Source organism: uncultured Citricoccus sp. (assembly GCF_937871995.1).
Taxonomy (GTDB): Bacteria; Actinomycetota; Actinomycetes; order Actinomycetales; family Micrococcaceae; genus Citricoccus.
The window spans coordinates 1-87,519 of sequence record NZ_CALMQR010000130.1; the positions used below are offsets into that span (position 1 = coordinate 1).

Genomic DNA, 87,519 nt, shown 5'->3' on the forward strand with positions numbered 1-87,519 from the left:
TCGACGGCTTCCTCGCCGAGTGCCGGCAGGGGCGGGAGATGGGCTTCGACGGCAAGACCCTGATCCACCCCGGGCAGGTCGCCGGGGAGGAGGCGGCCGACGCGCCGGAAGCCGTGGGGGATCCGGGTGCGCGCCGGCAGGACGGCGAGCAGTCCGTAGTCCTCACCCCCGGCCGTCACCCAGTCCCGGGCGTCCTGGCCCAGCGCTCGCGCCAGGGGGTCCAGCACGGCGGCGTCGGAGCGCACCCAGTCCGGATCCAGCTCGACGCGGCGGCCGTTCACCAGCGCCAGCCGCCCGGCGTCCTTGGCCACGCCGTCCGAGACGTCCATCATGGCCAGGGCCCCGGCCTCGGCGGCACGTCGACCCGCCCCCAGCACGGGGCGCGGGCGCAACTGGGCCGTCGCGGCCCGGGCGGCCAGCCGCCGGACTCCAGGGGCGCCCCTCCGGAGCCGGTCCAGGAGCTCCTCCCGGGAGGTGTCCAGCACCGCGAGTCCGGCGGCGGCCCAGCCGGCCCGCCCGCACAGTACGAGGTCCACGGGGTCCGCCGCGGACACCGTGGGCGTCATCGCGCGCCGGACCGCGGGGCGGCCGCCGAGGTCTCCGGTGGCCGTGATGGCCAGGGTGATCCGGTCGTCCGAGCCCAGGTCCCCGCCCACGACCCGGCACCGCCGGGCCCCCAGGCGCCTCACGGCCCCGGCGATCCCGGCGGCGAGACCGTCGATCCAGGACACCCCCGTGGTGTGCGGCATGGTCAGGGCCAGCAGCAGCCCGGTGGCGTCCGCCCCCATCGCGTTCATGTCCGACAGGTTCTGGGCCGCCGCCTTCCAGCCGATCGAGTACCCCCCGGCGAAACCCCGGACGTCGTCCCCGCCCCCGCCACGGGATGCCCCGCAGGAGACGGCCGGCCAGTCCAGGCGGAAGTCCCGGTCCTGCGCCATGGCGTCGGTGGAGATGACGAACCGTCCGTCCGGGGCGGACACCACCGCGGCGTCGTCCCCGGGCCCCACCGTACCCTCGGGCCAGTCCCCCGCGGCCGGCAGGACGGCGAAGCGGCGGTTCAGGATGCGCAGGATCCCGGCCTCACCGAGGCCGCCGACCGTCCGGTCCCCCGTGCTGCCCCGCGACCGCGCCTGCTGACCGGTGCTCAATGCCGCCCGCTGGCCGCCGCCAGCGCCTCCCGGAACCGCCCGTAGCGGTTGATCTCCTGGCGCACCGGTTCTGCGATCCGCTGGGCGGCGACCTCGGCGATCGCCGCACGCAACCGGCGTCGGGCCCGCTGGGCACGAGCCCGGGCGCCCAGGCGCACCAGCGGGGCCGCGAGCAGGGCCAGCAGGATGCCGAAGGCCAGCCCGCCGGCCGCCAGCAGGGTGGGGATGGGGAACCCCTCCACGTCCGGGGCGGGGGGCAGGTCGAACTGGAGGTAGGCCGCCAGGGCCAGGACCCCGAGCCAGGCCAGTCCGGCCACGGCCGCCAGCAGGGCGAGCCACTGCAGGACATTGACGAGATGCCACCACCAGGAGGTGGCACCGGCCCGGAGATCGGTCGAGGTGATGGCCTGGTCGAGCTCATCGGGCAGCTGCTCCGCGTGGCTGCGGGCGGCCCGGCGGATCGAGGACCGCCAGGAGTCCGGCGCGCCCTCGCTGGCCGAGTCGGCGAAGGCCCGGACCGCCCCGTCCGCCTGGGCCCGCTGGGCCGGGCTGCGCTCGGGCAGGGACGTGCGGTGCAGACGGGGGTCGTCGGCGCCGGACGTGGCCCCGGGGGCGGCACCCTCACCGCGGCGCAGGCCCAGCCGGCGCAACGGGTCCTGGCGCACGCGGGCCATCCACCGCACCACGGGCCAACCGGTGCGCCGGCCCCCCTCGAGACGGTAGGACTGGGCAACGGCCCGGACCACGGTGGAGGCTCCCGAGGCCTCGGCCAGGGCGTCCACGAGCCGGGACTCGGCCCCCTTGCCGACGCCGGCCGGCACGCCTCCGGCGTCCTCGGACCCCAGTGCGCGGGCGGCGGTCCGCACGTCGGACAGCAGTCGTTCGGTGGCGGCCGAGCGCTGGGCGGCCACCTCGGCGATGGCGGTCCGCACGGCGTCGACACCGGCCCCCGTGGTGGCCGAGGCCGGGTAGACGGGGACGCGGACCAGTCCGTCCCGGGCCAGCAGGTCCTTCAGCGAGGCCACGACCCGCTCGACGTCCGGACCGGCGAGGCGATCCACCTGGTTGAGCACCACGAGGGTGACGGCCCGGTGTGCGGCCAGGGGTTCCAGGAACTCCCGGTGCAGCGCGGCGTCGGCGTACTTCTGGGGATCCACCACCCAGACCAGCACATCCACCTGGCCCACGAGCCGCTGGACGGTCCTGCGGTGACCGGCCGCGATCGAGTCGAAGTCCGGGAGGTCGAGCAGGATCAACCCGCCCGACTCCCGCCGCCGACCCCACCACGTAGTCAGGTCGGTGCCGGCGGCCGGCCCGTCCAGGACGTGCCGCTGGTTCACCTCGAGCCAGTCGAGCAGGGGGCCGGCGCCCTCGGCACCCCACACCGCGGCCATGGGCTCCGAGGTGGTCGGGCGGGTGGCGGCGGCCCGGGCCAGAGCGTGGCCGGTGACGGCGTTGAACAGGCTGGACTTCCCCGACCCGGTGGCGCCGAAGAAGCCGACGACCGTGTGCTCCGCCGAGAGCCGGCGGCGCTGGCCGGCGTGGTCCACCACCTGGCGGGCGGCCGCGAGCGCCTGGTCGGGCAACCGGCCCTCCCCCAGGTCCGTGGCCGTCCGGAGGGCGGCCAGCTTGCGGTCCAGGGGTGTCCCGTCCCGGGGCGCCGGTACGGCGCGCAGGTCCTGTCCCTCGCGCAGGTCCCGTCCGTCGCGGCTCATGCCCCGGCCTCCCCGGTCACGGAGGTGCCGGAGCCGCCGAGCCGGCGCAGTCCGGGGACCAGCGCCCGCAGGTGCTCCGTCTCCTCGTCCTCACGGACCTCGTCCAGCAGGACGGTGAAACGCCGGGCGTCATGGACCAGCAGGTCGCTGACCCGCTGCGCCAGGTTCTGCTGCGAGCGCCGGGCCAGGCGGCGCACGGCGTCCTCGCCGAAGATCGACTCCAGCAGCTTCTGGGCCACCACAGCGGTTCCGCCGGCGATCCCGACCTCGATGCCGAGCAGCCCTCCGGTGGACGCGAAGGACACGATCATCAGGGTCACCGCCACTCCGTTCACGCCCAGGGCGGTCACGCGGGCCATGGTGCGCTTGCCCGCGCCCTCGTCCTCGATGAGCCGGATCAGGTCCTGCTGCCAGCCGCGGATCTCGGCGGCGGCCCGGTCCGGGAAGTCCTCCGGCACCCGGGACAGGTCCCGGCCCTCGAGCAGTGCCCGGCCGGCGGCGTCCTGACGCCAGCGGTCCTCCGACTCCTCGGCGGCGGCGGCCACCTGTTCCACGAGCACGGCGTGCAGTCCGGTCTCGATGGCGGTCTCGACCGCCTCGGGTGGCGCGGGCCGGCCGGTCAGGAAGGCGGTGATCCGGTCCCTCAGGCGCCCGATGCCGGATTCCAGGGACCGGAAGAACTCGCCCGTGCCCACGAAGTCCTGCCAGCGGCTGAGCACCTCTCCGCGCAGCAGGGTGCCGTCGTGGGTGGCCGCCAGCACCCCCTCCCGGGCCTGTCCGTAGGCCGATTCCACGGCACCGGTCAGCCGTGCGGCCGCCTCGCGCTGGTCGTCCTCGGCCTGGGCGATGCCCTCGGCCTTGTCCGCGAGCTGCCGCACCACCCCGTTGAGGGTGCGGCGGGCCACCTCGGACCGGGAGCCGGCGTCGTGGGCTATGGCGGCCAGCCACTGCTGGAGCGGCGCGGCGGTACCGGCCGGCAGCATGCCGTCCGCGTCCAGTGGTGACTCGGTGACGACGAACAGCTCGGCCCCGCCCAGTCCACGCCGGCCCAGCAGTGCGGACAGGTCGGTGGCCACCTCGTCCTCGACTCCGGCCGGCACCCGGTCCAGGACGACGGCGACCGTGATGTCCCGGGCGGCCGCGTCCAGCAGCAGTTCCCACGGCACCGCGTCCGCGTAGCGGTTGGCGGTGGTGACAAAGATCCACAGGTCCGCCGCCGAGAGCAGCTGCGCGGCCAGCCGCCGGTTCTCGTCCGCGATGGAATCGATGTCCGGGGCATCCAGCAGGGCCAGTCCGGGGGGCAGCTGCGGTTCGGCGACCATCACGAGGGTGTCCGTGGCCTGGGGGTCGGGGTCCACGCCCGCCCGCTCGGCCGGCGGCCGCGCACCGGGATCGGCGCGGTGGCCGGTGGTCCGGGAGAGCCCGGGCAGAACCCGAGCGGTGGTGAACCACTCTACGTCGTCCGGGTGGTGCAGCAGGATCGGCTGCCGCGTGGTGGGGCGGATGGCACCGGCCCGGGTCACGGGGTGGCCCACCAGGGCGTTGACCAGGGTCGACTTCCCGGCCCCGGTGGATCCCCCGACGACGGCCAGCAGCGGGGCGTCGAGGCTGCGGTAGCGCGGCAGGACGTAGTCGTCGAGCTGGCCGACGGCGGACCGGCGGACGGCCTCCGTGTCCGCGGCCCCGTCCACGGCCAGCGGCAGGCGGACCGCATCCAGTTCTGTCCGGAGCCGGCCCAGGAGGTCCACGGCCTCGGCGGCGATCCGGGGGGCGGCGTCCGCGGAACCGCCCGCTGCGGGGACCGGCGCCTCCGGTGCGACCGGCAGTCCTGCCCCCGGGGATCCTGCCAGTGGCTCGTCCGGGGAACCGGCGTCGGGGGCTGCTGGCGTGAAGGGTGTGCTCACCACCCCATCATGACACCCGGGACGGAGGTGCCGGGGAACGCAAGAGGCCCGGTCCTGATGGACCGGGCCTCTTGCTCGTGGTGACCCCAGCGGGATTCGAACCCGCGTTACCGCCGTGAGAGGGCGGCGTACTAGGCCGCTATACGATGGGGCCGTCACCGTTGTCCGTCAAGTCCCGCCTGACTGGCGTTTCTCTCCGGGCAACCCCAGAAGTATTTCATACTCTGGGGGCTTTCACCAAATCGGTGAAATCCGCTGGGGTACCAGGACTCGAACCTAGAATGACGGTACCAGAAACCGTTGTGTTGCCAATTACACCATACCCCAATGGCTGTCAAGTGAATGATCCGGTCACCCGGGATTCCCTTGGGCCATCCGCACCAGGTCTCCCTGGCACGGGTGTTTACTATACCGGCGATCGGCGCCGATGACAAAACGGCGCCGGGGTGGGCTCCGTCACCCCGGCCGGGCCCCGGTTCAGCCGGCGTCCGTGGTGCGGGCGGCCTGCTCTGCCGCGAACCGGTCGAGGCGCGCCAGGGCGGAGTCCCGCCCCAGGATCTCGAGGGACTCGAACAGCGGCGGCGAGACCTTCTTGCCGGACACGGCGGTCCGCACGGGCCCGAAGGCCTGACGCGGCTTGAGGCCGAGCCCGTCGATCAGCTCACGCCGCAGCGCGGCCTCGATGGCCTCGGTCCTCCAGTCACCGTCCTCGATCCCGGCCAGTCCGCGTCGCGCCGCGGCCAGGGCGCCGCCCAGGTCGGCGGGCATGCCCTTGAGGGCCCCGTCCGCCGTCGTGATCTGGTCATCGGCCTGGAACAGGAAGGCGAGCATGTCCACGGCCTCGCCCAGCAGGGCCACGCGCTCCTGCACCAGCGGGGCGGCGGCGTCGAGGACCTGGCCCTCGCGCGCCGTCAACGGGTCGGACACGAGACCGGCCTGCTGCAGGTAGGGCACCAGCCGGTCGCGGAAGTCCTGGCCGTCCAGCATCCGCACGTGGGTCCCGTTGATCGCGGTGGCCTTCTTCTCGTCGAACCGGGCCGGATTGGCCAGCACGTGGTGCACGTCGAAGTGCTGCACGAACTGCTCTCGGGTGAAGATGTCCTCGTCCGCCGAGAGCGACCAGCCCAGCAGCGCCAGGTAGTTGATCAGGCCCTCGGGGATGAACCCGTGCTCGCGGTGCAGGAAAAGGTTGGACTGCGGGTCCCGCTTGGACAGCTTCTTGTTGCCCTCCCCCATCACGTACGGCAGGTGGCCGAACGCGGGCATGTACTTCGCCACCCCGATGGCGTATAGGGCCCGGTAGAGCGCGATCTGCCGCGGCGTGGAGGACAACAGGTCCTCGCCGCGCAGCACGTGCGTGATCTCCATCAGGGCATCGTCCAGGGGGTTGACCAGGGTGTAGAGCGGGGAACCGTCCGGGCGCACCACCACGAAGTCCGGGACCGAACCGGCCTGGAAGGTGATCTCACCGCGCACCGTGTCCGTGAAGGTGATGTCCTCCTCCGGCATGCGCAGGCGCAGCGCGGGCTGGCGGCCCTCGGCGCGGAACCCGGCCACCTGCTCGGGGGTCAGGTCACGGTCGTAACCGTCATATCCCAGCTTGGCGTCCCGGCCCGCGGCACGGTGGCGGGCCTCGATCTCCTCCGGCGTGGAGAAGCTCTCGTAGATGTACCCGGCGTCCTTGAGCCGGGCGATCACGTCCTGGTAGATCTGACCGCGCTGGGACTGGCGGTAGGGCGCATGCGGGCCGCCCACCTCCACGCCCTCGTCCCAGTCGATGCCGAGCCAGGACATGGCCTCCAGCAGCTGCTGGTAGCTCTCCTCGGAGTCACGCTTGGCGTCGGTGTCCTCGATCCGGAACACCATGGTCCCGCCCGTGTGCCGGGCCCAGCCCCAGTTGAACAGGGCGGTGCGGATGAGTCCGACGTGCGGGGTTCCGGTCGGTGAGGGGCAGAAACGGACGCGGACCGGGGCGTCGGCGGGGACGGCGGGGATGTCGGCGGGGGCCGTGGCGGAGTGTGCAGTCGTCATGATGACTGCCAGTCTATTATCGACGCCGGCCGGCGCGGCCGGCGCTCAGCGGCGATAGACGCTGGCCAGGGTGCCGATCCCCTCGACCGTCGCCTCGGTGCGCTGGCCCGCCTCGACGGTGCCGACGCCGGCCGGCGTCCCGGTGAGGATGACGTCCCCGGGCAGCAGCGTGAAGGCCTCGGAGACCGCGGCCACGATCTCACGGACGCCGAAGACCATGTCCGCGGTGGTGCCGTCCTGGACGGTCCGGCCGTCCAGGGTCATGGTGATGCGCAGGTCCTCCGTGGCGGAGGTGTCCAGACCGGTCTCGATCCACGGCCCCAGCGGGCACGCGCCGTCGAAGCCCTTCGCCCGGGCCCACTGCAGGTCCGCGCGCTGCGCGTCCCGGGCGGTGAGGTCGTTGGCCACGGTGTAGCCGAACACGACGTCGTCCACGCGGTCCACCGGGACCTCCTTGCAGATGGTCCCGATGACGACCGCGAGTTCCGCCTCGTAGGAGACCTCCTCGGACCAGGACGGCAGCGTGACCGGTTCCCCCGGTCCGACCACGGAGGTGTTGGGCTTGAGGAAGAACTGGGGGCGGTCCGGAACCTCGTTGCCGAGCTCGGCGGCGTGGCCCGCCCAGTTGCGTCCGACGCCCACCACCTTGGACCGCGGGATGATGGGGGCCACCAGCCGCACGTCGGCCAGGGCGTGGCGCGTGGCGGTGGGATGGATGCCCTGGAAGAACGGGTCACCGTGCAGTTCGGTGATCGTCAGCTCCTCCAGGGGGGCGTCCGGCTCCCCCTCGACGATGCCGTACGCGGGCTCTGACTGGGCGACGAAACGGGCGATGCGCATGCCCCGAGCCTAGTGGCACGGCAGCGGGGCCGGGCACCCCGGCAGAGGGCCCCCGCCCCTGTGGAATACTGGGGCCGGGCCGCGAGGCCGGGCCCGGGCCCACCCGTGACGGGAATCATCCGCCGGGCATCACACAGGCATGAGTGAAAGCAGGACCGTGAATCCCACCATCGAGCACCTCCGCCGGGAACTTTCCACGAAAGTCTTCGACCAGGGCTTCCACTGGCGGATCATGTTCCTCGGCAAGTCGATCAACGGCACCACCGACATCGTCTCCTCCCTGTACCGCTCGTTGCGCAACCTCGGGCACCACGTGCTCCAGGTGGACACCTCCCAGCACCGCATCCTGGACAACCCCCACGGGGCCATGGGCGGCATGGGACCCATCTACGTCCCGTACGACCGCATCAAGCACATGGTCGACGAGTTCCGGCCGCAGATGATCATCCTGTGTGCCGGCGGCATGGTGTTCACCGAGGAGGACGCCCGTCTCCTGAAGGACCGCGGGATCATGCTCGTGGGCACCACCCTGTCCGACCCGGACGTCTTCCCCTCCGTGAAGGACCACGTCCACACCTTCGACGTCCACACCACCAACTCCCAGACGGCCCTGCAGATGTACCGGGACGCCGGGGTGGTGAACACCGTGTACCTGCCCTTCGGGATCGACCGCGGCTTCGTCACGCAGGACGTGAAGACCGCCCCCGAGTTCGAGCACGACGTCATCTGCCTGGGTCACGCCCACGACCGCCCGGACCGCAACAAGGTCATGACGGCCCTCGACCGGCAGTTCGACGTCAAGACCTACGGGCGCGGCTGGGAGCTGCCCGGGTCCGAGCCCGTGGCCGGGACGGAGATGGTCCAGGCGCTCAAGGGCGGCCGGATCCACGTCAACTTCCCGCTGACCCGTGCCGGGTTCATCAACATCAAGTGCGGCGTGTTCGAGTCCGCCGGCCAGGGCGCCCTGGTGGCGACCGGGAACTTCGACGAGATGGCCGACTTCTTCGAGTACGGCGAGGAGATCATCGGCTACGAGGACGAGGAGGACCTGGCCCGCCAGATCCGCTTCCTCCTGGACCACCCCGAGGAGTACGACCGGATCGCGGAGAACGGGTTCCGCCGGGTCGTCGAGAACCACCTGTACGAGCACCGCTGGATGGACCTGTTCTCCACCTTCCGTTCCCTCGACGAGGCCTCCTTCCCGTGGCTCGACGCCGAGCGCCGCGAGACCCTGTCCCGCACGCTCTCGGAGTCGCTGCCGCGGGCGAAGAAGGTCATCCTGGCGGGCTTCTACGGAGCCGGGAACATCGGCGACGAGCTGATCCTGAAGTCGGTGTCCCACGCCCTGCACCGGGCGGACCCGGCCGTGCAGGTCCAGGTGGCCGCGGAGAACGCGCAGCGGGTGGAGGCCTCCCACGGCCTGCAGGCGTTCACGCGGCGCAACCTCAACGCGGCCGCCTACGAGGTGCACACTGCGGCCGCGGTCGTCGTCGGCGGCGGCGGGCTCTGGCACGACTACACCTTCGAGCGGGCCGGCGGGCTGCTCGGCCTGTTCACGGGGGCCACCATCTCCATGGCCGGCTTCGGCATCCTGCCGCTCATGGGACGCGTGCTCGACAAGCCCTACCACGTCGTCGGCATGGGCGTCGGACCGCTGACCGACGAGGACGCGCGGGCCACCGTGCGGTACCTCGCGAACCAGACCTCGTCGCTGTACGTCCGGGACCCCGAGTCCGCCGAGCTGCTGCGCTCCCTGCCGGTCGACGCCGACCGCATCACCACCGGGCCCGACGTCGTCCACGCCGTCCCGCTGCCGGCGGCCGAGGACGTCCGCGAGTCCCTGCCGGCCGCCGTCGCCCGCGCCCGGGAGGAGGGCCGGCCGGTCATCGGGGTCAACCTGCGCCCGTGGGCGCACGAGGACATGGACGCCGTGGCGGCCACCGTGGCCGGTGCCCTCGCGGACGCGACGCCCGCCGGGGGCCCCGCCCCGCTCTACGTCTCGGTGCCCATGCAGTCCGGGGCGGCCTTCGACGTCGCGGCGATCGAGCGCGTGTTCGAGCAGTTGCCGGAAGGCTCCGAGACCTGGACCCCCGAGGGGCCCCTGGACCTGGACACCCTCGTGGCGCTCTACGGCGCCATGGACCTGCTGGTGGCGATGCGCCTGCACGCGGCCCTGGTGGCCCACCGCTGCGGGGTGCCCGTCGTCGGGCTCGGTTACGACCCCAAGGTCGGCCGTCACTTCGACGAGGTCGAGCGCGGCGACTGGTGCCTGCCGCTGACCGTGGACCGCACCGCCCTCACGGGCCGGGTCCGCGACGGTCTGCAGGCCGGCCGGGCCGGGTTCTCCGAGTCCACGCTGACCGCCCTGGCGCGGTTGCGCGCCGAGGCGGAGCAGTGCCTGGCCGTGTCCGCGCGGATGATCGCCGACTCCCCCACGCCGCAGGCGGTCTACGAGGTCCCGGCGGAGAACGCCGTGGGGACCGGGGTGCCGGCCCTGCGCAAGGCGCCCCAGCCGACGCGGTTCGTCGGCCTGCAGCCCGCCGGCGTGGGCATCCCCGTGCCGTCGAACCGGCCGGTGGGCCGCTTCCGGGCGAGCGCGTTCGACATCGCCCTGCACCTGCCGGTGACCAAGCCCCGCAAGGGCATGGAACTGCGCTGGGACGGAGAGCTCCACATCGAGGGCGAGGGCGTCAAGGACCTCGGGTTCACCCTGACCTCGGACTGGTCCAACCCCAAGGCCGTGGGCAAGATCTTCGTGGACATCGAGGTGGCGGGCCGGATCTTCTCCCTGGACCTCGCCCGCGACCACGGGACCGTGGTGCTGCACCTCGTGCACCAGGCCGGCGTGGCCCTGCCGTTCACCTTCCGGCTGCGGGTCGCCAAGACCGCCTTCGCCTCGAAGGCGTGGCCGAAGGCCTCCGCCGTCCAGCTGCAGCTCGTCTCGGTGGCGGACAGCGCCGAGGGCCTCGGGCCGGTCCTGTCCGCCTCGGCGGGCACCATCCAGGCCTCCTGACCCGCCCAGACGTCCCTCCGCCGCCTTCCGCCGCGGCCCGCCCTCGACCGGGGTGGGCCGCGGCGCCGTGTCACGCGCCGGGCGGCACGCCTGACCGGCCCGGGTCTCCCCCATGAGTAGATTGAGGAATTATGAGTGACTTCCCCGCATACGGTCAGCAACCCCTCCCGACGCTGGTGAGCTTCTACGCCGGTGACCAGTACTACCACGACGCCGCCGCCCGCCTCCGGGAGGACTGTGAGCGGTTGGGGATGCCGCACCACATCGAGGAACTGCCTGCGGAGGGCCTGGACTGGGGTGCCATCACCCGAGAGAAGATCGGTTTCTACCGCCGGATGCACGACCGGTTCGGGGCCATCCTGTGGGTGGACGTCGATACCCGCTTGGTCGGCCTGCCGGAGGTGCTTCGAGGTTCTCACTTCGACCTCGTGGGCTTCGGCGGCCGGTTCCGTTACATCCGCGAGTACGACCCGTATCAGACGGCACGCTTCTGGGTGCCGTCTTACCTCTACTTCGGTCCCACGCAGGCCGCGAGCGACTTCCTGGACCTCATGCTCGACATCGAGGGTGAGACCGAGGAACGGGTCACGGATGACTACATCCTCCAGGAGGCGTGGAGCCGTCATGAGCTGCCCCTGTCCGTCGGCCTGCTGCCGCCGGACATGATGCTGCGCCCGACCGAGACGCCGACCCATCGGAGTGTCTTCCTGCACGGGCACAGCGGCAATGTCAGCTCCTTCCGCGACCAGGTGGTGCAGCACCAGAACGCCGCGGACAACCCGGCGGTCCGTTCGCGGGTGCTCGGCGCGGAGGCCGTCGATGCCATGAAGGCCGGGAACCGGTTCGCTGCCATCCGGCTGGCGGAGCGGTCCCTCGACTCCCTGCCCACGGATCCCGACGCGGCGATCCGCCTATCGAGGTACCTCAAGCTGGACCGTCAGCACGAGGAGTCAGTGGCGGTGCTGCGGAGTCAGCTCCAGGAGAACCCGACGCTGGATGCGACGAGGCAGGAGCTCGCCGTCCGCCTCAAGGAGCGCCACGACTTCGCCGGTGCCCGGCGCGAGGCCGAGCACGTCCTGACGGGCGCGAGCAGTGCCGCCGCGGCCCGCGCGGCCGAGCTCCTCGACGAGATCGGGCGGGACGAGCGCGCGCGCGACCTGGGTATCGGACCCGCCCGGCGCCTGAGGATGTGGTGGATGAAGACCCCCTACCCCGGTAACTTCGGCGATGTGCTGAGCCCGTGGGTGGTCGAATGGGTGACCGGTCAGCCGCCGGCCTTCGGCCAGCGGGACCGTAGCCTGCTGGCCATCGGTTCCGTCATCAAGTTCGCGCGGGAACGGTCGACGGTCTGGGGTTCGGGGACCCCGCGCCGCGGGGACGCGATGGACCCCAATGCCCGCTACCTGGCCGTCCGCGGCCCCGTCACCCGCGAGGAGGTCCTGGCCGGAGGCGGCTCGTGCCCGGAGGTCTACGGCGACCCCGCCCTGCTGCTGCCCCGTTTCGTCTCAGGACACCAGGGACCCAAGCAGCACGAGGTGGGCTTCATCAGGCACGTCTCGCAGGACAACCTCGACCTGCACCTGGACGACGTGGCCGACATCCGCCTCAGCGGCGTCGGGGAGGGCTTCCTGCGGTCGGTGGTGGACCAGATCACCTCGTGCGAACGGATCGTCTCGACGTCCCTGCACGGGGTGATCGTGGCCAACGCCTACGGCATCCCGGCTCGCTGGGCGGTCATGGGGGACGCCTCGGAGGCCATCAGCGGCGACGGGACGAAGTTCGAGGACTACTTCCGCTCGGTGGGGCTGGAGCCTCAGGCGCCCCTCGAGGTCTCTCGCCATTCCCCCATCACACCGTCCCTGGCCGATGGCCTGCCGGACACGGTCGAGCTGGACTTCGACGGCGACGCACTCGCCGGCGCCCTGCGCGAGGGCCTGGGGCTCTAGGCAGGACCGCGACGGCCCGCCCCGGTGGCTGCTCCCGCGGGAGCGGCCACCGGGGCGGGCCGTATCTCGTGCGTCCCGGGCGCCCCGGCGTCCTCAGGCCAGCCGGTGGAGCCAGCCGTGGCGGTCCTCGCCGTGGCCGGTCTGCAGGTCCAGGAGTTCACGGCGGATGTCCAGCGCCACGGAGTCACCCGGGGTGACGGCCGGGGAGTCGAAGTGCTCCTCGCCGTCCACCAGGCGGCCGATCGGGGTGATGACGGCCGCCGTGCCACAGGCGAACACCTCGGTGATCTCACCGCCGGCCACCCCGTCGCGCCACTCCTGGAGCGTGATGCGCCGTTCGACGACGTCCAGCCCGCGGTCCCGGCCCAGCTGCAGCACGGAGGATCGCGTGACTCCCTCCAGGATGGTGCCGGTGAGCTCGGGGGTGACGAGGGAGCCGTCCTTGAAGACGAAGAACACGTTCATCCCGCCCAGTTCCTCCACGGCGTTGTCCCGGACGGGGTCGAGGAAGAGGACCTGGTCGCAGCCCTGGGCCGACGCCTCGAGCTGCGCGGCCAGGGACGCGGCGTAGTTGCCGCCGAACTTGGCCGCACCGGTGCCGCCGTGACCGGCGCGGGCGTAGTCCCGGGACACCCAGATGGAGACGGGCTTGAGCTCGCCCCCGAAATAGTTCCCCGCCGGGGAGGCGATGACCTTGTACGCGATCTCGTGGGCCGGGCGCACGCCGAGGAATGCCTCGGAGGCGTACATGAACGGCCGCAGGTACAGCGACTGCCCCTCGCCGTCCGGCACCCAGCCGATGTCCGTGGACACCAGCAGGCGCAATGACTCGAGGAAGTCCTCCTCCGGCAGTTCCGGCAGGGCCAGCCGCCGCGCGGAGCGGTTCAGGCGTGCCGCGTTGGCCCGGGGCCGGAACGTCCACACGGTGCCGTCCGGGTGGCGATAGGCCTTCAGGCCCTCGAAGATCTCCTGGGCGTAGTGGAGGACGGCCGTGGCCGGGGACAGGCTCAGCGGCCCGAACGGCTCGATCCGCGCGTCGTGCCAGGTCCCGCCGCTGTGCTGCCCGTCGCCGCCCCAGGTCCAGTCGATGGAGACCATGTGGTCGGTGAAGTGCTGCCCGAAGCCCGGATCCGCCAGGATCTCACGGCGCCGCTCCTCGGAGACGGGCGAGGACTGGGGATGGACGGCGAATTCCATGGACACGACGGATTCCTTCTCTCGTAGTACCCCGGGTGCCACGCAGGCCGGCGCCGGCCGCGCCCAGGGCGTTGCTTCGCGTTCTCGGTGGCCAGCGGGTCCGCTGATGCGCCGGGAAGGTGCATCCATCATATGACCTGCCCGGAGGGCGGTTCAGACGCGGGATGCCTCGACGCCGCTCAGACGGCGGCGGCGATGGCGTCGCCGACCTGCGCCGTGGTGCGCGGTCCCGACTGCGGCGTGCCGGACTGGCCGCGGGCGGCCATGTCCGCCCACACGGCCTCGTTGATGCGCCGGGCGGCATCGGTGCGGCCGGCCTGCTCCAGGAGCAAGGCCCCGGAGAGGATGGCGGCGGTGGGGTCGGCCTTCTGCTGTCCGGCGATGTCCGGGGCCGAACCGTGGACCGGCTCGAACATGGACGGTGCGGTGCCGGAGATGTTCAGGTTCCCGGATGCGGCCAGGCCGATGCCGCCCGTGACGGCGGCGGCGAGGTCGGTGAGGATGTCGCCGAACAGGTTGTCGGTGACGATCACGTCGAACCGCGAGGGGTCGGTGGTCATGTGGATGGTCGCGGCGTCCACGTGCATGTAGTCGTGGGTGACGGACGGGTACTCCGCGGCCACGGCCTCCACCGTCCGCCGCCAGAGGTGCCCGGCGTACACGAGCACGTTGTGCTTGTGCACGAGGGACACGTGCCGGCGCGGCCGGGTGGCGGCCAGCGCGAAGGCGTGGCGGACGACCCGCTCCACGCCGTAGGCGGTGTTGACGGAGACCTCGGTGGCGATCTCCTGGGGCGTGCCGGTCCGGATGGCCCCGCCGTTGCCGACGTAGGGCCCCTCGGTGCCCTCGCGCACGACCACGAAGTCGATGTCACCGGGCTCCGCCAGCGGGCTGGGAACGCCAGGGTAGAGCCGCGCCGGACGCAGGTTCACCCCGTGGTCCAGGCTGAACCGCAGCTTCAGCAGGAGCTCGCGCTCGATCAGCCCGGAGGGGATGCGGGTGTCGTTCGGGGCGGCGCCCACGGCACCGAACAGGATTGCGTCGTGGGCGCGCAGCCGCTGCAGGGTCTCCTCGGTGAGCGTCTCCCCGGTCTGCAGCCAGTGCGCCGCGCCGAGTGAGTAGTCGGTGGTGCGGATCTCCGCGTCACCGGAGGCCTCCGTGGCCGCCCGCATGACCTTGAGCGCCTCGGCGGTGACCTCCGGCCCGATGCCGTCCCCGCCGATGACGGCGATGTCCAGGACGTCCTGGACGGAGCGGGTGGCGGTCTGGGTGCTGGCCGGGCGAACCGTATCGGCGACGTTTTCCATGCTCTCAGGCTAGGCCCGCCCGGGGACACTGGTCCACCATGTGGTCACACTGTCCACCATGCGGACAGGCACCGGTCCCGCCGTGGGACGCGGCCGACCGGCGGAGCCTGGACGCACCGCTGGTCCTAGCCGGCCTCTGGCTCCTCGTGGCGCGGGAAGACCGGGACCGGCGCCGGCAGGGAGGCCCCCGGCACCAGGGCCTCGTCCCAGGCCGCGAAGGACCGCGGCCCGGCACCGGAGGCACCGGTGCGGCCGGCGTCGCCGGAGGCCTCCACCCCGAGCAGGTCCAGCAGGCGCGTGGCCGATCCCGGCATCACCGGCTGGACCAGCAGCGCCACGCGGCGCACCGTCTCCAGCGTCGCGTACAGCACGGTGGCCATCCGCTCCGGGTCGGTCTTGCGCAGCACCCAGGGTTGCTGATCGGCGAAGTAGGCGTTCGCGTCGTTCAGGACGGCCCACGTGGACTCCAGGGCGTGGTGGAAGTCCTGCACGGCGTAGTCCGCCCGCGAGGTCTCCAGCAGGGACGAGACGGACTCCAGCAGGGCGCGGTCGGCGTCGGTGTACTCCCCCGGCTCCGGCACCGTGCCGCCGAGGTTCTTGGCCACCATGGACAGCGAGCGCTGGGCCAGGTTGCCCAGGTTGTTGGCCAGGTCCGCGTTCTTGCGCCCCACCACGGCGTCGTGACTGTACGAACCGTCGGCGCCGAAGGGGAACTCTCGCATCAGGAAGTACCGCACGGCGTCCAGCCCGTAGTGGGCCACCCACTCCGCCGGGGCCACGACGTTGCCCAGCGACTTGGACATCTTCTGGCCCTCGTTGTTCAGGAAACCGTGGATCATCACCCGCCGCGGCAGCTCGAGGCCGGCGCTCATCAGGAAGGCCGGCCAGAAGATGCAGTGGAACCGGGAGATGTCCTTGCCGATGATGTGCAGGTCGGCCGGCCAGTAGCGCGCGAAGCGCTCCGAACCGGTGTCGGGGAATCCGGCACCGGTGAGGTAGTTGGTCAGCGCGTCCACCCACACGTACATCACGTGCTCCAGGGTGGGCTGGACGGGCTGCCCGTCCGGGCCCTTCGCGGTGCCGTCCGCCGGCGCCGGGACGTCGATCCCCCAGTCGAAGGAGGTCCGGGAGATGGACAGGTCCTCCAGCCCGGACTCCACGAACCGGATGACCTCGTTGAACCGGTACTGCGGCGCGGCGAACTGCGGGCGGCTGCGGTAGAGCTCCAGCAGCGGCTCCTGGTACTTCGAGAGGCGGAAGAAGTAGCTCTCCTCCTCCGTCCAGGTCACCTCGGTGCCGGTCTCCGTCGCATAGCGCACGCCGTCCTCGCCCACGTGCGTCTCGTCCTCGCCGAAGAACCGCTCGTCGCGCACCGAGTACCAGCCGGAGTAGCTGCCCAGGTAGATGTCACCGGCGGCCTCCATGCGCCGCCAGATGGCCTGGACGGACTCGCGGTGGTCGGCGTCCGTGGTCCGGATGAACCGGTCGTAGGACACGTCCAGGACCTCGTCGTCCACCTGCTGGAAGGCCGCCGCGTTGCGGGTGGCCAGTTCCAGCGGGGTGATGCCCTCGGCCTCGGCGGTCTGCTGCATCTTCTGGCCGTGCTCGTCCGTGCCGGTGAGGAAGAACACGTCCTTGCCGTCGAGGCGCTGGAACCGGGCCATCACGTCCGCGCCCACGTACTCGTACGCGTGGCCGACGTGCGGCTCGCCGTTCGGGTAGGAGATGGCGGTGGACAGGTAGTAGCTCTGGGCCATGCGCTCAGTGCTCCAGGTCGAGCAGGTCGATCCCGGCGACCCTGGAGGCCCCGATGGACTCGCCCAGCTGCTCGGCGACACCGGCCGGCAGGGCCGCGTCCAGGGTCAGCATGGCCAGGGCCTCGCCGCCCTCGGACTGGCGGGAGACGTCCATGCCGGCGATGTTCACGTCGGCGTCGCCCAGCACGTTGCCGATGGTCCCGATGACGCCGGGACGGTCGGTGTAGCGGAAGACCAGCAGGTGCTCGGCCAGCGGGACCTCGATCTCGTAGCCGTCGATCCCGACCACCTTCTGGACCTGCTTGGGCCCGGTCAGGGTGCCGGACACGGACAGCTGGGTGCCGTTGGAGGTGGCGCCCTTGACGGTGACCGTGTTGCGGTAGGCCGGGGACTCGGAGGTGGTCGTCAGCCGGGTCTCCACGCCCCGCTGCTCGGCCAGGACCGGGGCGTTGACGTAGGAGACGTGGTCGGAGACCACGTCCGTGAACACGCCCTTGAGCGCGGCCAGCTGGAGGGACTTGACGTCCTTGTCCGCGATCTCACCGGCGACCTCGAGCTCCACGACGGTCAGCGAGTCACCGGTGGACAGCGCCGTCAGGATGCGGCCGAGCTTCTCGGCCAGCGGGATGCCCGGGCGGACGTCCTCGTGGATGATGCCGCCGGCCACGTTGACGGCGTCCGGGACGAGCTCGCCGGCCAGGGCCAGTCGCACCGACTTGGCCACGGACACGCCGGCCTTCTCCTGGGCCTCCGAGGTGGAGGCCCCCAGGTGCGGGGTCACCACGGCGTTGTCGTGGGTGAAGAACGGCAGGTCGATGGCCGGCTCGGAGGAGAAGACGTCGATGGCCGCGCCGCCGACGGTGCCGGCCTCGAGGGCGCGGTTCAGCGCGTCCTCGTCGATCAGCCCGCCGCGGGCCACGTTCACCACGTAGGCGGTGTCCTTCATGATCGCGAACTGGTCGTCGGAGATCATCCCGATGGTCTCCGGGGTCTTCGGCATGTGGATGGTGATGAAGTCGGCCTGGGCCAGCAGCTCGTCCAGGTCCAGCAGGCGGGCACCGATCTGCTGGGCCCGCGCGGAGGTGATGTACGGGTCGTAGGCGAGGATCTCCATGCCGAACGAGCGCATCCGCTCGGCCACGAGCGAGCCGATGCGCCCCAGCCCGATGATGCCAAGCTTCTTCTCATACAGCTCGACGCCGGCGTACTTGGAACGCTTCCACTCCCCGCCCTTCAGGGCGCGGTTGGCCGGGGCGATGTTGCGGGCGACGCCGAGGATGTGGCCGCAGGTGAGCTCGGCAGCGGACAGCACGTTCGAGGTCGGGGCGTTGACCACCATGACACCGGCCTGGGTGGCCGCCTTGGTGTCCACGTTGTCCAGCCCGACGCCGGCCCGGGCGATCACCTTGAGCCGGGAGGCGGCCCCGATCGCCTCGGCGTCCATCTTCGTCGCCGAGCGGATCAGCACCGCGTCGGCCTCCGGCAGGGCGGCCAGCAGCTGGGCACGGTCGGCACCATCGGTCGTCCTGATCTCGAAATCCGGACCCAGGGCGTCCACGGTGGCCGGGGAGAGTTCTTCAGCGATGAGGACGACGGGCTTGGTTTCAGACACGGGAGGTTCACCTTCGGATAGACATTGACGCCGGCTCGGAACGTGGGTCGGCCGATCTTGATTCTAGGACCTGGAAGCACGGCGGCCCCCCGTGTGCACGAGGGGCCGCCTTCACGCCCGGGATCACCCCGGGCGCCGGTGGGGTGGTACGGCTCAGCGGGCCGCGGTGCCCTCGGTGTAGTCGTCGTCGGAGTCCTTCAGCCAGGAGAACATCTGGCGCAGCTCGCGGCCGGTCTTCTCGATCGGGTGCGCCTCACCGGCGGCACGCAGCTTCTTGAACTCCGGTGCCCCGGCGGCCTGGTCGTCCATGAAGCGCTTGGCGAAGGTGCCGTCCTGGATGTCGGCCAGCACGGCCTTCATGTTCTCCTTGACGCTCGGGTCGATGACACGCGGGCCGGAGACGTAGTCGCCGTACTCGGCGGTGTCGGAGACGGACCAGCGCTGCTTGGCGATGCCGCCCTCGACCATGAGGTCCACGATCAGCTTGAGCTCGTGGAGCACCTCGAAGTAGGCGACCTCGGGCTGGTAGCCGGCCTCGGTCAGGACCTCGAAGCCGTACTGGATCAGCTGGGAGGCGCCGCCGCACAGCACGGCCTGCTCGCCGAACAGGTCGGACTCGGTCTCCTCGGTGAACGTGGTCTCGATGACGCCGGCGCGGGTGCCGCCGATGCCCTTCGCGTAGGACAGGGCCAGGTTCTTGGCGTTGCCGGTGGCGTCCTGCTCGACGGCGATCAGGGCGGGCACGCCGCGGCCGGCCTCGAACTCACGGCGGACCACGTGGCCCGGGCCCTTCGGGGCCACCAGCGCGACGTCGACGCCGGCCGGGGGCTGGATGTAGCCGTAGCGGATGTTGAAGCCGTGGGCGAAGAACAGGGCGTCACCGTCCTGCAGGTTCGGGGCGATGTGCTCCTGGTAGACGGCGCCCTGGACCTGGTCCGGGGTGAGGATCATGATCAGGTCCGCCTCGGCAGCGGCCTCGGCCACGGAGACGACGCGCAGGCCCTCGGCCTCGGCCTTGGCACGGGACTTGGAGCCCTCGGCCAGGCCGATGCGGACGTCCACGCCGGAGTCACGCAGGCTCAGCGAGTGGGCGTGGCCCTGGGAGCCGTAGCCGATGACGGCGACGGTGCGTCCCTGGATGATCGAGAGGTCGGCGTCGTCTTCGTAGTACTTGGTGGTCACAGGAGATCTCCTCGGTGTGTTGTTCGGTGGTTGTCGGGAAGTGGGTGGGGACCCGAAGGTCAGTTCCGGGTCAGGGCGCGGTCGGTCATCGACTTGCCGCCCCGCCCGACGGCGATGGTCCCGGAGCGCACGAGCTCGCGGATCCCGAAGGGCTCGAGCACCTCCAGCAGCGCGGCCAGCTTGTCGGCCGCGCCGGTGGCCTCGATGGTCACGGAGTCGGTGGAGACGTCCACCACGGAGGCGCGGAACAGCTCGACGGCCTGGACGACCTGGGACCGGGTGGCCGCGTCCGAACGGACCTTGACCAGCAGGTGGTCGCGCTGGACGGAGTTGTCGGCGCTCAGCTCGACGATCTTGATGACGTTGACGAGCTTGTTGAGCTGCTTGGTCACCTGCTCGAGCAGGTCTCCCTCGGCGTCCACCACCACGGTGATCCGGGACAGTCCCTCGATCTCGGAGGTGCCCACGGCCAGGGAGTGGATGTTGAAGGCGCGGCGGGCGAAGAGGCTGGCGACGCGCGTCAGCACGCCCGGCACGTCCTCGACCAGTACGGACAGCGTGTGTCGTGCCATGGGTCAGTCCTCCTCGTCCCAGTCCGGGGTCATGTCCCGGGCCACCTGGATCTCGTCGTTGCTCACGCCGGCCGGAACCATGGGCCACACCATCGAGTCACGCGAGACCACGAAGTCGACGACGACCGGGCGGTCGTTGACGGCCAGGGCCTGCTCGATGGTGGCGTCCAGGTCCTCCTCCCTCTCGCAGCGCAGCCCGAGGCAGCCGTAGGCCTCGGCGAGCTTGACGAAGTCCGGGACGCGGATGGTGTCGTGGCCGGTGTTCAGGTCGGTGTTGGAGTAGCGGGACTCGTAGAACAGCGTCTGCCACTGCCGGACCATGCCCAGCGAGGAGTTGTTGATGACGGCCACCTTGATCGGGATGTTGTTGATCAGGCAGGTCGCCAGTTCCTGGTTGGTCATCTGGAAACAGCCGTCGCCGTCGATGGCCCAGACCACGCGGTCCGGGTCCCCGACCTTGGCGCCCATGGCGGCCGGCACGGCGAAGCCCATGGTGCCCAGGCCGGCGGAGTTCAGCCACTGGTGGGGACGCTCGTACTTGACGAACTGGCTCGCCCACATCTGGTGCTGGCCCACGCCCGCCACGTACACGGCCTCGGGGCCGGAGTGCGCGTCGAGGCGCTCGATGACCTTCTGCGGGGACATCAGCCCGTCCTCGGTGGGGGCGTAGCCCATCGGGTAGGTCTCGCGCAGCCGGTCCAGCACGGTCCACCACTCGCCCAGGTCCGGGGCACCCGACTCGGCGTGCGCGTCCCGCACGGCGCCGGTGAGCTCCGGGATGATCTCCTTGACCGAGCCGACGATCGGCACGTCCGCCGGACGGTTCTTGGAGATCTCGGCGGGGTCGATGTCCGCGTGGATGACCCGCGCCTTCGGGGCGAACGTGGACAGCTGGCCGGTGACCCGGTCGTCGAAGCGCGCGCCAAGGGTGATGAGCAGGTCGGACATCTGCAGGGCCGAGACGGCGGCCACCGAACCGTGCATCCCGGGCATGCCCAGGTGCTGGCGGTGGGAGTCCGGGAAGACGCCGCGGGCCGTGAGGGTGGTGACCACGGGCGCCCCGGTGAGCTCGGCCAGCTCCCGCAGCTCCGCACTGGCGTGGCCGCGGGAGACGCCGCCGCCCACGTAGAGCACCGGCCGCTCGGCCTGCTGGATCAGCCGGGCTGCCTCGCGGACCTGCTTGGAGTGGCCGCGGACCACCGGACGGTAGCCGGGCAGGTCGATCCTCGGCGGCCAGGAGAACTCCATCTGGGCCTGCTGGGCGTCCTTGGCCACGTCGACCAGCACGGGGCCGGGACGGCCGGTCGTGGCGATGTGGAACGCCTCGGCGAGTGCCTGCGGGATGTCCTGGGCGTCGGTGACCAGCCGCGAGTGCTTGGTGATCGGCATCGTGATGCCCACGATGTCCGCCTCCTGGAAGGCGTCCGAGCCGATCGCCGCGGAGGCGACCTGGCCGGTGATGAACACGCAGGCCTCGGAGTCCATGTGGGCGTCGGCGATCGCCGTGACGAGGTTGGTGGCCCCCGGGCCCGAGGTGGCGATCGCCACGCCCGGACGGCCGGTGGCCAGGTAGTAGCCCTGTGCCGCGTGGCCGGCGCCCTGCTCGTGGCGCACCAGGACGTGACGGATCGTCTGGGAGTCCATCAGGGGGTCGTAGGTGGGCAGGATGGCCCCGCCCGGCAGGCCGAAGATGTCCGTGACGCCCAGTTCCTCCAGGGAACGCACGATCGCCTGCGACCCGGTCATCGTGACCGGTTCGACGACACGGTTCGGCCCGGGGACCAGGCTCTCGCCCGCAGGCTCGTTCCTGTCCCGCGGCTCGCGGGATGCATGTGAGGTCATCACCGCTGGGGTGATCCGGGGTCCGTTACTCATTGCTGTGCCTTCTTGCCTAGCTCTTCTGGCGCTGTACTGGAGCATCCGGGGTACCTGTGCGGTACCCCGGTCACCTCTGGTGCCCGCCGGCGGGTGTCCCCCGCGGCGTCCGCCGGAGTGGCGGAGGAGTCAGTGGCGCTGATGTGGTGGCCAGCGTCATGCTTGCATCTCCAACAAATAAACCCCGACGTCGGCCGGTCGGCCCGCTCGGGGTTTGGCGCGTGGCGGCGGGCGGACCCGCTGATCCGAACCGTAGTTCAGGCCACGCGCTGGATAACGACAACTAGTCGCATGTTGGACATGGTGACCAGTATCCCCGAGGCACGCCGTCCGGCGTCAATCCATCCTCTCACGGTCTCACATCGTGAGACGGGCGTCCGCTCCGTGGACACGCCGGGTCATCCGGCGTGTCCACGGACACGGGGCGCACCGGTCAGCCCAGGTACGCGCCCTCGGCCGCCGAGTGCACGAGCTTGGCGTACTTGCCCAGGACCCCCGTGGTGAACTTCGGGGGCACCGGCTCCCAGCCCTCCCTGCGGCCCTCGAGCTCCTCGGCCGGGACCAGCAGGTCCAGCGTGCGGCCGGCGATGTCCACCCGGATCCGGTCGCCGTCGCGCACCAGGGCGATCGGGCCGCCGTCGGAGGCCTCTGGGGCGATGTGCCCGATGCACAGGCCCGTCGTGCCGCCGGAGAACCGGCCGTCGGTGAGGAGCAGGACGTCCTTGCCCAGCCCGGCCCCCTTGATGGCGCCGGTGATGGCGAGCATCTCGCGCATGCCGGGACCGCCCTTGGGACCCTCGTAGCGGATGACCACCACGTCACCGGCCTTCAGCTCGCCGGCCTCCAGGGCGTCCATGGCCTGGCGCTCGCGCTCGAACACGCGGGCGGTGCCCTCGAACACGTCGGCGTCGAAGCCGGCGGACTTCACCACGGCGCCCTCGGGTGCCAGCGAGCCCTTCAGCACGGCCAGGCCGCCGTTGTGGTGCAGGGGGTTGTCCAGGGCGCGCAGCACCTTGCCGTCCGGGTCCGGCGGGTTGATCCCGGCCAGGTTCTCGGCCACGGTCTTGCCGGTGACGGTCAGGGCGTCACCGTGGACCAGGCCCGCGTCCAGCAGGGCCTTCATGACCACGGGCACGCCGCCGACCTTGTCCACGTCGGTCATCACGTACTGGCCGAAGGGCTTGAGGTCGCCCAGGTGCGGGACCTTGTCACCGATGCGGTTGAAGTCGTCCAGGGTGAGGTCCACGCCGGCCTCACGCGCGATGGCCAGCAGGTGCAGGACCGCGTTGGAGGACCCGCCGAACGCCATGGTCACGGCGATGGCGTTCTCGAAGGCCTTCTTGGTCATGATGTCCCGGGAGGTGATCCCCAGGCGCAGCAGGTTGACCACGGCCTCACCGGACTTGCGGGAGAACGCGTCGCGGCGCCGGTCGGCCGACGGCGGGGCGGCGGAACCGGGCAGGGACATCCCCAGCGCCTCACCGATGCAGGCCATGGTGTTGGCGGTGTACATGCCGCCGCAGGCACCCTCCCCGGGGCAGATCGCCCGCTCGATGGTGTCCAGGTCCTTCTCGCTCATCAGTCCCCGAGCGCAGGCGCCCACGGCCTCGAAGGCGTCGATCAGGGTGACCTGCTTCTCCGTGCCGTCCTCGAGGGTGGCGTAACCGGGCATGGTGGATCCGGCGTAGATGAAGACGCTGGAGACGTCCAGCCGGGCGGCCGCCATCAGCATGCCCGGCAGCGACTTGTCGCAACCGGCCAGCAGCACGGAGCCGTCCAGCCGCTCGGCCTGCATCACGGTCTCCACGGAGTCGGCGATGACCTCGCGGGAGACCAGCGAGTAGTGCATGCCGTCATGGCCCATCGAGATGCCGTCCGAGACGGAGATGGTGCCGAACTCCAGCGGGTACCCGCCACCGGCGTGCACCCCCTCCTTGGAGGCCTGGGCCAGGCGGTCCAGGGAGAGGTTGCACGGGGTGATCTCGTTCCACGAGCTGGCGATGCCGATCTGCGGCTTCGCGAAGTCCTCGTCCCCCATGCCGACGGCGCGCAGCATGCCGCGGGCCGGGGCACGCTCCATGCCGTCGGTCACCGCGCGGGAGCGTGGCTTGATGTCGGGAGCCGCGGCGTCGTCGCCGCCGGCCCCGCCGGCTGCACCGCCGGGAAGGGTCGTGTCTGCGCTGGGGGTGGTCATGGCGACCATCCTAGGACCGCCGCCGGCGTGCCGCGCGGCACGTGACGGCCGGGGCCCGCGAACCTCCCGGCAGGTCACCGGCGTCCGCGAGCCTCCCCGCAGGTCACCGGCGTCCGTAGAATGGGCGTCATGAACGGCGAAGACCTCAAGCGCATGCTCCGGGAGGCCTTCGACGCGAGGGTCTTCAACTACGGGGACTTCAACCTCGTCTACGGCCAGCCCTCCGGCGCCGGCGACCCCTGGGTGATCGGCTACCGGCACCAGCCCCTGGAGCTGTTGCTGTGCCCCGTCGACCTCGAGGCCCTCCCCGAGGTCCCCGTGGGGCCGGACATCGCCACGGTCTCCCTGGGCAACGTCGCCACCCTGGCGGACACCGGCAGCGGGTACCAGGTGGAGACGGTCACCGGCTTCCGCACCTGGTTCGAGGTCAGCGGCACTCCCCGGATCCTGCTGCCGGAGAACCTGCGTCCCACCGGACCCGGGCCGGAGGACGACGGCACGGTCATCCTGGGCCAGGAACCGGACGCCGAGGACTTCCACGAGTTCATGTCCCACTTCATGGACACCCTGGAGTCGTACTACCGGACCTGTTGACCCACCCCCTCGACTCACCCGCGGCGGCGCCGGCCGACCGTGACGGAGATCTCCCGCCCCTCGATTTCGCATCCGCCCCCGACCTCTGCTAAAGTTTTTCCTCGTTGCACGGACCGATTATCGGTCCACGGAACACTGCGCCTCTAGCTCAACTGGCAGAGCAATTGACTCTTAATCAATGGGTTCCGGGTTCGAGTCCCGGGGGGCGCACCACAGCTCGCATCCATCGCAGACGACAAGGCCCCGGTCAGGTGACCGGGGCCTTCTCGTGTCCCCGCGAGGTCCGGGACCACGCGGGTCGTCCGCTGGTCGCACTCGAATCGTACGCACTGCGACGGGACCTGCGTCCCGCCCACTCCCCTCGTACACGTCCAGGCCTACCTCACGTCACCGAAGCGTGCCACGATGTCGCTGTAGCGGCACCGGGTCGGGTGTCGCAGGTCCCCCCGTGAAAGGCCGCCAGCACCGTGTCTCGACGATTCGCGCCCGCACTCGCCACCACCACCGCACTGGTCGTCCTGGCCGCCACGGGCGGGATGGTCCCGAGCGCCGCGGTGCCGGGTGCACACGCCGAGCGCGCCATGACCTACCTGGCCCCGTCGTCACCGCAGCGATCCGCGTATGCGGGCGCCGGCGTCGTGACCGCTCCCGACGCGGTGGTCGAGGCAGCCTCCCGGGCCGGCCTGGCGGAGGGCACGGCGGAGCGGACCCGGGTGCGACAGGTCCAGTCCTCCTCCGGGCAGGCCGCACTCGACCGCTACGCCGGCGAGGTCCCCCCCTACGTCAACGCCGCGCCCCTGGCCCTGGTCGGGCGAGCCTTCGACCACCCCGTGGCCGGCCCCTTCACCCTGAGCTCGGCCTTCGGCTGGCGGAAGAACCCCACCCACGTCGGCCCGACCGCGCAATTCCACATCGGCCTGGACTACGCGGTGGCCTGCGGAACGCCGGTCCTGGCCGCCGCGGACGGCACGGTCGTCTCCGCCGGGGAACGGGGTACCGGCGGACTGCGCGTCGACATCGACCACGGCGACGGGCTGGTGACCTCCTACCGGCACAACTCCCGGCTCCTGGTCTCCCCGGGTGACCGCGTGGGCCGTGGCGACGCGATCAGCCTGTCCGGGACCACGGGCAACTCGACGGGATGCCACCTGCACTTCGACACCACCCTCGAGGGCCTGTACGTCGACCCGGTGCACCTGCTGCCGGAGGTCGCCGGACAGCCCCGGGCGCTGGACGCGGTGGACCGGGAGCGCATCCGCGCGGCCGCGCGAGAGGACGCGCCCGCCGTCGCACCGGAGCGCAGGGAGGCCGCCCCGCGGACCGGGCAGCCGGCCGCGCCGGGGCCGATCGCCCGGGAGGCCGCCCCGCGGACAGGGACCCGGGGTGATCACGCCCGGGCCCCGGAGGCACCAGCGGCAAAGGACCGGTCACCGCGTCCCCCCTCCGCCGGGCCGTCCGGGACGCCTGCCTCGCCCGGTGCATCCCCCACCACGCCCACGGCGACGCGGCCGGCCGAGCGAGGCCCGAAGCCCTCGGGCACCACGAAGCCGGTGCACCCGAGGCCCACTCCGCCGGCAGTCACCCCGAAACCGAAGCCCGCCGCGCCGGGGACCCCCGCCGCCACGGAGCCGGCCGAACCCGCCCAGCCGACACACCCCGGACCGAGCGCACCGGCCACGCCGACGCCGACGAAGCCCTCCACGCCCGACCCCGCCCAGCCCACGCCGACCACGCCCACCACGCCCGGCCCCGCCCAGCCCACACCGACCAAGCCCGCCCAGCCCACGCCGTCGCCGTCGCCGACCGAACCCGTCACGCCCACGCCGTCGCCGACCGAGCCCACCGCACCGGAACCGTCGGTGCCGGCCAGTCCCCCTGCTCCCGTCTCGCTGACCGAGGAGGAGGCGGCGCGGTGGTGCCTGCCCCTGGACGACGACACGGAGCAGGCCAGGCCGGACTTCACCACGATCTTCACCGGGGACTTCGCGGACCTCGTCGGACTCGTCGCCGTCCTCGACGACGAGGGTGGACCCGAGCCCGTGACCGAGGAGACCCTCGTGGAGGTCTCGCCCTCGGCCCTGTGGCTGGAGTCCCTCCCCGCCTGCTCCGATGCCGAGTTCCTCGAGACCGCACTCGGCTGAACGCCTACAGTGGACCGCATGACTGCTCCACACCGCCTGGCACCGGGCGACGCCGCTCCCGCCTTCACGCTGACCGACCAGGACGGCACCGCCGTCTCGCTGGCCGACTACGCCGGCCGCACGGTGATCGTGTACTTCTACCCCGCCGCCGCCACGCCCGGCTGCACCACGCAGGCCTGCGACTTCCGCGACAACCTCGCGTCCTTCACCTCCGAGGGCTTCGCCGTCCTCGGCATCTCCCCGGACGGGCCCGCCAAGCTCCGGAAGTTCGCCGCGGACGAGGACCTGACCTTCCCGCTGCTCTCCGACGAGGACCATGCGGTGGCCGAGGCGTACGGCGCATGGGGAGAGAAGAAGAACTACGGCCGCACCTACGAGGGACTCATCCGTTCCACGGTCGTCGTGAACGGAGACGGCGCCGTGGAGCTCGCCCAGTACAACGTGCGGGCCAGCGGTCACGTGGCCAAGTTGCGCAGGGACCTGGGACTGGCCTGACCGGCGGGCGGTGACGGCCCTGCACCGGGTAAGATGGGCCGTTGTCCCCGCCCGCGGGGGCGCGCGGGCGTGGCGAAATTGGCAGACGCGCTGGATTTAGGTTCCAGTGTCTTCGGACGTGGGGGTTCAAGTCCCCCCGCCCGCACGATTCGTGCTCCAGGACAGTCCGGTCCCTGCGCCGGCTCCTCCTCAGGGCGGGTCGCAGCCGGAGGACACGTCAGACGAGGAGGCCCGTCCGGGTGGACATCTCACGCCGCACCGTGCTGAGTTCCCTGGCTGCGGCCCTGGCCCTCCCGCTGACCGGGTGCGCCACCCAGATCCGCGGTGAGTCCTCCCCCCATGACGCCACCGCGCCGGTCCCTCCGGCACCCACTCCCCCGGTGCCGTCGACGGTGCCGGTGACCATCGGGGTCCCGTCCCGGCCGAGGACCCTCGACCCGGCGCTGGCCGTGGACGCCGAGTCGCACCGCAGCACCCGGCAGGTGCTCGAGAACCTCCTCGGCGTGGATCCGGACACCGGTGCGCCGATCCCCCGGCTGGCCAGCGACTGGCAGGTCACCGACGACGGGTTGCGCTACACGTTCTCCCTGCAGCCCGGTGTCGACTTCCAGGATGGCACCCCGCTGGACGCGCAGGCCGTGGTGGCGAACTTCGAGCGCTGGGCCCGCCTGCCCGAACTGCTGGGCGGGCAGCGCATGGCCGCCCTGCCGCAATTGACCTTCCCCTCCGTCTTCGGCGGCTACGCCGGCCAGGACGGATGCCGCTACCGGGCGTGCGAGGCCGTCGGGGAGCGGACCGTCAGCCTGGTCCTCAGCGATCCCATCGTGTTCCTGCCCGCCGCGCTGACGGCCCCCGCCTTCGCCCTCAGCTCCCCGGCGTCCTGGGCGACGTTCGACGATGCCCTGCCCGCCACCCCGGCCGACCGCCTGCCCCCGGCGCGGCCGGCCGGCACCGGCCCGTTCCGCTGGGGTGAGCAGGACGACGGCGACCGGCTGGTGCTGGAGGTGAACGCCGGGTACCGGGGTGAGCCGACCGCCGTCGGGCCCGTGACGCTGGCCGTGGTCCCCGGGGCCGGTCAGCGGCTCCGGGAACTGCGCCGCGGCCGGCTGGACGCCTTCGACTTCGTCGCCCCGGACACCCTGCGTCCCCTGGTCCAGGGCGGGGCACAGGTCCTGCAGCGGGATCCGCTGTCCGTGCTGTACCTGGGGATGAACTCCCGGCACCCGATCCTGGGACAGCTCTACGTGCGCCAGGCGGTGGCCCACGCCGTCGACCGGCGCGCGCTGGTCGAGGAGTACTTCCTGGCCGGCTCGGCCCGGGCCCATGAGTTCGTGCCGCCGTCCCTGGGCGTGGCGAACCCGGAACTGACCACCTACGACTACGACCCGGCGGAGGCCACCCGCCTGCTGGAGCTGGCCGGTTACCGCGGGCAGCCCCTGGACTTCGTCTACCCGGTGCACACCTCGCGGCCCTACCTGCCCGCCCCCGAGGCGGTGTACGCGCGGATCGCCGGTGACCTGGCCGCGGCCGGCTTCGTGCTCAATCCCGTACCGGTGCCGTGGGACGAGGGGTACCTGGACCGGCTCGGGGCGGACCGGACCCGGGCCTTCCACCTGGCCGGGCGCACCGGGGAGTACCGTGATCCGCACCACTTCCTGGCCCCGCTGTTCGGCCACGACTCGGCGGAGTTCGGCTACCGGAACCCGACCGTCATCACGACGCTGGCGGACGCCGTGTCCGCCCGGAACCCGGAGAACCGGACGGCGTTGTACCGCAAGGCGGCGGAGTCACTGGCCCTGGACCTGCCGGCACTGCCCCTGGCCTACCCGATCTCCGCCGTCGCCACGGGCCACACCCTGGTCTCCTACCCGACCTCCCCCGTGCTGGACGAACGGTTCGACCAGATCGTCCCGGTGGACGGACCGGCCCCGGCCCAGTAGTAAAGTCGACTCAGACCACTGTTCGAAAATCGGGAGAGAAACGTGAGCCAGCAGACTGCCCCAACCACCTACGACGTCGTCCTGGTGGGAGGTGGCATCATGAGCGCCACGCTGGGTACGTTCCTCCAGCAGCTCCAGCCCGACTGGTCCATCGCCCTGTACGAGAACCTGAACCAGGCCGGCCTCGAGGCCTCGGACCCGTGGAACAACGCCGGCACCGGTCACGCGGCCCTGTGCGAGCTGAACTACTCGCCGCTCGGACCCGACGGCAGGGTGGACCCCACCAAGGCCATCGGCATCAACGAGCAGTTCCAGGTCTCCCGCCAGTTCTGGTCCCACCTGGTCAACGAGGGCCGGCTCGGTGACCCCAAGACCTTCATCAACCCGCTGCCGCACATGAGCTTCGTGTGGGGTGACGACCACGCGGACTACCTGAAGACCCGCCACGCCTCCCTCAGCGCGCAGCCGCTGTTCGAGACCATGGAGTACACGGAGGACCCGTCCGTCATCCACGACTGGGCCCCGCTGCTGATCGAGGGCCGCACGGACGGCCAGCGCCTGGCGGCCTCCCGCCAGACGAACGGCACGGACGTGGACTTCGGCTCGCTGACCCGCCAGCTCACCACCAACCTGTCCAACTCGGGCGTGGACGTGCGCTTCGGCCACAAGGTGACCTCGGTGGACCGCGGCTCCGACGGCCGCTGGGAGCTCAAGGTCAAGAACAAGGCCGCCGGCGAGACCTTCACCGCCCGCGCACGCTTCGTGTTCCTCGGCGCCGGCGGCGGAGCGCTGCACCTGCTGCAGTCCTCCGGCATCCCCGAGGCCAAGGGCTTCGGCGGTTTCCCGGTCTCCGGCAAGTTCCTCAAGTGCACCGACGAGACCATCGTGAACCAGCACATGGCCAAGGTCTACGGCCAGGCCTCCGTGGGCGCCCCGCCTATGTCCGTGCCGCACCTGGACACCCGTTTCGTGGACGGCCGGCGCTCGCTGCTGTTCGGGCCCTACGGCGGTTTCTCCTCCAACTTCCTCAAGTCCAGCTCCTACCTGGACCTGCCGTTGTCCGTGCGTGCGCACAACCTTCTGCCCATGCTGAACGTGGCCAAGGACAACCTGGGCCTGGTCAAGTACCTCATCACCGAGGTCACCAAGAGCCAGACGAAGAAGGTCGAGACCCTGCAGGACTTCTACCCCGAGGCCGAGGCGGGCGACTGGGAGATGATCACCGCGGGCCAGCGCGTGCAGGTCATGAAGAAGGATCCGAAGAAGGGTGGCGTGCTGCAGTTCGGCACCGAGGTCGTCACCTCTGCCGACGGGACGATCGGCGGCCTGCTGGGTGCCTCCCCGGGCGCCTCCACCGCGGCCCCGATCATGCTCAAGCTCCTGGAGACCTGCTTCCCGGCCCGGATGGACGCCTGGACCCCGAAGCTGAAGGAGATGATCCCCTCGCTGGGCCGCAAGCTCAACGAGGACCGGGTGCTGATGAACGAGGTCGAGCAGGCGACCAGCGCCGCACTCAAGCTGGCCTGAGCGGCCGGCATCTGCGCCTGACGACCGATGGGTGCCCTGGCACGCTTCTCCCTGTCCAACCGCGCCCTCGTCGCCCTCGTCACGGTCCTCACCGCCGTCTTCGGCGTGCTCCTGGCCGGTCAGCTCAAGCAAGAGCTCATCCCCTCCCTCGAGCTGCCCGTGGTCTCGGTGAGCACCGTCATGCAGGGCGCGAGCCCGGAGGTCGTCGACCAACAGGTCGGTGAGCCGCTGGAGACCGCCCTGCAGGCGGTGGAGGACCTGGAGTCCTCCACCTCGACCTCGACCACGGGGCTGAACACGATCGCCCTGCGGTTCGAGTACGGCACGGACCTGAACCGGGCCCGGGCCCAGGTCGACCGAGCGGTGGCGAACGTCTCCGAACGACTGCCGGACGGCACCGAGACGAGCTCGTTCGCGGGATCGATCTCGGACTTCCCGGTGGTCTTCATGGCGGTGGGCTCCACGGACGGGGCCACCGGGCTCAACGAGCTGCGCTCGGAGGCCGAACGCCTCGTCACCCCCCGGCTGCAGAAGCTCGACGGCGTCCGCAGCGCCACGGTGACCGGTGGCACGGACCAGCACATCGCCGTCGTCCCGGACCAGGAGCGACTGGCCGCGGCCGGACTGTCGACCGGGGACATCGTCACCGCCCTGGAGGAGAACGTCGGGCTGTTCCCCATCGGCCAGGTCACCGAGGGGACGCTGACCCTGCCGGTCCAGGCCGGCGCGCCGGTCGAGTCCCTCGACGACGTCCGCGACGTCGTCCTGGTGTCCGCAGAGGACGGTTCCACCCCACCGGCCGCTGCCGGCCCCGCTCCGCAGCAGCCCGGTCAGCGGGCCGACGGGACCGGACCGGGGTCCGCTCCCGCGGTCCCGGCCGAGCCCCCGGCCTCGGCGGCACCGGTGCGCCTGGGCGAGGTGGCCGAGGTCGGGATCCGCGACGACGACGCGACCTCGGTGACCCGCACGAACGGCGTGGACACGCTGGGACTGTCCGTGACGAAGACCCCGGACGCGGACACCGTCGCACTGTCCCACGCGATCGGCGAGCTGATCCCGGAGCTCGAGTCCCTGCTCGGCGACGGGGCCACCATCACGGTGGTCTTCGACCAGGCCCCGTTCATCGAGCAGTCGATCGACACCCTGCTGGTCGAGGGCCTGCTCGGACTGGTGTTCGCCGTGCTGGTGATCCTGGTGTTCCTGGGCTCGATACGCTCCACCCTGGTCACGGCCATCTCCATCCCGCTGTCGCTGCTGGTGACGTTCATCGGGATGCGCGTCTCCGACTACTCGCTCAACATGCTCACTCTCGGGGCGCTGACCATCTCGATCGGCCGGGTGGTGGACGACTCCATCGTGGTGGTGGAGAACATCAAGCGGCACCTGGGCAACGGCGAGGACAAGCGCACCGCGATCCTGTCCGGCACCGGGGAGGTCGCGACCGCCATCACGGCCTCCACGCTCACGACCGTGGCGGTGTTCGCGCCGATCGCCCTGGTGGGCGGGGTCGCCGGTGAGCTGTTCCGTCCCTTCGCGATCACCATGGCCATCGCGCTGCTGGCCTCGCTGCTGGTGGCCCTGACGATCGTCCCCGTGCTGTCCTGGTGGTTCCTGGGCCGCACCCCGGGCGGCAGGCGGCCGGGCAGTCCCGCGGCACGGCACTCCTCCGGCACCGCGCCCGCCGCCGCTCCGGCGGTCGCGGCCCGCGGACCGCTCCAGCGGCTCTACCTGCCCGCGCTGCGGGGCACCCAGCGGCACCCCGTCATCACCCTGGTCGCGTCGGTGCTCCTGCTGGGGGCCACGGTCGCCATGGTCCCCCTCGTGCCGACGAACCTGCTGGGCAACACGGGGCAGAACACCTTCACCGTCACGGCCGCCCAGGAGCCGGGCACCTCACTGGAGACCACGACGGCGGCCGCGGGCCGGGTGGAGGAGGTCCTGGTGGACGTGGACGGGGTCCTGGACGTGCAGTGGACGGCCGGATCGGCCGGGTTCGTGCCGGGACTGCGCGGCAGCGCGGACGAGGCCCGGTTCACGGTCCTCACCGACACGGACGCCGACCAGGAACGCATCCACGACCAGGCCCGCTCCCGGCTGGACCGTCTCGAGGGGGCCGGCTCCGTCACCGTGTCCACCTCCGGCGGGTTCGGCACGTCCTCGGACGTGGAGGTCACCGTCTCGGCCCCGACGCCGGACCTGCTGGCGCAGGCCAGCGACCGGGTGATGGAGGCCATGGCCGGCGTCGAGGGGGCCCGGGAGGTCTCCTCGAACCTCGCGGCGGCCCGCCCGACCTTCCAGGTCGACGTGGACCGGCTGGCCGCGGCGGAGGCCGGGCTGACCGAGGAGGCGGTCGCCGCGCAGGCCGCGGCGGCCCTGAACCCGGTCCCCTCCGGTACGGTCCGGCTGGAGTACACCGACTATCCCGTGCGCATCGGCGAGCCGGAGGAGATCACGACGCTGCAACAGCTGCGGGACGTCGAGGTGCTGACGGCGACAGGCCCGATCGCCCTGTCCGGACTGGCCGAGGTCTCCCGGCAGGAGGTGCTCTCCTCGGTGTCCTCCTCCAACGGCGACCGGGTGGCGATCGTCTCCGTCACCCCGGACGGGGACGACCTCGGTGCGGTCTCCACCGGCGTGGGGAACGCCCTGGAGGACCTGTCCCTGCCCGAGGGGACGTCCGCCGAGCTGGGCGGCGCGGCCACCCAGCAGGCGGAGACGTTCCGGGACCTGTACCTGGCCCTGCTCGCCGCCGTCGCCATCGTGTACGTGATCATGGTCGCGACGTTCAAGTCGCTCATCCAGCCGCTGATCCTGCTGGTCTCCATCCCGTTCGCGGCCACCGGGGCCATCGCCCTGCTGCTGGTCACCGGCACCTCGCTGGGCCTGCCCGCCCTGATCGGCATGCTCATGCTCGTCGGGATCGTGGTGACCAACGCGATCGTGCTCATCGACCTGATCAACCAGTACCGGCGCCGCCCCGGTCACACGCTGGACTCGGCCCTGCAGCAGGGCGCGCTCAACCGGTTGCGCCCGATCGTGATGACGGCCCTGGCCACGATCCTGGCCCTGGTCCCGATGGCCCTGGGCATCACCGGTCACGGCGGGTTCATCTCCCAGCCGCTGGCGGTGGTCGTCATCGGCGGGCTGGTGTCCTCCACCCTGCTCACCCTGTTGCTGGTCCCCGTGCTCTACCGGCTCGTGGAGGGCGCCGTGGAACGGCGGCGGGGCCGGGCGGAGACGGCAGAGGCCTGACCGCGGCGGGCTGACCGCGGCGGCCTGGCCGCTCGGACCCAGACCACTGCGGCCCAGCCGTGGGGGGGGGTTAGACCGGCTGGCTGTCGGCGAGCATCGCGTCCACGCTGATCCGGTCCAGGAACAGACCGCCGCGCACGGTGGACAGGAAGGCCGTGTCCGAGGAGTCCGCCCCGGTGGACACCCGCACCAGGGCGCCGGTGTCCGAGAGCCGGGTGGCGTCCAGCGGGTGCCACTGACCGTCCATCCAGGCCTCGGCCACGGCATGGAAGTCCATGGGCCGCAGTCCCGGGGCGTAACCGGCCACCACGCGGGCCGGCACGTTCCGGGCGCGCAGCAGGGCCACCACGAGGTGCGCGAAGTCCCGGCACACGCCCTGGCGGGAGAGGAAGGCGTCCACGGCGCCGTCGGTACCGCGGGAGAACCCGGGCACGTAGCGGAGGTTGGCGTTGACCCACTGCTCCACGGCGTGGAGCAGGTCCATGCCCCCGACGTCCCGGAACAGGCTCGCGGCCAGCGGGTAGAGCTTGTCCGACTCGGCGTACCGGGAGGGGCGCACGTACCGGATCAGGTCGGCCTCGTCGCCGACGGGCTCGGCCTCCCGCCCGGCCACGATGCAGGCGTAGTCGACCCGGACGGTCCCCGGTTCAGGCGGTTCCGAGGAGAAGCCCGCCTCGGCGACCGTGGGCGACTCGTCGTCGTCCTCCCAGCCGATGGCCCCGCTGGACTCGGCGAAGCTGACCGGGACGTCCACCACGTGCAGGCGCCCGCCGTGGTGGTCCTGGACCTCGCGGACGGGCAGCCGTCCGGCGGGGGTGCGGACGTCCAGGCGCTCGGACACCCGCTCCATGCCCTCGGCATCGGCGGCGGCCACCGCCAGGACCATGCGGGTGCCCTCGGAGGGCCGGACGGTCAGGGTGGATCGGACGTGGCGGCGCATGCTTCCACGGTACCGTCCGGTCAGGACTGCTCCGGCACGACCACCCGCAGGTGCGAGCCCCGGCGGGTCTTGAGGACCTCGAGCCGGTAGCCGATGTCCTGCTTCATCCGCTCCACGTGGCTGACCACCCCGATGGTCCGGCCACCGGCCTGCAGGCCGTCCAGGACCCGCATGACGTCCTCCAGGGAGGCGGCGTCCAGCGAGCCGAAGCCCTCGTCCACGAACAGGGTGTCCATGTCCACGCCGCCGGCCTCCGCCTGCACGGTGTCCGCGAGGCCGAGCGCCAGAGCCAGGGACGCCATGAACGTCTCACCCCCGGACAGGGTCCCGGCAGCCCGTTCGTCCTCCGTGTACCGGTCGAAGACGGTGATGTCCAGGCCCCGGACACCCCGCCCCCGGGCGGCGTCGTCATGCCGCAGCTCGTAACGTCCCTGCGTCATGCCCAGGAGCCGTTCGGTGGCCGAGGCCACGACCTCCTCGAGGCGTCCGGCCAGGACGTAGCTGCCCAGCGTCATCCTCAGCGTGTTCTCGCCCTGGCCCCGGACCAGCCTGAGCAACCCCTCGGCGTCCTCCAGGGCCGCCAGCTGGCCGGCCGATCGGGCGGCGACCTCGTCCAGGGCACCCACCTGGCGCCGGACCTGGCGCTGCACCGATTCCAGTCCCCCGGCACGCTCGGCCGCGTCCTCCCGCGCCCTCTCGGCCTCCGCGACCCGTCCGGCCTGCTCTTCCACCTCCTCGTCGGCGGGCGTCTCGGTCCCGGCGGCGAGCAGCTCCCGGCCGCGGACGACGGCCGCGCTGGCCTCCAGTTCCGCCAGGGCGGCCGCCTCGCGGTCCCAGTCCCGGACGCGGACGGACCGGGTCTGCTCGTCCTCCTCGTCCAGCAGGGCCGCCCGCACCTGCTCGACCGAGTCGAAGCCACTGGCCGTGAGCTCCTCGCGCAGGCCGGTCGCGGCCTGCCCGACGAGGGAGCGGGCGGTGGCGGCCCGCCGTGCGGCCTCGATGACCGCGTCCACCAGTCCGCGCGACCGGGTCAGTTCCTGCCGCAGCTCGGCCAGGCTCTCCCGGTCCTCGAGCAGGCCGGCCAGTTCGGTCCGCAGGCGTCCCGCCTCCCGGGAGGCGGTCTCGCACCGGGAGCGGGCCACCGCGGCCTCCTGCCGGGCGGCCCCGACGGTGGCCTGCCGGGCCTGGTGTTCCCGGTCGTTGTCCTCCAGGGCGGCACGCGCCGCGGCGAGGTCATCGGCGGCCCGTTCCGCCGCGTCCAGGGCCGAACGGGCCCGGGCGACGGCGGCCGTGGCCTCCTCCGGGTCCAGCCCACCGGCCGCCAGCCGACTGAGCTCGGCCGCCTCGCGGGCCCGCTCGACGGCGTCCTCGGCCGCCCGGCGCCTGGCGGTCTCCTCCTCCATGGCCCGTCGGGCCCGGTCCTGGGCCTCGGCAGAGATCTCGGTCCCGCCGGTGGCCGCCGGGGCGGGGTGCTCCACCGATCCGCAGACCTGACAGGGTTCGCCCGCCCGGAGTTCCTCGGCGAGCAGGGATGCCGCACCCGCCAGCCGGCGTTCCACCACCCGGTGCCAGGCATCCACCGCCTCCTGGGCGCGGTCCGTGGCGTCCCGTACGGCGTCCTGGGCGGCCTCGAGTCCGGCACGGTGTTCCTGGTGGGCCAGGGCAGCCTCCCGCCGGGCGGTGGCCTCGTCCATCGCGGTCCGGGCCGATTCCATCCCGGCTGCGGGGGCACCAAGGTCCTCGACCCTCTGCTGCAGGGCTCCCCGGGCCTCTGCCAGCGCCTGCCGTTCGCCGTCGGCGGTCTCCGCTCGCTCGGTCAGGGCGCTGATGGAGGACTGCAGGCGCTGGACCTCCGCGCCGAGCTCACGCAGCCTCTCGGCGTCCCGTTCCCGAGCGGACAGTCGGTCGAGTTCGCGCTCGGCCCGTTGGCGCAGGACCTCGAACCGGTCCTCCTCGGCACCGTCCGCCGCATCGGCCGCCCAGGCACGGCAGTGGGTGTCCTCCAGGGCGGTGGCCTGGGCTCCCTCGAGGGTGAGCACGGCGGAACGGCGGGCCTCCTCGGCGGCCTCGGCCTCACGCGCCCTCCGGTCCACGGTCACGGCGACCCCGTGGCGTTCCAGGGCGGCGCGGTCCTCGGCGACCTGTCCGGCACGCTCCCCGTGCCGGACGGACCGTTCCTGCCAGGCCAGGGCCTGACGCAGATCCTGCCGGCGGCGGGTCAGGGCCTCGAGGTGCTCCTGGGCCGCCGTCAGGGCCGCGGCTGCCCGCTGGCGCGCCTCCCGGGACCCGGCCACGGCGGCGTCGATGGCCGCGGCACCGCGAGCGCCCAGGTCCTCGTCCGTCCAGTCCTGCGGCCGGCAGGCCCCGCCGGAGTCCGGGCCGGTCACCGGCACCGTCAGCCCGGCTCCCTCCCCGTCCTCGCGAGAAGCCTCGTCACCAGGCTCGGGGCCGTCGTCGCCGCGTGCCCACCAGTCATCGCCGAGCCCCTCCGCGAGGCAGGAGATGAGGTCCGCGCGGGCGGCGGCCACCTGGTCCCGGTCCCGGCTGACCGCGGACTCGAGGTGCCGGTGCCGGCGGGCCAGGAAGTCCTCGACGCCGTCGAACCTCCCGGTGCCGAAGAGCTTGCGCAGGAGGGTCTCCTTGTCCGCGGACCTCGCCCGCAGGAAGGTGGCGAACTCGCCCTGGGGCAGCAGCACCACCCGCATGAACTGGTCGGCGTCGAGGTGGAGCACCTGGCCCAGCAGCTGCCCGATCTCGTCGGCGCGCACGGACACCTCCCGCCACTGGCCCTCGCGGTGCTCGCGCAGGACGGCACCGGCCTTCTCCTCCGTCAGTCCGGTGCCGTCCTTCAGCTTCCGTCTCGCCGGCCGGCGGTATCTCGGCCAGCGCTGGACCTCGAAGCGACGACCGCCCACGGTGAAGTCGAGCAGCACCTCCGGCCGGGTCCCGACCGGGGCCTGGGTGCTGGCCAGGGACTCGGGGGTGCGGTCCCCCGGGACGGATCCGTACAGCGCGAAGCAGATGCCGGCCAGCACCGTGGACTTGCCGGCACCGGTGGGACCGTCCAGCAGGAACAGTCCGGCGTCGTTGAGGAGGGTGAAGTCCACCTCCTCGCGTTCGGCGAAGGGGCCGAACGCCTGCAGGTGCAGGCAGTGGATCCTCATGCGGCGCCTCCGGTCCGGGTCTCCTCGAGGGCCAGTCGCAACAGGCCGGCCTCCTCCTCGCTGACCGGCCGCTGGCGCACGTGCTCGACGAATCCCGTGCAGACGTCCAGGTCGGTCCTCGCCGCGGCCAACCGGGCGGCGTAGGTGGAGGGCTGCCGGTCCGCGGATCCCTCCGGCTCGAGGATGAAGTTCAGCAGTCCGTCGAAGCGTTCCCTGAGACGCTGGTAGGCCTGCGGAGGGCGGACCGGGTCCGTCACCGTGACCTGGCACCAGCGGTCCTCCGCCCAGGCGTGCGCCGGGTTCCCCAGCAGGTCCTCGATCCTCCCGCGCAGCACGGCCAGCTTCCGGCCGGCGGACCAGTCCACGGTCTCCACCCCGCTGACCTCGCCGCCGGCCGTCGTCACGAGCAGACCGCCCTTGGTGTGGTTCGCCTCGGAGAAGGAATAGGGCAGGGGCGAACCGGAGTAGCGCACGGTCGGAGCCATGGCCTGGCGCCCGTGGAGGTGCCCCAGCGCGACGTAGTCGAGACCGTCGAATACCGTGACGGGGACCTGGCCGAGGGTGCCGACCACCGCCGTGGGATCCTGGTCGTCCCCGGCGCCCTCGCCCCCGCCGTCGGTCGCCGCGGTGCCCGGGCCCGGTGCCGAGGCGCCGATGTCCCGTTCGCTGTCCGATCCGGCCCCACCGGCGGCGAAGAGGTGGGCCATGACGATCACGGCCGTCCCGGCGTCGTGACCGCCCCGGCCGGCGGTGCCGAAGCGCTCGGCGGCGTCCTCACGCACCCGGCGGACGGCCTCGGCCGTCACGGTGGCGTGGTCCGAGGCCACGCCCCAGTCCTGCCCGGCCTGCCGGGGTTCGAGGTAGGGGATCCCGTAGACGGCGACCCGGCCGCCCGCGGGATCCTCCAGCACCACGGGGTCGGTGATCCGGTCCGTGCGGGTGCGCAGGTGCACGCCCGCGGCGTCCAGCAGGTGACCGCCGAAGCCCAGGCGGATCGCGGAGTCGTGGTTGCCGCTCGTGAGGATGACCCGGGCCCCCGTGCGGCTCAGCTCGGCCAGGGTCTGGTCGAGCAGTTCCACGGCGTCCGCCGCGGGCAGGGCGCGGTCGTAGACGTCCCCGGCCACCAGGACCAGGTCCACGCCGCGGTCGGCGACGGTGGCCACGAGCTGTGCGAGCACCTCGCGCTGGGACTCGAGCATGCCGGTGCCGTGGAAGGACCGGCCCAGGTGCCAGTCGGAGGTGTGCAGGATCAGCATGTGACCAACGCTATCGGGCGTCGTGGACGACATTGACCGATCTCCACGGCCGGCATCCCTACGATGGTTCCCATGACCCCGACTCCGTCACCGGCCGGTGCGCCCGGTGAGCCTCAGCCTGCCCCGTCCTATGCCTCCCGCGTCCTGGGCGTGCTCGCCGGCGGGGCCGCCGGCGACGCCCTGGGGTACACGGTCGAGTTCTCGTCCCTGGACGAGATCCGTGCCCGGTTCGGCGACGCCGGGCTGGCACACCGGCTGCAGGTCCCCGAGGTGCGCGACGGAGGCACCCTGCCGGTCAGTGACGACACCCAGATGACGCTGTTCGTGCTGGACGGGCTCCTGGAGTGGATCGAGTGGGCCAATGAGGGGTCGATGGCCGATCCGGCGGCCTGCGTCTGGCTGTCCTGCCTGCGCTGGCTCCGGACCCAGGAGGGAACGCTGCCGGCGGGGGTGCCGGAGCCACCGGCGCGGTGGCTGGACGGGCATCCGGAACTGCGCGTGCGGCGGGCCCCCGGCAACGCCTGCCTGTCCGGTCTGTCCCAGCCGGACATGGGCCTGCCCGAGAAACCCCACAACCCCGGTTCGAAGGGCTGCGGCACGGTCATGCGGTCCGCGCCGTACGGCATGGTGCCCGGGCTGGAGGACGAGTTGGTGGTCTCCCTCGCGCGCCAGGGCGCCGTCCTCACGCACGGCCACCCGGCCGCCTGGACATCGGCCGCCGCCTTCGGGCTGATGGTCTCGCGGCTGATGGCGGGCCAGGGGTTCGGTGCCGCGGTCGCCGATGCCCTGGACTGGCTCCAGACCGTTCCCGACGACGGCGGGACCGCGGACGCGCTCGGCACGGCGGTGGCGATGGCGCAGGACGCGCAGGGGGCGGGCACGCTGCCCACGGTCCTGCCCGCCGAGCTGGGCGAGGGCTGGGTGGCCGAGGAGGCACTGGCGATGGCCGTCTACGCCGTCCTGGTGACGTCCGCCGGACCCGGAGCCGGGACGGAGCCGTCCACCCACTTCCGCTCGGCGCTGCACCTGGCGATCAACCACGACGGTGACTCGGACTCCACGGCCTCCTTGGCCGGCCAGCTGCTCGGGGCCCGCTACGGCACGGCCGTCTTCCCCGGTGCCGAGGTCCCGCGGTGGATCGGTGAACGCGACCTCGTCCTTGAGGCCGCCGAGCGCTGGACCGCCGCCACGAGCTGACCGGACCCCGCACCGGGCAGCGACCGGGCCACCCCCGGTACGCCCACGCGGCGAAGGGGCAGCCAACCGGAGTTGGCTGCCCCTTCCCTTCGTGGTGGGCCTAGCGGACTGTCCTCAGAGCCGGGCACTCCACGTCTGCGTTCCCGCCAGCTTGTAGCCGGTGGTGGACGCCTTCGTGGTCACGGTGACGGCCCCGGTGTAGCGGTGGGTGCCGGCCGGCTTCTTCACCCCGTTGACGTAGTAGACGACGCCCGCCTTCGAGGGGATCTTCACCGTGTTCGCCGCGGCGCTGAACACCGGCTTGGTCGGCGTCACCGCCTGTCGGTTGTCGAACCTCCAGGACGTGGTGCCCGACAGCCTGTACATGCCGCTGGAGGCCTTGGCGGTGACGGTCCCGGCGCCGGAGTACCTGAGCGTACCGGCCGGCTTCTTCACCCCGTTGACGTAGTAGATGACGCCCGCCTTCGAGGGGATCTTCACCGTGTTGGCCGTCGCGCTGAACACCGGCTTGGTCGGCGTCACCGCGTTCCGGTTGTCGAACGTCCAGGACGTGGTGCCCGACAGCGTGTAGCTGTCGCTGGACGCCTTGGCGGTGACGGTTCCGGTGCCCCCGTACTTGTGGGTCCCGGTGGCCTTCCTCGCCCCGTTGACGTAGTAGTCCACACCCGTCTTCGCTGGGATCCTCACCGTGTTGCCCGCGGCGCTGAACACCGGCTTGGTCGGCGTCACCGCGCTCCGGAGGTCGAACGTCCACGTGCGGGCCTCGACGATGTAGTTCTCCGAGGCCGCCTCTGCCTTGACCGTCACCAGCGTGGTGGCCGGGTACGTGCCGGCCGCCTTGCGGGTCCCGTCGATGGAGTACGTGACCCCGGTGACGTCCGGGATGGTCACGGTCTTCTTGGCGGGGTCGTGGCCCGGCGAGGGGGCCGTCACGGTCTCCTTGAGGGTGCTGAGCGTGCCCGCCGTCCGTTCGGAGACGTACTGCGAGGGCGCGCCGTCGGCCGTGGTCACCGTGGCGACGACCTGGACCGGGAACCCGGCCTCGGCCTCCGTGATGGTGAACCTGCCCGTGGTGTTCGACTGGGTCGTCGTCGCGGACTCGGTGCCGTCCGGGGCGAGCCGGATCACCTGGAGTTCAAAGGACATCTCGCTGCCCGCGGTCACCGGACCCTCGACCGTGGCCGTGAGCTGGCCGTCGACCACCGGGACGGTCGTGGGCGACAGCGACACCGACAGCGGGATGCCCGGCTCGGGATCCCCGTCGACACCGTTGGTGATGTCCACGACGGCGTCGTTGAACTGCAGCTGCTCGACGTTGCGCAGCACGTCCACCGCCGGGTCGCGTCCCTCCGTCTCGACCCGGACCATGCCGTCGGGCAGGGTCGTCAACGTCGCGTCCGCACGGTCCACCGAGTAGACCACGGTGTCCGCTCCGCCGGAGGCCGTCTGGATCCGACGTTCGATCTTCAGGTCCTTCGGGTTGATGGTCCGGTCGAAGATGCGCTCGACGAACGGCTCGAGCTTGTCCGAGCGTTCCTCGCCGTAGACGATGTTCGTGTCGAGCCAGGCGTCGCCGTCGATGAAGTTCTCGCCCGCGCGGGGTTCGATCAGGTCGCTGCCCCCGCCGCCGAGGATCACGTTGTTGTTCATGTCCTCGGCCTCGAACGGCTCTCCGTCGAGGAACGGCAACGCGTAGACCGGCTTCTCGCCGCCGCCGAGCAGCTCGCGCAGACCCTCGACGCGGTCCAGCTGCGCCTGGGTCAACCGGTGGCCGTACCCGATCTTGTCCTCCTCGGGGTTGTCGAACGCGTCCCGGTTCTGGACGCCGCGGACGATGTCGTCGCCGTCGAACCCGGAGAAGGCCTCGACCTCGTCGTACCGGTCGACGATGGCGCTCTCGACGCCGGGCACGATCTGGACGGGGTCCAGGTCGGCCCGGATGAGGTGGTTCGTCTTGTCGTACGTGACCCAGTCGAACCCGAGCATGCCCGCGAAGCGGTCGGTGCCCGGACCGCCGATCATGACGTCGTCGCCGGCTTCGGCGTCGTGGTCGTTGTTGCCGGTGCGGCCCACCAGGACGTCGTGGCCGCCGTGGTACAGGCCGGCGTCATTCTGCGCGGTGTTGCTCAGGTCGCCGACGAGGAGGTCGGCGTTGGTGCCGCCGTCGATCCAGTCGTCGCCCTCGTCGCCGCGGGCGTTGTCACGTCCGGTACCGCCGAGGATGAAGTCGTTGCCGAGGCCGCCGAAGGTGGTCGAGGCGTCGTGCCCGCCGACGATGAAGTCCTGGCCGGAGCCGCCGAACAACAGGTCCCCGAGGCCCGGCCCGCCGTTGAGGGCGTCATTGCCGCCCTCGCCCTGCAGGCGGTCGTCGCCGAAGATGTCGGTGATCACGTCGTCGCCGTTGCCACCCATGAGCGCGTCGGCGCCGTCGTCACCCTCGATGGTGTCGTTGCCGCCCTTGCCCCACACGGAGTCGTCACCGAGGCCCGTGCGGATGGTGCTGTCCTGGTCGGTGTCCTGCACCACGATGTGGTCCTCGCCGCTGAAGCGCCAGCCCGAGTCCTGTGCGCCCGTGAGGCCCGCCGCGTTGAGCTCGGCCTGCCGCGTGACGCTGTCGTCGAGGTTGAACGTGAGCTGCGGTGCCGCGAACACGTCGTGCGGTACGCGGTCCGCTGTGGTGTTGCGCTGCACGATCTGGGACAGCGAGTTCGCCTCCAGCGCGTGGAACAGCGAGTTGCCCAGGTTGCGCGACAGGTAGTAGAACCGGTCGCCGTTCTGCAGGTCCTCGAGCTGCTTCTCGAAGACATGGTTGAACGTGGCGCCGAGCATGCCGCCGAAGACGTACGGCTTCTCGGCGAGGCCACCCATCCACAGGTCGATCCCGTCCAGCCCGGTCTCGGCCGCGGGGGCCTCCATGAACGCCTTGTCCTTGGACAGCTCGACGCCGGCGGCCCGCTTGGCTGCCAGGGTCTCGGCCCCGGTGACGCTGGGGTGGTTGCCGTAGGCGGCGATGAAGTTGACGATGGACTCCGGGTTCTTCATCGAGAGCCGGAAGTCCTCCCAGCTCGTGTAGGGCTTCAGCTGCGGATCGCGGGTCTCGGCGAAGAACGCCTTGCGCGCCGCCTGCAGTCCCGGCGTGCCGGTCTCCCTCGCCCGCGCCATGTTGATGGTCGCCAGGTCCAGCGGCAGTCCGAGGAGCTGGTTGCGGAGCGTGTCGGTGACGAACTCGTCCACCCCGTTGGCGGTCTGGTTCGCGAGGCCCTTGAGGATGTTGCCCGCGGCGTCGTCGGCGTTCGCGCCGGACTCAGCGAACAGGGTCGGCTTCAGGAAGGCATCCAGCAGCTTGATGTCCTTCATGGTTCCGTCAGCCTGCTGGACGGGAATGTTCTCCCGCAGCATGGAGTGCCCGAACCGGTACACGGAGTGGGCGAACTCGGCGCGGATCGAGGAGTTCACGTCCGGCTGGTAGGAGTTCTCGTTCAGCACCACCGGATCGATCTCGGGCTGGATCCGACGGGCGAACTCCTCGAAGACGAGGTGCTGGTACTGCATCTCCGCCAGGAAGCGCGCGGCCTGGAACGACCGTTCGCCCTCGTCCCAGAATCCGTCCGCGGCGAAGCGGGCCCGCAACTCGGCCGGCATGTCGACGAGTTCCGCCTCGATCTGCGCCTGGAGGCGGTTGTGCTCGGAGTGGAACACGTGGTGCACGGCGGTCAGGCCGATGTTCTCGTTGACGCGCCCGTCGCCCGCGACGTAGTGGGCGTCCAGCGCATCGTTGTCGTACCCGGGGATGACCACGCCGTCGGTGCCGGTGGTGTCGGGCTTCGGCGTGGCACCGTGGGCGATGTCGTCCAGGAACGAGGCGTTGGCCGTGAGGCCGTTGGTGGCGACCGGGGCGGTCCGGTTGCCCTGGACGAGCCCGTCCTGGGTGGCGAGCTGGGCGTTCCCGTCGGCGCTGAGGAGCAGGTGACCGTACGGGTCCGTCGCCAGCAGCGGCACGTCCAGGACGTCGAAGTCGTCGAGCTCGATGCCGAGGACCGTGCGCGCCTGGTCCTTGACGTCCTTCCAGGTGGGGAGGCCGCCGTCGGCGCCATCGAGCATCCGTCCCGTCGGAACCGGCTTGCCGTCGATCACCTCGTACTCGCGCATGAACGCGTGGTGGGAGGCGTGCGAGCCGTAGGTCTGGTTCAGGTCCACGAACGGGGTGGTGCGGTTGACGTGCTCGCGGGCACTGCCGTCCTTGCCGGTGTCGATCGTGGCGCGGGTCAGGGTCAGGAAGTTGGTGCGCCCGCCCGGGGTGTACAGCGGATCGTCCTCCTTGAGCGGAACGACGACGGTGCCGTTGCCGCCCTTGGACACCAGGTCCAGTCCGTGGTCGAAGAACTGGCCGAAGATGGTGAACAGGCTCGTGGCGGAGGCCGACAGGCCCTCGTCCGTGGCGATGTCCGGGATGACGGTGTTCGTCTCACCCTCCGGCCCGGCTCCCTCGACGCGCTCCGCCACCTGGGCGGCGGCCGGATTGGCCGTGGTCTGGTCGACGATCAGGTTGCTGATCGTGCGCGGGGCGGAGTCGTAGACGAAGCCGTCCGTCTGCTTGTAGCTCGTCGCCGCCCCGGGCGCGCTGGTGTTGTTGCCGGGGGCGAACGGCGGGGTGACCTCGGCGTCCGCGTACTGGGCGGGTACGAGACGGGGGAAGGTCTCCTGCGCCGTGCCGAATCCGTCCTGGCCGGTCATGAGGTTGTTCCACCGCCCGTCGACCGTGCGCAGCCCGTGCGGCAGGAGCGGATTGCCCACGCACGGCTTGTTGGCGGCGTTGAAGAACGTCTGGGACGCGACGTCGAACCGCTTGTCGTTGCCGCAGAGCGGCGAGGCGTCGGGGTCCTTCAGCGTCCGCTCGGCATGTGCCTCGGCGATCTCGACCTGCTTGATGATGTATTCGAGATCGCCCTGCGTGATGTTGAAGTCCTGGCCGGGTGGTGGTGCGGCGGACGCCGCCGGCATCGGCACGAGGACGCTCGTGGCGAGCAAGGCGGCCCCAACCGCCATGGTCCCTAACTTCTTGCCCGGTCGCCCGGACGTGGCCCCAGTGTTCTTCATGTTCTTTCACTCCCAAGGTGATGACGGCGCGGCAGAGCACCCGGCCCGTCGGACAAAACGGTGATGCCCCCATGAGGCTGCTCCTCGTGGGCCGCCGGGGACTGGCGGGACTCGAGGTGTCGCGACGTCTGGGTCACCGGGGGCGGTGACTTGGGACGATGCGACTACGCCGAATCTAGAAGCATGGGGATCCACCGGGAACACGAAGCGGTACTCGCCCACCGCTTCCCGCACCCCTGGGCCGCTGCGGTCAACCGGTCAGTGCTCCGACGCCGGGTGGCGGGAACCACGAGTTTGTACTCGCTCACTGCTTGTTCGCCCCTGGAGACCGTGTCGACGGACCGGGCCGATCGCCCGCCGCGGGGTGGCCGGAGGCAGGGTCCGGGAGGGTGGTCGCGGGTGCGACGGCGCGCATCGCGCGCCGTCACCGTGGCCCGGGCGTGCCGAGGCCGCGCCCGACGACGGTGCGACGGCGCTGACGGGCGCACTGTCCGTGGCCGGAGCGGACCGGTCGGCCGGGCCCCTGGGGCGGGACGCGACCTGGTCATCCCGTGCGGGAACCGCCGGGGAGATGCCGCGGTGACGCGGCCAGTCCGGTTCGCCCGGGAGGGGCGGCCCGGGACGGGGAGCGCCCGCCCCGGCCGGACCACCGCCGTCCTCGTGGCCGGCTACGCCTAAGCGGCCGTCTCGGGCCAGTTGCCGTCCAGCATCTGCAGGAACTCGGGCTCGGAGACCAGCTCGACGTGCTGGCCGTTGCGCCGGCGGGTCAGAGCGTCCCGCGTCTTGCGGTGTCCCAGGGCTCCCCCGCGCGCGCCGGTGGCCAGGTCCGCCGGCCGGAAGCCGTCGCCCACCACGAGCATCGTCGTCTGGCCGTTGATCCTGCTGGACGGCTGGGCCCCGCACTCGGCGGCACGGTTCTTGGCGTCCTGCCGGGACATGCCCAGGTTGCCGGTGAAGACCACCGTGTGGCCGAACAACGGGTGGGCGGGGTCGGCATCGGGCGCCGGGGCGGCGTTGGTGCCCTCGTCCGGCCAGTGCATCAGGTCGGGCATGGCGGAGGAACGGGGCAATGCCGCCTCGGCGTCGAACACCGGGCCCAGGCCCCGCGCCTGGCGGGTCGCCCGGGACTCCGGGCCCTGCCCGGCGCGCCGCGGCTCGAGCCGGCGCAGGTGGATCCCCTCGGCGGCCAGCACACGGGCCAGGCCCCGCTCCAGGACGGCCGTCGCCCCCGTCACCCCTGTCGCTTCCGGTGCCCCGCCCCCGTCGAGCGTCGCCGCCGTCCCGGGGCCGAACGGCACCGCCGCGGACGCCGGTGTGCTCGTCCTGCGGGACACCACGTCGATCATGATCCGCGCGCAGGCCTCGGCGTCGGCGAGCGCGTCGTGGTGGTTCCTCAACTCGTAACCGGCCTCCCGGGCCGCCACGGGCAGGGCGTACGAGGGCAGGTCGTAGGTGCGCCGGGCCATCACGAGCGAGCAGGCGTAGTCGATCTGTGGGATGTCCATCCCCGAGACCTCGAGCGCGGACTCGATCACGCCGATGTCGAACCCGGCGTTGTGGGCCACCACGGGGTCCTCCCCGATGAAGCCGGCCAGGTCGGGGAACAGGTCCCCGAAGCGCGGTGCCGAGGCCACCTGGCCGGCGGTGATGCCATGGATGCGCACGTTGCGGGCGTCGAAACGGTCGAAACCCGCCGGCGGCCGCATCAGCCAGTACGCCCGCTCGACCGGTTGCCCGCCCCGGACGCGGACCAGCCCGACCGAGCACGGGGAGCCGCGGAAGCCGTTGGCGGTCTCGAAGTCGAGGGCGGTGAAGTCCAGTGCGGTGTCCTCCCCTGTCATCAGCGGTCCTCGACCGGCGCGGTCGCCCCCGCGGCGGTGGAACCGGCGCCCAGCACCCGGATGAGCTCGGGCAGCAGCTGGCGGAAGGCCATGCCCCGATGGCTGATCGAGTTCTTCTCGGCCGCGGAGAGCTCGGCCACGGATTCCGACCGCCCGTGCGGCCTCAGGATCGGGTCGTAGCCGAATCCCCCGTCTCCGCGCGGTTCCGTGAGCAGGGCCCCCGTGAGGAACCCCGTCTCGACGAGTTCCTCACCCGTGGGCGTCACCATCGCGGCGGCGCAGACGAAGGCCGCCTGGCGGTGTTCGGGCCCCACGTCCGCCAGCTGGTCCAGCAGCAGCCGCAGGTTCGCCGCGTCGTCACCGTGCCGTCCGGCCCAGCGGGCCGAGAAGATCCCGGGAGCACCCCCCAGCACCTCCACGGCCAGGCCGGAGTCGTCGGCCACGGCCACCAGCCCCGTGTGGGCCGACACGGCACGGGCCTTCTTCAGGGAATTCTCCTCGAACGTGACGCCGTCCTCGACCACGTCCGGAGCGCCTGCCGCCTCGGCATCGATGACCTGGGTGTCCACGTCCAGGCCGGGGACCTTCCCGCGCAGGAGTTCGCGCAGTTCACGCAGCTTGCCCTGGTTGCGGGTCGCCAGGACCAGCCGCGGCCCGGCGCCGGGGCTCTCGACCCCGCTCACCGGTCACCGGCGAGGGTCTCGCGCTGGATCCGGGTCAGCTCGGCCGTGCCCTCCACCGCCAGGTCGAGCAGCGCGTCGAGTTCGGCCCGCCGGAACGGCGCACCCTCGGCGGTGCCCTGGACCTCCACGAAGTCCCCGGCCCCGGTGACCACGACGTTCATGTCCGTCTCCGCGCGCACGTCCTCGACGTACGGCAGGTCCAGCATGGGCACGCCGTCGATGATCCCGACGGACACGGCCGCCACGGAGTCCTTCAGCGGCTGCGCCGCGGCCGGGATGATGCCCTGGCCCTTGGCCCACGTGATGGCGTCCGCGAGGGCCACGTACGCGCCCGTGATGGCGGCCGTGCGGGTGCCGCCGTCGGCCTCCAGCACGTCGCAGTCCAGCACGATGGTGTTCTCCCCGAGGACCTTGAGGTCGATGATGGCGCGCAGGGACCGGCCGATCAACCGGGAGATCTCATGGGTCCTGCCCCCGATCCTGCCCTTGACCGACTCGCGCTGGGAACGGGTGTTCGTGGCCCGCGGCAGCATGGCGTACTCGGCGGTGACCCAGCCCGTGCCCTCGCCCTTGAGCCACCGGGGCACCCCCTCGGTGAAGGACGCGGTGCACAGTACCCGGGTGTTGCCGAACTCGATCAACGCCGAGCCCTCGGCCTGACGGGACCAGCCCCGGGTAATGCTGATGGGCCGCAGGGCGTTGACGGCCCGGCCGTCCTGCCGGGCCGCGGCGCCACCGGTCCCGGGGGCGGGGCTGGTCGTGGGCAGGACAGGGCTTCCGGGGTTCCCGGACGTCGATGAGGTCATGACCGCCATCCTACCGAGCGGCTCAGACCCGATAGGTGACCCCCGAGACCGCCACGGCCAGGTCGCCGTCGAACGCCTCGCGTGCCTCGACCGACGCCGTCAGCGGATCCGTCCACACGGGCAGGTGGGTCAGCAGCAGCCGTCGCGCACCGGCGTCGGAGGCCATCTGGCCGGCGCGGCGGCCGGTCAGATGCACGCCGTCGATGCCGTCGTCACGGCCCTCCTGGAAGGCCGCCTCGCACAGGAACAGGTCGGCGTCCCGCGCGGCCTCCACGAGGCCCTCGCAGGTGTCCGTGTCCCCGGAGTAGGTCAGCACCCGGCGCACGTCCTCGCCGTCCGGCCCGGGCCCGGTGGTCTCCACCCGCAGGGCGTAGGCCTCCTCGATGGGGTGGCGCACGGGGACCGGGGTGACGGTGAACGGGCCGATGGTCACCGGCTCGTGGGACCGCCAGTGCCGGAAGTCGAAGTCGGGGTGCATCCCCGGGTCCGGGTCCAGCCCGTAGGCGATGGCCATCCGGTCCGCGGTGTCCGCCGGCCCGTAGACCGGGACGTGGACGCCCTTCCAGCCGTAGGGGTTCCAGCGGATCGCCACGTGCAGCCCGCACAGGTCCATGCAGTGGTCCGGGTGCAGGTGGGAGAGCAGCACGGCATCGATGTCGTCCAGGCTCATGTACCGCTGCAGGGTGCCCAGGGCACCGTTGCCCAGGTCCATCAGGATGCGCCAGGTCTTGGGCGCGGATCCGTCCTCGGTACGCCCCTCGGCCGTGACCAGGTAGCACGATGCCGGGGAGCCCGGCCCGGGGAAGGACCCGGAGGCACCGATGATCGTGAGCTTCACCCTGTTGCTGGCCTTCCCTGCGTGGTGGTCGACGGCGAGGTCGCGAGGTTTCCGTCCACTGTACTGGTCACCGGCCGCCGGCCGTCGCGTGCGGCCGCGAGCATCTCCGGGGTGATCCGGGCGAGCACGCCGGTGGGATAGCGCTCCGAGATGTGGTCCACGTGCTGCACGCCGCCGACCTCCGGTCCGAGGAAGCGCCGGGCCAGCCGCTCGAACTGCTGCGGGTCACCCGTCGCCATGAACCGGTGCCCCGTCGCCTCGTCCACCCCGGCCGGGCGTTCCAGGCCGTGCCGGACCAGGGCCCGGTACACGTCCTTCGCCGTCTCCTCCGCGGAGGAGACCAGGGTGACGTCCTCACCCATGACCAGGGAGATCACGCCGGTCAGCAGGGGGTAGTGTGTGCAGCCCAGCACGAGGGTGTCCACGCCGGCGGCCTTCAGCGGCGCCAGGTATTCCTCGGCCGTGGCCAGCAGCTCGGCACCGGTGGTGATCCCCGCCTCCACGAATTCCACGAAGCGGGGGCAGGCCACCGAGGTGATCCGCAATTGGGGGGCGGCGGCGAACGTGTCCTCGTAGGCCCTCGAGCCCACCGTCGCCTCCGTGCCGATCACCCCGACGTGCCCGTTGCGCGTGGCCGCGACCGCGCGCCGGACGGCCGGCTGGATGACCTCGACCACGGGGATCCCGTACCGGGCCGTGTACCGCTCCCGGGCGTCACGCAGCACGGCCGCCGAGGCGGAGTTGCACGCGATGACCAGGACCTTGACGCCCGCGTCCACCAGTTCGTCCATGATCCCGAGCGCGAAGGCCCGCACCTGGGCGATGCTGCGCGGGCCGTAGGGTCCGTGGGCCGTGTCCCCCACGTAGGCGATCTCCTCGCCGGGCAACTGGTCGATGATCGCCCGGGCGACCGTCAGTCCGCCCACCCCGGAGTCGAACACCCCGATCGGTGCCAGGCCGGCCGGCGTGGGGTCAGCGTCCGCGGGGGCCGGTCCGGGGCGCACGAAGGTCTGGGAGTTCTGGGTCATGGTCCTTCAGAGGATAGGCGCAGAGCGACGCGTCAGTCGGGAAGGCGCGTGGACAGGGCCACCATGAGCGTCTCCAGCAGCCACGTGGTGAAGTTGTACAGCAGGGCCATGTAGGACTCCACGTCCGTGGCCTCGGACCAGTCGTCCACCTCGTGGACCCTCTCGGCGTCCTCCTCGGTCTCGATGCCCAGCCGGGACGAGAGCACCAGGCGCACGTCGTTCAGGGCACGGCTGAAGGAGACCGCCTCGGGCTCGGTCAGCACGACGGGGTTGGCCTGCAGTGCGGCCACCGCCCGCTGCAGGTCCTGGGTCTTGGACCGGCGCACGGCGTCCTCGGTGAGGGCGCGGAACTCCCCCGCCGCCCGGTCCGCCGCGCCGGAGTCCCCCTCGTCGCCGTCGTCGCGGTCGTCACCCACGACGCCGTCCGGCAGCAGGCGCGCCAGCGCCGGGTCCTCGGGAGCGGGACGGTACGGGGCCGCCGTCGGGACCGTTCCGGCTCCGGGCCCGGCACCGTCCGAGACTCCGGGCAGCCCACCGTCCCGCAGCGGTCCGAGGCCGGCCACGATGTCCCAGAAGGCGTCCCCGTCCGGACCCTCGGTGTCGGGCCGGTCGGCCATCACGGCGGCGGGATTCCCGGGCCGGTCCCTGTCGAGGAGCTGGATGACGTCCTGGAACAGGGTGCGCAGCAACCGGCGTTCGGCACGCTCGAGGTCGGCCACGAACCCCTTCGGCGTGGACTTGAAGGCACGCGCCATCAGGCGCCCTCGCCCGTCTCGTGCTGAAGGGTGGCCCACAGGCCGTACCCGTGCATTGCCTGCACGTGCCGCTCGGCCTCCTCGCGCTGGCCCGAGGCCACGATCGCCCTGCCCTCCTGGTGGACCTGCAGCATCAGCCGGTCGGCCTTCTCCCGGCTGAACCCGAAGTAGGACCGGAACACGTAGGAGACGTAGCTCATGAGATTGACCGGGTCGTTCCACACGATCACCTGCCAGGGACGGTCCAGCAGGGTGAGCCGCGCGGGGTCCGGACGTTCGAGCAGGCCGGTGGACCCGCCGGGCACCTGGTCGGGCGAGGCGCCGGGCGGCACGGGAACCTGACTGCACCACACCATGGCGCCCATTCTACGCGGCCGCCGGTCCACGGACCGGGTGGTCACTGGCTGTAGGGTGACTGGCGTGACCGAGCTGACTTCGACGCGGGACACGGGCTGGCTGCTGCCCACCTCGCTGTTCACGGACCACTACGAACTGACCATGCTGCAGGCCGCCCTGAGGTCCGGGGCGGCGCACCGCCGCAGCGTCTTCGAGGTGTTCTCCCGCCGGCTGGCCGAGGGCCGCCGGTACGGCGTCGTCGCCGGGACCGGGCGGTTGCTCGAGGGACTGGCCACGTTCCGGTTCGGCGCCGGCGAGCTCGACTTCCTGGCGGACCACCGCGTGGTGGATGACGCCACGCTGCAGTGGCTGGCGGACTTCCACTTCTCGGGCAACATCTTCGGCTACGCCGAGGGCGAGGCCTACTTCCCCTACTCCCCCATCCTGCAGGTGGAGTCCTCCTTCGCCGAGGCCTGCATCCTGGAGACCTACCTGCTCTCCGTGCTCAACTACGACTCGGCGGTGGCCTCGGCCGCCTCGCGGATGACCTCCGTGGCGGCGGACCGTCCGTGCATCGAGATGGGTGCCCGCCGCATCAACGAGGAGGCCGCCGTCGCGGCCGCCCGCGCCGCCGTCATCGCCGGGTTCGACTCGACCTCGAACCTGGCGGCCGGCGAGCGCTACGGGGTGAAGACCGTCGGCACGGCGGCCCACTCGTTCACGCTGCTGCACGACTCGGAGCGCGAGGCCTTCGAGGCGCAGGTCACGGCCCTCGGGCGGGACACCACGCTGCTGGTGGACACCTATGACGTCGAGCAGGGTGTGCGGACGGCCGTCGAGGTCGCCGGCACCGCGCTGCGCAATGTCCGGCTCGACTCCGGTGACCTCGTCGAGCAGGCCCACCGGGTGCGGAGGCTGCTGGACGACCTCGGCAACACCAGCACCGGCATCATGGTCACCTCCGACCTGGACGAGTACGCCATCGCCTACCTGCGGTCGGCGCCGGTGGACTCCTACGGCGTGGGCACCCGGCTGGTCACCGGTTCCGGCGCGCCGACGGCCTCCATGGTCTACAAGCTGGTCAGCCGCCAGGACGACGACGGCACCTGGGTGGACGTGGCCAAGGCCTCCTCCGGCAAGGGTTCGATGGGCGGCCGCAAGTTCGCCGCGCGCCAGCTCGACGCCCCCGGCCGGGCCACCGCCGAGCTGGTCGGCGTCAACGAGCCGCCGGACGCGGACTCCAACGACCGCCCGCTGCAGCACGCGCTGGTGCTGGACGGCGAGCTGCAACCCGGATGGACGGGACCGGAGGCGGTGGTCCGGGCCGCCCGGCGGCACCAGGACTCCCGTTCCGAGCTGCCCGCCGCGGTGCGTAGACTTCAGCCCGGCGAGCCGGCCATACCCACCGTCTTCACCGAGGCCTGACTCACCGGTCCAACCCGCGGTGGCGCCTCGCCACCACCCGTCTCCCCACGCACAGAACAGGAAAGAATCCCACCATGCGTGCCTTGGTCATCGTGGACGTACAGAACGACTTCTGTGAGGGCGGCTCCCTGGCCGTCGAGGGCGGCGCCGAGACCGCCGCGAGGATCACCGCCTTCCTGGACGAGCGCGGTTCCGAGTTCGACGCCGTCGTGGCCACCCGCGACTGGCACGTCGATCCCGGCCCGCACTTCGCCGCCGAGGACGCCGAGCCGGACTACACCGAGTCCTGGCCGGTGCACTGCGTGGCCGGCACGGCAGGCGCCGAGCTGCACCCGGCCCTGGACTCCGAATACCTCGACGCCCAGTTCCTCAAGGGCCGCTTCGACAGCTCCTACTCGGGCTTCGACGCCCAGCTCGGCAGCCCCGACATGGTCCGCTCCGGCGCCCCCGAGGGCACCGCGGGTCCCTTCGGCGCCACCGCCGCCGCGGCCACGGCCGTCGAGGACGGCGCCCCCGGCCTGGACGACTGGCTGCGCCAGCAGGGCGTGAACTCGGTGGTGGTCGTAGGGATCGCCACGGACCACTGCGTCAAGGCCACCGTGCTGGACGCTATCGACGCCGGCTATGACACGTTCGTCTACACCGACCTGGTCGCCGGGGTGGACGCCGAGCGCTCCGAGGAGGCCCTCCAGCTGATGGAGGAGAACGGCGCCGTCCTGCAGGCCTGGGGCGGATCGGCCGAGTAGTCGCCCTGCCCTCGAGGCGACTGCGGTCGCCGGGTCCGGCCACCCGGTGATCTTTCGGCGCGCCACCGGGGCGCAGGGGCATAACCCCTGGTTTGCGCCCGGGTTTTCCCTGCTGGCAGGATGGTGCCGATCCGTGGCAGTGGGCCGCGGATCTCCCTGACTCGTGAGAGGAAACCGATGTCTACTCCCGGTGACAGTCCGGGGCACAGTCTGTGCCCCCCGCTGACACGCGCGCAGGCGCGCACGACGTGTGGTGGGGGGTGTAAGAAGTGGAAGTAGTCTCGATCCTCATCGGCCTGGTCCTGATCGGTGCGTGCGCCCTGTTCGTGGCGGCGGAGTTCTCCCTGATCACGGTCAACAAGAACGACGTGCGGGACGCCGCCGCGACCGGGGACAGGAAGTCCGCCGGTGTGCTCACGGCGATGAACACGCTCTCCACCCAGCTCTCGGGTGCCCAGCTGGGCATCACGCTGACCAACCTGGGCATCGGCTTCCTGGCCGAGCCGGCCATCGCAGCCCTCGTGGTGGGTCCGCTGGAGCAGGCCGGGCTGGCGGAGCCGCTGGCGCGGTCCGTCTCCGTGGCCCTGGCCCTGGTGATCGCGACGCTGCTGACCATGGTGTTCGGTGAGCTGGTGCCCAAGAACCTGGCGATCGCCCGGCCGCTGGCCACCGCGCGCGCAGTGTCCGGGTTCCAGCGTGCCTTCAGCACGGTCACCGGGCCGCTGCTGACGTTCTTCAACGGGACGGCCAACCGGATCGTGCGGGCGCTGGGCATCGAGCCGCAGGAGGAGCTGGCCTCGGCCCGTTCTCCCGAGGAATTGACGGTACTGGTAGGACATTCGGCCCGCCAGGGCGTGCTGCCCGAACAGACCGCCCAGCTCGTCCAGCGCTCCTTCGCGTTCGGCACGCGGCGGGCCCACGACGCGATGACCCCCGGGACCCGCATCGTCAGTCTCACTCCGGGGCAGAGCGTGCAGGACATGCTCTCCACGGCGGCGGCGACCGGCCACTCCCGGTTCCCGGTCATGGAACCCGGATCGCCCGAGGTGCAGGGCATCGTCCACGTCCGCCGGGGCCTGGCCGTGCCGTTCCCTGACCGCGGGCACACCCCGGTCGCCACCGTCATGGACGAGCCGACCTTGATGCCGGACACCGTGGAGTTGGACGACCTGATGGACACCCTGCGCGCCGGTGGGCTGCAGATGGCCGTGCTGATCGACGAGACCGGTGACGTGGCCGGGCTAATCACCCTGGAGGACCTGGTCGAGGAGCTCGTGGGTGAGGTCGTGGACGAGCACGACCCGGACGAGGGGACCAGTGAGCACCTGCCCGACGGGACCTGGCGGCTCGACGGGGCCCTGCGCCCCGATGAGGTCAGCACGCTGCTGGGGCACCACATCCCGGAAGGCTCCGACTATGACACCCTCGCCGGGTTCCTGACCCTGCACCTGGGGTCGATCGCCACAGTCGGGGACGAGGTCGAGATCGACACCGAACCGGCCCACGGGTATCGGGCCGCACGGATCACCCTGCGCGTGGAAGAGATGGACGGGGCACGCATTGCCCAGATCAGCGCCTCCGCCACCCCCCTCGAGACGGAAGAGAGTGCCCGCTAGTGGATACCGTGGGAATCATCCTGACCATCGTGCTGCTCGCGGCCAACTTCTTCTTCGTCGGCGCCGAGTTCTCCCTGATCGCCGCCCGGCGGTCCATCATCGAACCCCGGGCCCAGGAGGGCGGCCGGGCCGCCCGGATGACCCTGTGGGCGATCGAGAACGTCTCGCTGATGATGGCGGGCGCCCAATTGGGCATCACCGTGTGTTCCCTGGCCCTGGGGTACGTCACCAAGCCGATGGTCGTCTACGCCCTGCAGGGACCGTTCGAGGCCCTGGGCGTACCAGAGGCGGCGATCGACACCATCGCCTACGTCATCGCCTACGCCCTGGTGACCTACCTGCACGTCGTGCTCGGCGAGATGGTGCCCAAGAACATCGCCCTGGCCGGACCGGAGCGGATGGCCCTGGTGCTCGGACCGGCACTGGTCGTCGTCGTGCGGATCCTTCAGCCGATGCTGTGGGCCATGAACGCGATGGGCAACGCCATCCTGCGCCTGTTCAAGGTGACCCCGAAGAACGAGGTCACCAGCGCCTTCACCCGGGACGAGGTCGCCGGGCCTGGTCGGCGAGTCCCGCGAGGGCGGGCTGCTGGACCACCAGGACGAGCGCCTGCTGCTCGGTGCCCTCACCTTCGAGGAGCGCTCCGTGAAGTCCATCGTGATCCCCCTGCACGAGGTCACCACGCTCCCGGCCGGGTGCACCCCGGAACAGATCGAGACCGTCGCGGCCAACGGGTACTCACGGTTCCCGGTGCAGTCCGAGGACGGCGAGCTGCGCGGGTACGTGCACGTCAAGGACCTGCTCAGCCTGGATGCGGTCGAGCGGAACGCGCCCCTGCCGGAGCGGCTGGTCCGGGACCTGCCGCAGGTGCACGTCGCCGAGCACCTGCAGACCTCGTTGCGCCAGATGCAGCGGGACGGGGCGCACCTGGCTCTGGCCGTGGACCACGATGGACATCCGTATGGAATCGTCACCCTCGAGGACATGCTCGAGGAACTGGTCGGGCAGATCCGCGACGACAGCCGTGTCTCCCGGTAGCAACGGTGAGCGGGCGGCCTGGTCCTCCCGCCCGGTTCCCGGTCCTGCGGGCCGCCCGTCCGAGGGTGGCCCGCAGGACCAGTCCGGTCACAGGCCATGAACGGCCTCGACGGGGCCGGGATCGTCGGGGACCTGCTGTCCTGGGTCGGATTGTGCCTGGGCCTGCCCCTGCTGCTGGCCGGGATGCTGCGGCGTTCCAGGGAACGGTCCCTGGTGGCCACCGAGGTCGTCATCGTTCGAGGCCCGCCTGAACCGCAGGCCCGCTGGTTCGCCAGCGGGGAGTTCTACGACCGCCCCCTGCACGCGACGGAGCACTCCCACTATGCCGGCAGGGACGTCTGCACCGGGTACGTCAGCCCCCGGGAGCCCTGGGTCATGGGTTTCGAGCGTCATCGGCAGGCCACCGGTACATGCCTGGCACTGGGTGCGACCTTCATCATCATCGGGCTCTGCGGCCTCATCCTCTCGATCATCCCCCTGGTGATCGGCTGAGGTCGGTGGCCGGGGCGCCGGGTGGACCACCGGTTCGCGTCATCCGCTCCCTTCGGGTCGGCGAAGCGCGTCGATCGGCCCCCTGGCACCCGGCCCGGCGGCTTTGTACCCTCGGAGGCACGAGGTGAGTCGACGGTGCCCCCTGATGATGTCTTCGTCCCCTATGGCCCCTCCCATTGGGGTGCGCTGGTCGTCTGCGTCCTCGGCGCCGTGTTCGTCATCGGCGTGGGCCGGCGGTTGCGGGGCTCCGGGGCCGAGGTGGTCTTCTCCCGGGTGTTCGCCGGGGTTCTGGCCGTGTACGCGGTGGCGATGCTCGTCTATCGGTGGTGGCCGGGCCAGTTCGACCTCCACATCGCCCTGCCGGTCCACCTCTCGGATCTGGCGTGGATGGTCGCGGTCATCGCGCTGTGGACCCGGACCCACTGGGCGTTCGCCCTTACCTACTACTGGGGACTGACGCTGAACCCGCAGGCCATCCTCACCCCGGCCCTGAACTCGCCGGACTTCCCCCACATCGACTTCATCGACCTCTGGATCCAGCACCTGCTGGTGCTGTGGGCGGCGCTGTACCTGACGTGGGGACGCGGCACCCGGGTGGCCTGGGGCAGCTACCGGATGGCCCTGGTCGTCACGGTGGCGTGGGCGGTGGCGGCCTTCGGGCTCAACGGCTGGCTGGGGACCAACTACGGCTTCCTCAACGCGAAGCCCGACAACCCATCGGTCCTTGATCTCTTCGGGTCCTGGCCCTGGTACCTGGCCGTGGAGTTCCTCATTATCTCCGCGGTGTGGGCGCTCATGACCTGGCCGTGGACGGCCCGGCGGCCGGCCCGGCGGCTGGCCCGGGCCTGGACGGCGTCCCCGGACGCACGAGCCCCACGGACAGACCGTGGACGGCATCGCCGGCCGCGGTAAGGGGCGGACCGTCCGCAGTCCGGAACGGTTCCGTCGCGGACGGGCGTGACATAGCGTGACGGAATGGACGCCGACACCCTGGTGAATCTCGCGCTGGTTGTGATGTTCGTGCTGATCGGAGGAGTCTTCGCCGGCACCGAGATGGCCATCGTGAACGTGCGTCCATCCCAGGTCCGGACCCTGGAGTCCACCGGTCCGCGCGGGGCCAGGACGGCGGCCCTGGTCCGGAACCCCAACCTGTTCCTCTCCGCCGTGCAGATCGGGGTGACGGTCGCCGGGTTCTTCTCCTCCGCCTACGGCGCCTCGACCATCGCCCCGGACCTCGAGCCGTGGCTGGTGTCCCTGGGGATGGGGGAACAGACGGCGGGCACCACGGCCCTGGTGGGACTGACCCTGGTCATCGCCTACCTGTCCCTGGTGTTCGGGGAACTGGTCCCCAAGCGGCTGGCCATGCAAAACGCGATGGCTCTCACCCGGACTCTGGCCCCGCCGCTGGGAGTCTTCGCGCGCCTGATGCGCCCGGTCATCTGGCTGCTCTCGGCCTCCACGAACGTCGTGATCCGCCTGCTCGGCGCAGATCCGACGGTGGACCGGGAATCGGTCTCCGCCGAGGAGATCCGGTCCATGGTCTCGACCGCCGAGTCGCTGGAGGAGGTGGACCGGCGGGTGCTCACCGCCGTCTTCGAGGCCGCGGAACGCACCGTCGTCGAGGTGATGCGCCCCCGCCCCGAGGTGAACTTCCTCGACGGCGCGACCACGGTCGGGCAGGCGCTGCGGGAGTTGGCCACGCTGCCGAACTCCCGCTACCCGGTGACCGGGCGGGACACCGATGACGTGCTGGGCTTCGTCCACGTCCGGGACCTGCTCCGGGTGGAGGACCGCACGCTCACCCTGGGGTCGATCGCTCGGACCATCACGGTGCTGCCCGGGACGGTCGAGGTCCTGCAGGCGCTGCACCGCATGCGGGACAGCGGTGACCAGATCGCCCTGGTGATCGACGAGTACGGCGGCACCGACGGGATCGTCACCCTGGAGGATCTGCTGGAGGAACTTGTCGGCGACATCTACGACGAGTTCGACGACAGCCTGGAGCCGGCGGGCGGCACCCTGAGCGAGGGGCAGGACGTGGAGGTCGACGGTGGGTTGATCCTGCAGGAGCTGGCCCAGCACACCGGCGTGCACCTGCCCGACGACGGTTCCTACGAGACCGTGGGCGGGTTCATGATGGCCGAGCTGGGCCGGGTCCCGGCGATCGGGGACGTGATCGACGTCGGGGGGGCCTCGCTGCGGGTCCTGGCCATGGACGGGCGGCGCGTGGGCCGCGTCCAGATCAGCCGGGGTGCCGGAACCGGACCCCCCGAGACGGGTCCCTGAGCCGCGCACCGGGGCCGCCTGCTGTCGGCCCCGGCCTCCCCCGGTCTCCCTCCGGCCGAGGGAACGGGGACGCCCATGGCACGGGTGACACCGGTCCTCAGCGGTGGCTTCCCGAGGTGTCGGCGGGGCGCGTACCGGAGGCCCGACGCCGTGGCCAGAGCGGTTCGAGGGTGGCGTCCTCCTCGGCGGTGGCGCTGCGGAACGGCGGGTCGGCCGGGGCGGACGGCCCCTGGCGCCCCTGCCCGCGGGTGGCCCGCAGGCTGGCGATGACGGACACGGTCAGGATGAGGGCGACGACGGCCAGGGAGACCGGGGTGGGGATGTAGAACACGTCGATCTTCAGCAGCATCTTGATCCCGACCCAGACCAGAACCAGCGCCAGGCCGACCTTGAGGTAGACGAAGCGGTGGATCAGGTCGGCCAGCAGGAAGTACATCGCCCGCAGTCCCAGGATGGCGAAGGCGTTGGCGGTGAAGACCAGGAACACCTCGTCGGTCACCGCGAAGATGGCCGGGATCGAGTCCACGGCGAACACCACGTCCGTGGTCTCGATCAGCACCAGCACCGCCAGCAGCGGCGTGGCCAGCACCACCCCGTCCCTGCGCACCAGCAGCCGCTGGCCGTGGAAGGTGTCGGTCATCGGCACCAGCCGGCGGAACGCGGTCAGCGCCCTGGACTGGTCCGGGTTCAGTTGTTCGTGGCGCTGCCGGATCATCCGGTACCCGGTGTACAGCAGGAAGGCGGCGAACACGTACAGCACCCAGGTGAAGTGCTGGATCAGCACCGCGCCGGCGGCGATGAAGATGCCGCGGAACACGAGGGCGCCGAGCACCCCGAGGAACAGCACCCGGTGCTGGAACCGGGGCGGGACGGCGAAGTGGGTGAAGATGATGGCCCACACGAACACGTTGTCCACGGACAGGGACTTCTCGATCAGGTACCCGGCGAAGTACTGCTGGCCGTACTCGGCACCCCATCCGGTCCAGACGAGCACGCCGAAGCCGACACCGCACGCCACCCAGACCGCGGACCAGGCTGCGGCCTCCCGCACCCCGATGACGTGGGCACGACGGTGGGCGACCAGGTCGACGACCAGCATCGCGATGATGAAGGCCAGGACCACTGACCAGATCCACAGGGGGACGTCCATGACGGGACACCTTTCGATCGATGAGATCGAAGGTCTCTCCCGGCCGGCTGAGGGCCCGCCCGCCGGGCCCGGTGGGCCGTAGTGACGACGGGTCGGCTGGGGGGATACTCCCCTTCTGGTGCAGAAAATTAGACCATGACCGCACCGGAGGGTTCAAGACCCCCGTTCATCCCCCTCACGGCCGTGGAGAGGACCGGGGCGCTCACTTCCGTCCGACGAACCAGCCCGCCAGCGTCTGCAACCGGGTCTCGAGCTGCTCGGCCGTGGCCTGGGCGACCGCCGGTCCCCCGCTGATCTCCCGCAACCGGTTGTGGATGATCCCGTGCGGGGTGCCGGACCGGGCCGACCAGGCCGAGACGTTCTTCGAGAGCTGGCTGCGCATCTCCTTGAGGCGGCGGTGGTCCACCACGGTGGCCTGACCGTCATGGCCGGCCGCCCCCGTGGCGGCGTGGTCGGCCCGTGGACGGCGCCGGAGCTGTTCGGCCTGGCGCTGGCGCAGCAGCTGCCCCACCTGTTCGGGCTCCAGCAGTCCCGGGATCCCCAGGAAGTCCAGCTCGTCCTCGGACCCGACCGCCCCGCCGGTGCCGAACTCGGAACCGTCGAAGAGCACCCGGTCGAAGGCCGCCTGGGACTCCAGTGCCTTGAACTCGGAGCGTGTCAGGGAGTCCGAGGCCCGGTCCTGGCGGTTCGCCGCCGCGAGCAGGTCCTCCTCCGGGGACTGGGACAGGTCCTCCGACTCCAGGACACCGGGGGCCGCTTCGGGCCGGTCCAGGGCGTGGTCGCGCTCGGCCTCCATCTCGTTGGCCAGCAGCATCAACTGGGGCACCGAGGGCAGGAACACGCTGGCGGTCTCCCCCCGGCGCCGGGAGCGCACGAAGCGGCCGACGGCCTGGGCGAAGAACAGCGGGGTGGAGGTCGAGGTCGCGTACACCCCGACGCAGAGCCGGGGCACGTCCACGCCCTCGGAGACCATGCGCACCGCGACCATCCAGCGTTGAGTGCCGGCCGAGAATTCCTCGATACGGTCGGAGGCGCCCTTGTCATCGGACAGGACGACGGTGATCTCCTCACCGGTGATGGCCTGCAGCTGGGCGGCGTAGGCGCGCGCGTCCTCGTGGTCCGTGGCGATCACCAGGGCGCCGGCGTCGGGGACGTTGCGTCGCACCTCGGTCAGCCGGCGGTCCGCCGCGCGCAGCACCGAGGGGATCCACTCCCCCTCCGGGTTCAGGGCGGTCCGCCACGCCTGGGCGGTGATGTCCTTCGTGGCCGCCTCGCCGAGCTGGGCCTCCATGACGTCACCCGTGGAGGTCTGCCAGCGCATCTGACCGGAGTAGGCCATGAAGATCACCGGCCGCACCACGTGGTCCCGAAGCGCCGGTCCGTAGCCGTAGGTGTAGTCCGCCTTCGACCGGCGGATCCCGTCCTCGAACTGCACGTAGTCCACGAAGGGGATGGCGGCGGTGTCCGAGCGGAACGGCGTGCCGGTCAGGGATAACCGGCGGGTGGCCGGCTCGAACGCCTCCCGGATGGCGTCGCCCCAGCTCAGGGCGTCACCGCCGTGGTGGATCTCGTCCAGGATCACCAGGGTCCGGGCGTTCTCCGTCCGGTTGCGGTGCAGGATCGGTTTCGACGCCACCTGCGCGTACGTCAGCGCGACCCCGATGTACTCGTCGCCGTGGCGCCCGTCCGCGTTCTTGAAGTTCGGGTCGATCGCCAGCCCGATCCGGGCCGCGGAGTCCGCCCACTGCCGCTTGAGGTGCTCCGTGGGGGCCACGACGGTGATCCGGCTGACCGTCCCGGCCTCCATGAGCATCTTCGCAACGCGCAGCGCGAAGGTCGTCTTACCGGCGCCCGGGGTGGCCACGGCCAGGAAGTCCTGGGGCTGCTTCGAGAAGTACAGCTCGAGGGCCTCCTGCTGCCACTGGCGCAGCTTCGGGGCGGTCCCCCAGGCCGCCCGCTCCGGCAGGGCGGGGGGCAGGTCTTCACCGATTTGGAACAGTGCATCGGACACGGAGCTTCGCTGGCCTCCTCAGGCGGGGACGGTGCAGGGGTGCGGTGGACGGACGGCGCGGTGAGCGCGGCGGGGCGGGGCCCTGCGGCGGGCCGGCCGGGGATCCCCGGAACGGGGCGGATGGGCGCGCGCCGGGTCGTCGGACACGACGACGGCACGTCACCGACAGGTGTCGGCCCGGCTGCGCGGCCGGGCCGGCCCGGTATGGACGCCGAGCCGTGGGTCAGTCGCGGCCTCGGCCGCCGAACCAGCCGCGCCGGCCACCGCTGGAACCCTCGCTGCCGGAGTCGCCGTCCTTCGGCCCCTTGAGGCCGTCGTAGATCTCCTTGCACTCCGGGCAGACCGGGAAGCGCTCCGGGTCCCGTCCTGGCGTCCAGACCTTGCCGCACAGGGCGACCACGGGGGCGCCGGTGACGGCGGACTCCATGATCTTCTCCTTGCGGACGTAGTGCGAGAAGCGCTCGTGGTCGCCCGGTTCGGCGTCCTGCAGCTGCTCCTGGCGGTCCAGCACGGCGGCCCCGGCGCTGCCGGGACCCTGCGGTGCTCCGGGGTCGTTCAGATCGGGCTCGGCGGGCAGACTCATGCGCCCCAGTCTACCGGTCCGCGGTCTCCGGCACGCCCGTCCGGTTGCGCCCGGTTCCGTCCCGTCGCCGCCGGCCTCCCGGCCCGGGGTCATGCGAACTTCAGCACGGACTGGTAGGTTTCCGCCTGGGCCCGGTCGAACCAGCGGCTGCCCCAGCGGATGCCGAGCCCCAGGACCAACAGCCCCAGCCCGAGGCCCACGACGAGGGTGAGCCACTGGAAGAGCATGTCACCGGTCAGCAGGGCCAGGACGAACAGGATGAGCTCGGGCAGCACCAGCAGCCCGAGGACCACCATCGCGCCCAGCGAGACCAGCAGCATCCGCATGGCCGAGCCCTCCGGGGTGGCGAAGGGGCTGTCCCCGGGTTTCGGCACCGGATAGATGAAGCGGGCCGAGGACACCGCGGACACCCCCGCGCCGGTGAGCAGTGCCCCCACCGCCAGGCCGACCAGCCCCGGCAACAGGTCCCAGGCCCCCGCCATCCAGGTGGTGGCCAGCGTTAGGACGAGTGTCAGGGGCAGGGCCCACAGCAGCAGCGCCCCGACCCGGCCCACACGGTCGTCCCGGCCGGATACCCCGGCGGTGACGTGCAGCGCGAACGCGGAGCTGTCATAGGCGATGTCCGCGGAGATCGCGTAGCCGAGCATGAACCCGGTGATGGGGCCCATGAACAGCATCAGGGAGTGGTCGCCCGACTGTGCACCCAGGAACCAGAACAGCACCAGCATCAGGGGCACGACCATGAGCGAGGCCGAGTAGCGCGGGTCCTTGAGCCAGTAGATGATCGACCGGGCGGCGATCGCCCCGGCGGGCGTGGCGGGCAGCGAGCCCAGCAGCCCGAGCCCCGCCCTGGAGGTGCGGGTGGCCGGTCCGGACCCGCGCACCTGGGTGTAGCTGCGGTCGACGGCGAGCTGCCAGAGCCAGACGGCGCCGGCCACCCAGGCGAGGCAGAGCAGTCCCTGCCCGAGCGCCTCGCCGTACCGGCCCTCGGCGGCCGCCCAGGGCGCGGCCGTGAACGATCCCAGCGGAGTCCACGCGATGACCGCGGCGATCCCCGGCAACCGGTCTGCGGCGGCCTCCACGGAATCGACGATCCCGGCCAGGATCACCCCGCTGAGCATTAGCGGGACCAGGGCGATGATGGACACGATCTCGCGGATGCGCCGGCGCCCGGTGAACGCCGCCAGCAGCCCGGTGACCGCGTAGGAGACGCAGATGCAGAACAGCGCGCCCAGGATCGCCGTCGGGATCGCGGTGAGCAGGGCCGGCAGCGAGTCGCGCCAGGCCAGGGACGAGAGCAGGTAGGCGATGAGGGTCGCCGCCCCCGGCACCGTGACCAGTCCGGCCAGGGCCAGGCCCGGCACGAGTGCGCGGGACGGGATGCCGAAGGTGGCGAAGTTGGCCGGGTCCAGCGTCATGTCCACCCCGGTGAAGAACACGGGGACCACGATCCAGCCGAGCACGGCGGCTGCGCCGACCAGCGTCAGGACGGTCCCCCGCCACTGCACCTCGAGGTCCGGCAGGAAGGTGGCACCGACGCCCCACATCGCCAGCACGAGGACCGTGTAGGCGATGAAGAAGACGGACATCACCAGCTGGAGCGTGCTGCGCCTCCACCCGTTGACGGTGATCGCCAGCTTCATGCGCATCAGGTGTGCAACCATGACAGCCCCTCTCCGCTCGTGCGGCCGCCCACGAGGTCCACGAACCGGTCCTCCAGGGACCGGCCCGCCCGGACCTCGTCGACCGTGCCGGCGGCGAGCAGGGTGCCCTCGGCGATGACGGCCACGTGGTCGCACATGCGCTGGACGAGGTCCATGACGTGGCTGGAGACCACGACCGTGCCACCGGAGGCGACGAACTGGGCCAGGATGTCCCGGATGTTGGCGGCCGAGACGGGGTCGACCGCCTCGAACGGTTCGTCCAGGACCAGCACCCTGGGAGCGTGGATCATGGCGGAGGCCAGCGCGACCTTCTTGGTCATGCCCGCCGAGTAGTCGACCACGAGCTTGCCGGCGTCCTGGGAGAGGTCCATGACGCGCAGCAGGTCGGCGGTGCGCTCGGCCACGGTCTGGCGGTCGAGCCCGCGCAGCAGGCCGGAGTAGGTCACCAGCTGCTCACCGGTCAGCCGGTCGAACAACCGCACGCCGTCCGCCAGGACGCCCATCCGCCGTTTGGCGGCCAGCGGCTCCTCCCAGACGTCCGTGCCGTGGATCCAGACCCGTCCGTGGTCCGGGCGCAGCAGGCCCGTGGCCATGGACATGGCCGTGGTCTTGCCGGCCCCGTTGGGACCCACCAGCCCGTAGAACGACCCCGCGGGCACGTCCAGGGAGATGCCGTTGACGGCGATCTTCTCCCCGAAGCGCTTGGCCAGTCCGCGGATCGCGATGGCGGTGTGCGGGTCGGGCAGCTCCCGCGCCCCGGCGTCGGGGCGCAAGGTGGGCAGCGGGGCGGGGTGGTCGGTGCCCGGCGGGGCATCGGGGGTGTCAGGAAGGCTCATGGAACCGACCGTAGCAAGGGCCGCGGTCAGCGCCCCGGTGCACCACGGGCCGGAGGGCCATGACCCACGTCATGACGCGGGGGCCACGGCCGCCCGGACTCAGAACAGGGCGCGGGCCAGTGCCTTCCGCGAGGCCTGGGTACGGGGGTCCTGGTCCCCGACCACCGTGTACAGGTCCACGAGGTGCTCGCGGGCGGGGTCGCGCTCCGTGCCCGGATGGGTGGCGATGAAGCGCACCAGCCGGGTGAAGGCGTCCTCGACGTGTCCACCGAGGAGGTCGAGGTCGGCCACGTCGATCTGGGCCTGGACGTCGTCCGGGGCGGTGGCCGCCCGCTCACGCACCGCTGCCGCGTCCATGGCGGCCGTCCGGGCGAACAGTCCCGCGTGGGCCAGGCCGGCCTTGGCGTCCTCGTCACCGGGGTTCTCCGCCAGGGCCCGCCGGTAGGCGTCCAGGGCGGCGTCGTAGTCACCGCGGTCGATGGCGTCGACCGCCTCCTGGTGCAACGGCGGCAGGGGCGGCTGGGCCGGGGCCTCGGCCGGGGTGCCCGCGTGGTCCCGTGGCGGACCCAGCGGGGGGACGGTTCCGCTCACGCCGTTCTGGGCGGCGGCGGCGAGGAGCTCGTCGATGAGCTGGCTGAGCTGTTCGGCGGGCACCGCCTGGTTCAGCACCGGGACCGGCTGCCCGGCCAGCACCGCGACGACGGCGGGCCCGGCGGGCAGTCCGAAGACCTGGAGGGCCTGGGGCTCGGCCTCGGCGTCGACCCGGGCCAGCACGAGCCGTCCGCCGCGACGGTCGACCTCGGGGGCGACCAGGGCGTCGAGCTGGCCGCTGACCGGGTCGGACGGCATCGCGAGGTGGATCAGGACCGGGACCCGGCCCGAGAGCTGGACGAGTTGCTGCAGGTCGGCCTGCCGGGCCCCGTCCAGGACCCAGCTGCCCTCGGGGGCGGCAGCGGCCCCGGGCTGCCCCGGAGCCGCCCCCGGGCCGGCGGCCGGCCGCTGCTTGAGTCCGGACAGGTCCACCGCTCCGCGCAGGTGGGACGGCATCGCTCCAGGCTGCTGTGACATGCTCCCGTGTTCTCCTCGTCTCGTGGTTCGTCCGCCGGACCGGACTCCACGGACCGGCGGGTCGTCAGCTCAGGAACTTCACGGTACGCAGCTCGTCGGCCATGCCCACGAGGGAGATCCTGGCATCCTCCCCGCTCGCTCCGGCAGCCGGCACGTGCAGGGCCAAGACCTCACGGTACGTCATCCGCACGCCCTTGTGGGTCACCCGGCCGCCCCCACGCAGCTCGGCCGCCAGCTCGTCCACGATCACGGCGCCACCGGCCTCCTTGGGCCGGGCGTAGGTCCGGGCGTAGAGGTTGCCCAGGACGATCGCCGACCCGTCCGCCAGCCGCAGCCCGACGACGGAATCGGGCACGGACTCGCGCCGGAACGTGAAGCGGGCGTCGTCGGCGCCCTCGACCAGTGACTCCTGGTACTCGTGCACCGCGTCCACGTAGGGATTGGCCTCGATGCTCTCCGAGAAGTCGTCACCGGCGTCGCTGAGGTACCGCGCCGTTCCGGCCACGGCGTGACCGGGGGCCATCATCAGTCCCTCGGCGTCCGCCGATTCGAGGACCTCGACGCCGGTCTGGTCCAGGCTGCCCGCCGGCAGCTGCGCACCGGGGGTCATCGGCGCCGTGGCCACCAGCCGGTACTGGCCGCGCGCCGACTCCTGCCGGAGCATCAGGATCTGCGGCGTGCTGTTGCCCTTGCCCTCCGTGATGGCCATGGCCGTCCGCGGGAAGGAGGGGTCCGAGACGGCCGCGGCCGAGAGCACCGGCGAGGACCCGATCGGTTCCGGCGCCGGGATGCTGTCGTCGATCTTCCGGTTGCGGTAGTTCAGGGAGCGCATCTCCAGCGCGTGCTCGGCGACGCGCGGCCGGAGCTTCGTCGCGTTCTGGGCGAGGTCCCCGGCCCTGACCGTCTGGGCGACCTTGCCCAGGATCCGCTCCAGCTGGGCATCGGTCAGGACGGAATACGCCTCGTCCCCGGCCTCCTCCGTGGCGGCCGGCGACGAGGCCTCTGCGGTGGCCGCGGGGGCGGCACCGGCCGGGGCCACGCCGGTCAGCCCGATCGCCAGCGCGGTGACACCGGCGCCGATCGCGCGGAGGGCGCGCCGGGTGGCGGGCCCTCCGGAGGGTCCCGGCACGGCCGCCCCGGAGGTGCTGGTCACCGTGCCGGCGGTGGACCCGGTGCCGGACGATGCCGCGCCGGAGGGGGGCGACGCCGCACCGGCCCCCGGCGCGACCGGGGTCCCGGCGCCGTCGCGGGGACCCCGCGCGCGGCGGGCCACCGGATGCTCGCTGTCTGCCTCGGCGGCCGCGGCCCAGGCCAGCAGGCCGATCCCGATCAGCACCAGCAGCCCGCCGATGACGTACAGCGGCACGATCCAGGGGTTGTCGCCGACGCGGTTGGTCCAGGTCACCGTCATCTCGGTGGGGGCGGGGTCGGTGCCGTCACGGGCGACGAGCAGCGCCCAGTCCCCGTCGGAGGGCACGCTCCAGCGCTGTTCCAGGCGGTCCTTGCCCTCCTGGACGTCGAGCCAGAGGTCGGAGCCCTTGGGGTCCGGAACGGTGGCCTCACCCTCGGCGTGCTCGACCTCGATGCGCGGGGCCTCCCCGCCGGGGACATCCGTGGTGATGCCCGTGACGGTGTTGTGGGCGGCGTCCCCCACCCAGGCCTGGACGTCGCGCTCGCGGCCGAGCATCACGGTGAAGGAGCCCTCCCCGGAGATCGTGTACTCCACCGGAGCCTCGTCCACCGCGTCGATGCCGGAGGTGATCACCGTCAGCGGCGCCTCGGCGGGCTGCTGGCCGACGGTCGCCGTCATCGTCTCCGGTGGGGCCCAGATCGTCTGCAGTCCGCCGGCGCACAGCAGGGCGGCGATGCCCAGCAGAAGGGCCACTATTCCGGATACAACTCGCACTCGGTCACCTGTCGATGGGGGTCGGTTCGGGCCCAGAGGGCCAGCGACCAGTATAGCCGGAAGGTCACCGAATGATAACGGCAGGTCAGTGACGTAACCTGTCGCTTGTGCAGGACCATGACCCCTCCCGACCGGGCCCCGGCCCTGTCGCCGGCGCCGGCCCGGAGGCCGCCGGCCGCCCCCCGGGGCCGCCCTCGGCTGCGGTCCCGACGGCCGGCGCCCCGGCGCCCGCCGCCCCGGTGGCCGACGACCGCGAGCCCCCGGAACCCCGGCGCCCGCCGGGGTTCCTCCGGCGCGTCCTCGCCACCCGGCGGGTGCCGGGCGCCCGGCCCCGGCCCCGGTTCGACGTCCGCTCCCCGGAGGCGGAACGGGCGCCGGTGGACACGGCCGAGGTCCCCGAGGAGAGCCGGGTGCGGCTCATCGGTGCCGCCCACCCCATCCAGACCGGGTTCCTGCTGACCGTGGGCGTCGGGCTGGCACTGCTGGTCTACGGCATCCTCTCGGCCAACACGCAGTTGCTGGTGTGGATCGGCGCGGCACTGTTCATCTCGCTGGGCCTGGACCCGATCGTGCGCCGGATCGAACGCTGGGGCGCCCCCCGCGGAGTAGGCGTCGCGGCCGCGCTGCTGTTGCTGGCGGCCATCCTCACGGCCTTCTTCTCCCTGCTCATCCCCACCGTGGTGGAGCAGACCACGGCGTTCGTCAACGACCTGCCGGACATGGTCTCGGACTTCCTGGAGTCCCAGTTCTTCCACGACCTGGACTCGCAGTTCGGCATCCGGGAGATCGCGGAGACGGAGATGAACAGGTTCGTGGCGGACTCCGCCAACTACACCGCGATCTTCGGCGGACTGTTCGGCGTGGGCAGCGCGATCGTCAACACCGGTTTCTCCGTGCTGATCGTGCTCGTGCTGACGCTGTACTTCCTGGTGTCCCTGCCGGCCATGAAGTTCTGGGCCTACCGGCTGGCCCCGCGCTCCCGCAGGCATCGCGTGGAGTACCTGGGCGAGGAGATCACCTCCTCGGTGGGCTTCTACGTCATCGGCCAGTCGGTCGTGGCCGTGCTGAACGGCCTCGTGGCCTTCATCGCCGTCTCGATCGCCGGACTGCCCTTCGGTGCGCTGCTGGCGTTCTTCGCCGGGCTGATGGCGTTCATCCCACTGGTGGGCGCCCTCACCGGTGGGATCATCATCACCGCCGTCGCACTGACGGGTGGCTGGCAGCAGGCCCTGATCTTTGCGGCCATCTACTTCACCTACCTGCAGGTCGAGGCCTATTTCGTCTCCCCGCGGGTGATGAGCAAGGCCGTGGCCGTGCCCGGTTCGGTGGCCGTGATCGCGGTGATCGCCGGGGCGGCGCTGCTGGGCGTGCTCGGGGCCCTCATGGCCATCCCGCTGGCCGCCGGGGTGATGCTGGTGGTCCGGGAGGTCCTCCTGCCCCGGCAGGACCGTCTCTAGGCCTGGCGGACACCGGCCAGGACCGGTCCGTCCCACGTCGCCGGCATCCGCACTGCCCTGCCCAGCGCCGTGGACGCCACCTCGTCCAGGGCCCGGTGCGTGTGGGTCCGGCCCACCCACAGGTGCCGCGCCCCGTCGACGCCGACCACCTCGGCCTGCGGCACCCGGGCGAAGCGCCGCACCGCCTCGGCCGGTCGCAACGTGTCGTCCAGGCCGGGGACGAGCACCCGCAGGGGCCGTCCGTCGGCTGCCCAGCGGTCCAGGTCGTCCGGGGTGGAGCGGCGCAGCGGCGGTGAGAGCAGGATCCCGCCCACGGCCCGCTGGGCGTGGGGCACCAGCAACCCGTGCTTGAGCACCAGCTCGGTGCCGAAGGACCAGCCCAGCAGCCAGGGGGCCGGCAGTGACCGCTCGGCCACGAACGCCAGCGCCGCGGCCACGTCGGCCCGCTCGGAGACGCCGTCACCGAACGACCCGTCCGAGCAACCGCGCGCCGAGCACGTGCCGCGCGTGTTGAACCGCAGCACGGCCAACCCGGCCGTCGCCGGAAGCCACTGGGCCGCCTTGAGGTAGAGGTGGAAGTCCATGTGCCCGCCCACCGTGGGAAGCGGGTGGAAAGTCACGAGCGTGGCCCGGGGTGCCCGGTCGACGGGCACGGCGAGTTCGCCGACCAGGTCCAGGCCGTCCTCGGTGCGCAGCACGATGCGTTCGCGCGCGGCGGGCAACACCGTCCGGGAATGGATCGGTTCCGCTCCCCGCGTGTCCCGGTAGTCCTCGGCCACGGGCCCGGGAGGCAAGGGGACCGCGGGGGCGTCGTCGGGGGCCCCGCGCATCGGGCCGTCCTGTGGGTGCGGCATCGTCAGTACCGTCCGTCCTGCCGGCGCGTGCTCCAGCACTTGGGATGCCAGTGGCGCCGCTCCGCGCCGGCGGCCTCGTCACCCAGGATCGAGTCGCTGCGCCAGGCCACCAGGTGGGCGAGCCCCGGCGGGATGGTGCGCCCGCACCCCGGGCAGGTGTAGTCCTTCACGGCGCGCCAGGCGGGGATCCTGCGCACGTGCCAGCCGCCGTCGGGACCGGTCTCGTGCCGGTAGCCGGGGTCCAGTCCCAGCAACCGGTCCAGTTCTCCGGGGCCGCCGGGCCCCACCCCCGACGCCGGCTCCGTCCCCCGGTGGCGACCGGCGCGTCCGGCACCCGCTCCGGTACCGGGGCGGCGGCGGGGTCGGTTGGAACGGGGCACCTCCTCATGGTGTCACAGCACGGGCGCGGTGGAGCCGTCCGGGCGCCGGCTGCCAGTAGACTGCCCGGTGTGCGTTTGGTGATTGCCCGGTGTTCCGTCAACTACGAGGGGCGCCTGCGCGCCCACCTGCCGCAGGCCACCCGCCTGCTCCTGGTCAAGGCGGACGGCTCCGTCCTGGTCCACTCCGACGGCGGGTCCTACAAGCCCCTCAACTGGATGAGTCCGCCGGCGACGCTGCGGGTCGCCCCGCCCTCCGAGGAACTCGCCGAGGAGGGCGTGCGCGAGGTGTGGACCGTGCAGTCGACCAAGGCCGACGACCGCCTGGTCGTGCACGTCTTCGAGGTCCTGCACGACACCTCGCATGAGCTGGGCGTCGACCCCGGGCTCGTCAAGGACGGCGTCGAGGCCGACCTGCAGCGCCTGCTGGCCGAGCAGATCGAGCTGCTCGGCACGGGCCACTCGCTGGTCCGGCGGGAGCACATGACGGCCATCGGCCCGGTCGACATCCTGGCCCGTGACCCCGAGGGCGGCACCGTGGCGGTCGAGCTGAAGCGCCGCGGGGACATCGACGGTGTCGAGCAGCTCACCCGCTACCTCGACCTGATGAACCGGGACCCGCTGCTGGCCCCGGTCCGGGGCGTCTTCGCCGCCCAGCAGATCAAGCCCCAGGCCCGTACACTCGCCGAGGACCGCGGCATCCGCTGCCTCACCCTGGACTACGACGCGATGCGCGGCGTGGACGATGCCGAGTCCCGCCTCTTCTGACCCCGTCCCCGTCCCCCGTCCGCACGCCCCCGGGCGCCTGGTCACCCCGGGCCTCGTGGACCAGCACTGCCACGGCTACGGCGGCACCGACTTCGCGACCGCCGGACCGGAGGCCGTGCGCACGGCGCTGGCCGCGCTCGCCGGGCGCGGGGTGACCCGCGTGGTGGCCTCCGTGCCCACGATGCCGGCGTCCGAGATGCTGGCCGCGGTGCGCCGGCTCGCCCCGCTGGTCCGCTCCGGGGACCTGGCGGGAATCCACCTGGAGGGCCCGTTCCTGTCCCCCGCCCGGTGCGGGGCACACCCCCCGGCAGACCTCCTCGCCCCGGGCACCGGCGCGTCCCGGGCGCTGGTGCACGCCCTGCTGGAGGCCGGTGCGCAGGGTGGCACGGATCCCGGGTCCGGGGGCGGCAACGCCATCACCGCCATGACCTACGCCCCAGAACTGGACGGGGCGGCCGGTCTGGAGGCCGCGCTGCTGGCCGCCGGGGTCAGTCCCTCCCCCGGCCACACGGACGCCACGGCGGACCAGTTCGACGATGCCCTGGACCGGCTCGCCGGGGCGCCCGGGCCGCCCGCGGTCACCCACCTGTTCAACGCCATGGCCGGCTTCCACCATCGTCGTCCGGGGCCCGTCCCCGGTGCCCTGCGGGCGGCGGCAGGGGGCCTGCTGCGGCTCGAGCTGATCGCCGACGGACGGCACGTGGACCCGGCCGTGGTGCGCGACGTCATCGCGCTGGTGCCCGACGCGGTCTGCGTGGTCTCCGACGCCTCCGCCGCCACGGGTGCGGCACCGGGCCGCCACCGGCTCGGACGCGTGGACCTGGACTCCGCACCGGGCAGCGCGCCGAGGCTGGCCGCCTCGGGCACCCTGGCCTCCGGGTCGGTGTCCCTGGACCGGGCCCTGGGCCTGCTGCTGGAGTGGGGCGTGGCCCGGGACGCCGCCGTGCGCTCGGTGACCGCCACCCCGGCCCGGGGCCTGCCGCCCGGGCGCCGGGACTCCGGCTGGGTGGTGTGGGACGCACCCGGGGTGCCGGGCGACATCATACTCCCCGCGGGACATCCCCTCCGCCGGGGTCGTTAACGCATCCAGCGCACCGCCGTCACGGCGATGCGCTGGAGGATGTTCCGACCGGAGCTCAGTGGGCCCGGCGGCGCGAGGCCCGGTGGCCCCGGCTGGCCCGGTGACGTCGGGACGGCATCTCCCGCCACGTGCCGAAACCGACCGCGGGGCCGGCCTCGATCCAGGCCGAGAGACCCGAGCAGTCATCCGTGTGGATGTCCAGGTCGATCGGTGACGGCCCGCCATCCACGCGCACCACCACCGACCCGTCCTGCCGCCCGGGCGCCCCGCGGCGCAGCCGCAACTGGTGTCGGGCCGCCTTCCACCGGGGCCGGGGATCGATCGACCAGACCGTCATCAGGTCCAGCCCGGCCTCGTCATACCGGCCGATGACCAGCGTCCCGGCGCCGCGCTCGTCCGCGGGCCGGGCACGGGCCGTGAACGTCCCGGGCGTGCGCACCAGGGTGCGCCAGCGCCACCACACCATGAAGGCGAGCACCAGCAGCGCGGCGGCGATCGCCGCGACCAGTGCCGACCACCCGGGGCTCACGTCAGGCTGCGCCCTGTCCGGCCGCGGTCCCGTTCAGGGACGCCGCACCCGCCACGATGACCACGCGGTCGTTGTCCACGGAGAAGAACCCGCCCTCGGCGTGGGCCGTGATGGTCTGCCCGCCGGCCTGCTGGACGACGACGTCGCCGTCGCCCAGCACGGCCAGCATCGGGGTGTGACCCGGCAGGATGCCGATCTCGCCGTCGATGGTCCGGGCGCTGACCGACTGCGCCGGTCCGGACCACACGAAGTGGTCCTCCGCCACGATCTCCACCTCGAGTTCGTGCCTGTCAGCCATGATCAGTTCTCCGACTGGATCTTGGCCCAGTTGCGCTCGACGTCGTCCAGTCCGCCGACGTTGTAGAACGCCTGCTCGGAGATGTGGTCGAGGTCACCGTTGGCGATGGCATTGAAGCCCTCGATGGTGTCCTTGATCGGGACGGTCGAACCCTCCACGCCGGTGAACTGCTTGGCGGTGTAGGTGTTCTGGGACAGGAACTGCTCGATGCGGCGGGCGCGGGAGACGACGATCTTGTCCTCTTCTGAGAGCTCGTCGACACCGAGGATCGCGATGATGTCCTGCAGTTCCTTGTTCTTCTGCAGGATCTGCTTCACGCGGGTGGCGGCGTCGTAGTGCTCCTGGCCCACGTACTGCGGGTCGAGGATGCGCGAGGTCGAGGCCAGCGGGTCCACGGCGGGGTACAGGCCACGGGAGGCCAGGGTACGCGTCAGGTTCGTGGTGGCGTCCAGGTGGGCGAACACGTTGGCCGGGGCCGGGTCGGTGTAGTCGTCCGCGGGGACGTAGACGGCCTGCATCGAGGTGATGGAGTGGCCGCGGGTGGAGGTGATGCGCTCCTGGAGCACGCCCATCTCGTCGGCGAGGTTCGGCTGGTAGCCCACGGCGGAGGGCATGCGGCCCAGCAGCGTGGAGACCTCGGAACCGGCCTGCGAGAAGCGGAAGATGTTGTCGATGAACAGCAGGACGTCCTGGTTCATCTCGTCACGGAAGTACTCGGCCATGGTCAGGCCGGTCAGGGCGACGCGCAGACGGGTTCCCGGCGGCTCGTCCATCTGGCCGAACACGAGGGCGGTGTCCTTCAGGACGTCCGCCTCCTCCATCTCGACCCAGAGGTCGTTGCCCTCACGGGTACGCTCGCCGACACCGGCGAACACGGAGGTGCCGCCGAAGTTGCGGGCCACACGGGTGATCATCTCCTGGATGAGCACGGTCTTGCCCACGCCGGCGCCGCCGAACAGGCCGATCTTGCCGCCCTTGATGTACGGGGTCAGCAGGTCGATGACCTTGATGCCGGTCTCGAGCATCTCGGTGGAGCCCTCGAGTGCCGCGAAGTTCGGCGCCGGGCGGTGGATCGGCCAGCGCTCGGTGACCTGCAGCTCGGAGGTCGGCACGTCCAGGGACTCACCCAGGACGTTGAAGATGTGGCCCTTGACGACCTCGCCCACCGGGACGGAGATCGGTGCGCCGGAGTCGGTCACGGAGGCGCCCCGGACCAGTCCGTCGGTGGACTGCAGGGAGATGGCGCGGACCAGGTTGTCGCCCAGGTGCTGCGCGGTCTCGAAGGTGACGGTGCGGGTCTCACCGTTGAGGGTGATCTCGGCGGTCAGGGCGTTGTACACGGCCGGCATGGCGTCCGCGGGGAATTCGGCGTCGATCACCGGGCCGATCACGCGGGCGATGCGACCGATGGCGCCGCCGGTGGCGGTACCGGTGCCCTGTTCGTTCGTGGTGGCAGTCATCTCTCTCACTTCTTTGGTGTGGATGGCGGTTGCTGTGGTGCCGGTCGGCCCGGGGTCAGGATGCGCTGAGCGCGTCCGCACCGGCGATCAGCTCGGTGAGTTCCTGGGTGATCTCGGCCTGGCGGGCGTTGTTCATCTTGAGCGTGTACTCGCGGACGAGGTCCTTGGCGTTGTCACCGGCGGACTTCATGGCCCGCTGGCGGTTGGCCAGCTCCGAGGCGGCCGACTGGAGCATCGCCGAGAAGATCCGGGACTCGATGTACTTCGGCAGCAGGGCGTCGAGGACGTCCTCCGGTGCCGGCTCGTACTCGTAGAGCGGCAGCAGCTCGGTCTCGTCGGTGACCTCCTCCTCCACCACCTCGAGGGGCAGCAGCCGGACGACGGTCGGCACCTGGCTGACGAGCGAGTGGAACTCGGTGAAGACGACGTGGATCTCGTCCACGCCACCGTCCTCGGTGTCGTGCAGGAACGAGTCGACCAGCGTGCGGCCGATCTCCCGGGCGCGCTCGAACTTCGGGCTGTCGGTGTCCCCGGACCAGATGTCCTTGTACTCCCGGCCCCGGAAGTCGAAGTACCCCTGGGCCTTGCGGCCGACGAGGTAGACGTCGGTCTCCTTGCCCTCGGAGTGCAGCTTCTCCAGCAGCTCCTCGGCGTGGCGCAGGATGTTGGCGGAGTAGGCCCCGGCCATGCCACGGTCCGAGGACAGGATCAGCACGGCCGAACGGCGCGGGTTCTCCACCTCGGAGGTCAGCACGTGCTCGATGTCCTGCTGCGATGACACGGCGGACACGGCGCGGGTGATCGCGTTGGCGTACGGCAGCGACGCGGCCACGCGTTCGCGGGCCTTGCCGATACGGGACGTGGCGATCAGCTCCATCGCCTTGAAGATCTTCTGCATCGACTGCGTCGAGGCGATCTTCTGGCGGTAGACCCGGATCTGGGCTCCCATGGTTGTCCTTTCCTTCGTTCCCGCTCACCGGTGCCCGCCCTCGCGGGCGGGCACCGGTGAGCGGTCACGGTCAGCGCTTCTGCTTGACGATCTTTTCCTGGGTGACCGCGTCGGCCGCCAGCGGATCGTGTTCCTCGTGCCCGGCGGCCACGAGCTGGCTGTCGCCCTCGCCGAAGAAGCCCTTCTTGAAGGACTCGACCTCGGCCTTGAGGGTCTCCAGGGCGGAGTCCTCGAGCTTGCCGGTCTCCCGGATCGACGCCAGGACCAGGTCCTTGTGGCGCAGGTGGTCCAGGAACTCGCGCTCGAACCGCAGCACGTCCTCGACCGGGACCTCGTCCAGGTGGCCGTTGGCGCCGGCCCAGATGGACACGACCTGCTCCTCGACCGGGTACGGGTTGTACTGCGGCTGCTTCAGCAGCTCGGTCAGGCGCTCGCCACGGGCCAGCTGGCGGCGGGTGGCCGGATCCAGGTCCGAGGCGAACATGGCGAAGGCCTGCTGGTCGCGGTACTGGGCCAGGTCCAGCTTCAGGGTGCCGGAGACCTTCTTCATGGCCTTGATCTGCGCGGCGCCGCCGACGCGGGACACGGAGATGCCCACGTCCACGGCGGGACGCTGGTTGGCGTTGAACAGGTCCGACTGCAGGAAGATCTGGCCGTCGGTGATGGAGATGACGTTGGTCGGGATGTAGGCCGAGACGTCGTTCGCCTTGGTCTCCACGATCGGCAGGCCGGTCATCGAGCCGCCGCCGAGCTCGTCGGAGAGCTTGGCACAACGCTCCAGGAGCCGGGAGTGCAGGTAGAACACGTCACCCGGGTAGGCCTCGCGTCCCGGCGGGCGGCGCAGCAGCAGCGAGACCGCACGGTAGGCCTCGGCCTGCTTGGAGAGGTCGTCGAAGATGATCAGGACGTGCTTGCCGCCGTACATCCAGTGCTGGCCGATGGCCGAGCCGGCGTAGGGGGCCAGGTACTTGAAGCCAGCCGGGTCAGAGGCCGGGGAGGCCACGATCGTGGTGTACTCCAGCGCGCCGTTCTCCTCCAGGGTGTGGCGGACGGCGGCGATGGTGGAGGCCTTCTGGCCGACGGCCACGTAGATGCAGCGGACCTGCTTCTTCGGGTCGCCCGAGGCCCAGTTGTCCTTCTGGTTCAGGATCGTGTCGATGCCGATGGCGGTCTTGCCCGTCTGGCGGTCACCGATGATCAGCTGGCGCTGGCCGCGGCCGATCGGGATCATCGCGTCGATGGACTTCATGCCGGTCTGGAGGGGCTCCTCGACGGACTTGCGCTGGGTCACGCCCGGCGCCTGCAGCTCCATGGCGCGGCGTCCCTCGGCCTGGATGGGTCCCAGGTCGTCGATCGGTGCACCCAGCGGGTCCACGACGCGGCCCAGGAAGGCATCGCCCACCGGGACGGAGAGGACCTCTCCGGTGCGCTGCACCTCCTGGCCCTCCTCGATGCCCTGGAAGTCGCCCAGGACGACGACGCCGATCTCACGGGTGTCGAGGTTCTGGGCCAGGCCCAGCGTGCCGTCTTCGAAGCGAAGCAGCTCGTTGGCCATGGCGGAGGGCAGTCCCTCCACACGGGCGATGCCGTCCGCGGCGGAGACGACGTGGCCGACCTCCACACGTTCGGTGCCGGCCGGTTCGTAGGATGCCGCGAACTCATTCAGGGCATTGCGAACATCGTCAGCGTTGATGGTCAAGTCGGCCATCTGCGTTCCCTGCTCTCTAACGTTGGTGATCATCGAGATGACGATGACCGAAGGTGTCTGGGTGGATTCGTCGGACCGGCCTCAGCCGGCCAGTTTCCGCTGGAGGTCGAGGAGCCGGGTCTGGAGGGAGGAGTCGACGACGTCGTCGCCCACCTGGACCCGGATGCCACCGACCAGTTCGGGATCGACGGCCACGTCCAGCTTCAGGTCGCGGCCGAAGAGGCGCTTGAGCCCGGAGGCCAGGCGTTCCTGCTGCCCGGGCCCGAGCGGACGGGCGACCGTGACCTCGGCGATCCACGTCCGCTGGCGCTGGGCCACGGCGTCCACGAAGTCCCGGACCAGGTCGACCGGCTTGCTGCCGCGCGGGTTCTCCACGGCCTGGCGCACCAGCAGGCGCGCCTCCGGGGAGGCGCCTCCCATCAGTCGCTCGGCCAGGGTGCCCCGGGCTGCGGCGGGGGCCTGCGGATCCGTCAGTGCACGCTGGAGATCATGGGATTCCCCGACCGCACGGTTGAAGGACAACAGCTCGTCCGAGAGCCGCTCCAGTCCGCCCAGGCCCTCGCGTTCGGCGGACCCGGCCACCGCGGTGGTGGCCAGCTGCTCGAGCGCGTCACCGAAGTCCCGGTCCCGGGACCAGCGGCGGCCGGCGAGGTCGGCCAGGACGGTGAAGCCCGCCTCGGAGAGCTTGCCGCCGAACAGGGACCGGACCACGCCGACGCGACGCTCGGTCGTCCACGAGGGATCGGTCAGGGCCCGGCGCAGGGGCGCGCTGGAGTCGACCGTCCCGAGTGCCGAGAACAGTTCGCCGGCCAGCGGGAGTCCACCGGTGGTCAGGACGGAGTCCAGGTCCCGGCGGGCGGCCGTCAGTGAGTCGGAAGATGCACCGGCCATTACTCAGCAGCACCTGCGCTGGTGGAGGCCTGGCCCACGGTCTCGCTGCGCTCGAGGTCCGCGAGGAACCGGTCCACGACGCGCTGCGAGCGGGCATCGTCCTCGAGGGACTCGCCCACGATGCGGCCGGCCAGGGTGGTGGCCAGGGCGCCGACGTCGTTGCGCAGCGAGGACTCGGCCTGCAGGCGCTCGGCGGCGATCTGGGCGTGGGCCTGCTCGACGATGCGGGCCGCCTCGCCGGAGGCCTTCTCGCGGGCGTCGGCCAGGATCTGGGCACCCTCGGCGCGCGCCTCCTCGCGGATGCGATTGGCCTCGGCGTAGCCCTCCTGCTGCTGCTGCTCGTAATTCGCCTTGAGGGCGTTGGCCTCGGCCTGGGCCTTCTCCGCCTTCTCGAGGCCGCCTTCGATCGCGGCATACCGGTCCTGGTACGCCTTCTCCAGGGCCGGTGCGATGTACTTGATCACGAGGAACATCAGCACGGCGAAGCCGACGGCGGTGACCAGCACCTCCCACCAGTTGGGGACGAGAGGATTCGCCCCCTCGGCTGCCGCGAGGATCGTTTCAGACCTGATCATGGTTCAACCATCCTTTGGTGATATTTCCTGTCATGGGTGGCCGGACTGCCGGCCGAGGATGGACAGGAATTAGAGGACGAAGGCGAAGACCAGGCCCAGGATGGCGAGGGCCTCGGCCAGGGCGAAGCCGAGCAGGGCGATCGGCTGCAGGATGCGCTGGGCCTCCGGCTGGCGGGCGACGCCGTTGATGTAGGCGGCGAAGATCAGGCCCACGCCGATCGCGGAGCCGATGGCGGCCAGGCCGTAGCCGATGAGGTTCAGGTTACCGGTGATTTCCATGGTGTTCCTTTCAAGATGCCAGGCGGCAGGTTGTGAGGGAATCCCCGGCGTGGTTCCGGCGATTGCCGGTACCGGGAAGTCATGTGGTGCCGGACGGCGTCCGTCACCCCGTTCCCGCTCCGTCCCGTCTACTGCCGGGCCGGGTGCGGGGCCGGAAGGTCAGTGTTCGTTGGCGGCGAGGGCGCCCTGGATGTAGATCGCGGTCAGCAGGGTGAAGACGAAGGCCTGCAGGAACATGATCAGCAGCTCCAGGAAGTACATGGCCACGAACCCGAGGATCACCAGCACGCCGGTGCCCTGCAGTGCGAGGTTCCCGGTCTCCATGATGAGGAACTGCGCGCCGGCGCCGGCCAGCATCACGATCATGTGGCCGGAGAGCATGGTGGCCATCAGACGCAGGGAGTGGGTCAGCGGCCGGACGATGAAGTTGGAGATGATCTCCAGCGGCACCAGCAGCGGCAGGATCCAGCCCGGCACCCCGCTGGGGACGACGGCGAGCTTGAAGTAGCGCGGCCCGTTGCGGCGGACGCCGACGCCGATCCAGATGATGTAGACGATCAGCGCCATGGCGTAGGCCGAACCGGCGTGCGAGAAGCTCGGCAGCTGCAGCAGCGGGATGGCGCCGAAGATGTTGTTCAGCAGGATGAAGAAGAAGATGCCGAACAGCAGCGGCACCCAGGCCTTGAATTCCTTCTCGCCGATGATGTCCCGGCCGATGCCGTTGCGCACGAACGCGTAACCGGACTCGGCCAGCCACTGGACCTTGCCGGGCTTGAGCTGCGCCTTGCGCATCGCCAGCATGAAGAAGGCGGTGATCAGGATGACCGACAGGATGATCATGGCCATCTGCTTGCCGAAACCGGTGCCGTACTCGGCCATCCAGGGGATGATGTCCGGGAGGTGAGCGTCGTCGATCGTGGGAGGAACAAATCCACCCTCGTTGGTGGAGCTGGCGAGCACGATCGGTAGCACGCTGATCCTCTCTGCAGTGTCCGTCAGCGGAACGCGGTCAGTGGGCGTTCCCTCCACGCGGTCCCGGGCGGCGACACGGCTCGGCCCGGACCGTCGTTATTGATCGTTGATGAGCCTATCAAACCGGGCACGGTGCTCATGACCAGATCGGCCGTTTCGAGGCGGTTTCCGGGCCTCAGGACGATTTATTTCTACGTTGTGTCGAAGTCGGGCCGGCGGAGCGGCTCAGTCGTCGTAGATCTGCTGCCGGGTGCGGGCGAAGACCATCACCTCGGTGGCCTGCCAGACGAGGATGGCCAGGAGCGCCCCCACGCCCGTGGGGAGGGGCTGGAGCCAGGCCGGGACGGGCACCGCCGTGAGCAGCACCGCCATCAGGACGAGCTTGACCACGAAGCCGAACAGGGCGATGACGATGGCCTGGTCACGCCAGCGGTTCCAGGACCAGGCGGTGAGCGCCAGGGTCATGGCGGACAGGACCACGACGGCCACGCCCGCCAGTCCCAGCGATCCGGCGGCCCCGGCGCCGGCCACCGGCCAGGCGATGAGGGTGGCGACGGCGAGCGTGAGGAGGCCCACGGCCAGGCAGGCCGTGAGGATCCCCCACCAGCCGTGCGTGTTCTGGCGGGGCGCGCGGGCCGCACCGGTGGATCGTCGGGTCTTCGGTGCGGGCCTCATCGGCTCCCCCTTCTGGAACGGCGGACCCAGGGATGCAGGGTCAGGTAGCCGGCGCCGATCAGCAGCACGGCCAGGACCGGCAGCACGATGCGCCAGTCGAGGAAGTTCAGCGACACCACCCCGTAGGCGATGAGGAAGGCCCACAGGTAGAGCAGCAGGACCGCCTGCCGGTGCGTGTATCCGCCGTCCACGAGCTTGTGGTGCAGGTGGCCGCGGTCGGCCGAGAACGGGCTGGAACCCCGCGCGGTGCGCCGCACCACGGCCAGCGAGAGGTCGATCAGCGGCAGGGCCACCACGGCGATCGGCAGCAGGATGGGCATGTACGCCGGCACGTTCCGGAAGCGGAAGCCCTCCATCGCCTCGAAGTCGGCGGTGACGGCGACCGCGGCCGTGGCCAGGAGCAGGCCGATGAGCATCGCCCCGACCTCTCCCATGAAGATCCGGGCCGGGTTGAAGTTGTGCGGCAGGAACCCCAGGCAGCAGCCGACGAGCAGTGCCATCAGCAGGGTGGCCAGGTTGGAGTAGTCGAACTGGTTGATGGTCCGGGTCAGCAGGTACGAGTAGATGAAGAACGCCGATCCGCCGATCACCGCGATGCCGGCGGCCAGCCCGTCCAGCCCGTCCACGAAGTTGATGGCGTTCATGGTCAGCACCAGGATGAAGATCGTCAGCCCGATCTGGACGGGTTCGCTGCCCACCGGGATCCAGCCCACCGGCATGGCCTCGACGCGGATGCCGTGCAGGGCCACCAGGGCGGCGGCACCGACCTGGCCGGTGAGCTTGAGCGTCCAGTGCAGGTCCCACAGGTCATCGGCCACCCCCATGACCAGGACCACGGCCAGTGCCAGGAGGACTCCGCGCACCGGGTCGGGATCGGTGAAGATCCCGTCCAGGAACGGGACCATGGCACCGATGCCGAGGCCGGCCAGGACGCCGGCGAACATGGCCACGCCGCCGAGCTTCGGCACGGGGCGGCGGTGGACGTCCCGCTGGCGGCGCGGGGTGTAGACCCGTCCCTTCAGCGCCAGGACCCGGACCGCGGGAGTCAGGACGAAGCTGACGAGGGCGGACAGGACCAGCAGGAGGAGGTAGGCCCTCATCGTCCGCCCGGTGCCGCCGGCCCGGACCGGCCCGCGTCGCCGGTGGCGTCCGGTTCCGGTCCCACGAGGTCGGGGACGACGCGGACGAGCTCGGAGAAGGCCAGGGCGCCCTGGCGGACCACCCGGAACGGCGAGACCGTGCAGTCGACGATGGTCGAGGGTGCGGAGACGTCACGGTCGCCGTCGTCGAGGTAGACGGCCACGGAGTCGCCGAGCATCTCCTCGGCGGCCCGGGCCGACGTCGCGGCCGGCAGGCCGGTGCGGTTGGCGCTGGAGACGGCCATCGGACCGACCTCCTGGAGCAGCTCGCGGGCGACCTGGTCGTCGGGGACCCGCAGCGCCACGGTCCCCCGGGTCTCCCCCAGGTCCCAGGCCAATGACGGCTGGGCGGTGAGGATCAGGGTGAGGGCACCGGGCCAGAAGGCCTCGGCCAGCTCCCGGGCGGCCGCGGGGATCTCCACAGCCAGTCCGTCCATCACCTGGGGGGCCCCGATCAGCACGGGCGGGGGCATCGAGCGTCCGCGGCCCTTGGCGGCCAGCAGGACGGCCACGGCCTGGGGCGAGAAGGCGTCGGCGCCGATCCCGTAGACGGTGTCGGTCGGCAGCACGACGCACTGCTGCCGGCCCAGGGCCTGCCGCGCGGCCGCGATGCCCTCGTCCAGTCCGGGCTCAGTGGTGCAGTCGATCATCGTGCTCACGGTGCCATTGTCCCATCGTCGCCCCCGGTGGCCCGCCCCTGCACCGGCCGGGCGGTGCGGACGGCCTCGGTGAACCGCGGCCGGTCGTTGAGGTCATCGTGGGTGAGCACCTCGGTGAACAGCCCGTCGCAGGCGAGCAGCCGGGCCATGGCGGCCTCCTGGGTGTCGTCGTGCTCCATGACCAGCACGCCGCCGGGACGCAACAGCCGGGCCGCCGTCGCGGCGATCACGGCCGGCATCCGCATGCCGTCCGCTCCCCCGCCGTAGAGCGCGAGCTCGGGGTCGCGACGCGCCTCGGCCTGCTCCGGGATGCGTCCGTCGGGGACGTAGGGCGGGTTGGACACCACGACGTCGACGCGGCCGTCGAGCGCGGACAGTGCGGTGGCGGCGTCGCCCAGGTGCAGGTCGACACCGCGCGGTCCGAGGTTGGCGGCGGCCCACCAGGCGGCCTCCGGGTCGGCCTCGACCGCGTGCAACCGGGCCCCGGGGACCTCGGCGGCCAACGCGGCCGCGATCGCCCCGGAACCGGTGCACAGGTCCACGCCGATGACATCCCCCGCCCCGCGCACCCGCGCGGCGTCGGCGAGGGCCTCGATGGCCCGGCCGGCCACGAGCTCGGTCTCCGGCCGGGGCAGGAACACCCCGGGGCCGACCTGCAGGTCCACGGACCGGAAGGGGGCGGTGCCGGTCAGGTACTGCAGGGGCGTGCGCGTGGACCGGGAGATCAGCAGGCGGCGCAGGTCCACGGCCTGCACCGCGGTGAGGGCGCGGCCGGACACCGCCCACGCGGCCACCTCGCCGCGAGAGGCGCCCAGGACGTGGGCGGCCAACAGCTCGGCGTCGGCGCGCGGGGACGGCACCCCGGCAGCGGCCAGCAGCTCGGTCCCGGAGCGCAGCAGGACAGCCAGTCCGCGCTCCTGCGGTGCTCCCGTGGACCGGACGCCGGGGGCACCCCCGGTGCCGGCCGGCGTCGGGCGAGGCCGTGAGGGGATGGTGCGTGGCGTGGTCATCGCGTCTGCCATGGGCGTTCCCCTACTTCCCCCGGCCGGACTGGTCCCGCCCGGAGTGCTGGCCCAGCGACTCCAGCCGGTGCTGCTCGTCCAGGTCGATGCAGGACTGCAGGACCGGGCCCAGGTCCCCGTCCAGGACGGCGTCGAGGTTGTAGGCCTTGTACCCGGTCCGGTGATCGGCGATCCGGTTCTCCGGGTAGTTGTAGGTCCGGATCCGCTCGGACCGGTCCATGGTGCGTACCTGCGAGGCCCGCGTGGCCGCGTTCTCGGCGTCGAGCTGTTCCTGCTGGTGGGCCAGCAGCCTCGAGCGCAGCACCCGCATGCCGGCCTCGCGGTTCTGGATCTGGGACTTCTCGTTCTGCATGGACACCACGATCCCGGTCGGCAGGTGCGTGATGCGCACGGCGGAGTCCGTGGTGTTGACGGACTGGCCACCGGGGCCCGATGACCGGAACACGTCGATCTTCAGGTCGTTCGCCCCGATCTGGACCTCCTCCGGCTCATCGACCTCCGGGAACACCAGCACGCCGGCGGCCGAGGTGTGGATCCGGCCCTGCGACTCGGTCACGGGCACCCGCTGCACGCGGTGCACCCCGCCCTCGAACTTCAGGTGGGCGTAGACTCCCTCCGCCGGGTCCGTGGAGGAACCCTTGACGGCCACCTGGACGTCCTTGTACCCGCCCAGGTCGGACTCGGTGGACGAGAGGATCTCCGTCTTCCAGCCCCTGGACTCGGCGAAGCGCACGTACATGCGCAGCAGGTCCGCGGCGAACAGGGCGGCCTCCTCACCGCCCTCACCCCCCTTGATCTCCAGGATGGCGTCGCGCGCGTCCGAGGGGTCGCGCGGGATGAGCAGCCGGCGCAGTCGCTCCGCGGCCTGGTCCGCGGCATCCTGCAGGGCCGGCACCTCGGCCGCGAAGTCCGGGTCGTCCTGTCCCAGTTCCGTCGCGTCCGCCAGGTCCTCGGCGGCCTGTCGCCAGGCCCGGTGGGCGGAGACGATCCCGTTGAGCTCCGCGTAACGGCGTCCGAGCCTGCGGGACAGGGCCTGGTCCTGGTGGACGGCCGGGTCGGCGAGCCGCTCGGTGAGTTCACGGTGCTCGTCCAGCAGCTCCTGCACGGACTCGAACATGGTGGTTCCTTCAGTCAGTGGCCACCCGGGGCGGTGGCCGTCAGCGGGGATCGGTGGTGGGGGTCGGTGGGAACGACTCAGCCCCCGGCCCGCCGCGTCCGTGCGGCGGGCCGGGGGCCGGCGTCGATGCTACTTCTCGCCCTTGGGCCCCAGCGTGGTCTTGGAGACCAGCATGAGGAACTCGGCGTTGGACTGGGTGTCCTTGATCTTGTTGGTCAGGATCTCCAGTGCCTGCTGCGTGTCCAGGCCGGACAGCACCCGGCGCAGCTTCCACATGATCTTGATCTCCTCGCCGGAGAGCAGGTTCTCCTCGCGGCGCGTGCCGGAGGCGTTGACGTCCACGGCCGGGAAGATCCGCTTGTCCGCCAGCTGGCGGGACAGGCGCAGCTCCATGTTGCCGGTGCCCTTGAACTCCTCGAAGATGACCTCGTCCATCTTGGACCCGGTCTCCACGAGGGCGGTCGCCAGGATGGTCAGCGACCCGCCGTTCTCGATGTTGCGGGCGGCGCCGAAGAAGCGCTTCGGCGGGTACAGGGCCGAGGAGTCCACACCACCGGAGAGGATGCGTCCGGAGGCGGGGGCGGCCAGGTTGTAGGCACGGCCCAGTCGGGTCATGGAGTCGAGCAGCACGACGACGTCGCGGCCCATCTCCACCAGCCGCTTGGCCCGCTCGATCGCCAGCTCGGCCACGGTCGTGTGGTCGTCCGCCGGGCGGTCGAAGGTCGAGGCGATGACCTCGCCCTTGACCGAACGCTGCATGTCGGTCACTTCCTCGGGCCGCTCGTCCACCAGCACCATCATCAGGTGCACCTCGGGGTTGTTGGTGGTGATGGCGTTGGCGATCGACTGCAGGATCATCGTCTTGCCGGCCTTGGGCGGCGAGACGATCAGGCCACGCTGGCCCTTGCCGATCGGGGCCACGAGGTCGATGACGCGCGGGCCGATCAGCTTGGGGTCGGTCTCCAGGCGCAGGCGCTCCTGCGGGTACAGGGGCACCAGCTTGTTGAACTCGACGCGCTTCGGGGTGTCCTCGGCGGGCTGGCCGTTGACCGAGGTCAGCTTCACCAGGGCGTTGAACTTCTGGCGGTTGCTGCCGCCGCCGCCCTGGCTCTCCCCGTCGCGGGGCGCGCGGATGGCACCGGTGACGGCGTCGCCCTTGCGCAGCCCGTACTTCTTGACCATGGACAGCGAGACGTAGACGTCGTTCGACCCCGGCAGGTAACCGGAGGTGCGCACGAAGGCGTAGTTGTCCAGCACGTCCAGGATGCCGGCGACGGGCAGCAGCACGTCGTCCTCGGTCACCTCGGTGTCGTCGACCTCCGGGCCGCTGCGCCCGCGACGGTTGCGGTTGCGGTCGTTGCGGTTGCGGTTGCGGCGATTGCGGCGGCTGTTGGGGTCGTCGTCGCGGTCGTTGCGGTTGTCGTTGCGGCCGCGTCCCCCGCCGGACTGCTGGTCCTGGCCGCCGTCCCGGGACTCCCCGCGCTGGTCACGGTTCTCGGAGCGGTTGCGCGCACCGCGGCCGGACTGCTGGTCCTGGCCACCGTCGCGGCCCTCGCCCTGGTTGCGGGAGCCGCGGCCGGACTGCTGGTCCTGGTCGCCGTCCCGGGACTCCCCGCGCTGGTCACGGTTCTCGGAGCGGTTGCGCGAACCGCGGCCGGACTGCTGGTCCTGGCCGCCCTCGCGGGCGTCCTGCTGGCGGGTGCCG

At 71.6% G+C, this 87,519-nt stretch carries 65 protein-coding genes, 4 tRNA genes and 2 pseudogenes; 21 read left to right on the forward strand and 50 right to left on the reverse strand.

The window, feature by feature from the left end; translation table 11 throughout:
* Positions 1 to 659: 659 nt before the first annotated feature.
* The 7 genes and pseudogenes from Q0283_RS14635 to Q0283_RS14665 all read right to left on the reverse strand — a co-directional run.
* Positions 660 to 938: pseudogene (locus Q0283_RS14635) on the reverse strand (AIR synthase related protein); the annotation flags it as partial.
* 206 nt (positions 939 to 1,144) lie between these two features.
* Positions 1,145 to 2,863, reverse strand: coding sequence for a GTPase (locus Q0283_RS14640; protein ID WP_298045321.1), 1,719 nt, complete (start codon positions 2,861 to 2,863; stop codon positions 1,145 to 1,147).
* Positions 2,860 to 4,611, reverse strand: a complete 1,752-nt coding sequence (locus tag Q0283_RS14645) for a dynamin family protein (protein WP_298045368.1) — start codon at positions 4,609 to 4,611, stop codon at positions 2,860 to 2,862. The genes Q0283_RS14640 and Q0283_RS14645 overlap by 4 nt, the downstream gene beginning before the upstream one ends.
* Before the next feature lie 234 nt (positions 4,612 to 4,845).
* Positions 4,846 to 4,921 (reverse strand) — tRNA-Glu (locus Q0283_RS14650).
* Positions 4,922 to 5,022: 101 nt separating this feature from the next.
* Positions 5,023 to 5,094: transfer RNA gene (locus Q0283_RS14655), tRNA-Gln, on the reverse strand.
* A 150-nt stretch (positions 5,095 to 5,244) separates the two neighbouring features.
* Positions 5,245 to 6,798 carry a glutamate--tRNA ligase gene (gltX, locus tag Q0283_RS14660; RefSeq protein WP_298045323.1) on the reverse strand — a complete coding sequence of 518 codons (1,554 nt, stop codon included), beginning with the start codon at positions 6,796 to 6,798 and terminating at the stop codon, positions 5,245 to 5,247.
* A 45-nt stretch (positions 6,799 to 6,843) separates the two neighbouring features.
* A complete protein-coding gene (locus tag Q0283_RS14665) occupies positions 6,844 to 7,638 on the reverse strand; it encodes a fumarylacetoacetate hydrolase family protein (RefSeq protein WP_183524745.1) in 795 nt (264 codons plus the stop codon).
* Positions 7,639 to 7,777: 139 nt separating this feature from the next.
* Between Q0283_RS14665 and Q0283_RS14670 the strand changes: the two genes are divergently transcribed.
* A complete protein-coding gene (locus tag Q0283_RS14670; protein WP_298045326.1) occupies positions 7,778 to 10,651 on the forward strand; it encodes a polysaccharide pyruvyl transferase family protein in 2,874 nt (957 codons plus the stop codon).
* 131 nt (positions 10,652 to 10,782) lie between these two features.
* Positions 10,783 to 12,597: a polysaccharide pyruvyl transferase family protein gene (locus Q0283_RS14675; RefSeq protein WP_298045329.1), complete on the forward strand. Its 1,815-nt coding sequence runs from the start codon at positions 10,783 to 10,785 to the stop codon at positions 12,595 to 12,597.
* A gap of 93 nt (positions 12,598 to 12,690) precedes the next feature.
* Here the strand turns inward: Q0283_RS14675 and Q0283_RS14680 are convergent, their stop codons facing one another.
* The 8 genes from Q0283_RS14680 to ilvD all read right to left on the reverse strand — a co-directional run bounded on the left by Q0283_RS14680 (position 12,691) and on the right by ilvD (position 24,293).
* Positions 12,691 to 13,794, reverse strand: a complete 1,104-nt coding sequence (locus tag Q0283_RS14680; protein ID WP_029139351.1) for a branched-chain amino acid aminotransferase — start codon at positions 13,792 to 13,794, stop codon at positions 12,691 to 12,693.
* 179 nt (positions 13,795 to 13,973) lie between these two features.
* Complete coding sequence (locus Q0283_RS14685; protein ID WP_298045332.1) at positions 13,974 to 15,101, reverse strand: 3-isopropylmalate dehydrogenase; 1,128 nt, start codon at positions 15,099 to 15,101, stop codon at positions 13,974 to 13,976.
* A 125-nt stretch (positions 15,102 to 15,226) separates the two neighbouring features.
* On the reverse strand, positions 15,227 to 16,858 hold the full coding sequence (gene metG, locus Q0283_RS14690; RefSeq protein WP_298045334.1) for a methionine--tRNA ligase: 1,632 nt from the start codon (positions 16,856 to 16,858) through the stop codon (positions 15,227 to 15,229).
* 4 nt (positions 16,859 to 16,862) lie between these two features.
* The gene (gene serA, locus Q0283_RS14695; RefSeq protein ID WP_010145504.1) at positions 16,863 to 18,470 is read right to left on the reverse strand and encodes a phosphoglycerate dehydrogenase; all 1,608 of its coding nucleotides are present in this window, start codon (positions 18,468 to 18,470) and stop codon (positions 16,863 to 16,865) included.
* A 153-nt stretch (positions 18,471 to 18,623) separates the two neighbouring features.
* A complete protein-coding gene (ilvC, locus tag Q0283_RS14700; RefSeq protein ID WP_183524726.1) occupies positions 18,624 to 19,652 on the reverse strand; it encodes a ketol-acid reductoisomerase in 1,029 nt (342 codons plus the stop codon).
* Between the two features lie 59 nt (positions 19,653 to 19,711).
* Positions 19,712 to 20,224 (reverse strand): acetolactate synthase small subunit, encoded by a 513-nt coding sequence (gene ilvN / locus Q0283_RS14705; RefSeq protein ID WP_183524723.1) that lies wholly within the window; start codon positions 20,222 to 20,224, stop codon positions 19,712 to 19,714.
* Between the two features lie 3 nt (positions 20,225 to 20,227).
* Positions 20,228 to 22,099: an acetolactate synthase large subunit gene (locus Q0283_RS14710; RefSeq protein ID WP_183524708.1), complete on the reverse strand. Its 1,872-nt coding sequence runs from the start codon at positions 22,097 to 22,099 to the stop codon at positions 20,228 to 20,230.
* A 433-nt stretch (positions 22,100 to 22,532) separates the two neighbouring features.
* On the reverse strand, positions 22,533 to 24,293 hold the full coding sequence (gene ilvD / locus Q0283_RS14715) for a dihydroxy-acid dehydratase (RefSeq protein WP_221243339.1): 1,761 nt from the start codon (positions 24,291 to 24,293) through the stop codon (positions 22,533 to 22,535).
* Positions 24,294 to 24,422: 129 nt separating this feature from the next.
* On the opposite strand from ilvD, the gene Q0283_RS14720 reads away from it, so the two are divergent.
* From Q0283_RS14720 to Q0283_RS14755, 8 genes are all read left to right on the forward strand, one after another.
* On the forward strand, positions 24,423 to 24,887 hold the full coding sequence (locus Q0283_RS14720; RefSeq protein ID WP_298045337.1) for a hypothetical protein: 465 nt from the start codon (positions 24,423 to 24,425) through the stop codon (positions 24,885 to 24,887).
* 137 nt (positions 24,888 to 25,024) lie between these two features.
* A tRNA-Lys gene (locus Q0283_RS14725) sits at positions 25,025 to 25,100 on the forward strand.
* Between the two features lie 254 nt (positions 25,101 to 25,354).
* Positions 25,355 to 27,028, forward strand: coding sequence for a M23 family metallopeptidase (locus Q0283_RS14730; RefSeq protein ID WP_298045338.1), 1,674 nt, complete (start codon positions 25,355 to 25,357; stop codon positions 27,026 to 27,028).
* Positions 27,029 to 27,046: 18 nt separating this feature from the next.
* Entirely contained in the window at positions 27,047 to 27,523 is a 477-nt protein-coding gene (gene bcp / locus Q0283_RS14735; protein WP_183524700.1) for a thioredoxin-dependent thiol peroxidase, read from the forward strand.
* A 63-nt stretch (positions 27,524 to 27,586) separates the two neighbouring features.
* Positions 27,587 to 27,668, forward strand: a tRNA-Leu gene (locus Q0283_RS14740).
* A gap of 94 nt (positions 27,669 to 27,762) precedes the next feature.
* A complete protein-coding gene (locus tag Q0283_RS14745) occupies positions 27,763 to 29,463 on the forward strand; it encodes an ABC transporter substrate-binding protein (protein ID WP_298045340.1) in 1,701 nt (566 codons plus the stop codon).
* Between the two features lie 42 nt (positions 29,464 to 29,505).
* Complete coding sequence (locus tag Q0283_RS14750) at positions 29,506 to 30,990, forward strand: malate:quinone oxidoreductase (RefSeq protein ID WP_183524694.1); 1,485 nt, start codon at positions 29,506 to 29,508, stop codon at positions 30,988 to 30,990.
* A gap of 27 nt (positions 30,991 to 31,017) precedes the next feature.
* Entirely contained in the window at positions 31,018 to 34,242 is a 3,225-nt protein-coding gene (locus Q0283_RS14755) for an efflux RND transporter permease subunit (protein WP_298045341.1), read from the forward strand.
* A 70-nt stretch (positions 34,243 to 34,312) separates the two neighbouring features.
* On the opposite strand, the gene Q0283_RS14760 is transcribed toward Q0283_RS14755, so the two are convergent.
* From Q0283_RS14760 to Q0283_RS14770, 3 genes are read right to left on the reverse strand one after another with little or no spacing between them, the layout of a single operon-like run.
* Entirely contained in the window at positions 34,313 to 35,182 is an 870-nt protein-coding gene (locus Q0283_RS14760) for a transglutaminase family protein (protein WP_183524688.1), read from the reverse strand.
* A gap of 20 nt (positions 35,183 to 35,202) precedes the next feature.
* Entirely contained in the window at positions 35,203 to 38,346 is a 3,144-nt protein-coding gene (locus Q0283_RS14765; RefSeq protein ID WP_183524685.1) for an AAA family ATPase, read from the reverse strand.
* Positions 38,343 to 39,602: an exonuclease SbcCD subunit D gene (locus Q0283_RS14770; RefSeq protein WP_183524682.1), complete on the reverse strand. Its 1,260-nt coding sequence runs from the start codon at positions 39,600 to 39,602 to the stop codon at positions 38,343 to 38,345. Before Q0283_RS14770 ends, Q0283_RS14765 begins: the two co-directional genes overlap by 4 nt.
* 72 nt (positions 39,603 to 39,674) lie before the next feature.
* Between Q0283_RS14770 and Q0283_RS14775 the strand changes: the two genes are divergently transcribed.
* Positions 39,675 to 40,799: an ADP-ribosylglycohydrolase family protein gene (locus tag Q0283_RS14775; protein WP_183524679.1), complete on the forward strand. Its 1,125-nt coding sequence runs from the start codon at positions 39,675 to 39,677 to the stop codon at positions 40,797 to 40,799.
* 114 nt (positions 40,800 to 40,913) lie between these two features.
* Here the strand turns inward: Q0283_RS14775 and Q0283_RS14780 are convergent, their stop codons facing one another.
* The 8 genes from Q0283_RS14780 to clpS form a co-directional block, all read right to left on the reverse strand.
* The gene (locus Q0283_RS14780; protein ID WP_298045342.1) at positions 40,914 to 45,896 is read right to left on the reverse strand and encodes a peroxidase family protein; all 4,983 of its coding nucleotides are present in this window, start codon (positions 45,894 to 45,896) and stop codon (positions 40,914 to 40,916) included.
* 674 nt (positions 45,897 to 46,570) lie between these two features.
* Positions 46,571 to 47,737, reverse strand: a complete 1,167-nt coding sequence (locus Q0283_RS14785; protein WP_183524673.1) for an exonuclease domain-containing protein — start codon at positions 47,735 to 47,737, stop codon at positions 46,571 to 46,573.
* Positions 47,737 to 48,420, reverse strand: a complete 684-nt coding sequence (rdgB, locus tag Q0283_RS14790; protein WP_183524670.1) for an RdgB/HAM1 family non-canonical purine NTP pyrophosphatase — start codon at positions 48,418 to 48,420, stop codon at positions 47,737 to 47,739. Before rdgB ends, Q0283_RS14785 begins: the two co-directional genes overlap by 1 nt.
* Positions 48,417 to 49,226 carry a ribonuclease PH gene (rph, locus tag Q0283_RS14795; RefSeq protein ID WP_255459406.1) on the reverse strand — a complete coding sequence of 270 codons (810 nt, stop codon included), beginning with the start codon at positions 49,224 to 49,226 and terminating at the stop codon, positions 48,417 to 48,419. Before rph ends, rdgB begins: the two co-directional genes overlap by 4 nt.
* A gap of 22 nt (positions 49,227 to 49,248) precedes the next feature.
* Positions 49,249 to 50,064, reverse strand: coding sequence for an MBL fold metallo-hydrolase (locus tag Q0283_RS14800; protein WP_183524667.1), 816 nt, complete (start codon positions 50,062 to 50,064; stop codon positions 49,249 to 49,251).
* Positions 50,061 to 51,092 carry a glutamate racemase gene (murI, locus tag Q0283_RS14805; protein WP_298045344.1) on the reverse strand — a complete coding sequence of 344 codons (1,032 nt, stop codon included), beginning with the start codon at positions 51,090 to 51,092 and terminating at the stop codon, positions 50,061 to 50,063. Before murI ends, Q0283_RS14800 begins: the two co-directional genes overlap by 4 nt.
* A gap of 32 nt (positions 51,093 to 51,124) precedes the next feature.
* A complete protein-coding gene (locus tag Q0283_RS14810) occupies positions 51,125 to 51,847 on the reverse strand; it encodes a DUF2017 family protein (RefSeq protein ID WP_298045345.1) in 723 nt (240 codons plus the stop codon).
* The gene (gene clpS, locus Q0283_RS14815) at positions 51,847 to 52,203 is read right to left on the reverse strand and encodes an ATP-dependent Clp protease adapter ClpS (protein ID WP_221243338.1); all 357 of its coding nucleotides are present in this window, start codon (positions 52,201 to 52,203) and stop codon (positions 51,847 to 51,849) included. The genes Q0283_RS14810 and clpS overlap by 1 nt, the downstream gene beginning before the upstream one ends.
* 64 nt (positions 52,204 to 52,267) lie before the next feature.
* Here clpS and Q0283_RS14820 point away from each other — a divergent pair, with 64 nt between their 5' ends.
* The 7 genes and pseudogenes from Q0283_RS14820 (at position 52,268) to Q0283_RS14850 (ending at position 59,786) form a co-directional block, all read left to right on the forward strand.
* The gene (locus Q0283_RS14820; RefSeq protein ID WP_298045347.1) at positions 52,268 to 53,608 is read left to right on the forward strand and encodes a nicotinate phosphoribosyltransferase; all 1,341 of its coding nucleotides are present in this window, start codon (positions 52,268 to 52,270) and stop codon (positions 53,606 to 53,608) included.
* 74 nt (positions 53,609 to 53,682) lie between these two features.
* Positions 53,683 to 54,354 (forward strand): isochorismatase family protein, encoded by a 672-nt coding sequence (locus Q0283_RS14825; protein ID WP_183524657.1) that lies wholly within the window; start codon positions 53,683 to 53,685, stop codon positions 54,352 to 54,354.
* A 269-nt stretch (positions 54,355 to 54,623) separates the two neighbouring features.
* Entirely contained in the window at positions 54,624 to 55,970 is a 1,347-nt protein-coding gene (locus Q0283_RS14830) for a hemolysin family protein (protein ID WP_183524654.1), read from the forward strand.
* Positions 55,970 to 57,008, forward strand: a pseudogene (locus tag Q0283_RS14835) (hemolysin family protein). Before Q0283_RS14830 ends, Q0283_RS14835 begins: the two are co-directional and overlap by 1 nt.
* A gap of 96 nt (positions 57,009 to 57,104) precedes the next feature.
* Positions 57,105 to 57,500, forward strand: coding sequence for a hypothetical protein (locus Q0283_RS14840; protein ID WP_183524648.1), 396 nt, complete (start codon positions 57,105 to 57,107; stop codon positions 57,498 to 57,500).
* A gap of 135 nt (positions 57,501 to 57,635) precedes the next feature.
* The gene (locus Q0283_RS14845) at positions 57,636 to 58,412 is read left to right on the forward strand and encodes a TIGR02206 family membrane protein (protein WP_183524645.1); all 777 of its coding nucleotides are present in this window, start codon (positions 57,636 to 57,638) and stop codon (positions 58,410 to 58,412) included.
* A gap of 63 nt (positions 58,413 to 58,475) precedes the next feature.
* On the forward strand, positions 58,476 to 59,786 hold the full coding sequence (locus Q0283_RS14850) for a hemolysin family protein (RefSeq protein ID WP_183524640.1): 1,311 nt from the start codon (positions 58,476 to 58,478) through the stop codon (positions 59,784 to 59,786).
* Positions 59,787 to 59,883: 97 nt separating this feature from the next.
* Here Q0283_RS14850 and Q0283_RS14855 read toward each other — a convergent pair whose 3' ends face one another.
* From Q0283_RS14855 to Q0283_RS14885, 7 genes are all read right to left on the reverse strand, one after another.
* The gene (locus tag Q0283_RS14855; protein WP_298045349.1) at positions 59,884 to 60,936 is read right to left on the reverse strand and encodes a TerC family protein; all 1,053 of its coding nucleotides are present in this window, start codon (positions 60,934 to 60,936) and stop codon (positions 59,884 to 59,886) included.
* A 202-nt stretch (positions 60,937 to 61,138) separates the two neighbouring features.
* On the reverse strand, positions 61,139 to 62,947 hold the full coding sequence (locus Q0283_RS14860) for a DEAD/DEAH box helicase (protein ID WP_183524637.1): 1,809 nt from the start codon (positions 62,945 to 62,947) through the stop codon (positions 61,139 to 61,141).
* 223 nt (positions 62,948 to 63,170) lie between these two features.
* Positions 63,171 to 63,530 carry a DUF3039 domain-containing protein gene (locus Q0283_RS14865; RefSeq protein ID WP_298045351.1) on the reverse strand — a complete coding sequence of 120 codons (360 nt, stop codon included), beginning with the start codon at positions 63,528 to 63,530 and terminating at the stop codon, positions 63,171 to 63,173.
* Positions 63,531 to 63,619: 89 nt separating this feature from the next.
* Positions 63,620 to 65,194, reverse strand: coding sequence for a transporter (locus Q0283_RS14870; RefSeq protein ID WP_183524634.1), 1,575 nt, complete (start codon positions 65,192 to 65,194; stop codon positions 63,620 to 63,622).
* Positions 65,179 to 66,030, reverse strand: a complete 852-nt coding sequence (locus tag Q0283_RS14875; RefSeq protein WP_183524631.1) for an ABC transporter ATP-binding protein — start codon at positions 66,028 to 66,030, stop codon at positions 65,179 to 65,181. Before Q0283_RS14875 ends, Q0283_RS14870 begins: the two co-directional genes overlap by 16 nt.
* Before the next feature lie 99 nt (positions 66,031 to 66,129).
* Positions 66,130 to 67,098, reverse strand: a complete 969-nt coding sequence (locus Q0283_RS14880) for a tetratricopeptide repeat protein (protein WP_255459404.1) — start codon at positions 67,096 to 67,098, stop codon at positions 66,130 to 66,132.
* A 64-nt stretch (positions 67,099 to 67,162) separates the two neighbouring features.
* The gene (locus tag Q0283_RS14885) at positions 67,163 to 68,983 is read right to left on the reverse strand and encodes a hypothetical protein (protein WP_298045356.1); all 1,821 of its coding nucleotides are present in this window, start codon (positions 68,981 to 68,983) and stop codon (positions 67,163 to 67,165) included.
* Positions 68,984 to 69,111: 128 nt separating this feature from the next.
* Between Q0283_RS14885 and Q0283_RS14890 the strand changes: the two genes are divergently transcribed.
* Complete coding sequence (locus tag Q0283_RS14890) at positions 69,112 to 70,461, forward strand: AI-2E family transporter (RefSeq protein WP_298045358.1); 1,350 nt, start codon at positions 69,112 to 69,114, stop codon at positions 70,459 to 70,461.
* Here the strand turns inward: Q0283_RS14890 and Q0283_RS14895 are convergent.
* Together Q0283_RS14895 and Q0283_RS14900 are read right to left on the reverse strand one after the other, a co-directional pair.
* Positions 70,458 to 71,291 (reverse strand): alpha/beta hydrolase, encoded by an 834-nt coding sequence (locus tag Q0283_RS14895; RefSeq protein WP_183524624.1) that lies wholly within the window; start codon positions 71,289 to 71,291, stop codon positions 70,458 to 70,460. The genes Q0283_RS14890 and Q0283_RS14895 overlap by 4 nt on opposite strands.
* A 26-nt stretch (positions 71,292 to 71,317) precedes the next feature.
* A complete protein-coding gene (locus Q0283_RS14900) occupies positions 71,318 to 71,695 on the reverse strand; it encodes a hypothetical protein (protein WP_183524621.1) in 378 nt (125 codons plus the stop codon).
* A gap of 69 nt (positions 71,696 to 71,764) precedes the next feature.
* Here Q0283_RS14900 and nucS point away from each other — a divergent pair, with 69 nt between their 5' ends.
* A complete protein-coding gene (gene nucS, locus Q0283_RS14905; RefSeq protein WP_029139162.1) occupies positions 71,765 to 72,460 on the forward strand; it encodes an endonuclease NucS in 696 nt (231 codons plus the stop codon).
* Complete coding sequence (locus tag Q0283_RS14910) at positions 72,438 to 73,541, forward strand: amidohydrolase family protein (protein ID WP_298045360.1); 1,104 nt, start codon at positions 72,438 to 72,440, stop codon at positions 73,539 to 73,541. Before nucS ends, Q0283_RS14910 begins: the two co-directional genes overlap by 23 nt.
* A gap of 55 nt (positions 73,542 to 73,596) precedes the next feature.
* On the opposite strand, the gene Q0283_RS14915 is transcribed toward Q0283_RS14910, so the two are convergent.
* From Q0283_RS14915 to rho, 15 genes are all read right to left on the reverse strand, one after another.
* The gene (locus Q0283_RS14915; RefSeq protein WP_010144350.1) at positions 73,597 to 74,070 is read right to left on the reverse strand and encodes a DUF2550 family protein; all 474 of its coding nucleotides are present in this window, start codon (positions 74,068 to 74,070) and stop codon (positions 73,597 to 73,599) included.
* 1 nt (position 74,071) lies between these two features.
* Positions 74,072 to 74,368, reverse strand: coding sequence for a F0F1 ATP synthase subunit epsilon (locus tag Q0283_RS14920; RefSeq protein ID WP_010144349.1), 297 nt, complete (start codon positions 74,366 to 74,368; stop codon positions 74,072 to 74,074).
* A gap of 2 nt (positions 74,369 to 74,370) precedes the next feature.
* Positions 74,371 to 75,828 carry a F0F1 ATP synthase subunit beta gene (gene atpD / locus Q0283_RS14925; RefSeq protein WP_298045362.1) on the reverse strand — a complete coding sequence of 486 codons (1,458 nt, stop codon included), beginning with the start codon at positions 75,826 to 75,828 and terminating at the stop codon, positions 74,371 to 74,373.
* 55 nt (positions 75,829 to 75,883) lie between these two features.
* Positions 75,884 to 76,777, reverse strand: coding sequence for a F0F1 ATP synthase subunit gamma (locus tag Q0283_RS14930; protein WP_298045363.1), 894 nt, complete (start codon positions 76,775 to 76,777; stop codon positions 75,884 to 75,886).
* 70 nt (positions 76,778 to 76,847) lie between these two features.
* Complete coding sequence (gene atpA, locus Q0283_RS14935) at positions 76,848 to 78,485, reverse strand: F0F1 ATP synthase subunit alpha (protein ID WP_183524606.1); 1,638 nt, start codon at positions 78,483 to 78,485, stop codon at positions 76,848 to 76,850.
* An 81-nt stretch (positions 78,486 to 78,566) separates the two neighbouring features.
* Positions 78,567 to 79,376, reverse strand: coding sequence for a F0F1 ATP synthase subunit delta (locus Q0283_RS14940; protein WP_183524603.1), 810 nt, complete (start codon positions 79,374 to 79,376; stop codon positions 78,567 to 78,569).
* Positions 79,376 to 79,951: a F0F1 ATP synthase subunit B gene (locus tag Q0283_RS14945; RefSeq protein WP_183524600.1), complete on the reverse strand. Its 576-nt coding sequence runs from the start codon at positions 79,949 to 79,951 to the stop codon at positions 79,376 to 79,378. Before Q0283_RS14945 ends, Q0283_RS14940 begins: the two co-directional genes overlap by 1 nt.
* Positions 79,952 to 80,020: 69 nt before the next feature.
* Positions 80,021 to 80,230: an ATP synthase F0 subunit C gene (locus Q0283_RS14950; protein WP_010144343.1), complete on the reverse strand. Its 210-nt coding sequence runs from the start codon at positions 80,228 to 80,230 to the stop codon at positions 80,021 to 80,023.
* Positions 80,231 to 80,389: 159 nt separating this feature from the next.
* On the reverse strand, positions 80,390 to 81,202 hold the full coding sequence (gene atpB / locus Q0283_RS14955; RefSeq protein ID WP_183524597.1) for a F0F1 ATP synthase subunit A: 813 nt from the start codon (positions 81,200 to 81,202) through the stop codon (positions 80,390 to 80,392).
* A gap of 225 nt (positions 81,203 to 81,427) precedes the next feature.
* The gene (locus Q0283_RS14960; protein ID WP_298045364.1) at positions 81,428 to 81,877 is read right to left on the reverse strand and encodes a hypothetical protein; all 450 of its coding nucleotides are present in this window, start codon (positions 81,875 to 81,877) and stop codon (positions 81,428 to 81,430) included.
* Positions 81,874 to 82,977 (reverse strand): MraY family glycosyltransferase, encoded by a 1,104-nt coding sequence (locus Q0283_RS14965; protein WP_183524590.1) that lies wholly within the window; start codon positions 82,975 to 82,977, stop codon positions 81,874 to 81,876. The genes Q0283_RS14960 and Q0283_RS14965 overlap by 4 nt, the downstream gene beginning before the upstream one ends.
* Complete coding sequence (locus tag Q0283_RS14970) at positions 82,974 to 83,666, reverse strand: L-threonylcarbamoyladenylate synthase (RefSeq protein WP_183528234.1); 693 nt, start codon at positions 83,664 to 83,666, stop codon at positions 82,974 to 82,976. The genes Q0283_RS14965 and Q0283_RS14970 overlap by 4 nt, the downstream gene beginning before the upstream one ends.
* Positions 83,667 to 83,671: 5 nt before the next feature.
* Positions 83,672 to 84,697, reverse strand: a complete 1,026-nt coding sequence (gene prmC, locus Q0283_RS14975) for a peptide chain release factor N(5)-glutamine methyltransferase (RefSeq protein WP_255459403.1) — start codon at positions 84,695 to 84,697, stop codon at positions 83,672 to 83,674.
* Between the two features lie 10 nt (positions 84,698 to 84,707).
* A complete protein-coding gene (gene prfA / locus Q0283_RS14980) occupies positions 84,708 to 85,814 on the reverse strand; it encodes a peptide chain release factor 1 (RefSeq protein ID WP_183524587.1) in 1,107 nt (368 codons plus the stop codon).
* Positions 85,815 to 85,943: 129 nt separating this feature from the next.
* The coding region (gene rho, locus Q0283_RS14985) for a transcription termination factor Rho (RefSeq protein ID WP_298045366.1) at positions 85,944 to 87,519 on the reverse strand (1,576 nt) is incomplete at its 5' end.

Coding starts and splice junctions, on each gene's coding strand:
- Q0283_RS14850 (WP_183524640.1), top strand. CDS start 58,476: ATGGACGCCGACACCCTGGTGAATCTCGCGCTGGTTGTGATGTTCGTG.
- Q0283_RS14920 (WP_010144349.1), bottom strand. CDS start 74,368: ATGGCTGACAGGCACGAACTCGAGGTGGAGATCGTGGCGGAGGACCAC.
- Q0283_RS14765 (WP_183524685.1), bottom strand. CDS start 38,346: ATGAGGATCCACTGCCTGCACCTGCAGGCGTTCGGCCCCTTCGCCGAA.
- ilvN (WP_183524723.1), bottom strand. CDS start 20,224: ATGGCACGACACACGCTGTCCGTACTGGTCGAGGACGTGCCGGGCGTG.
- Q0283_RS14755 (WP_298045341.1), top strand. CDS start 31,018: ATGGGTGCCCTGGCACGCTTCTCCCTGTCCAACCGCGCCCTCGTCGCC.
- Q0283_RS14965 (WP_183524590.1), bottom strand. CDS start 82,977: ATGAGGGCCTACCTCCTCCTGCTGGTCCTGTCCGCCCTCGTCAGCTTC.
- Q0283_RS14930 (WP_298045363.1), bottom strand. CDS start 76,777: ATGGGAGCCCAGATCCGGGTCTACCGCCAGAAGATCGCCTCGACGCAG.
- Q0283_RS14720 (WP_298045337.1), top strand. CDS start 24,423: ATGAACGGCGAAGACCTCAAGCGCATGCTCCGGGAGGCCTTCGACGCG.
- Q0283_RS14910 (WP_298045360.1), top strand. CDS start 72,438: ATGCCGAGTCCCGCCTCTTCTGACCCCGTCCCCGTCCCCCGTCCGCAC.
- Q0283_RS14680 (WP_029139351.1), bottom strand. CDS start 13,794: ATGGAATTCGCCGTCCATCCCCAGTCCTCGCCCGTCTCCGAGGAGCGG.
- Q0283_RS14775 (WP_183524679.1), top strand. CDS start 39,675: ATGACCCCGACTCCGTCACCGGCCGGTGCGCCCGGTGAGCCTCAGCCT.
- atpD (WP_298045362.1), bottom strand. CDS start 75,828: ATGACTGCCACCACGAACGAACAGGGCACCGGTACCGCCACCGGCGGC.
- Q0283_RS14940 (WP_183524603.1), bottom strand. CDS start 79,376: ATGGCCGGTGCATCTTCCGACTCACTGACGGCCGCCCGCCGGGACCTG.
- atpA (WP_183524606.1), bottom strand. CDS start 78,485: ATGGCCGACTTGACCATCAACGCTGACGATGTTCGCAATGCCCTGAAT.
- Q0283_RS14710 (WP_183524708.1), bottom strand. CDS start 22,099: ATGAGTAACGGACCCCGGATCACCCCAGCGGTGATGACCTCACATGCA.
- Q0283_RS14665 (WP_183524745.1), bottom strand. CDS start 7,638: ATGCGCATCGCCCGTTTCGTCGCCCAGTCAGAGCCCGCGTACGGCATC.
- Q0283_RS14840 (WP_183524648.1), top strand. CDS start 57,105: ATGAACGGCCTCGACGGGGCCGGGATCGTCGGGGACCTGCTGTCCTGG.
- Q0283_RS14780 (WP_298045342.1), bottom strand. CDS start 45,896: ATGAAGAACACTGGGGCCACGTCCGGGCGACCGGGCAAGAAGTTAGGG.
- metG (WP_298045334.1), bottom strand. CDS start 16,858: ATGGCCCAGAGCTACTACCTGTCCACCGCCATCTCCTACCCGAACGGC.
- Q0283_RS14685 (WP_298045332.1), bottom strand. CDS start 15,101: ATGGAAAACGTCGCCGATACGGTTCGCCCGGCCAGCACCCAGACCGCC.
- Q0283_RS14760 (WP_183524688.1), bottom strand. CDS start 35,182: ATGCGCCGCCACGTCCGATCCACCCTGACCGTCCGGCCCTCCGAGGGC.
- Q0283_RS14945 (WP_183524600.1), bottom strand. CDS start 79,951: ATGATCAGGTCTGAAACGATCCTCGCGGCAGCCGAGGGGGCGAATCCT.
- Q0283_RS14675 (WP_298045329.1), top strand. CDS start 10,783: ATGAGTGACTTCCCCGCATACGGTCAGCAACCCCTCCCGACGCTGGTG.
- Q0283_RS14770 (WP_183524682.1), bottom strand. CDS start 39,602: ATGCTGATCCTGCACACCTCCGACTGGCACCTGGGCCGGTCCTTCCAC.
- rph (WP_255459406.1), bottom strand. CDS start 49,226: ATGACCTCATCGACGTCCGGGAACCCCGGAAGCCCTGTCCTGCCCACG.
- Q0283_RS14855 (WP_298045349.1), bottom strand. CDS start 60,936: ATGGACGTCCCCCTGTGGATCTGGTCAGTGGTCCTGGCCTTCATCATC.
- clpS (WP_221243338.1), bottom strand. CDS start 52,203: ATGGTGTGGTGCAGTCAGGTTCCCGTGCCGCCCGGCGCCTCGCCCGAC.
- prmC (WP_255459403.1), bottom strand. CDS start 84,697: ATGGCAGACGCGATGACCACGCCACGCACCATCCCCTCACGGCCTCGC.
- Q0283_RS14875 (WP_183524631.1), bottom strand. CDS start 66,030: ATGAGCCTTCCTGACACCCCCGATGCCCCGCCGGGCACCGACCACCCC.
- Q0283_RS14785 (WP_183524673.1), bottom strand. CDS start 47,737: ATGACAGGGGAGGACACCGCACTGGACTTCACCGCCCTCGACTTCGAG.
- Q0283_RS14670 (WP_298045326.1), top strand. CDS start 7,778: ATGAGTGAAAGCAGGACCGTGAATCCCACCATCGAGCACCTCCGCCGG.
- Q0283_RS14970 (WP_183528234.1), bottom strand. CDS start 83,666: ATGATCGACTGCACCACTGAGCCCGGACTGGACGAGGGCATCGCGGCC.
- bcp (WP_183524700.1), top strand. CDS start 27,047: ATGACTGCTCCACACCGCCTGGCACCGGGCGACGCCGCTCCCGCCTTC.
- Q0283_RS14640 (WP_298045321.1), bottom strand. CDS start 2,863: ATGAGCCGCGACGGACGGGACCTGCGCGAGGGACAGGACCTGCGCGCC.
- Q0283_RS14960 (WP_298045364.1), bottom strand. CDS start 81,877: ATGAGGCCCGCACCGAAGACCCGACGATCCACCGGTGCGGCCCGCGCG.
- Q0283_RS14870 (WP_183524634.1), bottom strand. CDS start 65,194: ATGGTTGCACACCTGATGCGCATGAAGCTGGCGATCACCGTCAACGGG.
- Q0283_RS14895 (WP_183524624.1), bottom strand. CDS start 71,291: ATGCGCGGGGCCCCCGACGACGCCCCCGCGGTCCCCTTGCCTCCCGGG.
- Q0283_RS14950 (WP_010144343.1), bottom strand. CDS start 80,230: ATGGAAATCACCGGTAACCTGAACCTCATCGGCTACGGCCTGGCCGCC.
- Q0283_RS14865 (WP_298045351.1), bottom strand. CDS start 63,530: ATGAGTCTGCCCGCCGAGCCCGATCTGAACGACCCCGGAGCACCGCAG.
- murI (WP_298045344.1), bottom strand. CDS start 51,092: ATGACCCAGAACTCCCAGACCTTCGTGCGCCCCGGACCGGCCCCCGCG.
- prfA (WP_183524587.1), bottom strand. CDS start 85,814: ATGTTCGAGTCCGTGCAGGAGCTGCTGGACGAGCACCGTGAACTCACC.
- ilvD (WP_221243339.1), bottom strand. CDS start 24,293: ATGACCACCCCCAGCGCAGACACGACCCTTCCCGGCGGTGCAGCCGGC.
- Q0283_RS14825 (WP_183524657.1), top strand. CDS start 53,683: ATGCGTGCCTTGGTCATCGTGGACGTACAGAACGACTTCTGTGAGGGC.
- Q0283_RS14810 (WP_298045345.1), bottom strand. CDS start 51,847: ATGGCGCGTGCCTTCAAGTCCACGCCGAAGGGGTTCGTGGCCGACCTC.
- gltX (WP_298045323.1), bottom strand. CDS start 6,798: ATGACGACTGCACACTCCGCCACGGCCCCCGCCGACATCCCCGCCGTC.
- Q0283_RS14880 (WP_255459404.1), bottom strand. CDS start 67,098: ATGTCACAGCAGCCTGGAGCGATGCCGTCCCACCTGCGCGGAGCGGTG.